Genomic DNA, 108211 nt, shown 5'->3' on the forward strand with positions numbered 1-108211 from the left:
TGCTTGCTCCTTCGTCGCCTACGCCCCGGCGCCTGACCGGCGGCCCGGCCGCGGACCGGCCACTTCGTGGCCGTCCCTCCCTAGGGGTCGGGAGTGCGGTGGCTGGGTTGGGTGGGTTGTTGAAGACGGGGACGGGCTGGGTGTGGCGGATCAGGTTGTGGCGGGGGCGGTTTCGATGCGGGGAGTGGGGGTTTTGGCTGCTACTACCGAGCGGTAGACGATGGCGCCGGTGGTGAGGATTACGGCTACCGACAGGGGGCCTGCCCAGAGTTGCCACCAGCTGCCGCCGGCGGGGGTGTAGACCTCGGGGCGGGGCCAGGCCAGGTTGATGACCATGGCGATGCCCCAGACGACGGCGAGGGCGTTGATGGGGATGCCAAGGCGGCCCAGGTGGAACAGGGTCTTGTCGTCGGGGGCGGGCAGGCCCTGGATGCGGCGCAGCAGCAGTGGCACGGTGACCAGGAGGTAGGCCAGGTACAGGCTGACGATGCAGACGCTGGCGAGGGTGGCGAAGATGGCGGGGTTGCCGAGGTTCAGGACCAGCAGGCCGATGCCGAGGGCGCCGATCGCGACGGCGGGCCACACGGGGGTGCCGAAGCGGGGGTGCACGGTGGACAGGGCCTTCGCGAAGGGCAGTTTGCCGTCGCGGGCCATCGAGAACATCAGGCGCGAGCCCGCGGTCTGGATGGCGAGGGTGCACACGATCACGGCGACCGCGACACAGCCGAGCAGCACCGAACCGGCGGGGCTGTTCAGCTTCGAGGTGATGACGTAAGCCAGCCCACCGGTGGACAATTCGCCGTCGGACAGGCTCGGAGCCGCCATCAGCGCGCCGAGCAGCATGAGGCCACCGCCCAGTGCCGAGACCGCCAGCGCGAGCAGGATGGTGCGGGGAGCGACCTTGCGCGGGTTCTTGGTCTCCTCGGAAAGCTCACCGGCGGAATCGAATCCGACCATCACGTACGCGGCCATCAGGCCCGAGACCAGGAACGCCGCCCAGTACGGGCCGGGGGAGGCCTGGTCGGTCTGGAACACCACATCGGGGCCGCGCTCGGTGTTGGCGAAGAACAGCGCGATGATCGCCAGCACGCCGACGATCTCGACGGTGACACCGATCGAATTGATCTTCGACATCAGGTCGATGCCGATCACGTTGATGGTGGTGGTGACGACGAGCAACACGCTGCCGAGCAGCACCGCGTTCATCGCGCCGTCGCGGGAGGTCAGCGCGGTGTCGGTGCCGATGAGCTGGAATCCGCTCCAGATCGAGGGCAGCACCACCTGGAGTGCGATGGCGGCCGCGGCGGCGGTCACGACCTGCGCGATCACCATCATCCAGCCGGCGAACCAGCCGATCAGCCCGCCGGCCAGCCGACGTGACCACTGATAGATACAGCCGGAGATCGGGTAGCGGGCGGCGAGCTCGGCGAAGTTCAGCGCGACCAGGAACTGGCCCGCGAACACCAGCGGCCACGTCCAGAAGAAGGCGGCGCCGCCGAACGAATAGCCGAAGCCGAAGAACTGGAAGATCGTGGTGAGGATGGAGACGAACGAGAAACCTGCCGCGAAGGACGCGTAACGCCCCAGTTTGCGGTGCAGGACCGGCGTGTAGCCGAAGGCTGCCAGATCGGCGCTGTCGCGGCCGAGTTCGGGTGGGGCGGCGGGGGATTCGAATGTCGTGGCCATGTCGGTGTCCTTCAGCGGTTCGGCCAATATCTATCAGTCGATAGTTTTGCGCGCGCGATCGCTCGAACGGTGTCGTGCGTGTATCGACTGGACGCCCCGCGGTAACTTCTGCGTTGCGTGAGTTTCTGTCAAATGACAGAAATTCGACGGCCGGGCATTCTCGCTGGTGAGCTGCCCGCTGCGGTGCAGGTCGTGGCCCGATGACAGAATCTTCGGTGTGGCGAATCTCGGTCCCGGGCGTCCCCGGCTGGAACAGCGGCGCAGGCAGGGAACTACGCCGCGCGCGGAGATCCTCGACGCGGCGGCGGAGCTCTTCACCACCAAGGGGTACGCCAACACCTCGACGCGGGCAGTCGCCGACGCGGTCGGCATCCGGCAGGCATCGCTGTATCACCACTTCGCCGCCAAGGACGACATCCTCGACGCGCTACTGGCCGAAACAGTGGCGGGACCGGTCGAACTGGCGCAGCGGATGATGACCGAACCGGACGGCGCGGCGACCCAGCTCTACGCTCTTGCCCTGTTCGACGTGCGCCAATTGCGGACGGCGCGGTGGAATCTGGGCGCGCTGTATCTGCTGCCGGAGTTGCGCACGGAACGCTTCGTCGCGTTCCGGCGACGACGTGACGAACTGCGCGGACACTACGAGCGTCTGGCCGCCGCGGCATCGACGGCAGCGGGGGAATCCGGCGACGCGCGGATCCTGCCGTTCCGTCTGGTGGAGACGGTGATCGCGATCAGGTACGACGAGGGGGCGGCGGGCGTGGACACCGAGCGCGTCATCCCGGACGCCGTTCTGCGCATCGTCGGCTACCCGGGCGACACGGGTGCGGTGCGGGCATCGGCCGCGGCGCTCCTCGCACGGCTGGGCGAGATCGCTCCCGCCTGAGAGGCCGTACCCGGTGGGCGAGGAGCGCCGCGATACCTCAACTGCGGATGAACGCCAGGATGTCCTGGATGAGCTCCTGCTGATAGGCGCCGAAGACGCCGTGCGGTGCGCCCGCGTACACCTTCAGCGTTCCCTTCTCGACGAGCTCGATCGACTTCAGCGCGGCATTCGCGATCGGCACGATCTGGTCGTCGTCGCCGTGTGCGATGAAGACCGGCACCCGCAGTGCCTTCAGATCCTCAGTGAAGTCGGTCGCGGAGAACGCGGCGACACACTCGTAGGCGGCCTGGATCCCGGCGAGCATGCCCTGGCGCCAGAAGTCGTCCTGCGCGCCCTTCGAGACGACGGCACCCTCGCGGTTGAAGCCGAAGAACGAGGGGGCGAGCTCCTGATAGAAGCTGGAGCGGTCGCTGAGCACCCCGGCGCGGATATTGTCGAACACCTCCATCGGCAAGCCATCGGGATAGGCCTCGGTGGCGACCATGATCGGCGGTACCGCGCCGATGGTGACGACCTTGGCGACCCGGTCCACACCGTGCTGGGCGGCGTAACGCACGACTTCGCCGCCTCCGGTCGAGTGCCCGACCACGATGACATCGCGCAGGTCGAGTGACTCGATCAGCTCAGCGAGATCGCGCGCGTAGGTGTCCATGTCGTTGCCCTGCCACGGCTGCGAGGACCGGCCGTGACCGCGGCGGTCGTGTGCGATGACGCGGTAGCCCGCGTCGGCGAAGGTCTTGCGCTCCAGTGCCCACGCGTCGGAGCTCAGCGGCCAGCCGTGGCTGAAGACGACAGGTTGTCCGGTGCCCCAATCGGAGAAATAGATCTCGGTGCCGTCGGTGGTGGTGAAGTAGGGCATTGTGCTGTGCTCCTGTCGGAGATGCGGACGAGTAGGTTGCCCATAGTTGTCGAGCGCCGGTGCGCTGTCGCCCACCGGAACGGCCGAAGATCCCGCCATTCCGGCCAAACAGTAGATTTATCGGCATGTCCACACCCCGGAATCGCCTACATCACACTACTTCCAGTGGTACACGGCGTATCGGGTTTCTCCTGTTCGACGGGGTGAAGGCACTCGACTACGTCGGTCCCGCAGAGGTATTCGTCGAGGCGAATCAGTTCGCCGATGCCTACGAGATCGTGCTGATCTCGCCCACTGGCGCACCGGTGCACAGCTCGGTGGGCCAGGGAGTTGCTGTGACGACTTCCGTGGCGGATGCGCCCCTGCTCGACACGCTCGTGGTGCCCGGCAGCGAAGTGCGCCCCGCCGAGTTCGTGCGTCCCGATCTGGTCGAGGCCGCCCGCGTTCTCGCGGCGCGCAGCCGTCGGGTCGTGTCCATCTGCAGTGGCGCCTTCGTGCTGGCCGAACTCGGGATGCTGGACGGCCGAAGCGCGACCACACACTGGAAATTCGCCGCCGAGCTCGCCCGCCGGTATCCCCGGATCGACGTGCAGGCGGACCGGATCTTCGTGCGGGACAACGACATCGCGACCTCGGCGGGCGTCGCGGCGGGCATCGACCTCGCGCTCGCGTTGGTGGCGGACGATCTGGGCACCGACATCGCTCGCCAGGTCGCTCAGGGGCTTCTGGTCTATCTGCAGCGTTCCGGCGGGCAGACCCAGTTCTCGACGCCCATGCGCGCCGTCGCCCTGCCGCCCGGTCCGGTGCGCGTGGTCACCGACCTGATCGCCAGGGACCCCGCCGCGCGGCACAGCGTGGGCGACCTCGCGCGATACGTCAATGTGAGCGTGCGTCACCTCACCCGCCTGTTCACCGAGGAGACCGGGCTCAGCCCGGCCGAGTACGCGGCGAATGTGCGGTTCGATCTCGCCCGGGCCGAGCTCGAAGCCGGCAGTTCGGTGAGCCGGGCCGCCTCCGGCGCGGGTTTCGCCAGCGCCGAGGCACTACGCCGGGCCTTTGTCACGCGGCTCGGGGTGTCGCCCTCGGACTACCGGCGCAGGTTCGAATCCGAGGCGAGTGCGTAGCGGGTCTCAGCGGGCGGTCGGCGGGGCGATCTGCCAGTGCTGGTTGAGTGCGCCCGCGATCTCGGGCAGCACGGTGATCGGGATTCGCTTGGCGCGCAGCATTTCCCGGATCTCGCTCACCTGTTCGCGCTTGCGCATGTCGTAGGCGCCCGTGACGGGGCGGATCACCGGTGGGATGGACAGCAGCACCAGTTCGTCGGCCGACTCGCCGTTCAGGTCGAGTGCCAGTGCCCAGCGGGCGTGCTCGTCGAGGGTGAAGCGGCCCGCGACAACGCGGTCCCACGGCACGGTCGACGAGCGGAACGGGGTCCGCGCGTAGATCGCGTGCTCGTGCAACTCGATGACGTCACGGACGAACAGCGCGACACCCACCGCGAAGCCGCCGACCGCCCCGACCAGCAGCCCGGTGATCACCCGGTTCACCCCGAACATCGCCAGGAACAACCCGACGACGCCCGTGGTGACCAGGACCGCGATCAAGCAATAGAACAGACTCCGCCTGGTGGACACCACACCGGCACGCACGACCGACATGCGGACCTCCCTCTCCAGCTCGCCGGGCCCGATGCTCGCGCCGATCGGCGAATCACGATTCGTGGCTCACCCTAGCGGTGCGCACCGCCGTGGGCTCACGAGCCGAGCGACACCGCTGCCTCGGAGGTCTCGACGAGGAAGGTGAAGGTCTCCTGGAAGTACAGCCGCACCGTCTCGGCGTCGTGGCTGAGGTAGCCGATCGACAGGTCCTGGCCGAGCGCGAGCTCGAAGTCGCCGCCGCGGGTGGTGAGCGCGAAACCGCCGGAGATCGCCGGCGCCCAGATGATCTCGCCGTCGATCAGCCGCTCGATGTGGGTCCGGATCGGGTGACCGTGATCGGAGGTCTCGCTGACCTGGGTGTACAGCTCGGCGCTGAGCACCACCGAATACGGGCCCTGCACGCCGGCCAGGCGCAGGCCGGTGAGGGCGTGCGAGATGGCATCGGGAATGTCGACGACATTGCCCGGAAGGGCGACGGGGGAGTTCGAGGCGGCCTCGCGGATCCCGGTGATGCCCGCGGCGGCGTAGCTCTCGAAGATCGCACGGTCTTCGGCGAAGGCGATCTTCTGCGCGGCGTCCTTGAGGTTGTCGAGGTCGGCGTCGCCCGCTCCGCGCTCGATGTCGTCGAGCTCGGAGCGTTGCAGGGTGAACGGCACCCGCAGCTCGATGACCGGTTGGATCACGCGCTGATGAGCCTGCACGCCGTCGTCGGGCGAGGCGATCGAGGTGACCCGGCCGAGGTTGCGGGCCGAGAAGTCGAAGCCGTGCGGTCCCGACACGTCGACCACCCGGCGACCCGCGATATTGCGCTTGAACGTGCGGGTTGCCTCCTCCTCGATCTGCGACCAGGCTTCGCCGGTGATCGGCGCGAGTTCGCGATGCAGGTTGTTCATTCAATTACTCCTTTTCATCGTGCCGATTGCGAGGGAGCCGTCCGAGCGAGCGGCTGCCGCCGCGTTCGCGCGTTCGACGGGGACGATTTCGGACAGTGTTGCCGGCTCGACCTCGGTGGCTGCCGTGTCGGGTGCGTCGGGCAGGTCATCGAGGAAATCCACGGTGGGAGTGAAGAAGAGCGTGCCGGTAACAGCGAAGGAGAAGTCGAGGATGCGGTCGTAAGCCGCCTCGCTGGTACCGAGGAACATCCGTTCGAGCATGCGTTCGGTGACGCTCGGGGTGGCGGCATAGGCCACGTAGTAGGTGCCGAACTCGCCGGCGCCGATGGTGCCGAACGGCATGTTGGCGCGCACGATCTGGCGCTCGGTGCCGTCGGGGTCGGTGATCGTGTTCACCGCGACGTGCGAGTCGGCGGGTTTCACGTCGTCGGGCAGTTCGTAGTCGGCGAGCTTGGTCCGCCCGATCACCCGCTCCTGTTCCTCGATCGACAGCGCGTTCCACTGGTCGAGCGGGTGGGTGTACTTCTGCACGACGACATAGCTACCGCCGGTGAACTCGGGATCCTCGTCGCCGATCAGCGCCGCCGAGGCCGCGCCCGGGCCTTCGGGGTTCTCGGTGCCGTCGACGAAGCCGAGCAGGTCGCGCTGCTCGAAATAGCGGAACCCGACCGTCTCGTCGACGATGGTCGCCGCGCCTTTGAGGCGGGCGCCGATCACCATGGCGAGTTCGAAGCACGGGCCCTGGGTCTCGCCCCTGATGTGGAAGAACAGGTCGCCAGGGGTGGCCGGGGCGCAGTGGATCGGGCCGTTGTAACCCGGGAACTCGTGCAGCTCAGCGGGTTTCGGGCCGACGAAGAGCCGGTCCCAGGCCGCCGAGCCGATCGAGGTGACGCAGGTCAATCCTTCACCGGGCACCCGGAAACCGATCGAACGGCGCAATCCGGAGATGTCTGCCAAGAGGTCGCGGACCGCGGATTCGCCACCGGAATCGATGGTGGCGACAAGGAAGATCGCGGACGGCGTGAGTGGATCGAGGATCGGCTGTGGCTCACCCATGGCGTCCACAGTACGGCTCCGCACCGACAGGTCCGATCAACGCCTCGAGGTGTCAGATGTTTTCGGGCGATCGACCTGCTATTTCGCGACGGTCAGCAAAAATGTGACGTCGTCCACAGCTTTGACACTGTGGCGGGCGCGCGGCACCACGATGAGATCGCCTGCCGAACCCTTCCACTCGTCGGTGCCCGCGATCAGCACCAGCGTGCCGGAGAGCACCTGGATGGTGGCATCACCCGCATTGTCGTGTTCGGCCAGGCTCTGTCCCTCGGCGAGTGCGACGACCGTCTGGCGCAGCGCATGGGTATGGCCACCGATGAGGGTTTGCGAACTCCGGCCGCTCGTCGAGGTAGCCGCCAGCTTGAGCTGTTGACGGGCCACCGCGGTCAGCGATTTCTTGTCCATGGATCGGGCCTTTCGCAGGCATCTCGCGGGCAGGTCTTGCCAGGAGTATGCCCGACGGCGCCCACGCGTTCGGGCGTTTTGCCGCGACCGTTAGCTGTGTGTTGTCAGCCGCGGGTGTAGTGGCGAATGCGGTAGCGCAGACCGGTTTTCGAGGTCAGCCACGGGGCGTCGTCCGCATGCCATTCCGGGCCGATGACCGGGGCGAAGGCATCACCTGCCACGGTGGTGTCGACCTCGGTGACCAGCAGCGTCGTCGCCGAGGGCAGCGCGGCGCGGTAGATCTCGCCGCCGCCCGCCACCCAGGTGTCGGACTCGCCGGTCATCGTCAGCGCGTCGGGCACGGAGGCGGCGCGTTCGGCGCCGTCGGCCGCCCACTCGGACTGGCGGGTGACCACGATGTTGCGCCGGCCGGACAGCGGACGAAAGCTCGCGGGCAGCGAATCCCACGTCCGTCTGCCCATGATCACCGGGTGCCCCATGGTGGTGTCGCGGAAATTCGCCATATCCTCGGGCACCCGCCACGGAATGGTGTTGTCGACACCGATCACCCGGTCGTTCGCCTGCGCCCAGATCAGGCCGATCTGCTTCACACCGCCACCGGCGCCTTGATGCCGGGGTGATGTTTGTAATCGGACAGCTCGATGTCCTCGTAGGCGTAGTCGAACAGGCTCGTCGCCGGGCGCAGGTGCAGCGTCGGGAACGGGTAGGGCTCGCGGCTGAGCTGCTCGCGGACCTGGTCGACGTGGTTGTCGTAGATGTGCACGTCGCCGCCGGTCCAGATGAACTCGCCCGGCTCGAGCTCGGTCTGCTGGGCGACCATCAGGGTGAGCAGGGCGTAGCTGGCGATATTGAACGGCACACCGAGGAACAGGTCGGCGCTGCGCTGGTACAGCTGGCAGGACAGTTTGCCGTCGGCGACATAGAACTGGAAGAAGGCGTGGCAGGGGGCCAGCGCCATCTTGTCCAGGTCGGCCACGTTCCAGGCCGAGACGATCATCCGGCGCGAGTCGGGGTCGGTGCGCAGGGTGTGCAGCACCTGGGCGATCTGGTCGATGTGGGTGCCGTCGGGGGTGGGCCACGAGCGCCACTGCACGCCGTAGACGGGGCCGAGCTCACCCTTGGCGTCGGCCCATTCGTCCCAGATGGTCACGCCGTGCTCGCGCAGCCAGGAGACATTGGAGTCGCCGCGCAGGAACCACAGCAGTTCGTAGGCGATGGACTTCATGTGGACCCGCTTGGTGGTGATCAGCGGGAAGGATTGAGCCAGGTCGTAGCGCAGCTGGTGACCGAAGATGCTGCGGGTTCCGGTGCCGGTGCGATCGGCCTTGGGCGTGCCTCGCTCCAGAACGTGCCGGAGCAGATCCTCGTACTGCGTATCAGGGGTGGCCACGTCTTGCGATTCTACGGGGGTCGGCTCTGCGGATCGGCACCTGGCAAGCTCTTCGGCTATGCGCAAGCTCTACGTGATCGGCATCGGCGCCGGCGACCCCGACCAGGTGACGATGCAGGCGATCAAGGCCATGCGAAAGGCCGAGGCCTTCTTCGTGATCGGCAAGGGCGCCGAGAAACAGGAACTGGTCGACGTGCGTACCACGATCCTGGCCGAACACGTGGACACGCCGCATCGGATCATCGAGATCACCGATCCGCCGCGTGAGCGCACTCCCGCCGACTACGCCGGTGTCGTCGTGGATTGGCACGAACGGCGTTCCGAACTCCTCGAAGCCGCGTTCGACCAGGTGGACGGCGTCGGCGCGATCCTCGTGTGGGGAGATCCGGCGCTCTACGACAGCACCCTGCGCATGGTCGAGCACGTGCTGGCGCGCGGGCGCGCCGACTTCGACTACGAGGTGATCCCCGGCGTCACCAGCATCGCCGCGCTCGCCGCCCGCCACCGCATGGTGCTGCACCGGATCGGTGAGCCCGTCCACGTCACGACAGGGCGCAGACTGCGCGAAGAAGGGCTCGGACCCGGGTCGACCGTGGTGATGCTGGACGGCGAATGCTCGTTCACCGAGGTCCGTGGCGACGACATCCATATCTGGTGGGGCGCCTACCTCGGCATGCCCGACGAAATCCTGATCGAAGGCGATCTGCGCGAAGTCGAAAGCCGCATCGTGGCCCGCCGCGCGGAACTGCGCGCGGAAAAAGGCTGGATCATGGATGTCTATCTGCTCCGCGACGGATCCCGCGCCGACGCACGATGAATAGCTAAACTGGCAACCGTGCCCGAACTGCCGGAAATAGAGGCGTTGGCGCAGTTCCTTCGGGATCATGCCGTCGGCGCTGTGGTCGGCCGTGTGGATGTGGCGGCCTTGAGCGCGGTGAAGACATTCGATCCGCCGGTCACCGCGTTGTCCGGCCGCGATGTCACCGGTGCGGGGCGGTGGGGGAAATTCCTCGGAATGGATTGTGGCGGACTGTGGTTGATCACCCATTTGTCGCGCGGCGGATGGTTGCGCTGGGTCGATGAGCCGAATCCGTTGCCGCCCAAGCCGGGCGGTAAGAGCCCGCTGGCGCTGCGCGTGCATTTCTTCACGCCCGAGGGCGCCACGCCCGCGATCGACCTGACCGAGGCGGGGACGAAGAAGCGGCTGGCGGTGTATGTCGTCGAGGATCCGATGGCGGTGCCGGGGATCGCACGGCTCGGACCCGACGCGCTCGGACTGACCGAGGACGAATTCGCCGCGCTGCTGAAAAGCACATCGCAGCGAATCAAGACCGCAATCGTGGATCAGACTCTGATCGCCGGAATCGGTAATGCCTATTCCGACGAGATCCTGCACACCGCGAAGATCTCCCCGTTCGCGAACACCAGAACGATGTCCGCGGACAAGGTTTCGCAGTTGTACATCGCGATGCGCACGGTGCTGCTCGACGCGGTCGATCGTTCGGTGGGACAGGACGCGGCCCGATTGAAGGGCGAAAAGCGTTCGGGCATGCGAGTACACGCCAGAACCGGGCAGGCGTGCCCGGTTTGTGGTGACACCGTGCGTGAGGTGTCCTACGCGGAGCGGTCCTTCCAGTACTGCGCCACCTGCCAGACCGGCGGCAAGGTGCTCGCCGACCGGCGGATGTCGCGGCTGCTCAAATAGTCTTCTCGCGCCAGGCTTCCAGCAGCCGGAGCCAGAATTCGCTGACGGTGGGGAAGGCGGGCACCGCGTTCCACAGAGCTTCCATGGGCACCCGTCCCACCACCGCGATGGTGGCCGCGTGCAACTGCTCACCCATATCGGGACCGACGAAGGTGGCGCCGAGAATGCGGTCGGCGGCGGTATCTATCACGAGTTTCGCGCGGCCGTGGAAGTCGTCACGCGAGAGCGCGGACCCCGCGACGGCGATGTCGAGCTCGACGGTGTCCACCGCGTGTCCGGCGGTGCGCGCCTCGTGTTCGGTGAGGCCGACGGAGGCGAGTTCCGGTGCGGTGTAGACGACTTGGGGAACCTGCTGATGGTCGGCGCTCGCGGTGAACCGCGAGCCGTCGAGTGGCCTGCCCTCCGCGCGGGCGGCGATCACGTCACCGCACACCCTCGCCTGGTATTTGCCCATATGTGTCAGCGCCACACGATGATTCACATCGCCGACGGCGTAGAGCCAGTCGCCGGACACCGCACGCGCGGTCAGCTGGTCGTCGACTTCGACATAGCCGGCGGGCAGCCCCACCGCGTCGAGACCGAGATCCGCGGTGGCGGGGCCGCGGCCGGTGGCGACGACGAGTTCGTCGACCTCGAGTTCGCCGTCGCCGAGCACCAGGGTGACCGGACCGCCGTGGAGGCGGCCGACGCCGGTGTCCTCGGGATCGCGGCGCGAGACCAGTAACGGTTCGGTGTGGAACCGCACCTCGACGTTTCCGGTGTCACGCAAGCCCCGCAGCACCAGCTCCGACGCGAACGACTCGCTGCGCGGCAGCAGGCGGTCACCCCGGACCAGCAGGGTCACCTCCTCGGCGCCGAGTTCGGCCAGCCAGGTCGCCGTTTCGCAGGCGACGACACCGCCGCCGATGATGGCGACCCGGCGCGGGACGACGGTCAGGTTGGTGGCGTCGCGGGAGGTCCACGGCAGCGCCTCGCGCACGCCCTGAATGTCCGGGATGGTGGCGGTGGTGCCGGTCGCCAGGACGACGGCGTGCCGGGCGCGCAAGCGCTTCACGCCGTCGGCGGTGCTTACCTCGACGAGTCGTTCGCCGACCAGACGGCCGGCCCCACGGACGGTGTCGATGCCGGTCGATTTCGCCCACTCGACCTGGGAACTGTCGTCGTGGTCGTGCACGAAGGCGTCGCGGCGGGCGAGGATGTCGGCCACCTGCGGGCCACTCGCGCTCACCCCCGGCATCGCCTCGCCGAGGTCGAGTACGGCGCCAGGGCGCAGCAGTGCCTTGCTGGGAATGCACGCCCAGTAGCTGCATTCGCCGCCGAACAGTTCCCGCTCGACCAGGGCGGCGGTGCGGTCGCTGCCCGCGATGGCGTAGGCGGCGGCGTTCTCACCCGCCGGGCCGGCACCGATGACGATGACGTCGTACTCGAGCTCGGTCACTGCAGATAGCCCTCGACCTCACGGGGGGAACGCAGCCCGGTGTCCTCGGGAGATTCGCCGGAGCCGCTGCGGGCGCGTCGCTGCCGCAACAGATCCCAGGCCTGATCGAGCATCACTTCCAGTTCGGCCAGCTGCTTGCGTTCGGCTACCGGGTCGATCTCGCCCGCGGTGGCCTTGGCTCGCAGCGAGTGCTCGTCGTCGACCAGCTGTTTGATCCGCGCCAGAATGTCCTGATCAGTCATGCTCTCACCACTTCGATAGTCGGAGGGGTCGTGCCGGTTCCTGGTCCATGCTACGACCGCGCGGGTCCGGCGGAGCGTGCTGCTTCGGCGAGGCAGTCGGCCGCGACGGGCACGGCGCGGGCGAGGTCGGTGCTGTTCAGCGCGGTATAGCCGATGGCGACGCCGAAGTGGTGTGGTTCGCCGAGGTGGTGGCGGGCCAGACCGTCGAGCAGGACGCCGCGGGCGCGGGCGGCGTCGACGGCGTGGCGCTCGGCGGCGGGGCCGGGGAGTTCGACGACGACGTGCGAGCCCGCGTCGTCGCCGATGACGGGGAGACCGCGGCGGGTGAGCGCGTCGACGACCAGGGCGCGTCGTGGCGGGACCACTCTGCGGAGCCGGCGCAGGTGCCGGGACAGGTCGCCGTGGCGGGCGAATTCGCTGAGGATCCGCTGCCCGGCGGGGCTCGGGGAACTGCCGATCTCCGCGCGGTGGGTGAGCACCGCGTCGGTGATGTCGGGGCGGGCGACGAGCCAGCCCACGCCGAGGGTGGTGGCGATGATCTTGCTGGTGGTGCCGAGATGGACGACGACATCAGGCGCCATCGCCGCGAGCAGTGGTAACGGCGCTGTGTCGTAACGCAATTCGCCGTCGTAGTCGTCTTCGATGATGAAAGCGCCGGTTCCTCTGGCGAATTCGATGAGCTCGACCCGGCGCGCCGCGGGCATCATCGCACCCATCGGGAACTGATGTGCCGGTGTGCAATACACCGCGCGGACGCCGGTCGGAATCCGATCCACACACAAACCCCCGGCGTCGACGGGCACCGGCAGCACCTCGATGCCGACGGCTCGGAGTGCGCCGACGGCGCGGAGGTAGCCGGGATCCTCGATGGCGACGGTGTCGCCCGGACGGAGCAGCGCGGTGGCGAGCTCACCCACCGCCGCGCTGGTACCGGCGGTGGCCAGCACCACCGATCCGGCGCCGGCCGCCAGGCCCCGATGGCGCAGGAGGTGATCGGCGACCGCCGCCAGGAAGTCCGGTTCGCCCGCACGGTTCTTGCGGGCCTCGGGAGCTTGGTCGCCGGCCGCCCGCCACGCGCGGCGCCAAGCGGCGGAGTCGACGGCTTCGGCGCACGGTGCACCCGGACCCAGATCGAGCAGGCCCGCGTCGGGATCGGCACCGTGGCCGGCGCCGGTGGACGGTGGCGCGGTGGCGGGGGCGGTGCTGAGGTAGGTGCCGGAGCCGTGTTTGCCGGTGAGCCAGCCTTCCGCGTGCAATTGGTCGTAGGCGACGGCCACCACCGCCCGGCTCACCCCGAGTCGCTGTGCCAGGGCGCGCGAGGACGGTAGCCGGTCGCCGATGCGCAGCACCCGATCGGTCGCCGCGGCGCGCAGGGCATCGGCCACCTGCACCGACAGCGGTTCGGGGGCGGTGCGGTCGAGCGGGATCGGAAGGTCGTCGAGCATCGTCCACCTCGAATTGGCCTGTTGAAATTCTGTTGAATTGGATCTACGCGTAGTCCACTTCTTCGGCGAAGCTCATCTTATGAGCACGCACGACGTCAACCGCAACCCCCTGTCACCGACCCCGCGCACCACGCTGACGCGCTCCAAGGAACGCGGCGTCACCGACCGCGCGGCACTGGACGCGGTGCTCGACGCGGGCCTGGTCTGCCACCTCGGCGTGCTGCTCGGTGGATCGCCGGTGGCGCTGCCCACCATCTACGGACGCGTCGGCGACACCCTCTACCTGCACGGATCCACCGGCGCGGGCAATATGCGCGCCGCGATCGACACCGACATCTCCCTGACGGTGACCCACGTCGACGGGCTGGTGTACGCGCGCTCGGCCATGCACTTCTCGATGAACTACCGCTCCGCGGTGATCCGGGGCAGGGCGGTGCTGGTCACCGACGAGGCCGAGCGCGACAACGCGCTGCGGGCGATCGTCGAGCACTCCGCGCCCGGAGCCTGGGATCGGGTACGCCCGCCCAACCGCAAGGAGATGGCGGCGACGATGGTGCTCGCGCTCGACCTCACCGAGGCCTCGGTGAAGGTGCGTTCGGGCGGGCCGAACGACGACGAGGGCGACATCGCGACCGGCGGTGTGTGGGCGGGGGTATTGCCGCTGCGACAGGTGTGGGGCGAGCCGATCCCGGCCGGCAACCTCGAACCCGGCATCGACGTGCCCGCTGACGTCAGTGCGCGGGTCACGCCGGTCGCGGTGCCCGTGCGTTGAGATCCGCGCGTCGGCGTCTATTTGCCGGACGCCCCGAGTGTCATCAGATCCTTGGCGGAGACCTCCGGTAGGTATGCCTTCGTCAGGGCGATGCCGATACGGGGCAGGTCGGCCTCGTCGCGGTAGCACAGGTACACCGGCTCGTGGCGGGGCTGGAACTTGGCCTTGAACGAATGCAGTGACCGGAAGCCGTAATACGGCTCCATCGCGGCGCCGAGCCCCTCGAGCAGACGATCGATGGGCTCGGCGCCGTCGGTACCCGCACTGCGTGCCAGCGGTGCGCCCGACAGCGAAACGATCTCGGCACCTTCCTCTTTGAACGCCTGGCAGGACGAGGCGATGAGGAATTCCACCACCGGCCGGAACCCGTCGGGGCGCCTGCGCATCACGTCGAGAGTCCAGCCACGGATCTCGTCGCCGGGGCCGTAGACGGGCAACCACGAGGTGACACCGTGTACGCCGCCCTTGGCATCGACGGCCAGCCCCACCCGTACGGCCGGGTCGAGTGCCTCCTCCACGCCGCCGAGGGTGAATCCCATTTCGGGCAGCCCCTTCTCGCCCACCCACTCCTCGGAGATGGCGCGCACCTGGGCGATCACCACGAACGGTTCGTCGGCCAGCTCGACGAGCCGGAACTCGATGCCCTCCTTGTTCGCCTTGTTGATCGCGGAACGGATGTCCTGCCACGCCTTGCCCTTGAACTCGAGCTGCGGCAGATCGACGATGGTGTCCTCGGCGATCTGCACACTGCGCCACCCGAGTTCGCCCGCGATCTCGGCGACCGCCTCGGTGGTGGAGAACAGGCACGGGACGAGTCCGTCGGCTTCGCAGCGATCGGTGAATCCGGCGATGGTGGCGGGGAGCAGATCGGTGGGGCCGATCGGATCGGTGAGCACGATGACGGTGCCCGCGTGACGCTGATAGGCGACGCAGCGTTCACCGTCGGCGGCGAACCAGTATTTGTTCTCCGGCCAGGTCGCCATCCACGACATGGTGCTGCCGCCGTAGCGGGCGAGCAGGGCACGCACCGCTTGTCCGGGATCGGTGCCGGTGAGCGCGCCGTCGGTGATCTTGCGCCGCACTGGCACCCGGAACGCGCCGCGGCCGCTGTAGAGCAGCGCCACCTCGACCGCCCACAGCAGACCTGTTCCGAAGGTCACCGCGCCTTCGGTCTCGAAGTCGGTGCCGATGGCCACGCCGAGCAGCACCAGCGTGAACACCACGTGCAGCAGGCCGTAGGCGAGAGTGCCCCACCACGCCCAGTGCCTGCCTTTCCGCAGTTGCTCGGCCACCACCGTGATCACCACCACGGTCAGGATCGTGCTCCACAGCGAGCCGCGTTCGTTCTCGGTGGGACCGAGCAGGCTGTTGCCGGGGAAGAAGTACACCGCCACCGAGGCTGTCGCGATCACCAGCAGTCCGATGAAGGCCAGCATGCGGACTTCACGTCGGGTACGTGGCCAGAAGCCGTGTTCGGTGCGGCTGAACAGCTTTTCGCCCGCGGGCAGCCAGACGGCGATCGCGATGAGGTGCATGAGATCGGCGAAGGTCGACTCGAACAGGAACGTGAGCGCCACGTGCGCCATCAGCACGGCGCGCACCCGCAGCCGCCACGGCGACCGCAGCGTCGCCGAGACCGCGGCCAGCGCCGCGAACGCGGCCGTGGTGAATCCGACATCGCGGACCTCGGAAAGCCGGTCGGCCCAATCGAGATGGGTGTGGGCCAGCAGCCCGACCGTCACCGACGCGCCGAGAATGCCGATCAGCTGGCCCGACAGACAGACCAGTGCGGTGCGCACGGTGCCGAGCCGCCACTCCGTCCAGCCGACCGCCGCCGCGAAAATAACTGCCATACAGAAGTATTGGAAGGGGGTGAGTCCGAAGAACCAGCCGGACAGCGGCGTCCACCACTTGCCCTCGGTAAGCGGGGGCCAGCCGTAGGCGATGTCGGGATACCAGGAACGTTCGTCGAGCCTGCGCCACAAGCCACCGCTGGCGACGCCGAGGATCGCGACCACGAGGAGGAAGCCGAGGGTGAACGGCATCCGGCGGATCACGGTGTGCGCCAAGGCGACGCCGCGCGAGGGCGCCGATTCGGGGGCAGCCGCGTTGTCGTTCATAGAACCACCCTTTGCTGCGAGTGCGCCGCACCGGCGCGGTGAGGTCGTCTGTGTACCGTATGTCATCGCGGCCGCACCACGACCGCGATGCGTGCGCTAGGGCGGTCGAGGTGGCATCTGCGGAGGTCAGGGATGACGCGAATCACCGATCTGTCGTTGCTCACCGGATGGCTGCCGGTGGCGTTGACGGTCTTGGGCGCCCTGGGTGCGGTCTGGTTGCTGTTACCTCGCGTACGACGATATGTCACGACGATCATGCCGATCGTGGTGCTGGCCGCGGTGGTGTTCACCGTGGCGCTGTACCTGTTCGTGGAGGAGGTGTGGCGGCCGTTTCCCGATCCGATCGCCGTGTCGGTGTACGTGCTGATCGGGATCGCGGTCGCCGCGGTGCTGCTGGTGGTCCCGCGAATTCTGGTGCGCCGGACCGTGTGGACCGGTGTGGTGACCGTGCTCGCGGCCGCGGCGGTGCTCGTGGCGGTGGGAGTCGGGATCAACCGGGAGTACGCGTCGTATCCGACGGTGGGCGCGGCGTTCGGGGTGGAACAGGTCGACCGGATCGACGCCCGTGAGCTGACGCGGCGCGAGCAGGTGATCAGCGCGCGTCCGCTCGAGCCGGCCTGGCACGCGCCGGGCGGATTGCCCGACGGCGGGCGAGTACTGACCGCGACGGTGCCGCCGACGGCGTCCGGGTTCGCCGCGCGTGATGCCCAGATCTATCTGCCGCCCGCCTATTTCGCGGATCCGCGTCCGCTGCTGCCGGTGCTGGTGTTGCTCGCCGGTGAGCCGGGCGCGCCGCAGGACTGGTTCGTCGGTGGGCAGCTGGCCGAGACCATGGATTCGTTCGCCCGCGCGCACAACGGGCTCGCGCCGGTCGTCGTGGTGGCCGACGGGACCGGCTCCCAGCTGGCGAACCCGCTGTGTCTGGACTCGAAGCTCGGCAATGTCGCCACCTACCTGGCCGTCGATGTGCCGAACTGGACGCGGGCGAATCTGCAGATCGACCCGGATCCGCGTTCCTGGGCGATCGGCGGACTGTCCTACGGCGGCACCTGCGCGCTGCAACTGGCCACCAATTATCCGGCGGTCTATCCCACCTTCCTCGATATGTCCGGTCAGGACGAACCGACCCTGGGCGACCGCCGGCGCACGGTGGACGCCGCGTTCGGCGGGGATACCGAGGCGCTGTTACGGGTCAACCCGCTCGACCTGCTGCGGACGCGGGCGTATCCGGACTCCGCCGGTGCGTTCGTCGTCGGCGCCGACGACGAGATGTACCGGCCGCAGGTGGAGCGGATGTATCAGGCGGCCGAGGAGGCGGGGATGGATGTGCGGCTGCGGATTCTCCCCGGTGGCCACAACTTCGCGCTGTGGGAGTTCGGGCTGCGTGATCAGCTGCCGTGGCTGGCCACCCGGCTCGGCCTGACACCCTGATCGGTGCCGGATACCGCGGGGGTTCGCGGAGTACAGTTCGACGCATGTCCGAGGTGAAAACCCCAGGTACGGACGTCGGTGGCCCGCCCGCCGAGCAACAGATCGCCGCCGCCGCGCTCGGCATCGTCGACGAGGACGGCGCGGTGGCCCTGTCCGTCGGGGCGGTGGCGCGACGGCTCGGGGTCGACGCGGACGTGGTGCACGCCTGCGTCGGTGGGTTGGACGGCCTCGAACGCACGGTGATCGAAAACGTGCTGTCGTCGGTGTCGCTCGGGCCGCTCACCGACGACGGTGTGGAGTGGACCGCGGCGGTGATCCAGTTCGCGCTGAGCATGCGCGGTCGGCTCTTCGACCACCCCGCGGTGGCGGAGTTGATCATGTCGGGGCCGATGGACAGTCCGTCGGCCGACGGGCCGGTGGCGCGCGATATGACCGAGGCGCTGTTCGTCTGCCTCGCACGCGGTGGCCTCCAGGCGCCCATCCGCGCGCACGGGGTCTACGCGGTGTTCGTGTACGTCCTCGGTTCGATCGCCCTCGACGTGGCCGAAACCGACGGAAAGCCACCGCTGCCAGGGGAATCCGAGCGGATCGCGGCCCGCCGCGCGGCTCTGCGCGACCTGGATCCGACCCGGTGGCCGCGCACCGCGGCGCACCGGGAGGAGATCGCCGCCTGGACCTCCGTTGATCAGTTCGTCTGGGGGCTTCGCGTGCTGCTCGTCGGGATGACGGCGACCTGACGCGCGAACGCGCCGCGGCCCAGCAGGGCCGCGAAGCTCAGCAGCCACCCGCTCCACAACACGTAGCCGAGGAAGTTGACGACGGCGGCGGGCTCGATGCCGAGCGGGATGACGACGCCGGTCGCGATGGCGGCGGCGCTGGTGTAACCGAGGGCGGCGAACCACCGCGGGGTGCGCAGGGCCGCGATGACCAGCGCGGTCCAGATCGCGGTGAGGGTGTACCCGGCGGTTTCGCCCAGGAGGGTGCCCAGCAGGGTGTGCTGTCGTTCGAAGGTGTCCGCGTCGGTCAGGGTGGGGACCAGTAGCGGCCAGCGCAGCAGGCCGATCGTTTGCACGAGGGCGGCGGCGACGCCGGCTCGCACCGCCCAGCGCATCGTGGGGGAGTCGTCCAGACGCCCGATCAGGACGGACAGCGGGACGAAAGCGCACGCCGCGGCCGCGAGGAGGGCGAACAGCGTGACGATCGTGGTCTGCTCGGCCCGGAATCGGGCGAGGACCTCGGTGGCGGGCAATTGCAGGACGTCGGGGTAGTCGAACGTCATCCCGAGGCCGACGAAGGCGAGGTTCATCAGAATCGGGGCGCTGATCAGCAGCGTGATGGCGGTCCATGGCTTGGTTCGCATGAGAATCCATTCTGGCTGTACGGAGTACAGGTAGATGTACGGGGTACAGTTCACCGCATGTCGAAGGCGAAGTCAACAGGTGGCGGCGCGGCGCGGCCGGCGCGGCGCTCGTTCACCGAAGAGCAGGTGGTGGACATCGCGCTACAGCTTCTCGATGGGGGCGGGACCGGGGCGCTGTCGATCCGGGCGGTGGCGGGCAAGCTCGGGGTGAACCCCAACGCGGTGTACACCTACGTGGCGAGCCGGGCCGATCTGGAGCGCGCCGTGATCGAACGCGTGCTCTCGGCGGTTGCCCTCGAACCCCTGCGCGACCCCCGCGTGGAGTGGGCCGACGCGGTGATCCGGTTCGCGCTCGGCCTGCGCGCGGAACTGCTCGCGCATCCGGCGGTCGCGCTGTTGATGATGTCGGGGCCGATGGACGGGCCGTCGGCGAGCGATGTCGGCGAGGCGATGTTCGGGTGCCTGGCTCGGGGCGGTTTGTCGGAGGCGAGGCAGGCGAACGGCGTGTACGCGGTGATCGTGCAGGTGCTGGGCGGCATCGCGCTCACGGTGGCCGAAACCGACGGAAAGCCGCCGCTCACCCCGGAATCCGAGCGGGTCGCGCAACGTCGCGAGGGGCTGGCCCTGCTCGACGGCGATCGCTGGCCACGCTCGGCCGCGCAGGTCGACGCGATGGCGGCGTGGAACTCCGAGGATCAGTTCGTGTGGGGGCTGCGTGCCTTGCTCACGGGGATAGCCGCCGGCTGACTACCAGGGCGCGGGATGTAATCCCGTTGCCGCACAGGCCTTGTCGACGGCGTCGGACAGGCAATCGTTGTCGGCGGCGAGGCTGACCAGGGCGAGTGTGTAGGTATCGCCGAGGTGGGAGAGGTAGCCCGCGAGCTGGGTGCGGGGGAAGGTGGTGATGCCGGGGTGGATCGCGCGGGCGGCCACCCGGGTGCAGTCGTGTGGGCCGACTCTTCGCACCGCGTCGGGGAGGGTGCCGATGTTGGAGCACAGGATGTCTCGCTCGCCCGCGCCCTTGCTGAGGGTGTAGGCCCAGCGGTCGGGGATCACCTGGAGGATCTCCTCGGGCAGGCCCGCGGGGCTCGACATTCGGTGCTGATAGGCGGACCTGGCCTTGTCGCGAATGGTCGCGGGAGTGTCGAGGCGGTGGATGGCGATCTCGGTCACCGCGAGATCGTTGTCGACTCGGGGTTCGTCGCGCGTGTCGACGGGCAGGCTCGCGGTGATGATCGGGTTCGGGAAGCCGTTCTGCCACAGGATGTTCGCGATCAAGTGGATGAACAGGCTGTTCGGGGTCCCGCCGAGGGTGTTCGCGGTGGTGTCCCAGTGGGCGGCGTCGAAGGTCAGCAGGAGGGGGCGCAGGTGCCGGTCGCTGGGGGAACCTGGATTCGCCGGCGGAGTGCCGCTGGACGCCGACTCGCGCGGAACGTGGTCCGTGGCCGGTCGTGCCGACCGCCGGGGGAATCTGCGTAACAGCGCACGGGTCGTGCCGCCGAAGATGGTGACCCACTGGGAGACCGCATCCGTCCACTCCGAAGACGTTGTTCGGTACTGCGTTTCACCGGCGGGCAGGAGGCCGATCGAGGCGTGCGCCGGATCGAGCGAGCGCAGGGCGGCGGTGACGGCGTGGATCAGGCCACGGGCGTCGGCCAGGACATGCGAACAGGTCAGGGCGACAACGGTTCCGCCGTCGTCGAGGCGGGCGGCGGACAGACGCCAGCCGGGCGCGAACTCCGGGTCCAGATCGGTGCCGAGGCTGTCGGCCCATGGCAGGACCGCGTGGGCGGGGAGTGGGCCGGCACCGCGACCGGAATCGCGGTGGGCGATCGGCATTGCCGGCCAGTCGGTCTCGGCGATCGCGGTCCGGTTCGGCAGGAGGTCGAGGGGGTGGGCGCTGGTGTTGGGCTGCCAGCCTCTGCGGGCGCCGGGAACCCGGGAGTCGACCACCCTGCGGCCGAGCCTGCCTACACGCAAGCGATCGTGAATCGATTGCAACAGCGCGGGTTCCATCGCATCGGGAGTACGCCACAGACCCTGTAGTGCGATGGGGGTGCCCATCCCGCGGTGGGTCCGCAGGAAGATCTCGTCGACGACCGTGAGGCGGTCCATCAGCGGTGGTCGGCGCTACCGTGCCTGCCCTCACCCGCGGCGAAGCGGGCGGCGCCGTCGAGTGCGCCGCCGGTCAGGGCGGTCATGCCGTGCCGGAATTCGACGCGCAGCGCCTCCTCCTCGGTGTGTCCGTACTGGTCGTACAGGGCGGCGCGGTCGGTGCGCAGACAGGTCTGGGGGAGCGCGGCGAGCTGGGCGGCCAGCTCCTCGGCCACGCGGCGGGCCTCGCCGGTGGGCACGACACGGGTGACCAGGCCCATCTGTAGCGCCTCGGGCGCGCTCACCGGGCGGCCGGTGAGGATCATGTCGAGTGCGCGGCCTTCACCGACGATGCGCGGCAGGCGCACGGTGCCGCCGTCGATCAGCGGGACACCCCAGCGGCGGCAGAAGACGCCGAAGGTGGAGTCCTGCTCGGCGATTCGCAGATCACACCACAGGGCCAGCTCGAGACCGCCCGCCACGGCGTACCCGGACACCGCCGCGATCACCGGCTTGGACAGGCGCAGCCGGGTCGGGCCCATCGGGCCGTCACCGTCCTCGGTGGCCTGATTGCTGTTCTCGGTGCCGAGAGCTTTGAGGTCGGCGCCGGAGCAGAAGGTGCCGTGTTCGCCCCACAGCACGGCGACCGAGGAGGTGGGGTCGGCGTCGAACGCGCGGAACGCCTTCACCAGCGCGTGAGCGGTCGGGCCGTCCACCGCGTTGCGGGCGTGTGGGCGATCCAGGATCACCGTCGTGACCGGGCCCGCGTGTTCGACGCGCACCGAATTCGCCGGACCGGGCGCGCTGGTTTCGGCGGGTGAACCTGTTTCCATTCCTCGACCATACGGCCACGGCACCCCTTGTGTGAAGAGGTGAATCAATGGTTCACTTCTTCATATGGTGTACCGCAGGACCCCGGCCGTACAGGCCCGGCTCGACGCGCAACGGGCGCTGATCGTGCACGGCGCCACCCGCGTGCTCTCGCGTGACGGGTTCGCCGGGCTGTCGATGGCAGCGGTCGCGGCGGAGGCCGGTATCGCGACCGGCACCGTGTACAAGCAGTTCGAGAACAAGGCCGAACTGGTCGCGGCGGTCTTCGAGACGGTCGTCGCCCGCGAGGTCGACGCGGTGCGCGCGGCAGTGGCCGAAGGTGACGTGGTGGGGCGGGTCACCGCCGCGGTAGAGACCTTCGCCGGGCGCGCGATGAAGAATCCGAAACTGGCCTACGTGCTGCTGGCCGAGCCCGTCGACGCCGCCGTCGACGCGCAGCGGCTGGAATTCCGGCGGGCGTTCGCCGCGTCGTTCGAGACCGCGATCGCACACGGCGTCGCCGAAGGCCGCTTGCCTGCCCAGGACTCGAGCCTCACCGCCGCCGCCCTCGTCGGCGCGATCGGTGAGGTGCTGGTCGGTCCGCTGGCCGCCGCGCCGCACGCCGAGACCGTCATCCCCGAATTGGTCGCTTTCGCCGTGCGCGCACTCGGTGCGCGCACGGAAACGTCGTAGTCGAAGGAGTTACCGGACATGCCGACCCACGAAGTGTTCAACCAGGCACCACCACTGATCCCCTTCGATGCCGCGCGCAACCCCGCGCTGCTGGAAGGCCTGCACCGCGAAGGCGCGGGCTGGGCCGAAGCCGAAGTGCGCGAACTCGGCGCGCTGGCAGGCGGTTTCGAGGCGCAGGAGTGGGGCAGGCTCGCCAACGAGTACCCGCCGGTGCTGCACACCCACGACCGGTGGGGCAATCGTGTCGACGAGGTGGAATTCCACCCGCACTGGCACGACCTGATGAATGTCGCGGTCACACATGGGCTCCACGGTTCGCCGTGGCTGGACGAGCGGCCCGGCGCGCACACCGCGCGCGCCGCCAAGTTCTACACCTGGGGCGCCGCCGACGCCGGACACATGTGCCCGATCTCGATGACCTACGCGGTGGTGCCCGCGCTGCGCCACAACCCCGAACTGGCGGCCCGCTTCGAGCCGCTGCTCGGCTCGCGCACCTACGATTTCGGCTTGCGCGAACCATCGGCCAAGGCAGGTCTCATCGCGGGCATGTCGATGACGGAGAAGCAGGGCGGCTCCGACGTCCGGGCCAACACCACCACCGCCACACCACAACTTGACGGCTCGTACCGCATCGTCGGGCACAAGTGGTTCACCTCGGCGCCCATGTCGGACATGTTCCTCACGCTCGCGCAGGCCCCGGGCGGCCTGTCGTGTTTCCTGCTGCCCCGGGTACTGCCCGACGGCACCCGCAACCCCATCCGCATCCAGCGGCTGAAGGACAAGCTGGGCAACAAGTCCAACGCGTCCTCGGAGATCGAATACGAGAACGCCACCGGCTGGCTCGTCGGCGCCGAGGGGGCAGGGGTGAAGACGATCATCGAGATGGTCAACATGACCCGCCTCGACTGCGTGATCGGCTCGGCCACCGGCATGCGGCTCGGTGCTGTCACCGCGATCCACCACGCCCGCCACCGAAAGGCCTTCGGCGCCGAGCTGATCGACCAGCCCGCCATGCGCAATGTGCTGGCCGACCTCGTCATCGAATCGGATGCCGCGACCACGGTGATGATGCGGCTGGCGGGGGCCACCGACCGCGCGGGCAGCGATCCGGCCGAGGCCGCGCTGCGCCGGATCGCGCTCGCCATCACCAAGTACTGGGTCTGCAAGCGTGCTCCGGCGCACGCCGCCGAAGCGCTGGAATGCCTGGGCGGCAACGGCTATGCCGAGGAGTCGGGGATGCCGCGGCTGTATCGCGAGGCGCCGCTCATGTCGATCTGGGAAGGGTCGGGCAATGTGGCGGCGCTGGACGCGTTGCGTGCCATGGGACGTCAGCCCGAGACGGTCGAGGCCTACTTCGCCGAGGTCGGGCTCGCCCGCGGCGCCGATGCGCGCCTCGACGACGCGATCGACCGGGTGGGCAAGGAACTCACCGACCTGTCCGATATCGAATACCGCGCCCGCCGCGTCGTGGAACTGATGGCACTCGTCCTCCAGGGCGCACAGCTGGTGCGGCACGGACATCCCGCCGTCGCGGACGCCTTCTGCGCGACCCGCCTCGGCGCCGACTGGGGCATCGCCTTCGGCACCCTGCCCGTCGGCGTCGACACCGGCGCGATCATCGAGCGAGGTTTCGTCGACGTGCGCTGAGTGCGCCTTGTCCTCGCCCGCTCACACCCGGTGCGTAGGGTGGGCCCGTGACCTGGGCGAACGAGGTGCTGTCGGTGGGCGAACTGGCGCAACGGGTCCCGGTGCGCCAGGAGCGCTTTCTGCTGGGGATCGCCGGGCCGCCGGGAGCCGGGAAATCGACACTGGCGCACCGCCTCAGCGTCGAGCTGAGCGGGTCGGGACGGCCCGCGGTGGTGGCCCCGATGGATGGCTATCACCTGCGCAACGAGGTGTTGCGGGCCCGGAACGCGTGGGGGCGCAAGGGCGAGCCGGATACCTTCGATGCGCCGGGGTTCGTCGCCGATCTGCGGTTGCTGCGCGACACACCGATCGGCGACCCGGTGCCGTGGCCGCTGTTCGACCGGGCGATCGATGAACCCACCGACGCTGGCGTGGTCGTGCGCGACGAGCGCATTGTGATCGTCGAGGGCAACTACCTGCTGTTGACCGCTGCCGAGGCGCCCGGTTGGGCCGGGGTCCGCGGACTGCTCGACGAATGCTGGTACCTGGACGCGCCACGACCGGTGCTCACCGAACGATTGCTCGACCGGCACACCGCGGGAGGCCGGACACCGGAGCAGGCGAGCGACAAGGTGATGGGTAGCGACTTGCGCAACGCCGACCTCGTCGCCGCGAGCAGAGATCGCGCCGACCAGGTGCTGACCGCGTCGGGCCGTGGCTATCGCGTGAGCTGAACCCGGGGGATGCGCGACTTTCGGCGCGGCCGCCCGGCGCGTGTGGCCCGGATATCGACAGCGCCGGGGCAATCATGGAGGGATGACGCGAGGTCGGCGATTCCCCGGGCATGCGATGCGCAACGGTGCGGCGGCGTTGTGCGCGGTGCTGTTCTACTACAGCGTGCCGGTGGGGTGGATGTTCGAGCTCGACGCGTGGCCGGGGCGGATAGTGGGCGTGATCGGCTTCTTCGCCGGCGTTGCCGGACTCGGCTGGTTGGTATGGCGGCGGATCGAGACCTACCTGCAGGCGCCGACCGCCGCGGGCGGGCGGGTGGACGGGCTCCTGCTCCTCGTGTGCATCGTCGGCGTGGTGTTCGCGCTGTTCTATTACCGCTTGCAGCAGCTACGTCCGGATCAATTCGTCGGGCTCGAAACCCGCACCGACGCGCTGTACTACACGCTGGTCACCCTCGGCACCATCGGTTACGGCGATGTCCACGCTGTCGGACAGGGGGCGCGCATCGCGACAATGGTGCAGATCATTTTCGATCTGGTGGTGTTCGGCACGCTGCTCACCATCATCACCACGAGCGTGACCGGCCGGGTTCAGGCCGCCACCCGTGCCGCGCACAAGGTCAGCGGCGATGCGCCCGATACCACTCGATGAGTTCGTCGGTTGAGGAATCACCCACCGACACCGGCTTTTCCGATCCGCTCAGCAGCGGCATCAGCGCGAGGGCCTGCTGCTTGCCCAGCTCGACACCCCACTGGTCGAAACTGTCGACACCCCAGATGATGCCCTCGACGAACACCTGGTGCTCGTAGAGCGCGATCAGCTGACCCAGCGCCGACGGCGTGAGCTCCGCCGCCATGATCGTGGTGCTGGGCCGATTACCCGGCATCACCTTGTGCGGCACCAGTTCCGGGTCGGTGCCCTCGGCGCGGATCTCCTCGGCGGTCTTGCCGAACGCCAGCACCTTCGACTGCGCGAACAGGTTGCTGATCAGGATGTCCTGCATGCTGCCGGTGCCGTCGCGGGTCGGCAGGTCGTCGGTGGATCTGGCGAAGCCGAGGAAATCGGCGGGGATCAGGCGGGTGCCCTGGTGGAGGAGCTGGTAGAAGGCGTGCTGACCGTTGGTACCCGGCTCGCCCCAGAAGATCTCGCCGGTCGACGACGTGACCGGGGTGCCGTCGGCGCGTACCGACTTGCCGTTGGACTCCATCGTCAATTGCTGGAGATAGGCGGGGAATCGGGCCATATCATTCGAATAGGGCAGGACCACACGGGATTCCGCGCCGAAGAAATTCGAGTACCAGACACCGAGCATCGCCAGCAACACCGGCGCGTTCTCCTCCAGCGGCGCGGTGGCGAAATGCTTGTCTATGGCGTGCATTCCGCTGAGGAATTCCGCGAACTGCTCCTTGCCGATGGTCACCATCACCGAAAGGCCGATCGCCGAATCCACCGAGTAGCGGCCGCCGACCCAATCCCAGAAGCCGAACATGTGCGCGGTGTCGATGCCGAAGGCAGCCACGCGTTCGGCGTTGGTCGACACCGCGACGAAATGCTTGGCGACCGCTTCCTCGCCCAGCGCGTCGACCAGCCAGCGGCGCGCGGCGGTGGCGTTGGTGAGGGTTTCCAGCGTCGAGAACGTCTTGGACGCGACGATGAACAAGGTGGTGGCCGGGTCGAGGCCGGTGAGCTTGGCGACCAGGTCGGCGGGGTCGACATTCGAGACGAAACGAGCACCGATACCCGCGTCGACATAGTGGCGCAATGCGCGATACACCATGTCGGGGCCCAGATCCGAGCCACCGATGCCGATATTGACGATGGTCTCGATGCGTTCGCCGGTCGCGCCGCGCCACGCGCCCGAGCGCACGGAATCAGCGAATTCGCCCATCCGGCGCAGGACGTCGTGCACCTCGGCGTCGGCGTCGGTGCCGTCGATGCAGAGCTGGTCGCCGACCGGTAGGCGCAGGGCGATATGGCCGACCGCGCGATCCTCGGAGGTGTTGATGTGCTGGCCCGCGTACATCGCGTCGCGGCGTTGCGGCACACCCGCCGTGCGCGCGAGATCGACGAGCAGGCGCAGGGTTTCGCGGGTCACGCGATGTTTGCTGTAATCGATGTGCAGGTCCGCCACCTGCATCGTCAGCTCGCGACCACGTGCCGGGTCATCGGCGAACAGCTGCCTCAGGTGCATCGGCGCAACGGTGCGGTGATTGCTGTGCAGTGCCTGCCAGGCCGAAGACTCGGTGATGTCGCTGCTCACGAGCCGAGGGTACCGCGTTGGCCATCGAGCGGCGCTGTGTGTCGACGGGTTCAGGGTGGTGGCCGCGGCACCGGGCTTAGGCTGGCGGCATGGTGTCTGAACGCGATGTACTCGAATTCGTACCCAAGGGTTTGTGGATCGGCTCCGGACCCGTCGAGGCCACCGGGGGTGGCACTTTCGACGTGCGCAATCCGGCCGATGGGACGGTGATCGCGCAGGTGGCCGACGCGACTCCCGAGGACGCGATGCGGGCGCTGGACGCGGCCGTCGCGGCGGGGCAGGCGTGGGCGGCGACGCCGTCGCGGGAGCGGGGCGAGATCCTGCGGACGGTGTTCGAGCAGCTCACCGCGCGAGCGGAGGAATTCGCGCTGCTGATGACGCTCGAGATGGGCAAGGCACTGTCCGAGAGCCGCAACGAGGTGCGCTACGGCGCCGAGTTCTTCCGCTGGAACAGCGAGGAGGCCGTGCGGATCCACGGGCGGTATCTGAACGCGCCGTCGGGAACCGGGCGGATCATGGTCGCCAAGCAGCCGGTGGGTCCGTGCCTGGCGATCACACCGTGGAATTTCCCGCTGGCCATGGGCACCCGCAAGATCGGGCCCGCGCTGGCGGCGGGCTGCACGATGATCGTCAAGCCCGCCTCGGCGACGCCGCTGACCATGCTGGCGCTGGCCAAGCTCTGTAGCGAGGCTGGCCTGCCCGACGGGGTGCTGTCGGTGATCACCACCCAGCGTTCCGGGGCCGTCACGGGTCCGCTGATCGACGATCCGCGGCTGCGCAAGCTCACCTTCACCGGCTCCACCGAAGTCGGTAAGAAGCTCGTTGCGGCGTCCGCGAACCGGCTGCTGCGCACGTCCATGGAGTTGGGCGGCAACGCGCCGTTCGTCGTGTTCGACGATGCCGATGTCGACGCCGCCGTGGCCGGTGCGATGCAGGCGAAGCTGCGCAACGGCGGCGAAGCCTGCACCGCCGCCAACCGGTTCTACGTCCAGCGCGGCGTGGTCGCCGAGTTCACCGAGAAGTTCGTCGCCGCGATGGCCGACACCGTCGTGATGGGCCCCGGCACCGACGCCGCGACCACCCTCGGCCCTCTGGTGAGCGAGGACCAGCGCGAGATCGTGAGCGACCTGGTCGACGATGCCGTCGCCGTGGGCGCGCGAGCGTTGATCGGCGGCAAGGTTCCCAGCGGGCCGGGGTGGTACTACCCCGCCACGATCCTGGGCGATGTCCCGCCGTCCGCCCGCATCCTGCGCGAGGAAGTGTTCGGTCCGGTCGCCCCGATCGTCGCGTTCGACACCGACGAGGAGGGCGTCGCCGCCGCGAACGACACCGAATACGGGCTGGTCAGCTACGTGTTCACCCGAGATCTCGACCGTGCGCTGCGCATCTCGGAGGCGATGGAGAGCGGCATGGTCGGCGTGAACCGTGGCGTCATCTCCGACCCCGCCGCCCCGTTCGGCGGCGTCAAGGAATCGGGCTTCGGTCGCGAAGGCGGCACCGAGGGCATCGAGGAATACCTGAACACCAAGTACATCGCCCTGACCTGAGCCGGACAGAAAAATAACCGCCCCGGGGATGGTGTCGCACCCGGGGCGGCTTTTCGGAAGCGGCGAACTGGCTGGTCCGCCGCGTGGTTTGTGGTCTGGGGGCTAGCGGCCGAGGCGGCCGCGGCCGAGGCGGAGCAGGAGCATGGCGAGGGTGTGTCCCTCCTGGCCCAGCTCACTGAAGCGCTCGAGGACTTTCATCTCACGGCTGTGGACCAGGCGCGTACCACCGGAAGCCATCCGGGTGCGGCCGATGATCCGGGAGATCTCGCTGCGGCGTTTGATCGCGGCGAGGATCGTGGCATCGAGCTGATCGATCTCGAGGCGGAGCTTGTCGATCTCAGCTTCGGACTGCGGCAAGGCCGAATCGGAGCCGGTGGTCGTAGCAGGGGTGCTCATCATTCATCTCCTCGTGTCAGAACTTGGATCGGTCAAACCGAACGGCCTGTTACCCGATCTGTTCCGTCACCCTGAAACTTTTCCCGATGGGCAGTACTGGATCCCCCCGGGAGTGCGCGATCAGTACTCCCCGCCACGATATCGGATCGGCTGCCGACCCGGACATGCGGAGAAGCGCTGACCATGTGGCTCAGTCTGCCACGGGGCGCTAGGTAGGCAAAACAGTTCTGTTTGTGAATTCGCTGAGAACGTTCACCAAGAGTCGCCCGCGTCGACCTGGCCGGGTTCACCGGAAGTTTGCCCGGCTGTCGCCGCCCGGTCATCGCGGCAGCGGCGGTTCGCGGCTTGTCGGTGCCCGCCGGTAGCGTGGACACACGATGGATATCACGGTCGCTCCCCACGCCTCAGCCACCGATCCCAGCGAACCCGCGCCCGCGCCGGAGGGTGCCGTGCCGGCGCCTCGGGACGGGGGTGGCACCGGCGCGTCCGCGCTGGCTCAGGCGGCGGCCAGAAACAGCGCCGACCAGTCACAGCGTCGTCAGGAGCGTGAACAACAGCGCGCCGAGGAGATCGAGCGTCTCCTCGACGGGCTCAACCCGCCCCAGCGTGCCGCGGTGATGCACGCGGGTTCCCCCCTGCTGATCGTGGCGGGCGCGGGCTCGGGCAAGACCGCCGTGCTCACCCGCCGGATCGCCTATCTGCTCGCGGCGCGCGGCGTACGCACCGGGGAGATCCTGGCCATCACCTTCACCAACAAGGCTGCCGCCGAGATGCGGGAACGGGTCGCCGGGCTGGTCGGTCCGCGGGCGGCCAACATGTGGGTGTCGACCTTCCATTCCAGCTGCGTGCGCATTCTGCGGATGCAGGCGGCCCTGCTGCCCGGCCTGAATTCGAATTTCTCGATCTACGACGCCGACGATTCTCGTCGGTTGCTCACGATGATCAGTCGCGATTTCGAGATCGATACGAAGAAGTATTCGGCGCGTTTGCTGGCGACCGCAATTTCGAATCTGAAGAACGAACTGATCGGTCCGGAAAAGGCCGCCGCCGACGCCGAAGCCGACGACACCGAACTGCCCGCGCTGGTCGCCCGGGTCTACGCCGAGTACCAACGGCGATTGCGCACGGCCAACGCGATGGACTTCGACGATCTGATCGGCGAGACGGTGGCCCTGCTGCAGAACCATCCCCAGGTCGCCGAGTACTACCGGCGCCGGTTCCGGCACGTGCTGGTCGACGAGTACCAGGACACCAACCACGCCCAGTACGTGCTGGTGCGTGAGCTGGTCGGGCACCACAGTGCGGCCGACGAGCAGGCGGTCGAGCCGAGCGAGCTGTGCGTGGTCGGCGACGCCGATCAGTCCATCTACGCGTTCCGTGGCGCCACCATCCGCAACATCGAGGAATTCGAACGCGACTTCCCGGACGCGGAAACCATTCTGCTGGAACAGAACTACCGCTCCACCCAGCACATTCTGTCCGCCGCCAACGCGGTGATCGCGCGCAACGAGGGCAGGCGCGAGAAGAAGCTGTGGACCGATTCCGGCGAAGGTGAACTGATCACCGGCTACGTCGCCGACAACGAGCACGACGAAGCGTCCTTCGTCGCCAAGGAGATCGATCGGCTCGTCGACACGGGCGAGGCCAACTACGGCGACGTGGCGGTGTTCTATCGCACCAACAACAATTCGCGTGCGCTGGAAGAGATCTTCATCCGCATGGGCCTGCCGTACAAGGTCGTCGGTGGTGTGCGGTTCTACGAGCGCAAAGAAGTGCGTGACGTGGTCGCCTACCTGCGCGTGCTGGAGAATCCCGAGGACGCGGTGAGCGTGCGCCGCATTCTCAACACTCCACGTCGCGGGATCGGCGATCGTGCGGAGGCGTGCGTGGCAGTGCACGCCGAACAGCGCGGTATCGGTTTCGCCGCGGCGCTGCGCGATGCCGCCGAGGGCAGAGTCGCCTTGCTGAACACCCGCGCGCAGCGGGCCATCGCGGGATTCCTCGATCTGCTCGACGAGATCCGGGTGGCCGGAAAGCGGGCCGACAGCGACTATCCCGATGTGGGCAATGTCGTCGAGGCGGTGCTCGACCGCACCGGATATCGCGGTGAATTGGAAGCTTCCGACGATCCGCAGGACGGTGCGCGGCTCGACAACCTCAACGAATTGGTCAGCGTCGCACGCGAATTCAGTTCCGAGGCCTTCAACAACGCCGAGGCCGCCCGTGAGGAAGGGCTGGTGCCGGAGGCGGGCGACGGCGAACCCGAGCCGGGGTCGCTGGCCGCGTTCCTCGAGCGGGTGTCGCTGGTGGCCGATACGGATCAGATTCCCGATGAGGGCACCGGCGTGGTCACCATGATGACGCTGCACACGGCCAAGGGCCTGGAATTCCCGGTGGTCTTCGTGACCGGCTGGGAGGACGGGCAATTCCCGCACATGCGGGCGCTGGGGGATCCGAACGAGCTGGCCGAGGAACGTCGTCTGGCCTACGTGGGGATCACGCGGGCTCGCCAGCGGCTCTATCTTTCGCGCGCCGTGGTGCGGTCCGGCTGGGGGCAGCCGGTGTCGAACCCGGAATCCCGTTTCCTGCAGGAGATTCCGCAGCATCTGCTGGATTGGCGCAGATTGGAACCGGTCATCTCGCCGGTGCAGCGCGGGCGGCGCCGGGGTGAGGACAGTGGCTTCGATCGGGATTGGACCAGCGGGAGTGGGTGGGATCAGCGGCCCGGCGTGCGTGGCGGATCCGGCGAGCGCCGGCCTGCGCCCGGCGGTGCGGTGAAGCGGAACAACACCGACCTCGTTCTTGCCGTGGGGGACCGGGTTACCGATGACAAGTACGGGCTGGGGCGGGTCGTGGCCGCCGATGGGGTGGGGCCGTTGGCCACGGTGACCATCGACTTCGGGTCCGCGGGGAAGATCCGGCTGATTCCGCAGTTCAGCCGGACGATTGTGAAGTTGTGATGGTGGACCCGCGCCCAGGCTCCCGGTATACGGAGCGTGGGCGGGGGCCGGGTCAGTGGGGCAACAGGTCTGTCAGGGCCTCGTCGAGGGTGGGGTAGCGGAAGTCGAAGCCGACCTTGTGGAGGACTTCGGAGGTGGCGTGGCGGCCGGTGAGGCCTAGGGCGGGGTCGGTGCGAAGGGCTACCGCGCCAATTTTCAGGATCGCCGACGGCGTCGGGGGTGATGGGGGGCGGTGCAGGATTCGGCGGAGGGTGGCCATGAGTTCGGTGTTGCGGACCGGGAATTCGGTCGCGGCTACGAGGACGCCGTCGGGGAGCGTGACGGTGGGGTCGAGGCCGAGGGAAGCGCGGACGATGCCCAGCCAGTCCTCGATGTGGATCCAGCTGAACCACTGATCGCCGGGGCCTACGCGGCCGCCGAGACCTGCCTTGGTGAGCTGGCCCAGGCGTTTGAGGGCGGGGGCGTCGGGGTCGAGGACGATGGAGGTGCGCAGGATCGTCCAGTGGTCGGCGCGGGCAGGGTCGAACGCCTCCTCCCATGGCTGGGCGACGCCGGTCATCTGCGGGAGGCCGACAGGCAGGGGAGTTGTTTCGGTGCACCGGGTTTCGCCCGCGTCCGACCAGATGGCCGTGGTACTGGCCTGGACCCAGTAGTCGACGGGGGTGTCGCGCAGGCGGGCCGCGGCGACGAGAGCGGTGGTGGAATCGACTCGGCTGGAGCGCAGTTCGGCGACATTGCGTTCGGTCGGCCTGCAGTCGACCAGTTTCCCGGCGAGGTTGATCACCGCGAGCCGACCGGGTTCGCGCAATTCGGCGGACCAGGAGCCGACTGAGCGGCCGTCCCATTCGGTCTGGCGGAACGGCAGATCCGGGTTGCGGCGGCGGGTCAGCAGGGTGACACGTTGTCCGCGGCAGGTCAGATCGGCGGCGATCTGGAGACCGAGCGCGCCGGTGCCACCGGCGATGACGACATTCAGCGCGTCGTCGACGGGAGCCAGTCCGGCCAGCCGGGCCAGCCGCGAGAAGTTCACGCGCGCATCGGTTTCGATGAACGGACGGACGACGGTGCGCGCCGCGGCGGCGGAAGGACCGGTGAACCGCAGTTCCTGGGTGATCTCGGTGCCGCCGTCGCGCGGAGTCAACCGCCAGGTGAGGTGCATGGTGCCCGCGGGTTCGGGCTGCTCGATGCCGAGCTCACGATTCGGCTCGAACACGGTGACAGTGAACGGTTCCGCGAACCGCCCGTGGATTCGCGCGGAGACCTTGCCGTCGGGGAGGTAGTCGCCGGTGGCGCCGACGGCAACCGGTCCGTGCATCCGCACCGACCGTACCCCGGGGTTCCACTCCGGCCACTGCTCGAGATCCCCGAGCACTCCCCACACCAATTCCGGTGCGAGCCCGATGAACTGCGTGTACTTCGTCGTACCAGCCATAGCCGAAACGCTAACCCCGCCACCTGCTCAGGGGAAGCGTGCCGCTGGTCACGCAACAAGACCGACCACAAGCTGCCTCGATTACGCAACAGCCGGGCAAACAACCGATCGTCGGTCACTCACCGACACAGCGAACGCCCGCGTCACCATCTCGACGGCAGTCGAAGCAAGCTGACCAGTACTCAGATCTGGCCTGAATCCACGGGGCGGTGATTACTAATCGCGCTGGGCGCCGAGGCTGATGCCGCGCGTGGCCAGCCACGGGACCGGATCGATCTTGTCGGTGCCGTTGAGCCAGACCTCGAAGTGGCAGTGCGGGCCGGTGGAGAAGCCGCGGTTGCCCATCGTGGCGATCTGGTCGCCCGCCATCACGCGCTCGCCCTGCGAGACCGTGGCGGTGTCGATGTGGCCGTAGATGGTGACGGTGCCGTCGTCGTGCAGGACACGGACCCACATGCCGAAACCGGACGCCGGGCCCGCTTCGATGATGGTGCCGTCGGCGACCGCGTAGATCGGGGTGCCGATCGGGCCTGCGACGTCGATTCCGAGGTGCTGGACGCCCCAGCGAGCACCGAACCCGGAGGTGTAGTTGCCCGAGGTGAACTTGGCGAACAGGGGCCGCAGCTTGGCGGATTCCTGGGCGGCGAGGTCTTCGGCGAACTTGGCGCCCTTGGCGAGGATGTCGTCGAAGTGGTTCTTGTCGGCGATGGCGGTGGCGTCGAGTACCTGGGGAGCCGCGCCGGTGCCGGGGTCGCCGATATCGGCCGTGCTCATCGACTGGGCGGCGATCTCGTGGACCTGACCCGCTGCCTCGTAATCGATGCCGTGCGCGGGCTGGCCCGGATCGGCCATGGCCGCCTGACCCGCGGCGACAACCGCACCGGCGGCGACGGCGATGACCGCGGCGCGGCCCTTCAGCGCGGCGGGCGGTGCGGGGACGCGGTGTGCGCCACCACGCCGTTCGGCGCGGCGCGGCGCGGCGGATTCTTCCGCGGTGGTCTCTTCGGCCGCGGGCGCCCAGTCGGCGCCGTAGGTGCCGGTGTCATAGGACTCGTCGGCGGTCCATTCGTCCTCGGCGGGCGTCCACGCCGCGTCTTCGGACCACGAGTTCTGGTCGCGCCACGCGTCGTCGGTCTGCGGCCACGCGGCGGCGGGGGCCCGGCGGGCCTGCGGATGCGACGTGTATTCGTCGGCGTACCGGTAACGGTGGCCGGAGTTGGTGCGATTTTCGACTGGAAGGGTGGAGCGGTGGTTCATCGGCCGTGCCGATTCGCCAGCTGTTCCAAGCGAGTACTGAAGTACCTCAAGCTTGTCGTCCTCCTCAGTCCTGACTTGCCAGTCGTGACCTGGTTGTCGTGACCTGGTTGTGACTTCGACCGCATTGACGGTAACGAAGCGATTGCAGAGTGGCAAGCGCTGGTCGAAAACCTACACGCGTGTGTGACATTCGTCACCGTAACGCAAGGGAATATCTCACCGTTTTCCGGCATCCCGGGTGAGGTCTGTCGACGACATAACGTAGTAGATGCCGGGGGGTTCCGGTTTTAGGCGGCCCGACCTGCCAAGGCGTTGTGAAACGTCCAAAAACTACTCGCCAGTAGCCTTGGCCAGCGGTTTTCCGGGGCTCCCGTTATGGGTCGTGACCTGCGCCACTTACTATGAACGTGGTCGTTTACCCCTCCCCGTGACTAGCTACAGTCCGATCCGACCCGCTACCGACGTCGGGCCGCCAACAAAGACGTTGTCATAGCAACGCAGACGAGACGGTGAGTACATGGATCTCTTCGAATATCAGGCGAAGGAGCTCTTCGTTAAGCACGGAGTGCCTTCGTCCGAGGGTCGTGTTTGCGACACGGCCGAAGAAGCACGCGCCATTGCCGAGGAAATCGGCAAGCCCGTGATGGTCAAGGCGCAGGTCAAGGTGGGCGGCCGCGGCAAGGCTGGCGGCGTCAAATACGCGGCCACCCCGGAAGACGCGTTCACGCACGCGCAGAACATCCTCGGCCTCGACATCAAGGGCCACATCGTCAAGAAGCTCCTGGTCGCCGAGGCCAAGGACATCGCGGAGGAGTACTACATCTCCTTCCTGCTCGACCGCTCCAACCGCACCTACCTGGCCATGTGTTCGGTCGAGGGCGGCATGGAGATCGAAGAGGTCGCGGAGAAGACTCCCGAGCGCCTCGCCAAGATCGCCGTCGACGCCGTCAAGGGTGTCGACCTGGCCTTCGCCCGTGAGATCGCGGAGAAGGGCCACCTGCCCGCCGACGTGCTCGACGCCGCGGCCGTGACCATCCAGAAGCTGTGGGAGGTCTTCGTCAACGAGGACACCACCCTGGTCGAGGTCAACCCGCTGGTGCGCACCCCCAACGACGAGATCCTCGCCCTCGACGGCAAGGTCACCCTGGACGAGAACGCCGAGTACCGGCATCCCGACCACCTCGAGTTCGCCGACGTCGACGCGACCGACCCGCTCGAGCTCAAGGCCAAGGAAAACGACCTCAACTACGTCAAGCTCGACGGTGAGGTCGGCATCATCGGCAACGGCGCCGGTCTGGTCATGTCGACCCTGGATGTCGTCGCGTACGCCGGTGAGAACCACGGCGGCGTGAAGCCGGCCAACTTCCTCGACATCGGCGGCGGCGCTTCGGCTTCCGTGATGGCCGCGGGCCTGGACGTCATCCTGGGCGACGCGCAGGTCAAGAGCGTGTTCGTCAACGTCTTCGGTGGCATCACCGCCTGCGACGCGGTCGCCAACGGCATCGTGGGCGCCCTCGAGGTGCTCGGTGACGCGGCCACCAAGCCGCTGGTCGTTCGTCTGGACGGCAACAACGTCGTAGAGGGTCGCCGCATCCTCGCCGAGGCCAACCACCCGCTGGTGACGCTGGCCCAGACCATGGACGAGGGCGCCGACAAGGCCGCCGAACTCGCCTTCAGCGCCAAGTAAGGAACAGCGAACATGTCCATCTTCCTGAACAAGGACAACAAGGTCATCGTCCAGGGCATCACCGGCGGCGAGGGCACCAAGCACACCGCGCTGATGCTGAAGGCGGGCACCAACGTCGTCGGCGGCGTGAACGCGCGCAAGGCCGGCACCACGGTCAAGCACACCGACAAAGACGGCAACGAGATCGAGCTGCCCGTGTTCGCCTCCGTCGCCGAGGCGATCGAGAAGACCGGCGCCGACACCTCCATCGCGTTCGTGCCGCCCGCCTTCTCCAAGGACGCCATCATCGAGGCCATCGACGCGGAGATCCCGCTGCTCGTGGTCATCACCGAGGGCATCCCGGTGCAGGACTCCGCCTTCGCGTGGGCCTACAACGTCGAAAAGGGCGAGAAGACCCGCATCATCGGCCCGAACTGCCCCGGCATCATCACCCCCGGCGAGGCGCTGGTCGGCATCACCCCGAACAACATCACCGGCAAGGGCCCGATCGGCCTGGTGTCGAAGTCGGGCACCCTGACCTACCAGATGATGTACGAGCTGCGCGATTTCGGTTTCTCGACCGCGATCGGCATCGGCGGCGACCCGGTCATCGGCACCACCCACATCGACGCCATCGAGGCGTTCGAGAAGGACCCCGAGACCAAGATCATCGTCATGATCGGCGAGATCGGTGGCGACGCCGAGGAACGTGCGGCCGCCTACATCAAGGCCAACGTGACCAAGCCGGTCGTCGGCTACGTCGCCGGTTTCACCGCGCCCGAGGGCAAGACCATGGGCCACGCCGGCGCCATCGTCTCCAGTGGTGGCGGCACCGCGCAGGCCAAGCAGGAAGCGCTCGAGGCCGCAGGCGTGAAGGTCGGTAAGACGCCGTCCGCCACCGCCGCGCTCGCTCGCGAGATCCTGGAGAAGGCGTCCATCGCTTCTGCGTGATCTGAAATCTCACACTGTCGAAGGCCGCCTTCAGGTTTAACCTGGGCGGCCTTCGTCGATTCATCCACAGGCGGTGGTTTATCCACAGCCTGCATCGGTAGGTGATGACCGGGGCCGTGGCGTGCAGTAGCGTCAGGTATCGGATCAGGCACCAGTCAGTTCGACGCGACCGATGCGCACGACTCGACAAGGAGACGACGAGACATGTCATACCCGACCGGGGGCTCCGGGTACAACACACCCGCGACACCCGCCGCGCCTCAGGGCCCGAGTACCGGAGCCGCCGCGGCTTCGCCATCGACCGCGACCGGTTCGGATGGCAAAGGACTGCCGTTCATCCTGACCGCGGCCGCCGCCGGACTCGGCGTCGTCACCTTCCTCCTCGGCTTCGCGCCGTACGTCGGCTTCACCGCGCTGCGTGAGACCACCACCGGCAGCATGTTCGAATCGAGCAGCGGCGCCCTCGCGACACTGATCCTGGCCGCCGCCTTGCTCGCCGGGCTGTCGTTGCTGCCCAAGCAGAACGTTCTCGGCGTCGCCGCGGCACTGGCCGTGGCCTCGTTCGTCGGTGTCGTGGTCTCGCTGATCAGCGTGGGCGAGGGCATGGAACTGCAGTGGGGCGCGTTCGCGGTGGCCGCGTTCTCGTTCATCGTCGCTGTGCTGATGGTGCTGGCCTTGCTGTTCGGGCTCGGCATCATCAAGGTGCCCGCGCCGAAACCGGCCCAGCCACAACAGCAGCAGAACCAGTACGGCCAGTACGCGCAGCAGGGCTACGGCCAGCAGGGCTACGGCCAGAGCACCGGCCAGCAGCCCTACGGGCAGACCGGTTACGGCCAGGCCCAGACCGGTGGGCAGTACCCGACGCAGTCGCCGTCGCCGTACGGCCAGCAGAGTCAGCCGTCGGTGCCGCAGGCGCAGCAGCCGTCCTACGGCCAGCCGGGCCAGCAGTCCTACGGTCAGCCGGCACAGCAGTCGCCGTACGGCCAGCAGTACGGCGCCCCGCAGGCGCAGCAGCCCTCGCCGTATGGTGCGGCGCCGCAGGCACAGCCGCGTCCCGACGAGAGCGCGACGCAGACGTTCGGTGGGCAGCAGCAGGGCCAGCCGTTCGGTGCGCCGACCTACGGTGGCGCGCAGCCGTCGTCGCCCGGTCAGCCGCAGCCCTTCGGTGGCGAGCAGACCGCCGATCCGGCGGCCGATGCGACCACCGCGTTCCGTCCGAACGACGACAACAAGTAAAACCGACGGCTGCCGCACGGTGGTTCAGGTTCGATCGCGAGCCCACAGGTACGCCTGTGGGCTCGCGGCGCGCCTGACCCCCGGCCGCCGGGGAAGCTGCCACGCTGAATTGTCATGAGCTCCCGTAACGCCCTCGTGCGCCGGACCTCCGGGTCACGCGGCACCGGGGAGACAGTCGCCGCATCACCGCCCGGGCAGGAGCCCGGCTGGTGGTCGCTCTCGCCCGAGCGGGCGCGCACCCTGCTGCTGGTCGCGGCGAGGCCGACGATCACCGCCTTGGCGGCGACGGTGTTGCTGGTCCTCGTGGTCATGCTCACCACCGGCACCGATCTCACCAGTGCGCCCGCCGCGGTCGCCGCGACGTGGCTTGCCGCCCACCAGGTTCCGCTCACGGTCGGCAGGACGACACTCGGCCTGCTGCCGCTGGCGCCGACGGCCGTGCTGGTCTGGCTGGCCGCCCGCGAATGCGCGCGGGCCGTCCCGAACCGCCCGACTCCCGTCGAACTGGGCTGGTTGACCGGTGCCGTGCTGGCCGGACCGCTGCTGATGACGGCCGTCTGCCTCGCCGTCACCGGCGATGCCGCGGGCGTCACCCCGCTCGAATCGTCGGGTCCGATCGCGGCGTTCGGCTGGGTGTTCGTGCTGTATCTGTTCGCGGCCGCCGCCGGGATCGCCGGCCGGGCGTGGAGTTCGCTGTGCGCGCTGGTGCCGATCGAGATCCCGGAATGGGCGGTCCTCGGCGCCCGCGCGGCGCGTCGCACCGTGTTGCGCATGCTCGGCTGCGCCGTGCTGGCCACCGTGATCTCCTTCTTCGTGCATCTGTCCCGGCTCGACGGTGCCTTCCAGCAGGCCCACAACGTCACCGACGTGCTGGGTATGACCTTGCTTTCCCTGCTCTATCTGCCGAATGTGGTGATCGGCGCGGCGGGGATCCTCAGCGGTGCCGCGGTGCTGTTCGGAGCGGGCTCGGTCGGGCTGTTCGGCGTGACCGGCGGGCACATGCCGGTGCTGCCCGCGCTGATCCCCGTGCCGGAAGGGCCCGCGTCCCCGTGGTGGGCGGCGCTGCTGCTGGTCCCGCTCGCCGTCGGCGTGCTCGGCGGGATCGAACTCGGCCGCACCAGCGATGACCGGCCCGGCGCGCCGTGGGCCACGCTCACCTGCGCCGCGCTGTCCACGCTGACGTTCCTGATGCTCGCGATCCTCGGCAGTGGTCAGCTCGGTGCCGTCGGGTGGGTGGGCGTCGATCTGCTGATGCTGGTCGTGCTGATGGTCACCTGGTTCGGTTTCGGCGGCTTCGTCGGCATGGTGTTCGCCCGCCGCTTCCTGGCACCGACCGCGCCTGCCGAGGTGTACGACGACTACGACGACGCCGACGACTACGAGGACGACGACTACTACGACGACGACGAGTACGACGACGAGGACGACGACGATCCCGACGAGTACGCCGACGCTGTCGAATACGACGATCCCGCAGTAGAAGTCGACGGCGAACTGGTCGAGGACTTCGACGACGACCTCGAAGTGAGCATCGCCGCACCCGGCTCGACCGACGAGCCCGCCGACGACATCGTCGACGTCGAAGTGGTCGAGTCGGACCTGCCGGACGAGGACAAGACCCCCGGTCGCTAAGCTCGACCCGGCGCCTATCGCCATCGCCGCCGCCCGATCACACGCAGGAGTAGAGCGCTGACGTCCTCGTTTGCCCCGTGGAAGCCCGCCAGAACACCGGCCACCGTCGTCGTTCTGGCCTCGGGCACCGGCTCGCTGCTCAACGCACTGCTGGCCGCCGCACGCGAGCCCGGCTACCCGGCGCAGATCGTGGCAGTCGGGGTCGACCGGGACTGCCCGGCCACCGCGCACGCCGAGGCCGCCGGTGTGCCGCACTTCAAGGTGGGGCTCAAAGACTATTCCGACCGGGACGCCTGGAACGTCGCCCTCACCGAGGCCGTCGACGCGCACAAGCCCGATCTGGTGGTCCTGGCGGGCTTCATGAAAATCCTCGGCGCCGCGTTCATGGAACGTTTCGGCGGTCGTCTCATCAACACCCATCCCGCGCTGCTGCCGTCGTTCCCGGGCGCGCACGGGGTGCGTGACGCGCTCGCCTACGGCGTCAAGGTCACCGGCTGCACCGTGCACCTGGTCGACGCGGGCGTGGACACCGGCCCGGTCCTCGCGCAGGAAGCGGTCGCCGTGATGCCCGGCGACGACGAGGACACGCTGCAGGAGCGCATCAAGGTTGTCGAGCGACGGTTACTGGCGGAGGTCATCGCCGCCGTCGCGACGCGAGGCATTGTCTCCGACGGACGAAAGGCAGAAATACCAGTGAGCGAGCACGCCGGTGAGTGAACGTAAGGCGATCCAGAGGGCGCTGGTGAGCGTCTACGACAAGACCGGGCTCGTCGAGCTCGCCACCGGGCTGCACGCGGCCGGTGTGGAACTGGTGTCGACGGGGTCGACGGCGGGCAAGATCGCCGAGGCCGGGATTCCGGTCACCAAGGTCGAGGACCTGACCGGGTTCCCGGAGACCCTCGACGGCCGGGTCAAGACGCTGCATCCGCGCGTGCATGCGGGCATCCTGGCCGACACCCGCCGCGCCGAGCACGTCGACCAGCTCGTGGAGCTGGGCGTCGAGGCGTTCCAGCTGGTGGTGGTGAACCTGTACCCGTTCACCCAGACCGTGGCCAGCGGCGCGAGCGTCGACGAGTGTGTGGAGCAGATCGACATCGGCGGGCCGTCGATGGTGCGTGCCGCAGCGAAGAACCACCCGTCGGTGGGTGTGGTCGTCGACGTCACCGACTACGACGACGTGCTCGCCGCGGTGAAGTCCGGCGGGTTCACCCTCGCCGAGCGGACCGCGCTGGCCGCCAAGGCCTTCCAGCACACCGCGAGCTACGACGTGGCCGTCGCGAGCTGGATGGGCTCGGTCGCCGTGCCCGCCGTCGCCGAGGAGACCGAGCAGTTCCCCGGCTGGGTCGCCGGTTCGTGGGAGCGCGCCGCGGTGCTGCGCTACGGCGAGAACCCGCACCAGGCCGCCGCGCTGTACACCAGCAACGACGGCACGGTCGGGATCGCGCAGGCGAAGCAGTTGCACGGCAAGGAGATGTCGTACAACAACTACACCGACGGTGACGCCGCCTGGCGGGCCGCGTTCGACTTCGACGAGCCCGCGGTCGCGGTGATCAAGCACGCCAACCCGTGTGGCATCGCCGTGGCAGGCGATATCGCCGAGGCGCACCGCAAGGCGCACGCCACCGACCCGGTGAGTGCCTACGGTGGCGTGATCGCGGCCAACCGTGAGGTGAGCGTCGAGATGGCCGAGCAGGTCGCCGAGATCTTCACCGAGGTGATCATCGCCCCCGGGTACGCGCCCGGTGCCGTGGAAGTGTTGCAGCGCAAGAAGAACGTGCGCGTGCTGGTGGCCGACGCGCCGCAGCGCAAGGGCGTGGAGCTGCGCCCGATCAGCGGCGGTGCGCTGCTGCAGGACCGCGACGTTCTCGACGCCGAGGGCGACGATCCGGTCAACTGGACGCTCGCCGCGGGCGACCCGGCCGATGTCACCACCCTGGCCGACCTCGAATTCGCCTGGCGCGCATGCCGTTCGGTGAAGTCGAACGCGATCCTGCTCGCCGAGGACGGCGCCGCGGTCGGCGTCGGCATGGGTCAGGTCAACCGTGTCGATTCCTGCAAGCTCGCCGTCGAGCGCGCGGGGGAGCGTGCGAAGGGCTCCGTCGCCGCCTCCGATGCCTTCTTCCCGTTCTCGGACGGGCCGGAGATCCTGGTGGCCGCGGGTGTTCGCGCGATCGTGCAGCCCGGCGGTTCGATCCGCGACAAGGACACCATCGAACTCTGCAAGGAAGCCGGCGTCACCCTGTACCTGACAGGCGCACGCCACTTCGCTCACTGAGTCCAACCCGAAACGGGTGCCGCACCGAATCCTCGGTGCGGCACCCGTTTTCGGCTATCCGGCGTCGAGTACCTCGCGGCTGCCCAGCGGGGAACCCAAGGGGATCTCCAGCGTGCCGAAGACGGCGTTCATGGTGCACATCTTGTTCACGGAGTCCGCTCGGGTCCCGGAACGCAGGGACACGGTGACCGCCTCGGCGGTTTCGGTGACGGAGGCGTCCACGGCGTAGCACTCGGGGTTGCCGGTCTGGAAGTTGACGCTGATCCTGTTCTCGCTCAGCCGGTTCCAGGACGTGAACGGGATCGGGTGCGGGTTCACCAGGGTCGGATCCGCGGTGAAGGGCTGCCCGATGCCGGGGTTCGGGTCTTCGGGGCGGGCGTTCGTTGTCGACGTATTCGGTTGGGGCGCAGGGTCTTCCGAGGATCCGCAGGCGGTGAGGGGTGCGATCAGCACGGCCACGGCTGCCGCGGCGGCGGTGTAGCGCGACATCGTTCTCATGGTGTCAACCCTAGACGGCACGGCCCGACCGTGAACTTTCCGCGAACCCTGCGCATAACCCCTCCATTTCCGTGCCGCGGCGACTACATTCGGCTTCGATGCGGCTCTGCGGCAATCGGCCGGCATCTTCTGTTGGGCTGAAGCAATTGGCGATCTTCGAAAGGAACAACGTGGCCGACACGCTGCGCGTAGGCGAAGAACTGGGACTGGGGCAGTCCCTGACCGGCGGTGCCTACACCCTGGCTCTGCAGCCGGATGGCAACCTGGTGCTGACCGAGCCCGACGGCAACGTCGTCTGGGCCGCCATGACGCACGGGCAGGACGCGCAGCGCGCGGCCCTGCAGCACGACGGCGACTTCGTCGTCTACAGCGGTGGCGGCGCGCGTATCTGGGCGACCGACACCAGCGGCAAGAACGTCGAGAAGCTGGTTGTGCAGCCCGACCGCAACGTGGTGCTCTACGGCACCGACGGCTCGGTCGCGTGGGCCACCGCCACCAATACCGACAACCCGCTGCCCGCCCCGGAGCCGGTCGCGGCCGCCCCGATCGCCGAGGAGGTCCCGCCGCCCCCGGCCGCGCAGACCTACACGGTCGAGTCGGGCGACACGCTGTGGGCGATCTCGGAGCGCTTCTACGGTGACGGCAACCGCTACCAGGAGATCGCCGCGGCCTCCGGTATCGACAACCCGGATCTGATCAACGCCGGTCAGGTACTGACCATCCCGTAAGGCGCAGACGAAAGTGGCCCCGAGGCAACAGCTTCGGGGCCATTCTCGCGTTCACGGCGCTACTTGGTGGTGGTGAACGGCAGCAACGCCATCTCGCGCGCGTTCTTCACCGCGACGGCGACCTGACGCTGCTGCTGCGGGGTCAGGCCGGTGACGCGGCGGCTGCGGATCTTGCCGCGGTCGGAGATGAAGGTCCGCAGCAGGTTGACGTCTTTGTAGTCGACGTACTCGATGCCCGCGGCGATCAGCGGATTCTTCTTCGGCTTACGCCCCTGGTCGGCGCGTGCCTTCTTGGACGGTGCTCGCTTCACTGCCATGGGATATTCCTTCTCACGAATCAGTTTGGGGAGTCTCTACCAGCTCGATTTGTGGACCCCGGGAAGCTCACCCCGATGGGCCATCTCGCGCACACGAACACGGGAGAGGCCGAACTTGCGGAGGTAGCCGCGTGGGCGGCCGTCGGCAGCGTCCCGATTGCGCAATCGTACCGGACTGGCGTTGCGTGGCTGGTTGCGCAGTTCGGCCTGGGCGGCCGAGCGTTCGGCCTCGCCGGTGCTCGGCTTGCGGATGATCTCCTTGAGCTCGGCGCGCCGGGTCGCGAACCGTTCGACGATCTCGCGTCGCTGCTCGTTGCGAGCGATCTTGGATTTCTTCGCCATCAGCGCTCCTCGCGGAAGTCGACGTGGCGGCGCACGACGGGGTCGTACTTGCGCAGGACCAGCCGGTCGGGGTCGTTGCGGCGGTTCTTGCGGGTGACGTAGGTGAAGCCGGTGTCCGCGGTGGACTTCAGCTTGACGATCGGCCGGATATCGGTCGCTTTCGAGGCCATGTTCAGCTCCTAGATCTTGTCCCCACGAGCGCGGATGCGGGCCACCACAGCCTCGATCCCGTCGCGGTCGATGGTCTTGATGCCCTTGGTGGAGACCGTCAGCGTGATGCGGCGGCCCTCGCTGGGCAGGTAGTAGGTCTTGTGCTGGATGTTGGGGTTCCAGCGTCGGTTGGTGCGCCGGTGCGAGTGGGAGACGGCTTTTCCGAAGCCGGGTTTGCGACCGGTGACCTGGCAGTGGGCCGACATGCGACCTCCTTCCATGGTTATGACAACCATTTTCGACAACGATTATTCCGCACTGTACAGTCGCCGTGAGGTAAATGAAAATCATTGTCGAAAGGGGTATCGGGTGCTGGACCAGTCAGACCGGAGAACGCCCGTGGTGCTGCTGGCCGGCTTCTCCGGACCCGCCATGGGCGGCGTCGAGCACATCGCGGCGACGCTGAGCGAGGACGCGGGCACCGTGGTGGTGCATCACGACCTCGCCGAGCTACGTGAGGGCGTGGTGCGGCGCACAGTGCGGACCGCGGGCAACGTGAGCACCACGGTGCTCGAACTGGCGCACGGGTGCGTGTCGTGCACGCTGCGCGCCGATCTGCTGCCGATGCTGTGCACGCTCGCCACCCGCGATCACATCGAGCGGATCGTGCTCGCGCTGGATCCCGGCATCGAGGCGGAGGCGCTGTGCCACGCGATCGAGCATGTCGAGGTCAGCGGGGTGGCCGATCGCGTCGACGGGCCCGCGGGCCGCACTGTGCGGATCGAAGCCGTGCTGACCTGCCTGGACGGGCAGCAGTGGCTCGCCGATGCCACCGGTGACGAGGTGCTGGCCGATCGCGGGCTCGCCTCCGCCGATGACGAGCGCACGGTCGCGCAGGTGGCCGTCGGCCAGGTCGACTTCGCCGACGCGCTGGTGGTACTCACCGCGGGCGCCGACGCGCTCGATCACGAGCGGCTGGCCGCCGTGCTCGCCCGCCTCGCACCCGCCGCGCCGGTCGCCTGGCTGCCCGAGCTGTCCGGCTTCGACGCCATCGAGATCGGTGCGCTGCTGACCCGTGTGCCCGCGGACTCACGCCGGGGCCGGATCTTCGACGCGCACGCACCGCTGCTGCGCGGGCAGCCGCCGCTGAGCACCGACTACGGCGTCTCGATCGTCGAATTCGCCGCGCGCAGGCCGTTCCATCCCGAGCGGCTGCACGAGGCCCTCGACGTACTCCTCGACGGCGTGGTCACCGCCCGCGGCCGGATCTGGCTGGCGACCCAGCCCGACCACGTGGTCTGGCTCGAGTCGGCCGGCGGCGGGCTGCGGGTCGGCGGCGCCGGTCGCTGGCTGGCCGCGATGAACGCCGAGGAACAGGCCGGCGCCGACCCGGATCGGCGGGCGATGGGCGCGCTGGGCTGGGACGAGCGGTTCGGCGATCGCGATGTGTCGCTGGTGATCCTGGCCCACGACGCGGACCCCGCCGAGATCCGGCACGCCCTGCACTGGGCGCTGGTCGAGGACGACGAACTGCTGCTCGTCGACCGGGCGCCGGAACGAGTCGCGCTGTGGGAGGACCCCTTCGGCGACTGGCATCAAGATCCCTGCGCCGATCCCACCGAGGCAACGGCCTCGGCGAGCGAGCGCACAAACCCGAGAGGAGAAACGGCATGAAAGCGGGCATCCACCCCGACTACCACCCCGTCGTGTTCGAGGACGCGAGCACCGGGAAGCAGTTCCTGACCAGGTCGACCGCGAACAGCGACCGCACGATCGAATGGGCCGACGGGAACACCTACCCGCTCATGCTGGTCGACGTGACCTCGGATTCGCACCCGTTCTGGACGGGCACCGCCCGCAACCTCGACACCCAGGGCCGGGTCGAGAAGTTCGAGCGCAAGTACGGAAAGCGCTCGCGCGCGGGCAAGGAAGGCTGAATCATGGCGGTCCCCAAGCGCAGAATGTCGCGCTCGAACACCCGAAGCAGACGCGCACAGTGGAAAGCGGAAGTCCCGCAGCTGGTCCCGGTGACAGTGGGCGGTGTCGAGTACCGGGTACCACGCCGCATCGTCAACGCCGTCCGCAAGGGCATGATCGACCCCGCCCGGCTCTGACGCCGACAACAACGGCCTGCCGGAACCGCCCGGCAGGCCGTTGCCTGTCTCTACCGCACTGGGTGTGCGGCCCGCGTCATCCTTCGCGCTCGGCCAGCGCTACCAGGGTCGCGGCGAGCTGGAAGAACTTGTTGTTGCCCAGGTCGGCGATGGTCTTGATCTTCAGCGCCTCGAGCAGCTGCTTGTCGTGCGCCTCGGTGAGACCGGCCAGCGCCGACGGGGGCGCGGCGAGAATTTCGGCGAGCGTCTTGTTCTCGAATTCCTTGTCGAGGACTTTGTCGAGCACCACGTTGACGGCCATGCGAACTCCTTCGAACGAACCTTGGATGTGCCGGGCGAGACGAATGCGCCCTTCAGCGACCATAACTCGGTTGGCGCACCACGTGGTGGGCTTCCGAGGGCTCGGCGGTTCGTTCTGCCCTGCCATCTGTCCAGGGGACTTACTGCGGTGCTGTTGTGCCTGTTCAGGGCCCTGCGGCGGGTGTGGGGCAACCGCCCCGTTACCCGTGTGATGCACACCACTTGGCACGGACGCGCGCAAGGGCTTGCGGAACATTTGCTGACGGTCGAATTACCAACTCTCGGTTTGTTTTTCGCCACAAGAAAATTCCCGAACCACTGATGCGGAGTCCCTCACAGGTATGTACTCTCGTGCGGGAGGGCGGGTTCCCCGAGTATGGGGAACCCGCTCATCGCCACTTCAGGGGCCGTTTTCGCGGCAGTTCGCCGCAGGTTGCGTGAGTTCGGATCAGCGGGGCGGAAGACCGGAAAGATTCCGACAAACCGGACGTTAGCTGGTTGCGCTCAACGGGCCGGAACGGGCTGACGCGCCGGGACCGCGACATCCCGTCGATCCGGCGCCACCAGCACCGCGGTGATCGGCACGGTCAGGCCGAGCGCACCGATCACGAACATCGGGAACACCAGGTCGAACAGTGGCATCCCGGCCGGTGTCCGGATACCCGGATCGATCGAGAAGCTCAGCGCGGCGATGGCCGTGTAGTACACGGCCGCGACGCCGAGCGCGAACAGCACCGACACCAGCACCCGCATCGGCACCCGCCGGACCACCTGCGATACCCACAGGGTCGCGGTGCACAGCGCCATCGACACCAGCACCGACACCCCGATGAGGCCGAGCGATTCGTCGACGGTGCCTTGCACGGCGAGCGCGTCGAGGGTCAGATAGGTCGACAGTCCGACACTCAACCCCATCGTCAGCCCACCGATGATCAGCCGGGGCACCTGGGGGGTCCGGCCACTGATCAGCAATCCGGCCAGGACGCCGACCACCGCGATGGCCAGGGCCGCCGCACCGAGCGCGACGTTGTAGCGCATCGTGCTGTCGTTCACCCGCATCGCGAGCAGCGCGACGGAATTCGCCAGCCACAGCCCGACCCCGCCGAGTGAGACCGCGGCCATCGTCAGCCAGATCAGCCGGAACCGGATCGAGTACTTCGCATGCCGGATACAGGCGAACGCCACCAGCGCGCCGAGCGCCGACAGGTCCAACGCGAGCCACGCGATCCCGGTGCCGTGCGCGAATGTCTCGGCACCGGTCGCGGCGAGCAGATCAGGCACGCCTGCCCGCTCCTTCGAACTGCTGCGGCTCGAGCTGGGCGATGGCGTATTCGGTCACCGCCGCCAGTGCCTGACGGACCTCGACGGCATTGCGCGCGTCGATGTCGACGATCGGGATGCCCTCGCGCACCGAGAGCGCTTCGCGCAGTTCGGCGATGGGGAAGCGGGGAGCGTTGGGGAAGCGGTTCACTGCGATCAGGAACGGCAGTCCACGCGCCTCGAAGAAGTCGACGGCGGCGAAACTGTCTTCCAGCCTGCGGGTGTCGATCAGCACCACCGCGCCGATGGCGCCCCGGATCAGGTCGTCCCACATGAACCAGAATCGCTTCTGGCCCGGGGTGCCGAACAGGTAGAGCACCAGGTTGCCGGGCAGCACGATGCGCCCGAAGTCCATGGCCACGGTGGTGGTTTCTTTTTCCGGCGTCTCGGCGAGATCGTCGATGCCGTCGGAGAAATGGGTCACCATCGCCTCGGTGCGCAGCGGCACGATCTCCGACACCGCACCGACGAAAGTCGTTTTACCGGCGCCGAATCCGCCCGCTACGACGATCTTGGTCGACGCGACCCGTTGTTCTTGTGCCGGCGGGCGCATGCCATCAGAGGCCACGGAGTCCACGCAAAGTCCTCTCCATCAGTGATCGGCGTTCGTCGTAGCTCGCCTGTTCGGTCAGCGTCGAATGCACTCGAAGAATCCCGCCCACTACGAGATCACCGATCATCACCCGGACCATACCCAGTGGGCGACCAAGGTATGCGGCAATCTCGACGACAGAAAGCCGATGTGTGGCAAGACGCACGATTTCGATCCGCAAATCGCCTGCGGACCAGTCGTTGTGCGCTGTATAAGATACCGTCTCGACGACCGCCTCCAAGGGCAGCGCGATCGCGGGCTCGGTGCGGCCGGAGGTCAGCGCATAGGGCCTGACCCGGGTAGTCGGCCGGTGATCGGATCCGTAAGGGCTCGACATCTCACCTCAGCCGGCGGAGCGGGCGGTGGCGGTAACCGCCGAGCCCACCCGGTCGACGAGCAACGCCATCTCGTAGCCGATGCGGCCGATGTCGTGGCTCTTGTTGGCCAGAACCGCCAGGTGCGAACCGTTTCCGACGCTCATCACCAGCAGATAGCCCCGCTGCATCTCCACGATCGACTGCATCACCTTGCCGCCGTCGAACAGGTGCGCGGCACCCATCGACAGGCTGGCCAGACCGGCGGTGACCGCGGCCAACTGCTCGGCGCGGTCCGCGGGTAGATGCGGACTGGTCGCCTGGAGCAGTCCGTCGGCCGAGACGAGCACCGCGTGCGAGACGCCGGGTACGTCGCGGGTGAAGCGGGCGACCAACCAGTTCAGATTCTCGTCTGTGGGGTGCGCGTTGCTCATTCGAGGCCTCCGTCGTTGTACTGGATCTCGGCACGGCCGCTGCGGACGCCGCTGAGATGTCTGGTCAGGTTGTTGCGGATCTCCTCGGGGTCGCGAGCGCCCGCTTCCTCCGCGGGGGTGAGCCCACCGGGCACGAGCTGAGCGCCCGGCTTGCGGATCGGCAGCCCGCCGCTCGTTCGCGAGGACGTGGGTGGGTGGTCCGCCTCGGCGGCGGCCGACCAGCCCGCGTCGCCGGGAGCGCTCCACGACGCGCCGTTGCCGTTACCGGATTCGGTGGGGGCGGAGGCGGGTTCGACGAGCCACTCCGAGACCATCCGCTGGTAGATCGGGGTCGGCGCCGGGCCGGAGACCGGCTGTAAACGGGTGCTCGTCGTCGGCATCGGGTCGACGTCGATGGGACGCGGCACGGGTTCCGGCTCCTGGGGCGCGGCCGGTGCGGACGACGCGGCGAGCTCGGCCAGCGCGTTCGCGGGGATGCGCTGCGGCAAGCCGAAGGGCGACGAGTCGGGAGCGGGTGCCGCCGGATCGGTCGTCACCGGGAGATCGTCGGTGTCGTGATCGTGCTCGGCCCACATGCCCGCCGGTGCCGCGTCCTCGTCGGGTTCGACGACGGCCGGTTCGGGCGGGGGCGGCGGTACCGCGGCCGGAACACGCTGCGGGAGACCGACACTGGTGAGTGGGTTCTTGGGTGTGCTCGCGCCGTTGGTCGGGACGAGGGGATTCGGATCCGCGAACATCGGCAGCGCGGGAAGCGGTGAGGCGGGGAGGTCGAGACCGGTCACGGTGTCGAGCGAAACCAAGGGGCGCGGTCCGGTCGGCATGATCGGATTCGGGCCGGTGATGTCGGCCGGAGTCAGCGCGTACGGGCCGATGCCGGCGGGCACGATCGGATTCGGCCCGGTGGACGGACCCGACGACATGGGCGGCGACGGTGCGACGAGCGCACTGGGCAGATGCACGCTGGCCGTGATGCCGGGCTGCGGGGCCGCACCGCTGGTACGGCGCAGGCTGACGGTGATGGTGTGCCGCTTGGCCAGCCTGCCGACCACGAAAAGACCCATGCGACGGGCGGTTTCGATGGTGACCTCACCACCGGAGGCGAGCCGGTCGTTGGTCGTCTGCAGGTCCTCGGCCGACATGCCGAGGCCACGGTCGGTGATCTCGATCAGGTAGCCGCTGTCGACCGCACGGCCGACGATGACCGCTACCGACGTACTCGGCGGGGAGTAGCGCAGGGCGTTGTCGATGAGCTCGGCGAGCAGGTGCTCGATATCGACCGCGGACTCACCGGCCACGACGCCGTCGGGCACGTTGCCGATCTCGACCCGCTGGTAGTCCTCCACCTGCGAGACCGCGCTCCACAGCATGTCCGACAGCGGCACCGGCGGCAGATGACCGCGGCGCAGCACGGTGCCCGCGAGCACCAGCAGGTTGTCGCCGTTGCGGCGCATGCGGGTGGCGAGGTGGTCGAGGCGGAACAGCGTCTGCAGGCGCGAGGGGTTGTCCTCGTCGTGCTCGAGTTCCTCGATGAGCGCGAGCTGCTGCTCCACCAGCGACTGGCTGCGCCGCGACAGCGTCTCGAACATGTTGCCGATCTGCAGGCGCAGGCGGGCCTGATCGCCCGCCAGATTCAGCGCCTGCTCGTGGATCTCGTCGACGGCACGGGCCAGCTGGCCGATCTCGTCGGTGGAGTGCACACCCACCGGCATGATCTCCGGCGTCGCGCCGCCGCTGCGGACCACGGCCAGCTCGTCGGGCAGCTTCACGTGCGCGACCTCGAGCGCGTCGCGGCGCAGCCTGCGCACCGGCACCACGAGGGTGCGGGCCACGGCCAGCGCGAGCGCCAGGCCCGCCAGCAGCATGCCGAGCACCAGGGTGGTCTCACGCAGGGCGCCGGTCTGTGCCGTCGCGGTGTTGCTGTCGAGGGTGTGGTCGATGTTGTCGAGCAGCGCGGAGATCGTGGAGGCGTAGGTGTCGGCGCTCACCTGGAGGGTGTTGAGCACCGCCGCGTTGGTGGTCGGATCACCGTTGTTCTGGCTGAACACGCTGATCCGGGTCTGCACCGCGTCGAGCAGCGCGGCCTGGCTGCCCGCGCGCTCGGGCAGGATCATCCCGTAGGTCTTGATCATGTTCGCTTCGGAGCCGAGCTCGACGAGCATCTTCGACCGCGCGCTCTGACTGCGACCCGACTCGGGCGAGACGACCAGGGTGCGCTCACGGGTGAGCACCCGGCGGGCCTGGTGCAGCGCGGTCAGCTGCAGGAAGTAGCGCTGCACGACGAAGTCCTCGACCTGTGGGGTCTTGGACAGCGCGTTGCCGATCCGTTCGCCGATCTCGTCGGTCTGCTCGCCGACCATCGCCGGGGAGCCGCCGCGCACGGTGTTGCGCAGGGTGGCGCCGGTGGTGGTGGCCGCGGTGAGTTCACTGGCGACGCCGGGATCGATGCGGGCCGAGCGCAGCGCGCTCTGCACCTCGGCGAGCGCCTGGTCGTAGGTGGTGAGCGCGGCGTCGGTCTGGGGGTCGGCGATCGCACCCCAGTTTGCCGTCGCGGCGACGGCGAGTTGTTCGGTGGCGGTGGCGAATTTGACGACGGGACGGATGACGGTGGCCTGTTCGGTGGCCGCACCCAGCTGCGTCATCGTCTGCAGTTCGTTGTTGATCCGCAGCACGGCGAAGGTGGTCGCGAGCATCACCGGCAGCACCAGCACCACACCGACCTTGCGCGTAACCGACCAGTTGGACAGGCTGAATTGCCAGGAGCGCGATGCAGGTTCCATCCGCGTGCGTTGCCTCTGCTTCCACGTGTGACCCCGGCCCGCGCGGGGAGGTCGCGGAGCGATGCGAGCGCAGAACCAACTGGAGGTCTTCTTTTACCGCAGGAAAGATACCGTGCCGAGTGGGCATCGGCAATCCGGGCCACACGGTCTGTAATTCGCCGAATATGCGCTGACACAACGACGATTCGTTGAGGTTTGTCAAGACCTACAACACACGTCCGGTGAGAACACGACGTTCGGCGCGCCGAGGCCTCTCAGTACGTTCTCAGTCGTTCACGGCAAACTACAGCACATGCGCATTCTGGTAGTCGACGACGATCGCGCGGTGCGGGAATCACTGCGCCGGTCACTGAGCTTCAACGGCTACACCGTCGACCTGGCTGTCGACGGTCTGGACGCACTCGAGAAAGTGACCGCGGCCAGGCCCGATGCGCTGGTTCTCGACGTCATGATGCCGCGCCTGGACGGACTCGAAGTGTGCCGAAGGCTGCGCAGTACGGGCGACGATCTGCCGATTCTCGTTTTGACCGCGCGCGATTCGGTGTCCGAACGCGTGGCCGGGCTCGACGCGGGCGCCGACGATTATTTGCCGAAACCTTTCGCGTTGGAGGAATTGCTGGCGCGTTTACGGGCGTTGCTGCGTCGTCGAACGCCCGATCCCGGTGAAGCGTCGGAGGCGATGGTGTTCGCTGACTTGTCGCTGGATCCGGTCACGCGCGAGGTTTCGCGCGGCGAACGCGCGATCAGCCTGACGCGGACCGAGTTCTCGTTGCTCGAGATGTTGATGGCCAATCCGCGCCGGGTGCTCACTCGCGGACGAATCCTCGAAGAGGTCTGGGGTTACGACTTTCCGACCTCCGGCAACGCGCTGGAGGTCTATATCGGCTATTTGCGCCGCAAGACCGAGGCCGACGGCGAGGAACGACTGATCCACACCGTGCGTGGCGTCGGCTACGTGCTGCGCGAGACCCCTCCGTAGGCGGGCGAGATGGCACACAAGGAACCCGCGGTCGCCGTTCTCGGCAGGCCGCTGGACGCGAGCGAGATGCGTCCGCCGACCCCGCTCACGCGCTCGGTGTCCCTGCGCTGGCGGGTGACGCTGCTGGCCGCGTCGGTGGTGCTGATCGCGGTCGCGGTCACCTCGATCGCCGCCTACGCGATGGTGGCGCGCGCGCTCTACGCCGACGTCGACGCCCAGCTCGAGGCCCGCGCGGCGACGATGATCAACAACAATTTCGAGACCGCCGGTTTCCAGTCGATCGTGCTGGCCGGGCTGTTCTCCAACGATGTCGGCGTCGCGCTGATCTATGCCGGTCACAAGCCTTATATGCCACCCCAGCAGACGATTCCACCGGTCGGTGCCCAGGAGCTCGCGGTGGCCGACGGCAAGATCAATTCCTCCCTGCGCACCGTCGGTGACCAGCGGGTACTCGCCGCGCGTACGCACAGCGGCGCGACGCTGATCATCTCGCAGAAGCTCTACCGCACCCGCGAGGTACTCGATCAGCTGGCATGGCTGCTGTTCGTGGTCGGCGCGTGCGGTGTCGTGCTCGCCGCCGCGGCCGGAACCGCGGTGGGCCGTACCGGTCTGCGCCCGATCGCCCGGCTCACCGCGGCCACCGAGCGCGTCGCCCGCACCGACGACCTGACGCCGATCCCGGTGACCGGTGACGACGAATTGGCCAGACTCACCGAGAGTTTCAACACGATGTTGCGGGCGCTGACCGAATCACGCGATCGTCAGCGCCGGCTCGTCGCCGACGCGGGCCACGAACTGCGCACGCCGCTCACCTCGCTGCGCACCAACATGGAGCTGCTCATCGCCTCGGGCAGGCCGGGCGCGCCCCGGCTGCCCGACGAGGACATGGCCGAATTGCGCGCCGATGTGGTCGCGCAGATCGGTGAGCTGTCGACCCTGGTCGGCGACCTGGTCGACCTGGCCCGTGAGGATGCCCCCGAAACCGTGTACGAGCGGGTGGATCTCGGTGAGGTGGCCGAGCGTGCGCTCGAGCGTGCGCGCCGCCGACGGGTGGGCATCACCTTCGTGGCCGATCTGGCCCCCTGGTTCGTCTACGGGCACGAGGCGGGGCTGGAAAGGGCCGTCCTCAACGTCCTCGACAACGCGGCCAAGTGGAGTCCGCCCGACGCGGTCGTGCGGATCACCATGCGCCCGGCCGGTCCCGGACTGCTCGAACTGGCCGTCGGCGACGCGGGCCCCGGCATTCCCACCGGCGAACGCGAACTGGTCTTCGAACGCTTCTACCGCACGACCGCCTCGCGCTCGATGCCCGGTTCCGGACTCGGGCTGGCCATCGTCAAGCAGGTGGTGACCAAACACGGCGGCACCATCGCGGTGGACACCTCCGATCGGGGCGGCGCGCTGGTGCGCATCGTGTTGCCGGGGGAGGCGCCGACCGTTCTCGACGAGTCCGACGCCGGGTGATCGCCGTCAGTCACGGCGAACTGATAGTCCGATCTCAGGCGCCTCTCAGTAGCCGTCAGGAAGCTGGTCAGCAAGCGTGAGGAGACAGACACCATGACCGACGATCCCCAGCACCCCGCTGACCGGCCCGCCGCTTCCGGACCGGGCGACGCGGGCCATCCCGCCGAGTCGGGGCTGCCGGCCGGGCACCAGGGGCAGGCGCCGGGCTACGGCGACCAGCCGCCCTACGGCGACCAGTTCCACGGCGGACCGGCACCCTTCGGCGGGCAGGCGCCCCACGGCGGACAGCAGGCCCACAGCGAGCATGCGCCCTTCGGGAGTCCCGCGCCCCATACCGGCCCCATGGCATTCGGTGGCCCGCCGCCGCACGGTGCGCAGCCCCAGGCATTCGGTCCCACGCCGGCTCCACAGCGAAAGCCGCTGCGGCTCGGCCTGATCGCCGGTGCGACGGCGCTGGCTCTGGTCAGCGGTGGTGTCGGTGGTGTTGTCGGAGTGCTCGCCACCGACTCGGGTTCCGCGCCGGTGACCAACGCGCTCGAGGCGCCGAAGCCCGCGGTCAACAACGTCGCCAACGCGCCCGCCGGGTCCACCCAGGCGGTGGCGCAGCGGGTGTTGCCCAGCGTCGTGATGATCAAGGTCGCGGGCAATCGCGCGTCCGGCGAAGGCTCCGGGGTCGTGCTGTCCACGGACGGTCTGATCCTCACCAACAACCACGTCGCCGCGGGCGCCGGTGCCTCGGCGAAGATGGAGGTGGTGTTCAGCGACGGCAGCACCGCGCCCGCCACCATGATCGGCGCGGATCCGGTGTCCGACCTGGCCGTCATCAAGGTCGGCGGCAAGACCGGCCTCACCCCGATCGAACTCGGCACCTCCGACGGCCTGGCCGTGGGCCAGCCGGTGATCGCGATCGGCTCGCCGCTCGGCCTGGCGGGCACGGTCACCACCGGCATCGTCTCGGCCCTCAATCGCCCGGTCTCGACCAGCGGCGAGGGCACGCCGAGCCAGGTGAACCCGGTGATCGACGCGATCCAGACCGACGCGGCGATCAACCCGGGCAACTCCGGCGGCGCGCTGGTCGACGGGCAGGGCAAGCTGATCGGCATCAACACCGCCATTGCCAGCCTCGGCGGCGAGGCGGCGGGCGGCACCCAGAGCGGTTCGATCGGCCTCGGTTTCGCGATCCCGGTGGATCAGGCGCGCCGGGTCGCCGACGAACTGATCAAGACCGGCCATGCCACCTACGCCCAGATCGGCATCAAACTGCGCCCGCAGGACACCGCCGCACGCGTACTCGAGGCCACCCCCGACGGCCCTGCCGCCAAGGCGGGCATCCCCGCGGGAGCCGTCATCACCCGCCTCGACGACCGTCCCATCGACTCCGGCGACGCGCTGATCGCCGCCGTCCGCTCACACCAGCCAGGAGACAAGGTGAAGGTGACTTACACCGACGAACAGGGCGGCAACTCCAAGACCGTCGAGGTCACGCTCACCGCCGCGGCGGCGGAAGGCGGCCGATGATGCGTTCGAACGCAAACCTGTCGTGCGTAGGCGCTACGGTGATGACCATGGACATCGATGCTCCCGTGGCAGGGCGCGCACTGGTTGTTGTCGTCGACGATCGGACGGCTCATGGCGGCGTGGATTCGCTCGGCCCGCTCGTCACCGAATTGCTCAACGAGGCCGGGTTCCTCGTCGACGCCTCGGTGACGGTGCAGGCCGAGGAGGTCGAGATCCGCAACGCGCTCAACACCGCGGTGATCGGCGGCGTCGACCTGGTGATCTCGGTCGGCGGCACCGGCATGTCGCCGCGCGACATCACCCCCGAGGCCACCACCCAGGTGCTCGACCGTGAACTGCCCGGCATCACCGAGGCATTGCGCGCGTCCGGCCGGGTGGCGGGGTCGCTCGACGCCGGTCTGTCCCGCGGCGTGGCAGGCATCTCCGGCAGCACCCTGGTGGTGAACCTGCCCGGCACGCGCGCGTCGGTCCGCGACGGCATGGCCACCCTCGGCCCGCTGGCCAGCAAGGTGATCGGCGAACTGTCCGGTCTGGACGAATGACATCCGACCCTCACGACGCGGTTTCCGGCCCCGATGATCGGGGCCGGGAACAGGCCGCGGCGCAGGAGTTGCGACGGAAAGCGGCCGAGGCGGCGCGACTGGCGAGAATCTTCGGCGATGTTCTCCCGGAGACCACCGGCGACGAACGCGGCGAGGGATCACGTGGCTCCGGCACCGACGATTGGTTACGGTCGCAAGTTCCACCGCACCACGGGTGATCAGCCCGTTATCTACGTAGCCGCTACGTAATAAGCGGCCTTCGAATTGCCGATTACGGCATGAACGCGCACTGCGGACAAATACTCGAGACCACGCGAAAGCGTGGTCTTTTGTCGTTCGACGACCCAGATCGTTACCTGTGGCCATCTCCTGTCAAGGAGGCATGACAGGAGCCTTCGCGACTGCATCAATGCACGTCAAGGCATGTGGCGATGTACGAATGTGTGCTGTGCTTCACAGTGAAATTTACGAACTCTTTCGTTGCCGAATCCGTGGAACGGCGTTTAATGTTCGCCATCGAGCCACCAACTATCGGTCCCCGCAGTACTCCCACCTCTGTGCGTTGAACCACCCGGTGGAACCCTGGCTCGGGTTCGCCACACCGGCCCCGGTCGTATCGTCGAAATAACAGTTAGTTACGTAACGGCAACAAAGGGGCGACACACTGATCTGGGCCCTGTGAGGTCCATTTGTCCGGCTTCGAAAGTCGAAGTCGGCTGTTAGACACCTGATGAGGGGAAGTATGAGCGAGAACCGCACCACCGGTGTGCGCCGTGGCGTCCGTGCCGCGGGCGTCGGCGCTGCCGCGGCCGCCGTGGCCTTGGGCCTGCTGTCGACCGGTGCCGCCAATGCCGATACCTTCGTGCCGTTGCCGGACGGCCAGAAGGTCAGCCCTGCTGGCGTGACCATCACCCGCACCCACGAGTCCGCACTGATCTCGCCGTCGATGGCCGCCAACGGCGCGGGTCGCGTCGTGTGGGTGTCGGGCACCGCGGTCGCCGAGGTCACCGAGACCCCCGAGGGCGAGGTCGGCCCCTGGAACGGCCCGAGCGGTCGTCCCGGCTCGAACAACTCGTCGACGCACGGCACCTCCCAGCTGAACACCGGCTACATCGTCGGTTGCCAGGTGAGCATCGCCGATGACGCCATCGGCGCCGGTGTCTCCGGCGGAATCAGCACCGGCGGCGTGACCGCGGGCGGCTCCATCGGCGTCAACCTCGGCCCCGGTGAAGTGAAGTTCGTGCAGATCAGCTCGAAGGACATCCTGAAGGCCGGTACCTACGCGATCGATTACCAGGACGCGGAAATCGAGATCCAGGGCTGCGCCGGCTACGCGCAGGCCCGGGCGTACACCGTCGTCGAGGTCATCGGCGACAACTACTCGAAGACCACCCTGTACGGCATGCCGTTCAGCATCGGCTGACGTTCTTCGATCCGGCACGAATCTTCTTCTCGCTGCGGCGAACTCAATCCTCGAGGGACAAATCCTATGATCAACCGTAAGTTCATGGCGAAGGTGGCGGGCGTCAGCGCTGCGGCCACCGTGGCCGTCGGCCTGTTCTCCACGGGCGCGGCCAATGCCGATACCTTCGTTCCCCTGCCGGGTGGACACCTCACCAAGACGCTGTCCGACGGCACCGTCGTCGACATCGCCCTTGTCGGCGAGTCGGCCCTGATCAGCCCGTCCATGGGTTCCACTCCGGTGCACCGCAACTCGTGGGTCTCCGGTAGTGCTCAGGTCACCGTTTCCGACGGCGGCTCCGGCAAGATCTACCCGGGCTACACCGTGGGTTGCCAGGTCAACATCTCGGGCGGCGGCGTCTCCGGCGGCGGCGATGTCTCGGTCGACCCCGAGGGCAACGGCTCCGGTGGCATCACCACCGGCGGCGAGCTCTCGCTCGGCCCCGGCCAGTCGTCCTCGTTCTACATTCTCGACCGCGAGCAGGCCGACGACTACGGCAGCGAATCGCACAGCAAGAGCAACAAGTTCAAGAACGGCTCCGGCTCGGTGACCTGGTCCGACACCACCATCGGCCTGAGCGGCTGCGCCGGCTACGCGCAGGCGCGTGCCTTCGTGTCCGTCGAGGTCGAGACCGACAACGTCATCTCCTGGGTGACCCTGTGGGGCGCTCCGTTCAGCCTCGGCTGATCTGTTCGCATCCCGAACTCAAAACGGGCCGGTCGCTCTGCGACCGGCCCGTTTTGTTGTGCGCTCACCCTTGTATCACTGGACATTGCGAGTCAGTCTCACTATGTTGAACCCGAATCGACTGCCCCGGCAGTCGAAATCATCTTGCGTTTTCGTTCGCCGATCGGCTGAGAGTCGCGCCGATCCGGTGACGACCAGCTTCTCGATCCACCTCCCGGCAGGGCGCATCTGTCCTGTTGCCAGCGGTGCCTGTCCTGCGTGACACACCCCAGCTGGGTCCGGGCGCAACACAGATATCGGCCTCGATGGTCGAGGTCGGATTTGCGTATACCTCGAGGGGAAGAATGAGCGAGAACCGCACCAACCGCGGGCGTCGCGGCGCGTGGAGCGCGGGCGCCGCAGTGGCCGTGACGATCGGTCTGTTGTCGGCCGGTGCTGCCAACGCGGACACCTTCGTACCGCTGCCGGACGGCCAGAAGCTGGGCCCCGGTGTCACTGTGAGTCGAACCGGCGAGCATGCCGTGATCTCCCCGTCGCTGGCCGCCAACGGTGCTGGTCGTGTCGTGTGGGTGTCAGGCAATGCCCGCGCCGATGTGCAGGTCACGCCGGAGGGCGAGGTCGGGCCGTACAACGGGCCGACGAACCGTCCCGGCTCCAACAATTCTTCGACGCATGGTGCGTCGCAGCTGAATACGGGTTACATCGTCGGTTGCCAGGTGAGCATCGGTGATGATGCGATCGCTGCCGGGTTGTCCGCTGGAGTATCGACCGATGGCCCCTCGGCCGGTGGCGCGATCGGCCTCCACCTCGGCCCCGGCCAGGTCGCCTTCGTGCAGATCGATGCCAAGGATATTCTCAAGCCCGGCGTCTATTCGGTGGAGTACCAGGACGCGGAGATCGAGGTTCAGGGTTGCGCGGGTTACGCCCAGGCCCGGTCCTACTCGGTGGTCGAGATCATCGGTGACCACTACTCCAAGACCACGCTGTACGGAGCGCCGTTCAGCATCGGCTGATCATCGGCCGAATCGAAACTCTTTCTCGTTCACACGAATTCACCCTCGAGGGGTCACTGTGATGATCAACCGTAAGAGCATGGCGCGCGTAGCCGGATTCACGGCGGCGACGACCGTGGCATTGGGTTTGTTGTCCACCGGTGCGGCGAATGCCGACACCTTCGTTCCGCTGCCGGGCGGCCACATCACCAAGACGCTGTCCGACGGCACTGTCGTGGACATCAGCCTGGTCGGCGAGTCCGCCAATATCAATCCGTCCATGGGGTCCACCCCGGCGCATCGCAACGCCTGGGTTTCCGGTAGTGCGCAGGTCTCGGTGTCCGGTGATGGCGGTGGCAAGATCTTCCCCGGTTACACCGTGGGTTGCCAGGTCAATATCTCCGGTGGTGATGCGCTCGGAGACAGTGGCGGGGAGGTCGTGGAGGGTGTCGGCTTCGGCGAGGTGAACACCGGCGGCGAGCTCACCGTCGGCCCCGGCCAGGCGAAGTCCTTCTACGTCCTCGATCTCGAAATGCCCGACGACTACGGCAACGAATCCCACAAGACCCGCAATGCCTTCAAGGGCGGGTCGGGCTCGGTGACCTGGGCCGACGAGACCATCGGCCTGTCCGGCTGTGGCGGCTACGCCCAGGCTCGTTCTTTTGTGAGCGTCGAGGTGGAAACCGACAACGTCATCAGCTGGGTGACTCTCTGGGGCGCACCGTTCAGCCTCGGCTGACCGAAGACACCATCGAGTTCGGGTCCTGCACACCGCGGAGTGCAGGACCCGAACTCGTTGTGGCAGTAAGGAATCAGTAGGCGTTGTCGCCGTCGGTATGCTGCGCCGGCTCGGCCCGGAGGCCGTGTTTACCGTTCGAGCGACCGCGCTGCTCGGCCAGCAGATCCCTGATCTGGATGAGCAGCTCGTTCTCGGTGAGCTCCTCGTCGGCCTGGGAGAACCGCTTCTTCATCCTGGTCGCGGGCACCACCAGGATGAAGTACAGGATCGCTGCGACCAGCAAGAAGTTGATCGCCGCGGTGATGATCGGCCCGACCTCGATGAAGGTGGCCGGTTTATCCGCGACGAGCTGGAAGCCCAGCCCCATCTCGTTCGATCCGCCGAACAGCGCGAGCAAAGGATTGATGATTCCCTCGCTGAACGCGGTGACGATCGCGACGAACGCGGTGCCGATGACGACGGCGACCGCCAGGTCGACCACGTTGCCGCGGAGTAGGAAGTCTCTGAAACCTTTGAGCATTGCCGATGTCTCCTTCGTACAGGAGCCGGCCCGGGGCGCTGCGCTCCATATCGAATGCTGCGAAACGGTGTGCTTGGTTCCTGTGTGATGCTAACGAGAGTTCGGGCAAATTTCTCGCGAACTACACCGTGGGCGACCGGCAAGGCGTCAGTGGAAGACGACAGTCAGTGCCGTCCGCAGCGACGCACCGGCCACGGCGGCGGCGTATGCGGTATCCAGCGCGAGCAGGACCACCCGTTCCGCGCCGCGCCGATCACCCGTCGCGGTGACGAGTACCACCGCGGCGTCGGTGGCCAGCGTCCGCGCGGGCTTGGTGGCACCTGGCGCGCCGGCATCCTCCACGCCGACGACATCGACCCGGTCGCCGGCCCGCAACACATCAGCCACCGCGGCATCGGCCAGCCGGATCGGCACGATCCGCGCATCGGCGCTGCCCGCGGCCGCGGCGGCCAACCGGGGGCCGACGACGCGCAGATCGGTGAAGGTCTCCCCGGCGTGCATGGCGCCGGTCAGCGTCGCGCCGAGCAGGGGAGCGGTTTCGCTGACGGAACCTATTGGTAGCGAACGTGATTCGTGATGGTCCACGCGCAGATCGTCGGCGGTGAGTAACCGGCCGGGCGCGAGATCGCGGGCGGCGACCACCACCGCCACCCTGGCTCCACCGGGGTCGCCACGTACGAACAGGACGGCGGCGGCTACGGCAAGAACGGCGGCGGCGATACGGCGGACGAGCAACGTGTCGGCCCAGGCCGGACGATTACCGAGGGCGAAACGCCAGGAGCTGCCACGTCCCAGATCGGCGAGACTGCGAGTCATGGGCGAAAGCGTAGAGCCGCGGCCCTGCGGAAAAGCCGCTGAAAGCCCCGCCTGTGGATAACCGCGGGGCTGTGGACAACTGCCGAAAGGTCAGCTGGCGGCGGCCGGAGTGGAGCTGGTCGACGCGCTCGACGACGAATCGCCGTTGCCGCCGGATCCGTTGCCGCTCGACCCGTTGCTGCTGGTGCTCTCGGACGAGGTCTTCGCCGGTTCGCTCGCGGTGGATGCGCCGCCACGGCTGTCGGTGCGGTAGAAACCGCTGCCCTTGAACACGATGCCGACCGAGTTGAACAGTTTGCGCAGCTTCCCGGAGCACTGCGGGCATACCGTCAGTGTGTCGTCGGAGAAGGACTGAACGATGTCGAAGCGGTTGTCACACTCGGTGCACGCGTACGAATAAGTTGGCACAGGATCCTCCGCAAGTCTCTCGTCGATCTAGCACTCTACCGCCGACACTGCCAACGTCGCGAATCGCGGTTTCATTCCGGCGAAACGGCGAGGTCGCGGCCCAGCTGTTCCAGTCCGCCACCCGGGGTGAGCGCCCAACCCATTCGCCGATCGTGCGGTTCTTCGGGAAGCCGGTCGACCAGTTCATTATCCCGGACAACAGCGATGAGGCGCACGTCCGCCCGCGCGGCGCCCAGCGTGCGGTCGTAATACCCGGCGCCGCGCCCGAGCCGTACCCCGCGCCGATCGACGGCGAGGGCCGGAACCAGGATCGTCGCGGCGTCGGCCACCGCTGCGGGCGGCAAGGTCTCGGTGGCCGGTTCGAGCAGGCCGTAGCGGGCTTTGCGCAGCGAATCCGCGCCCTCGTAGCGCGCCCAGCTCAGCGGACCCGGCTCGCCGGTCACCGGCAGCAACACCGTGGCGCCGCGCTCGCGCAGCGCGTCGAGCATGCGCAGATCGCCGGGTTCGCCGCGGACCGGAACGTAGGCGCACACGATGTCATCGCCGGTGGCCAGCCCGGCCGCCGAGGCTGCGAGCGCGGCCGCGTCGACGGCGTGTTCGGCGGAGCCCACCTGTGCGCGAGTGGCCAGGATCTCGCCGCGCCACGCATATTTGGTGCGCTCACCGGGCATATCCACAGCGACCACCATAGTCTGCACAGGCGCGCGTCGATCCGATGTCTTGCGCGCACGGCCGAGCCGACGGCGGACGCCTAAGCTCTTGCCGACGCCGGATCGTCGCGGAGAGGCGATCGGACGGCACTGAATGGATAGGGTATGCGCATGACAGACAAGACTTCCGGTTTCCGCACTGCGGTGGTACCCGCGGCCGGACTCGGGACGCGGTTTCTGCCTGCCACCAAGACGGTGCCCAAGGAATTGCTGCCGGTTGTCGACACCCCCGGCATCGAGCTGGTCGCCGCGGAAGCCGCCGATTCCGGCGCCGACCGCCTGGTGATCGTGACCTCGCCGGGCAAGGACGGCGTGGTCGCCCACTTCGTCGAGGACCTGGTGCTGGAGAGCACCCTGGCCGAGCGCGGGAAGTTCGCGCTGCTCGAGAAGGTGCGCAAGGCGCCGGGCCTGCTCGATGTGACCTCGGTCGTCCAGGAGGAACCGCTCGGCCTCGGCCACGCGGTCGCCCAGGCCGAAGCCGTGCTCGACGACGACGAACTGGCGATCGCCGTCCTGCTGCCCGACGATCTGGTGCTGCCGTGTGGCGTGCTCGAGACGATGAGCCGCGTGCGCCGCGAACGCGGCGGTTCGGTGCTGTGTGCCATCGATGTGCCGAAGTCCCAGGTGAGCGCCTATGGCGTCTTCGATGTCGAGGAATGCGCCGACAACGCCGAGACCGACGTGCTGCGCGTGAAGGGCATGGTCGAGAAGCCTGATCTCGCCGACGCGCCGTCGACCCTGGCCGCCGCCGGTCGCTATCTGCTCGACCGGGTGATCTTCGACGCACTGCGCCGGATCACGCCGGGCGCTGGCGGGGAACTGCAGCTCACCGATGCCATCGCGCTGTTGATCGCCGAGGGTCATCCGGTGCACGTGGTGGTCCACCGTGGGTCGCGCCACGACTTGGGCAACCCGGGCGGTTATCTTCGAGCTGCTGTGGATTTCGCCCTCGAGCGGGACGAATACGGCCCGCAGTTGCGCGAGTGGCTGAAGTTCCGGCTCAGCCCGGAGTGGGATCCACAGTCGCCCGTCGCCTAAACGCGGTAGATACGCCGCCGCCATAGATTCAGGAGCTCGATGCGCTCGGTTGAGGATCAGCTGATCAAGGTCACCGCGGCTGCGGTCGCACCCCGGCCGGTCCGGGTGGCGATATCCGAAGCCCAGGGTTTGCTGTGCGCGGAGGACGTCGTCACCGAACGGCCGCTGCCCGGCTTCGATCAGGCCGCCATCGACGGATACGCGGTGCGCAGCGTCGATGTCACCGCCGCGGGCGTGGATGTGCGCGACGAGGAGGGCGAGCTGATCGACCTCACCCTGCCGGTGGTCGGTGAAGTGGTGGCCGGTTCGCGTCAGCCCATCCGGTTGCAGCCGCGCCAGACCGTGCGGGTCGATACCGGCGCACCGATGCCGACCCTGGCCGACGCGGTGCTGCCGGTCGACTTCACCGATGGTGGGCGGGCCAGGATCAAGGTTTTCGAGCCGGTTCGCTCGGGCGACTACGTGCGCCGCGTCGGCGACGACGTGCAGCCCGGTGACGTGGCCGTGCGCGCGGGCACGATCATCGGCGCGGCCCAGGTGGGACTGCTCGCCGCGGTCGGCCAGGACAAGGTGCTCGTGCACCCGCGCCCGCGGCTGTCGGTGATCTCGATCGGCGGCGAGCTGATCGACATCGACCGCACCCCGGGCCCCGGCCAGGTCTACGACGTGAACTCCTACGCGCTGGCAGCGGCCGCGCGCGACGCGGGCGCCGATGTGAACCGGGTCGGCATCGTGAGCGCCGATCCGCGCCGGCTCCGCGATGTGGTCGAAGGCCAGCTGGTGCGCTCGGAGGTCGTGGTGATCGCGGGTGCGGTCGGCGGCTGGGCCTCGGATCAGGTACGCGAGGCCCTCGACGGGCTCGGCGAGCTGGAGGTCGACCGGGTGGCGATGCACCCGGGCTCGGTGCAGGGTTTCGGACGGCTCGGGCGCGACGAGGTGCCCACCTTCCTGCTGCCCGCGAATCCGGTGAGCGCGCTGGTGGTGTTCGAGGTGATGGTCCGTCCGCTGATCAGGATCGCGCTCGGCCGTCGTCAGCCGATGCGGCGGATCGTGAGCGCGCGCACCATCACTCCCATCACCTCGATGCCGGGCCGCAAAGGGTATCTGCGCGCGCAACTGCTGCGCGACGAGGCGACCGGCGACTATCTGGTGCAGCCGCTCGGCAACGGCAACGCGGGCTCCTCGCACCTGCTGGCGACCCTCGCCGAGGCCAACAGCCTGATCGTGGTGGAACCCGACGACACCGATTTCCGTACCGGTGACGAAGTGCAGGTCGCGTTCTTGGCGCAGCGCGGCTGACCAGTGGACTCCATGAACGTATTCCGGGCCGGACAGCATCCCGGCTGGCCCGCCCGGCTCGGTCCGGTGATGGTGGCGGGCGGCAGGGTGACGCTGCGGCCGGTGCGCTTTCGCGATGCCGCCGCGTGGAGCCGGATCCGGCTGCGCGACCGTGACCACCTGGAGCGCTGGGAGCCGACCGGGCGCGGCAGCTGGGAGGCGCGCAATCACGCGTCGAACTGGCCGTCGCTGTGGACGAGCTTGAAGGCCGAGGCCCGGCGCGGGGCGATGATCCCGCTGGTCATCGAGGTCGACGGGCAGTTCAGCGGTCAGCTGACCATCGGCAATATCGTGCGCGGGGCGCTGCGGTCGGGCTGGATCGGGTACTGGGTGGCCAAGGATCTCGGCGGCCAGGGTGTGGCGACGGCCGCGCTCGCGCTGGGGCTCGACCACTGCTTCGGGCCGGTCGGTCTGCATCGCGTCGAGGCGACAGTGCGGCCGGAAAACCATGCCAGCCAGGCGGTTCTGCGCAATGTCGGCTTCCGGGAAGAGGGCCTGCTGCGCCGCTACCTCGATGTCGACGGTGCGTGGCGCGATCATCTTCTGGTCGGGCTGACCGTCGAAGAGGTTATGGGCACTGTGGTGGATCGCCTGGTCAGGGAGGGTCGGGCGGCGCTGCCGTGAAATTTCTGTTACTCATGTGGCAGGTGTGCACGGCGCGCCTGCCACACGGGCGCGTCTGCCCGAATTAACCTACGGACGTCAGTGGTGCGTCCACAGAGGGACAACACGTAGGTGGGGACGGGAGGTGATGACCGCGATGCCGAATTCGATCCTGTGGATCGGGCTGGTTGTGCTGTGGGTCTTCGTCCTGTTCCCGATCCTGGCGGACCGGCATCCCCGGATCCGCCGTACCACCGATGCCGCGCTCGCCACACGCGTGCTGCACCGTGGCGGGGCCGAACGACGGATCCGCATCGGCGCGGCAGGCGGTCACGAGAGTGACCCCGATTACCGACCCCGTGTGCTGCGTAAGCGCTCCCACCGAACTGATTCGGAGGATCGGATGACGACCGAAGAGCCCGTCACCGAAGACGACGACGAAAAACTGACCCCCGCAGCCGAACTCGAGGCGGCGGTTGCCGAAGTGGACACCGACGACATCGGTGAGGCCACCGCGACAGCCGATCTCGACGACAACGAGACGGCAGACGTTGCGGCGGAACCACTCTCGGCGGAAGCCGCCGAGGAACCACCCGTCGCCGCGCGCATCCCACCCGCGCCGCCGGCCCGGCTGGACGACCTCGTGGCCGAGGATGACGCCGAATTCGACGATGACGACGACTTCACCCCGTCACGCCGTGGTCGCGGTGGCTACGACCCCGAGGCCGATGCCATCGCCCGCGCCGCCCGCTACAGCTTCCGTCAGCGCGCGGTCATGGGTCTGGTCATCGGCCTGATCCTGTTCGCCGCGTTCGGGCTGCTGCTCAACTCGATGTTCTGGTGGGCGTTCGGGCTGTCGGCTGCCGTCCTCACGGGCTACCTCGCGTACCTGCGCAAGCAGGTCCACGTGGAGGAGGAGATCCGCCGCAGGCGCGCTGCCCGCCTCACCCGTGGCAAGCGCCACGAGGCCGCTGAAGTCACCCCGGAGGCGGCCACCACCCGTCGCACGATGGATCGTGACACCGCACGTGCCCTGCGCCGCCGCTCCACCCTGCTCGACACCGACGACGAGGATCCGAGGTTCGAGTTCCTCGAGATCTTCGATCCGGCCACGTCTCGCGCGCTCCGCAACCGGGTCGAAGACCTCGGTCAAGCCGTCGGCGAGTAGCTGGCAGTAACCACGCAAAACAGCAGGTCAGAGTACCGATTCGGTATCGGGGCGCAACCCCTGATACAGTGTCACAGCGCGGTTCACCAGAGCCGCACGGGGCTATAGCGCAGTTGGTAGCGCGTCTCGTTCGCATCGAGAAGGTCAGGGGTTCGATTCCCCTTAGCTCCACCCCCAGAAGGGCCCGGTCACCGACCGGGCCCTTTTTCTGTGTCGGCCCGGCGTCGGCCGTCGCGCCCTGGCGGCACGCACCTTAGACTCGACAACGATCGAATGCATGCCCCCAATTGTTTTGGCATGATCCGTCGATCGATTAAATACTGGTGAGTAATAGTCTTTTCAATTTCCTTCATTATGAAAGCTTCACTTTGCTGTGCAGCAGAATTAACTCATTCGCAAACTTCTTAAACCGTTAGCTCGGTCACATCGGTAACGCTGCCCAAGTGGTAGCCGATACACCGAAAATGGCTATTACTGTGCAGGTCAATGCATTTGCGGACCCTGCCGAATAGCAGTAACGTTTCGGTAAAGCACATGATCCGCGCAGGACCGCGAGCGCCCGCGCTCACCAAGTTCGCTGCCGGGGAGGAATCGTTTCACCAGCGAACAGATGTGACGCCACCACGGGAGGGGGCGTCGAATGCGTCTGTTGGAAAGCATCAGAGGCAGTTCATGACAGCGGTCATCGAGGCTCGGACCGAGCCCGAAGATATTCCGAATACCCATCCGTCGTTCGCTTTTCGCGGCGTCGCGCTGATCGCTTCGATCGCCGCGATCGCGCTGACGGTGACGGCGGGTCGCTACGATTTCTTCGGCGACGAACTCTATTTCCTTTCCGCCGGACGGCGACTCGACTACACCTACGCCGATCAGGGCGTGGTGGTGCCGCTGTTCACCTGGATCTCTGATCAGCTCGCACCGGGATCGGTGACGGCGCTGCGGTTCCCGGCGGTCGTGATGGGCGTGGGCGCGGTCGTGGTGTCGGCGCTGATCGCGTACGAACTGCGGGGCAGCCACCGCGTCCAGTTGCTCGCCGCGGCCACTTACGCGACCTCGTACCTGCTGGCCACCCAGGTCGTGCTGAGCACCTTCTCCTTCGATGCCACCCTCACGGCCGTGATCACCTGGCTGTTCATCCGCTGGGTGCGTACCCGTCAGGACTGGCTGCTCATCGTGGCGGGACTTGTTGCCGCCGTTGACATGCAGGTGAAGTGGATGATCCCGATCGTCTGGGCGTGCCTGGGCCTCGGCGTCATCCTGTGCGGTCCGCGCGACATTCTGCGCCGTCCGGCGCTGTGGGGGGCGACCGGCATCCTCGCGTTGTCGCTGATCCCTATTCTCTATTGGCAGTCGCAGAACAACTGGCCGCAGCTGGCGATGGGTCCGATCATCGGCGCGGAGCAGGATGCCACCGGTTACGGTCCGCCGGGATTTCTGCCGCAATGGATCGGCTTGGCCGGCTTCCTCGGCGGATTACTGATCGCGATCGGATTCTGGGCTGTTTTCAAACAGGAATCGCTGCGTCCGTATCGTTTCATCGCGGTCGCCTTGGTGATCATGACCACATTCGTCATCATTACGCATGGCCGGCCTTACTACCCGACCGGTTTCTTTCCCGCCATGTTCGCCCTCGGCGCTGTCGGCCTGTGGCAGTACGACCGTAAACGGTGGATGAATCTGGCGATGATCCCGATCGCCGCGCTTTCGGTGCTGTCGTTCATCGCGATGCTCACGGTGACGCCGCTGCCGCCGAGCTGGCGCAGCGAGGCCGAGGACGCCATCGACCTCGGAATCCGGTCGGCATTCTGGGGAACCACCAACTGGTCGTCCATGGTGTCCGCCGTCGACACCGGGTACGACACGTTGACGCTCGCGGAACAGTCCAACGCGGTCGTGATCGCCCAGGGCTATTGGCAGGCGGGCGCCGTCGAGCAATTCGGTGGGGAATACAACCTGCCCGCCACTTACAGCCCGAGCCGGGGCTTCGGCTTCTTCGGGCCGCCGCCGGACTCGGCGACCTCGGTGATCTACCTCGGACTCGACACCGCCGAGCCCGAACTGCGCGCCCGTTTCACCGACGTAGAGCGAGTAGTGCACCTCGACGACCCCATGGGCATCCCCGGTATCGACCGCATGACGGCCGTCTGGGTATGCAAGGGCCCGAAGCAGCAGTGGTCGACCCTGTGGGACTCGATGACCACGCTGTACTTCGACCTCGGCCTCTGGCGAGACCACCGGGCAACCACCCGGCCCACTCGCTGACAGGCGAACGACGAACCCCCCGGCCGCGAGCGCGACCGGGGGGTTCGTCGTCGGAGTCAGTTCTTGACCAGCTCCGGCGCATCCACGTCGTCCTGCACGGGTGCGGCGTGCGGGTCGGTTGCCGCCCGGTTCGGCAGCAGGACCGCCATCGCGATCACGACCAGGGCCAGGACGGCCGAGATCAGGAAGGCCAGGCGCATGCCGTCGAGGGTGGCGACGGCAGCCGGGGTGCCCTCCTCGATGAGCGAGGTGCTGCGGGCCGACATGACCGTGACCACCAGCGCGGTGCCGAAGGCCGCCGCCACCTGCTGGATGGTGCCCAGCATCGAGCTGCCGTGCGAGTACAGGTGCATCGGCAGTGCGCCGAGGCCGAGGGTGAACACCGGAGTGAACGCCGCGGCCAGCGACACCATCAGCAGGATGTGCAGGCCCAGCAGCTGCCAGTACGGCATGTCCATCGAGATCTGGGTGAAACCGGCCAGCGAGGCGGCGATACCGATCGAGCCGGGGATCACCAGGGCGCGCCCACCGAACTTGTCGAACAGCTTGCCCACGGTCGGACCGAGCAGACCCATCGCCAGACCACCCGGCATCACCAGCAGGCCGGTCTCCAGCGGGCTCAGACCGCGCAGGTTCTGCAGGTACAGCGGCAGCAGGATCATCGAGCCCATCATCGCCAGGAACGCGACCGACATCAGGACCAGCGCCTTGGTGTAGGTGCCCTGCAGCAGGACCCGCAGATCCAGCAGCGGGGTTCCGTTGCGCTGCAAGCTGATCTGGCGCAGCGCGAACGCCGCGATCAGCGCGACGCCGCCGGCGGTGATCAGTGCCGCGGTGGAGTAGCTGTCACCGTGGAACTTGCTCAGCCCGAACACCAGCCCACCGAAGCCGAGGGCCGCCAGTGCCACGCTGGGGAGATCGAGCGTGCCCGGCTGCGGCTCGCCGACGTTCTCCAGCTGGCGCAGACCCAGCCAGGTGACCAGACCGGCGATCGGCAGCATCACCACGAACAGCAGTCGCCAGGAGTCGATTCCCGGGATGGCGATCTGCAGGATCAGGCCCGAGATCACCGGCCCCATGGCAGGCGCGACCGAGATGGCCAGGGTGACGTTGCCCATCACGCGGCCACGGTCCTGCTCCGCCACGACGGTCATCAGGGTGGTCATCAGCAGCGGCATCATCACCGCGGTGCCACCGGCCTGGATGACGCGGCCGATCAGCAGCACCGCGAACGTCGGCGCGAGCGCCGAGATCACCGTGCCCGCGATGAACACGCCCATCGCGGCCGCGTAGGCCTGACGGGTGGTGACCCGCTGCAGGAACCAGCCCGTGGTGGGGATGATGGCGGCCATCGTGAGCATGAACGCGGTGGAGACCCACTGCGCGGCGACCTCGGTGACATGCAGATCGCTCATCAACCGCGGGATCGCGTTGATCATGATGGTTTCGTTGAGGATGACGACGAAGGTCGCGAGCACCAGCACGCGGATGACGGTCGGTGTCTTGCCCTTCGTCGTCGGCGTGGATAGATCGGCTGGCATCGGGGTAACCTCCGGAAAACATGGGAAACGGCGGGGCGTGAGCTGTGGCCCGATGCCGAGTCGACGACGTCCCGGCACCACAAGAGAAGAGACGGATTCCGTCGGTCCAACTCATCGGGCGCCGGTCAGTATTCCGGGCGGGTACGACACAAATCACCTGGTTTTTCGGATTAGCGCCGACAGGGACGTATCTAAAGGCGCAGGTCCCGGGGATATCGAAGCCGGTCTCGCACTGGATCGTGAGCCTGGTCACTGCCCGATCTCGGCCGACGGCGCGCCGGTGTGTTTCCCGGAGTGGACCCCGAGCTGCGGGGTATACCGGTTAGGTGACTGCATCGAGAACCTGGCTTGCTGTGGTGTGTGCGATTGTCGCCGCTCTCGGGGGTGCGAAGGCATCGGCCGATCCGGGGGCGTATGTGGCGGGGGAGGCGCCGCTGGGTGGCAGGTCCGCTCAGATCGATGTGTACTCGCCCGCGATGGGGCGGGTGATCCAGAACAAAGTGATCAAGGCGGCGGGGGCCGGGGCTCCCACGTTGTATCTGCTCACCGGGGCCGGCGGTGGGGCGGACGGCATCTCGTGGTGGGACAACACCGACGTGCGCAGCTTCTTCGCCGACAAGTTCGTGAACGTGGTGATGCCGGTCGGTGGGGCCTTCACGTTGTATACCGACTGGATTTCCGATGATCCGGGGGTCGGTCGGGTGCGGTGGGAGACGTATCTGACGCAGGAGCTGCCCGAAGTTATCGATGGTGCGCTGGATACGAGTGGGCGCAATGCCATCGCCGGGGTGTCGATGAGTGCATCGTCGGCGCTGGATCTGGCGATCCAGAGTGGATCACGGTTTTCCGCGGTGGCAGCGCTGAGTGGTTGCCCGTGGGCTTCGGATCCGATGGGGATCGCGATGGCCAGTGCGCAGGCGGTGCGTGGTGGGGGGAATCCGGGAAATATGTGGGGGATTCCTGGTGGGCCGGGGTGGCGGGAGCACGACGTCTTCGCCAACGCGGGGCGGCTCGCGGGGAAGACTGTTTTCCTGTCTGCGGCTACGGGGTTTCCCGGTGCGCAGGACCGGGGGTTGCCTATGCCGCCGATCGAAGCGCTCGCGGGGGCGTGTACGGCTGCGTTCGCTGGGCGGTTGGGGCAGTTGGGGATTCCTGCTGTGCATGTGCACCGGCCGACCGGGTCTCATACGTGGGGGCAGTTTCAGGCTGACTTGCACGAGGCTTGGCCGCACTTGGCCGGGGCTATCGGATGAGTGGTCCCAGCACGTGAGACCGGCCATTTTGTGGCCGTCCCTCCCCAGGGGCCGGGAGGTTGGTCGAGGGTTCGGGTTCGAGGGTTTCGGACGGGGTGTTCTGGCGGGTTCTGCGGAACCACCACTGCAGCAACGTGATGCCGATCAGGGCCAGTAGGGCTGTGGTGAGGCTGATGGGGAGACCGGGTGGGCGCCAGGTGACGGTGAGGGTCGCGTTGTGGGTGCCGGGTGGGATGTCTACCGCTACGAAGGTGCCTGCTACTGCTCGGATGGGGATTTCGCTGTTGCCGAGGGTGGCTGTGTAGCCGGGCCAGGCCAGGCGGGACAGCACGATTCGGCCACCGGTGCCGGAGGAGACGGTGGCGCGGTTGGTGAGGCCCGCTTCGGGCATGACGGTGGCGTGGACGCCGGATTCGTGGGCGATCAGGTCGCCGGGGGAGGGTAGGGGGTTGACTCGTTCGAGGACCCAGATCTGGTGTTCGTGGCCGGGGTAGTGGACGAACTTCCAGCCTGCGGGGGCGGGGTCGTTTCCCGCGTGGGGATACTGACTGCGTTGCAGGACAATGCGATCCAGCCGCATCAGATCGACGATCGGTGTGTCGGTAGACGGCTCGACAGCGAAGACCCTCCTGTACGCGTCAGGGCAGGTGCCGCCGTCCCACGCCATGCACAGCAAGCCCGCGAAGGCGGCGTGCCCGACGGGTGTGTACCCGTTCACGTATTGCAGTCCGAGGTTCTTGGCATAGCTGCCCAGCGCGATGGAGCCGTAAGTGCCTGCGAGCGTGCGCTCTTCGTCGCGCACCATGATCCGGTCCGCCAATTGCAGTGTGCGACCGCCGAAATCGGGGAACGCGGCGGTCATGTCCGAGCGCTGTTCGGCGAATCCGTACGACATCGGGGTCCGGGGCGCCGACGCCACTTGGACGAACGCGATCGGGAAGGTCGTGGCGATGGTCAGCGCGGCCGCGGCGGCGATCCCGCGCGTGCGCGCCAGCCACACCACCCCGGCCCCGAGCCCGACCACCACGAACACGGCGAGGGCGTGGCGTTCGACGAGTTTCGGTGCGGCGGAGAACGATCGGATGAACAGCAACGCGATCAGCGCACCCGCCGCCGCGTACCGTCGCCGCGACGCGGTGAAATCGCCGTAGCGACTGATCAGCACGCACACCAGCACCAGCAGCGCGATCGCGAGCATCGGCAACACGCGCGCCGGCCACCGTAGCGGACCGATCGCTCCCGGCCCCGCCGTCCACATCAGGGTCGCCACCGCGAACAGGGCGATGCCACTCCACGAGGCGGCATGGCGTGCCGCGGCCTTCCAATCGATGAAGGCGAGCGCGGGAATCACGAACCACGCGATGTAGACCATCGGTAGCGGCTGCACATGCCCCCACCACGCGGTGAACGCGGGCACGGTGCTCGGCAGGCTCGCGTTGAGCGATTCCGACCACGGGACGGTCAGGAACGGGTCGTTGTGGATGGTGGAGACGTCACCGCGCCAGGTGGCCTGCGAGGACAGCAGGATCGGCAGGTTGGCGATCATGGACGCGAGCACCGCGAGCCCGGACGCGGTGAGCAGCCGCGCGACCGGCGCCCACCTGCGCTGGTACAGGTATTCGCCCGCGGCGACGGTGGCGATCATCAAGCCGGATTCGACTGCGGGAAACGCGTATTGGATGGTCAGCGCCAGGTACAGGAACACGAACAGCGGAATCGGCCCGGTCCGGCCTCGCGCGTAGAGGACAGCGGAGGCCCAGGCGTGCACCAGCCAGGCGGTGCCGGTCTGCGAGGTGAACCAGCTGGCCTCGTCGAAGAACAGGAACCATCCGCTGAACGGAAACGCCACGCCCGCGACCGCGGCCCATGGCGCGCGGGCGCCGTAGGCCAGGCAGATGCGGAAGACACCGAGGGCGGCGATCGCGGAGAACACGAACTTCACGGCGGTCGCGTACAGCGCGAGGTTGTCGAACGACGGCGCCAGCAGGTACACCAGCAACTGCGCGGGGTTGTAGAGCCCGGCTTCCTCGAGGCTGTAGTTGCCCGCCATCCATTCCCACGGCACCATCGCCGGGAACCGCCCCGCCCGCAATTCGGTCCCGAGCAACTGCCACATCGGCACGTATTGCGCCTCGGTGTCGTCGGTATAGAAGTGTCGCGAATCCCCCAGCAGCACAGCGAGATACCCGATCAGGACCGCGGCGATGACGACCCCGGCCCACCGCACGATTTGTTTTCGCGGTTCGAGCTCCGCGCGTACCCACACGAGCGCGGGAGCTTAGAGCATGGAGATGAATCGAACAATAGCGCCGGGTGTCCGTACGGAAGTGGTGGACGTTTGTCCAGCTCAGATATGGTTAGGGTGGGGTTTGATAGCATGGCGCAACCCGAGCAGGACCCTTCGAGAGAGTCGTCAATTGCAGTTCGAAATCGTCGAGCGGGACGAGACCTGGGTGGCCGGTCTTCCGGTTCGCAGTCCCAAACGCGCACTCGGTGAGCTCCGCGACCGTGACCTCGAAGCGGCATGGTCGGCGGTTCTGCATCAGGATCTCGGCGGGCCACTGGCCAGCGCCTATACCGACTACACCGGTGAGCTGAGTACGTACAACACCCAGATCGTGGGCTATCAGTGCGAGTCGCTCGATCAGGTCACTCGTGGACATCTGGCGGCCCGGTTGCCGCGCGGCACCTACGCTCGTTTCTCCTCTGTCGGTAATTTCCCGCAGGTGATGACGGATCTGTGGACCCAGATCGCCTACGCCGAGGAGCACAACCAGATCAAGCGCACCTTCACCGGCGATTTCGAGTGCTACCCGCACGCGTACAAGATCGACCTGTACCTGGCGGTCGACCCGCGATGACCTATTCGATCGTGGTCCGTGGCGCGGCGCTGTACGGCGGCCTGGCGGTGCCGAAGGTGCACCCGAGTTTCAAGGTGAGCAACAGCGACCTGATCGAGTTCCTCAAGGACCGGCTGCGCGACCGCCCCGGCGGCGGCGAACCGCTGCACACGGTCTACGTGCCCGACCCGGCGGGCAACTGGAACGCGCTGGTGGCACGCGAATACGCGACTCCGGACGACGTGCCGGTCGGCGATCTCATGCTGCGCGTCCCCAAGGGCATCTACGCCCGTTTCGCGCCGAACGGCGACTATCACGACCCGGTGGAAGACGTCTGGGCCCAGGTCGACGACGCGACGGCGTCGGCCGAGATCTCCCGCGCCTACCGCGAGGAGATCGAAGTGTGGCACGGTCCCGACACGGTGGAACTGTTCGTGTCGATCACGGTTGATAGCTGAAAGTTAGCCGAATTCGAACCGATCGGTCTGGACTCGACCGCCTTCCATGTATTCACCCGTTCTGACCTGGGGTTATTTCAACTGGCTCAGAAGGTTACCGGAAAATTAGCCACTCGTATGGTGCATTCCTGCGGAATGACGGATACTGCGTAGGAAATCTTTGGCTGGTCGGACAAAGCCGACGTGGGTGTAGGTACGGAGTTGTATGAGGGTGTCGGCTCACACCGGCTCGGATCACCGGGTGGTCGGTGCGAATGCGGGCGGGTTGCGGTACCTCGACAGCAGCTCCGGATGCCATGTCCGCATCTGTTCACCAGAGGAAGATCCGGCTCTGTGGGATCGGTATCTCGAGGGTGCGCTGAATGGTTACCGGCACTACGGAGTTCAGGACGCGCTCGATGTCGAGACCCTCGCCGACGGCCGTTCGACGTCGCTGTTCCTCGTCGCGATCGATCCCGACGGGTCGGTGGTGGCCGGACTGCGCGCGCACGGGCCGCACGCGACCGCCGACGATATCCCCGGATTCCACCCATGGCTCGGCACTCCGGGCGAGGCCGCCCTGCGTGCCTCCGTCGACGCCAAGGTGCCGCACGGAGTCGTCGAATCCAAGGGCGGGTGGTCGATACGGTCGGTCCCGCGCAGGCCGGAACTCGGTGCGCTGGTGGCCCGCGGCGTCGTCCATGTCACCTGGTTGCTCGACGTGCGGTACGGGTTCGGCGTCAGCCCCCTGCATCAGCTCGAGTCCTACCGATCGAGTGGGGCGCGCCAGGATCCCGGCATTCCCGCCGTGTCCTACCCGGACGAGCGGTACACCACCGTGCCGGTGTGGTGGGACCTGACCGATCTGTCGGCGGCGACACCGGCCCAGCGCGATCTGATCGACGTCGAGCGCGCGCAACTGCTCGAAGCGCGACGCCCATGATCCGAGACCTCGCACCCACCGACGTCTTCCGGGCGTCGGTGCTCGATGACGCGGTCCCCGCCGACGCGGCCGAGCTGGCACGCCTGCGGCAGCTCCCCGGTATCTCGGTGAGCGATCTGCGTCCCGCGATGCGATCGGAACTGGCCCGGCTCAAAGCCGCGCCCGACGCGGACCCGGCCGATGATCGCTGGGTGTACTACCCGTGGCGCTGCGCGCTGGTCGCCATCGTCGGCGCCACCGCGTTTCGCGCTGTTCGGCAGGACCGCAACCGGAACAAGCTGACCATCGCCGAGCAACGGCAGCTGCGCGGACAGTCGGTCGGCGTCATCGGGCAGAGCGCGGGGCACGAGATCGCCTACGTCGCCGCGCTGGAAGGTGCCTGCGGGCTGCTGCGGATCGCCGACTTCGACACCGTCGAGCTGTCGAATCTGAATCGGATTCCCGGTGGGCTGTTCGACATCGGGCTCAACAAGTGTGTCGTCACCGCCCGGCGGATCGCCGAACTCGATCCGTACCTGCCTGTCGAGATCTTCCCGGCGGGCGTCGACGAGTCCTCGATGGACGAATTCCTGACCGGGCTGTCGGTGGTGGTCGAGGTCTGCGATTCCCTCGACGTGAAACTCGCCGCCCGCGAGGCGGCCAGGCGGCACCGCGTCCCGGTGCTGATGGAGACCAATGATCGAGGTCTGTTCGATGTCGAGCGATTCGATCTCGAACCCGATCGGCCGCCGTTCCACGGCCTGCTCGGCGAGACGACGAGAGCTGATCTGCGCGGATTGTCGAACCGTGACAAGGCCCCGCACGTGATGCGGATCCTCGACCCGGACCAGCTCTCGGCCCGGCTCGCCGCCAGCCTCACCGAAATCGACGAGACGGTCACCACGTGGCCCCAGCTCGGCAGCGATGTGGGGCTCGGCGCGGCCATCATCGCCACGGCGGTGCGCCGGATCGGCCTCGATCAGGCGCTGCCGTCCGGGCGAATTCGCGTCGACCTCGAGCGCGAGCTCGACAGCCTCGGCGAGCCCGATCCAGGTGACCGCAGATTCACGGCCGATGCCGTGCCGCTCGATGAGCTCGACGAGCCGCGCACATCGATCGCCCGCATCCTGCACGGCATCGAACGCGCGCCGTCGGGCGGCAACGCGCAGCCGTGGGTGGTGCGGGTCGACGGTTCCGCCGTGCATCTCGCGGTCGACCCGGCGCGTACCTCCGGGATGGATATCGGATTCCGTGGCAGCGCGGTGGCTCTCGGCGCGGCCCTCTACAACGCCCGCGTCGCCGCCGCCGCTCAGGGTTTGCTGGGGACCCACGAGATCGTGCTCGGCGGTACGGCTCCCGTGTCGGCTGTGCTGCACCTCGGTGCGCGCGCCGACCCCGAACTCGCCGCCGATTACCCTGGAATGCTCACCCGTGCCACCAACCGGCACCTCGGCGACGGACGCGCCTTGGCGCCGGAAGTGCTTGACGCACTGGCTGTTTCGGCTGCGGCGGAAGGCGCTTTCGTGCGCGGGGTCACCGATCGTGCCGGGCTCGGCGAGGTCGCGGAACTCCTCGCCGAGTCCGACCGCATCCGCTACCTGACGCCCCGGCTGCACGCGGAGATGTTCGGTGAATTGCGCTGGCCCGCTGACGATTTACGAACCGGACTCGACCTGCGAACCATGGAGCTGGCCTCCGACGAGTACGCCAAACTGGCCATCGGCGGGCGTGCCGATGTGATGGCCTACCTGCGGGACTGGTCCGGCGGCGCGGCGCTGGGCGACTACGCGCACCAGCGGATTTCGTCCGGCTCGGCGCTGATCGCGGTCACCTGTCCAGCCGGCGCCGACGCCGATCTGACCGATTATGTGCGTGGCGGTTCCGCCGTCGAGCGCGTGTGGATTGCCGCGCAGAAGCTGGGCCTCGCGGTGCAGCCGATGTCCCCGGTTTTCCTCTACGTCCGTGACGACAACGATTTGCGCAACGTATCCGCAGGATTCACAGATACACTGGCCTCGATCCACAAACGGTTCTCCGCACTGATGGGAATTCCCGGGCACGAGACGGTCACGGCAGTATTACGACTGAGCTACGCGCCCGCGCCGACAGTACGGAGCGCCAGGCTCCCGGTACTCGGTTCAGGGAACTGACAGATAGCACGATCGGAGAAACGGTGCCTCGGCGAAACCTCGACTCGTTGGTGACGCAGGTCGCCTCGGAGTTGATGGGCGTCGACGCCACGACCATGGTCGTGGCCAGCGAGCGCGTGCTCGCGAGCCTGGTGGACTACTTCGACGTGGAGTTCGCCTATCTGCGCCACACCGTGCGTGAGCAGCGCCAAACCGTGCTGATCGCCGAGTGGCCGCGTCGGCCCTACGTGCCCGACCCCGACCCCCTACGCGTCATCGACTTCGCCGAGGCCGACTCGCTGTTCCTGGCCAGCGAGAACGCCGTCGAGCCGATCATCGTCAGCCGAGGCGACGAATACCCCGACTACCAGGAGATGATCAGGCAGACCACCGGCATGCCCTCGATGGTGACCGCCTGTGTTCCCCTGGTCTCGCGCGGGGTGTCCACCGGCGCGCTCGGCTTCGTCCGGCGCGGTGACCGGGCGTGGACCACCCGCGAGGTCAATGTGCTCAAGGCGATCGCGGCCTTGTTCGCCCAGCTCCAGGCCAGGGTGGAGGCCGAGGACCGGCTGCGCTACATCGCCTCGCACGACGATCTCACCGGCCTGGCGAATCGGCGCGCGCTGCTCGAGCACATGGAGGAACGGCTCGCGCCGGGGAACGAGGGTCCGGTCGCGACCTTCTTCCTCGACCTCGATCGGCTCAAAGCGCTCAACGACTTCCTCGGTCACAACGCGGGCGACAATTTCATCCGCACGCTCGCGGCCAGGTTACGCAAGAACTTCGCCCCCGAGGACATGATCGCGCGCCTGGGTGGCGACGAGTTCGTCATCGTGCCCGCCAAGACGATGGACGCGGTGGCCGCCGAACTGGAGGCGAACCGGATCCAGGAGCTGGTCGGGCGCCGGGTCTCGGTCGGGCAGGAATCGGTGAGCCGCGGGGTCAGCGTCGGCGTGGCGCTCGGTGTGCCCGGCGAGACGACGGTGTCGGACGTGCTGCGCCGTGCCGACCACGCGTTGCTCTCGGCGAAATCCGGTGGTGGCAACGGGATCGCGGTGTTCACCGACGCCATGCGGGTCCAGTTCGAGTTACAGGACGACGTCGAGGTCAACTTGCGCAGCGCGGTGTCCGACGGGTCGATGGTGCTGCACTATCAGCCCGAAGTCGACCTGCGCACCGGACGCATCGTGGCGCTGGAAGCGCTGGTGCGCTGGCAGCACCCCACGCGCGGGCTCCTGCCGCCCGGCGCGTTCGTCGCCGTCGCCGAGGCCACCAACCTGGCGGGCGAACTCGGCCGGTGGGTGATCCGGTCGGCCTGTTCGCAATTCGCCGACTGGCGCCGCCGCGGGCTGGCCGCCAATGTGGTGATCCGGATCAATGTGTCCCCGGTCCAGCTGGTGAGCGCCGATTTCGTCGAGCGCATCGAGGATATTCTGCGCCTGTACGGGATCGACGGCAGTTCCGTCTGCCTGGAGATCACCGAACACGTGGTCGTGCAGGACCTCGTGCGAACCAGGCTCACCCTGCGCGGCCTGAAACGGATGGGCGTGCAGATCGCCATCGACGATTTCGGTACCGGCTACAGCTCGCTCTCCCATCTCAAGGCGCTGCCCGTCGACGCCGTGAAGATCGACCGCGGTTTCGTGCAGCGGCTCGGCGACAGCGACGACGACCTGGCGATCGTGAAGTCGATCATCGGGCTGGCCGGGTCGTTCGGCCTCGGCGTGGTGGGCGAGGGAGTGGAGACGCCGATGGCGGCCAGAACGCTGGTCGGTCTCGGCTGCTACCGCGCGCAGGGGTTCCTCATCGCCAGGCCGATGCCGGGTGAGGAAGTCGAGGCGCACCTGCGCGAAGGACGTATTCCGCTGGACCTCGACCTGCCGCGCGCGGGCCGTGGCGTGGCGTCGAGCTGAATCGCGGCGATGCCGTCCGACGATTGGCTCCTGGTGGAGACCCTTCTCCCCGGTGGTGAGCCGACGGTGGTCGCCGCGGGCGCGCACCCCAGGCACTGGTCCGGGCTCGGCTCGCTGCGTCGCGTTCTCGGCCCGTCCCGCGCCCGGATCGCGACGGAGGCGGTGCGGCGTTGCCACGCGGACGGGCGAGCGCAGCGCGTGGTCGAGGCGGACACGCTGGTGGTGACCGAGCCGGTGCCGTGCGCGTACGGCGGCGTCCATGGGGTGCGGCTGTGGGCCGGAGCCGTCGATACCCCGATCCCGCCACCGCGCCGGGTCGCGGCCTGGGACTGGGATGCCGACACCGAGCTCGCCCATCACGGACCCGGTCTGGAGGAACTCGTCTTCGCCAGGGACCCCGAGCAGGTCCGGGTGATCCGCACGCCGCCCGAGGCGTTCGGCCGGATGGCGCGCTTCGACGGGCGCATCGACTACTTCGCGATGGTCGCGCGCATCGACGACGGTGGCCTGTGGCAGGGCGAGGTCGACATGGCCGGCGACGACGACGAGGTCCGCCATTTCCAGATGATCACCAGGGCGGTACCCGCGCAACGCCGGATCAGCGCGCTGATGCACGCCATCCCCGAGCTCGACACCGCCCAGCCCGCCGCCGATCCCGATACGGCCATGTTGCGCGCCGTTTCGCAGAGCAGCGGTGTGGGTGTCGGCATCATCGAGCTGACCAGCGCCCTGATCTACGAATGGGCCGGGCCACCGCTGCCCCCGCTGGATCGCTGGCTGGTGGAGCGACCCGTCATCGATCCTGCTGATCTCGCCGCGTTGCGGGGTGCCTGTCACGACCTGGCCCGCACTCCGGGTACCGGCAGGCGACTGGAGCTGCGGGTGCGGTTCGCGGTCGGGGAGTGGATCACCGCGCAGGCCGAACTGGTGGCCATGAGTACGGGGCACGGGCTGCTGCGGGTGTGGTCGGCCGGTGACGGTGCGCCCGTCGCGCACTGAGCCGCATCTTTCGACGCTGTTCACCTCCCGTTCCTCGGGCAGGACCCGGAGGTAACCCGCGCGGCGCGACGATCGGCGTGTGCGCATCGTGCAGCTTGCCAATTTCTATGGCCCGCGATCGGGCGGGTTGCGCACTGCCCTGCACCACCTCGGTGAGGGCTATGTGGCGGCGGGGCACGAAGTGGTGCTGATCGTGCCGGGGTCGCGGCGTTCGGAAGAGGTTCTGCCCACCGGTGCGTTGCGAATTACTCTGCCCGCGTTGGGAATTCCGTGGACCGGTGGGTATCGCGCGGCGGATCCGCGGCGGGTGGCCGATGTGCTGTCCGGGTTGTCGCCGGACGTGCTCGAGGTGTCGGACCGGCTCACGCTGCGTGGTTTCGGCCGGTGGGCAGGGCGGCGCGGGGTGGCGAGCGTGATGATCTCGCACGAGCGCCTCGACCGGCTGCTCGGCCAGTTCCTGCCCGGACCCGCCGCGCGCCGCTGCGCCGACGTGGCCAACCGGCGCACGGCCGCCGACTACGACATGGTCGTGTGCACCACCGACTTCGCGCGGGAGGAGTTCCTGCGGATCGGTGCGCCGAACGTGGAACTGGTCCCGCTCGGGGTGGACCTCGATCTGTTCAGTCCCCGACGCCGTGACCTCGGCTTGCGCGCCGATCTCGGCGTCGCCGGGCATCCGATGCTGGTGCATTGCGGTCGGCTGTCGGTGGAGAAGCGTGTCGACCGCAGTATCGAGGCGGTCGGCGCCCTGCATCGCGCCGGCGTACCCGCCCGGCTGGTCGTCGCGGGCGACGGGCCGCGGCGCGAGTCGCTCGAACGCCGCGCCCGCACCCTGCCCGCCCTGCCCGGTGGCGAACCCGCGGTCCACTTCACCGGCTTCATCAACGAACGCGCGATGGTGGCGAAACTGCTCGCCACCGCCGATGTTTCACTGGCGCCGGGCCCGCACGAGACCTTCGGCCTCGCCGCTCTGGAGGCCTTGGCCGCCGGCACTCCGGTCGTGGCCAGCCGCTCGTCCGCCCTCGCCGATATCGTCACCGCCGAATGCGGGGCCATCGCCGCCGATCGTCCCCGCGCCTTCGCGCGCGCCGTCACCGACGTCTTGGCCATGCCCACCTCCGGCCGCCGTCGAGCTGCCCGCTCGCGCGCCGAGCAATTCGGCTGGCCCCGCGCGGTCGCGGGAATGCTCGCGGTGCTGGGCCGCTGATCCGCCCGGCTCGGCGTTCCGGTTCAGCTCTGCGAGCGGGCCGCCAGGACGGCGTCGTAGAGCTCGCGGCGGGAGGCGCCCCGGCCTGCGGAGACCTCGGCGCAGGCGTCCTTGAGCCGCATACCGCCTGCCACCAGTGTCTCGACCTCGTCGACCAGTTCGGCGGGCTCGGCCGAAACCGGTTGGGAGCCTTCGAGAACCACGGTGATCTCGCCGCGGGCGCCATCGGCGGACCAGGCGGCCAGTTCGCCGAGCGTGCCGCGCACGACCTCCTCGTAGGTTTTGGTGAGTTCGCGGCAGATGGCGGCGCGACGGTCGGCGCCGAGGACCGCGACCGCGTCGGCCATACAGTCGGCCAGGCGGTGGGGTGCTTCGAAGAAGACGATGGCGCGCTGTTCGGAGGCCAGCGTGCGCAACCACTCTCGGCGCTGGCCGCCCTTGCGCGGGGCGAAGCCGTCGAAACAGAAGCGTTCCACCGGGAGACCGGACAGGGCCAGCGCGGTGGTGACCGCCGAGGGGCCGGGCAGGCAGGTGACCGGGAGATCACGGTCGACGGCGGCGGCGACCAGGCGATAGCCGGGGTCGCTCACCGACGGCATGCCGGCATCGGTGACCAGCAGGACCGTCAGACCGCTCGCGATGTCGTCGAGCAGGGCGGGGATGCGGGCGGCTTCCACATGATCGTAGAAGCTGACGACGCGGCCGGTGATCTCGACGCCGAGCGCCTTCGCGAGCGATTTCGTGCGGCGGGTGTCCTCGGCCGCGACCACGTCGGCCGAACCGAGCGCGTCGCGCAGTCGCTGCGACGCGTCGCCGATGTCGCCCATGGGGGTTGCCGCTAAGACCAACACAGTGTTGTCCGACCTCTCCGGTAAGTTCTCCCCGCAGGCGATCGAGTGCGGCGAGCAGTGCGGCCAGGCGGTATTCGGTCGCCAGGAAGCCGCGTGCGTAGATGGCGCGTGTTCATTCTGTCAGGCGGGGGAGCCGCGCCCGAGGGCGCGTAGGTGGGGAAACGAGGGGGCACAAGTGTCGGGTCGGACTTCGTGGGTGGCACCGCCTACGATCGGGGCGTGATCCCGGTGACCGATGAGCGCGCGATGCCTCCGTCGCGTCCCGTGTCGGCGTTGGTCAGCCCCGCGCCGCTGCGCCCGGCCCCCGATTTCGGTCCGCTCGACACCGCGCGCGGCTGGCTGGTCACCGCGGTGCTCACCGTCATCGCCGCGCTGACCAGGTTCATCAACCTGAACTATCCGACCGACGCGCGCACTCCCGTCTTCGACGAAAAGCATTACGCCCCACAGGCCTGGCAGATGGTCACCGGTGGCGGGGTGGAGGACAACCCCGCCTACGGCCTGGTCGTGCACCCACCCGTCGGCAAACAGTTCATCGCCCTCAGTGAGGCGATCTTCGGCTACAACGCGTGGGGCTGGCGTGGCACGGCGGCGCTGGCAGGCACGATCCTGGTGCTGCTCGTGGTGCGGATCGTGCGCCGGATGGCCCGTTCGACGCTGATCGGCGCGTTCGCGGGCGTGCTGCTCATCGCCGAGAGCCTGACCTTCGTCTCCTCGCGCATCGGCATGCTCGACATCTTCATGTCGCTGCTGGTCACCGCGGCGTTCGGCTGTCTGATAGTCGACCGCGACGACATGCGCGAGCGCATGGCTCGCGCGGATCTGGCCGGGCGGGTCGGCGTCTCGGACTGGGGTCCGCGGCTGGGCGTGCGCTGGTGGCGGTTCGGCGCGGGCGTGCTGCTCGGGCTCGCGTGCGGCACCAAGTGGTCGGGCATCTACTACATCATGTTCTTCGGCCTGCTCAGCGTGGCCTTCGACGTGAGCGCGCGCCGCGCGTACGGCGTGCGTAGACCGTGGCTGGGCGCGATGGTGCGCGACGTGGGGCCCGCGCTGTACGCGCTGGTGGTGATTCCGCTGGTGGTGTACCTGTCCTCGTATTGGGCGTGGTTCGCCAGCGAGAACGGGGTGTTCCGGTACGCGGTGGGTAATCAGGTCGGTAGCGGTGGCGCGTTCGCGTTCCTGCCCGACGCGCTGCGCTCGCTCTGGTACTACCAGGGCGAGACCCTCGACTTCCATTCCAGTCTCACCAATTCGGCGGGCAACCACCATCCGTGGGAATCCAAGCCGTGGACCTGGCCGATGGGCCTGCGCCCGATGCTCTACTACTACGCCGACGGCACCGTCACCGGTTGCGGCGAAGCGCAGTGCGTGAAGGCCGTGATGGCCGTCGGCACGCCCGCGCTGTGGTGGCTGGCGCTGCCGCTGATCGGCTGGATGGTGTGGCGTTCGGTGGTGCGCCGCGACTGGCGTTACGCGGCGGTGCTGGTGGGGTACGGCGCCGGGCTGCTGCCGTGGTTCCTGACGCTGGACCGCCAGATGTACTTCTTCTACGCGGTGGTGCTCGCGCCGTTCCTGGTGATGGGGATGGCGCTGGCACTCGGCGACATTCTCGGGTCGGCGAGACCCGCCGGGATACCGCGCAGCCCGACGGGTACCTATCTCCCCGCCCCGGTGAACGAGCGGTACGCGCTCGGCTTGCTGATCGTCAGCATCTATCTGGGCTTGGTGATCGCGAACTTCGTCTGGCTGTGGCCGATCCTCACGGGTCAGGCGATCACGCCGCAGAACTGGCAGGACCACCTCTGGCTGCCGAGCTGGCGGTAGCGCCGGGCAGTCAGTCCAGGACGCGGTGGACGAAGGCGATCGCGTCGGCGTCGTCGAGTCCGAGCCGCCGGATGGTGGTCACGTAGTCGACGGCCGCGCGGCTGGCTATATCGCGGGTGGGATCGCCGGAGGAAGCGATGAAAGAGCCTTGGCGGCCACGGGTTTCGAGCACGCCGTCGGATTCCAGTTCGCGGTAGGCGCGGGCGACGGTGTTGGGGGCGATGCCGAGGTCGGCGGCCAGCGCGCGGACCGTGGGGATCTTGGTGCCCGCCGGGAGGGTGCCCGCGCGGACCTGTTCGATCACGGCCATGCGCAGTTGCTCGTAGGGAGGCTGGGCGGAATCGGTGGACAGCTCGACGTGGAACACGATGCTCACACCTCGTCTCGGGACAGCGGGCAGGACATACAGCGCGGACCGCCGCGGCCGGAGCCCAGCTCCGAACCGCTGATGGTGACCACCTCGATACCCGCCTCGGTCAGGCGCGAGTTGGTCATCTCGTTGCGTTCGTAGGCCACGACCACGCCGGGCGCGAGGGCGAGGGTGTTGTTGCCGTCGTCCCACTGTTCGCGTTCGGCGTCGGGCCCCTCGCGGCCGGTGTCGATCACGCGCAGCTTCGGGATGCCCATCGCCGCGGCGGCGGCGGGCAGGAACGGTTCGGGTCCGGTGATGCTGATGCGCTCGAGGTCACCGCGTCCGGAGAAGCCGTCTTCGCGGCGGATGGTGAACGCCTCCAACGATTTCCGCACGCCCGGATACATCACCACCGCGTCGGTGTCGACCATGGTGCAGACGGTGTCGAGATGCATGGTGGCCCGGTTCTGCGCGATCGGCACCACCAGCACGGTGTGCGCGAGCTCGTCGTCGAACAGGCTGCGCGCCAGCGCTTCCGCGCCGGCGGGGGTCGTCCGCTCGCCGACACCCACGGCGACAACACCTTTGGCGAGCAGCAGCACATCGCCACCTTCGATCGGCGCGGTGTGTGACTCGTAGGCCCGGCGCACGCCGAGGAAACGTGGATGGAACGCGTAGACGAGGTCGGTGATGGAGGTCTCGCGGCTGCGGGCGGGCAGGGCCAGCGAGGTGATCGCGACCTTCGGGCCGACCCAGAACGAGGAATCGCGGGTGAACAGCAGATTCGGGAGCGGATCGACGACGAAATCGCCGCCGTGGTGCATGCGGCGCACCAGCGAGGTGGCATCGGGGCCGAACGGCAGCTCGTCGAAGGTCATCCCGGCCATCAGGATGTCGGCGAGCGCGGGGGCGTCGAATTTGCGCAGTTCGGCGGCGAGCTGGTCGGCCAGGCCGTGGCCGAGCCTGCGCGCGTCGACTGCCGCCGAGATGCCCTGGATCCTGGCTGCCCCACTGGCGCTGAGGGTTTCGGTCAGCAGGTCTGCCAGTAACAGCACCTCTACGCCGCGCTCGCGCAGTACGGTGGCGAAGGCGTCGTGTTCGGCTTGTGCGCGCTCGACCCAGGGGATGCCGTCGAAAAGCAGCTGGTCGTTGTTGCTCGGGGTGAGTCGGCGTAGTTCTGCGCCGGGGCGGTGCAGCAGCACCGTCCGTAGCTGGCCGACCTCGGAGGTGACGGTCAGGCGCGAGTCGGGGGCGGTTCCCATCTGCAAACCGTAATGCGAGGACCGCGTGTCTGCGAGCTGCAACGCGCTGGGTTCGGCCGCGGCTGCTCGTCGGTGTCCGCCGCTCGGGCGCGTGTTCCGCCCATTTTTCGTACAGGACACGAATACCTAAAGTATTGTTTAGGTGGTAGTGGGAGGAGCTATAGATGACGATGGCCGATTGGCAAACGAAGGAGCTGACCCCCGGGCAGCTATCCGATCGTAGTGGAGTTGCAGTGTCCGCGTTGCACTTCTACGAACGCGAAGGTCTCATATCGAGCCGTCGAACCAGTGGCAATCAACGTCGATATTCTCGCGAGACCTTGCGCCGGGTCGCCTTCATTCGTATCTCGCAGCGGGTCGGTATCCCACTCAGTGAGATTCGTTCGGCCTTGGACCGGCTCCCCGAGGGGCGCACCCCGACCCGTCGCGACTGGGAGAACCTGTCGACCACCTGGCGCGAGGATCTCGACGACCGCATCACCCAGCTCGTGCGCCTGCGCGACAACCTGACCGGCTGCATCGGCTGCGGCTGTCTGTCGCTCGGCTCGTGCAAACTCGTCAACGAGCACGACCGTCTCGGTGCGGAGGGTCCCGGTGCGCGCGTGCTCGATGTCCAGGTGAACTGCCCGCCGAAATCCGGCTGCGTATAGCTCTTGTCGGACGCCTCGGGCATCATCGCGGGTATGACTTCTCTGGATGCCAAGGCGAAGACTCTGCTCGAACTGCACCGTCCGGGAAATCCGGTGGTGCTGCCGACCGTCTGGGACGCCTGGTCGGCGAATGTCGCTGTAGCGGCCGGTTTTTCGGGCCTGACCATGGGTAGCCACCCGGTCGCCGACTCGATCGGCCGCGCGGACGGCGAGGGGATGAGTTTCGACGAACTCCTCGCCCGCGTCACCCAGGTCACCGCCTCGGTCGAGGTCCCGGTCTCGGTCGACATCGAATCCGGCTACGGCCTCGAACCGCTGCAACTGATCGACGGCCTGCTCGCCGCGGGCGCCGTCGGCCTCAATATCGAGGACACGGTGCACAGCGAGGGCAAGCGCCTGCGTTCGCCCGCCGAACACGCCGACCTGGTCCGCGGCCTGCGCGAGGCCGCCGACGCGGCGGGCGTGCACGTCGTGGTCAACGCCCGCACCGACCTGTTCCTGCGTCAAGACGGCGACGAGGCCGACCGTCTCGACCGCGCGATCGCCCGCCTGACCCTGGCCGCCGAAGCGGGTGCCGACGTTCTCTACCCGGTGGGCAAGCACGCCGACGCCGACCTGCGCCGGCTCACCACCGACCTGCCGTTGCCGATCAACGCGATCGGCCAGCCGGGTAGCCCGGCCAAGGACTACTTCGCCGACCTCGGCGTCGCCCGCATCAGCTTCGGCCCGTTCCTTCAGGCCGCCCTCGGCGCTGAGGCCGCCACCCTGCTGGCTGCCTGGAAATAGCGGCTAGGCCTTGCTCTCGATCTCCGCGGCGACGCCGTTGAGGATCAGTTCGAGGCCGAAGACGAAGTCGCCGTCCGCCGGATCGTCGGGCGGCGACTGGAACAACGGCGAGGCGAACAGCTCGGCTGCCTGCGGGAGCGTGTGGGGATCGACCAGCCGGGCCAGCGCCGCGCCGTAGTTCTGGTTGACCGCGGCCTCGTCCAGGCCGGTGCCCTGCCTGGCGTCCGCCAATTGCTGGGTGAGCAGACTCGATTGCCGCACATGCATGTTCACCAGCATCACGATGCCCACTTTGGTCGCCCAGTCGAGCTCGGTGGCCGCGAGGGCGCGCAGCGCGGCGTCCAGCCAGCCGATCGAGTGGGGTCCCCGCGGTGGTCCGCTGATCGGCAGCTGGGGGAGCCACGGGTGCGCGAGAAATTCCGCGCGCAGTGCGTGTGCCCAGCGGCGCAGGCCGGTGCGCCACTGTCCGGGTTCGGTATCGATGCCGGGTGCGGGGCCGAGTGCGAGATCCGACATCAGCTCGAACAGTTCGTTCTTCGAGCCGACGTGGCGATAGAGCGCCATCTTCGTGAAGCCGAGGGTCGAGGCGACTTCGGCCAGGGTCACCGCGCCGATGCCGCCCCGGTCGGCCAGCTCCACCGCGGCGCGCACGACGCGTTCGACGTCGAGCTCCGCCGGTCGGCCGAGCCGCGCCCGATCCGGTAGCCGCCAGAGTCTGCCCAGGTCTGCGGGCACCGGCTCGTCGGTCATCGCGGCGAATACCTCCTGGGTTCGGGCAGCGTCGATCGGGCTGCGGCACATACTATCCACGTGATTACTATCCATGGGATAATATCTCTGGGATACTTAGTACTGCCGCTATGCGAGAGGTTGGCAACCCGCATGACCGATCAACTGGTCGCCCCCCGACCTCGAGTGCACGACGTCGACGCGCTGCGCGGCTTCGCGCTCTTCGGCATCTTCGTCGTCAACATCACCTTCATGGCCTCGGGATATCCGGGCAACCTGGTCATCGACCCCGCCTTCACCTCGCCCCTCGACGACGCTGTGCGTGGCCTGTCGTCGGTGTTCGTCGACATGAAGTTCTATGTGCTGTTCTCGTTCCTGTTCGGCTACAGCTTCACGTTGCAGATGGAATCGGCGGCCGCCGCCGGAGCGGCCTTCGAGCCGCGCATGCTGCGCCGGATCGCGGGGCTGTTCGTGCTCGGTGTGCTGCACATCGTCTTCCTGTACGGCGGCGACGTACTGACGACCTACGCGCCTGCCTGCCTGGTGCTGTTCTGGATGCGGCGGTGCCGGGATCGCACAGCGCTGCGGGTGGCCGCCGCGTTGTACGGCCTCGTGCTGGCGAGCCTGCTGCTGAGCGGGCTCTTCCTCGACACCGCGAGCTTCTTGCCCGCGCCCGAGGTGGCGCAGGCGAACGCCGAACAGGCCACCTCGGCGATGCTGGGCGGCTGGGGCGAGATCATCGGCCAGCACCTCGGCGGATTGCCGTTGCTGATCCTGCAGGCCCTCACTCTGCAGGGGCCGACGGCGCTCGCGATGTTCCTGCTCGGCATGGTCGCGGGTCGCCGGCAGTTGTTCGCGCGGGTCCGCGGCGACGAACCGATCCTGCGGCGAGTCCAGTGGATCGGCTTTCCGGTGGGACTGGCGGGCAGCGCGGTGTTCACGCTCGGCGGCGGTACCGGGCACACGCTCGCCGTCGCGGTCAGCGTCGCCACCGCGCCGCTGCTCGCCGCCGCCTACGTCGCGACGGTGCTGCGCATGATGCACAGTCCGCGTACCGCGTGGATCCGCTCAGCGCTCGCGCCGGCGGGACGGATCGCGTTGACCAACTACCTGGGGCAATCCGCGATAGGCCTGGTGATCTTCACCGGCGTCGGATTCGGCGCGGCCGGTAGCTTGTCACCGTTGGCGACGATGGCGCTGGCCCTGCTCGTTTTCGTGGCGCAACTCTGGGTGAGCGCGCTGTGGTTGCGCCGGCATCGATACGGCCCCGCCGAATGGATCCTGCGATGGGTGACCATCGGTCGCAGACCGGCCTGGCGAACGCTACCGACCGCGGTGGGCTGAGCTGCCCCTCGGTTCCGAACCGGTGGCGCACGGCGAAAGGCCGTGCGCCACCGCTCGTTCGACTATTCCTTGGGCTCGATGTAGCGCGGGAAGATCGGCTCCGGCGCGGGCAGGTCGAGCCCGGGGGCCAGGGGAGTGGCGATGTCGGCGAAGGTGCGGCCTTCCTGGGCGAGCAGGTCGAGGATCTTGCCCGCGGAGCCCGGCATCACCGGTTGGACCAGGATGGCGACGATGCGGACCACCTCGAGGGTGACGTAGAGGACCGTCGCCATGCGGGCGAGGTCTTCCTCGGTGCCCGACTTGCGCAGTGCCCAGGGGGCATTGGCGGAGAAGTAGCGGTTGGTCTCGCCGAGGGTGAGCCAGATGGCTTCCAGGGCGAGGTGCATCTGCTGAGCGTCGAACTCCGTGCGGCACTTGGCAAGGAGCGCGTTCGCGCGGTCCAGCAGGGCGCGGTCCTCGTCGGTGAATTCACCCGGCGTGGGGGACTTGGCGTCGCAGTTCTTGTTGACCATGGTCAGGCTGCGCTGGACCAGGTTGCCGAACTCGTTGGCCAGGTCGGCGTTGATGCGGCCCGCGATGGCGTCGTTGCTGTAGCTGCCGTCCTGGCCGTAGGAGATCTCGCGCAGCAGGAAGAACCGCACCTGGTCGAGGCCGTAGGTGGACACCAGCGAGAGCGGGTCGACGACATTGCCCGTCGACTTCGACATCTTCTCGCCCTTGTTGTACAAGAACCCGTGCACGAACACCCGGTCGGGGAGTTCGATCCCGGCCGACATCAGGAATGCGGGCCAGTACACCGTGTGGAACCGGGTGATGTCCTTGCCGATGATGTGCAGGTTCGCCGGCCAGAACTTCTCGAACGAGGCGGAGTCGGTGTTCGGAAAGCCCACGCCCGTGAGGTAATTGGTGAGCGCGTCGACCCACACGTACATCACGTGGTCGGGCTCGCCGGGGACCGGAACGCCCCAGTCGAAGGTGGTGCGCGAGATCGACAGATCCTTCAGACCGGCTTTGACGTAGCTGACGATCTCGTTGCGCCGGGTCGAGGGCGCGATGAACTCGGGGCGCTCCTCGTAGAGGGCGAGCAGCTTGTCCTGGTACTCCGAGAGCTTGAAGAAGTAGTTCGACTCCTCGGTCCAGGTGACCGGGGTCTTGGTCTCGGTGGACTCGCGGGTGCCGTCGGCGAGGAGGGTGGTCTCCTCCTCGTTGTAGAAGGCCTCGTCGCGCACCGAGTACCAGCCGGAGTAGTTGCCCAGGTAGATGTCGCCGTTGGCGAGCATCCGCTCCCAGATGGCGACGCAGGCGGCCTGGTGGTCCTCGTCGGTAGTGCGGATGAAGCGGTCGAACGAGATGTCGAGCGCCTTGTCCATCGCCTCGAAGACATCGGAGTTGCGGGCCGCGAGTTCCTGCACCGGGATGCCTTCGGTGGCCGCGGTCTGCTGCATCTTCTGACCGTGCTCGTCGGTGCCGGTCATGAAGAACACGTCGTAACCGTCGAGTCGCTTGAAGCGGGCGATCGCGTCGGTGGAGATGTACTCGTACGCGTGGCCGATATGCGGCGCACCGTTCGGGTACGCGATGGCCGTCGTGACGTAGAAGGCGGGCGCCTCGGCGCCTTCGGCTGCACTCATGATGCCCATTACTGTAATCCGGGTGGCAAATACGAATCGTCCGGCTCCGCCTGTTCCGCCGCCGCTCGCGCCCCTGATCGACGCGCATACCCACCTCGATGCCTGTGGCGCAACCGATGCCGCGTCGACCGCGGCCATCGTCGACCGGGCCGCCTCGGCCGGTGTCGGGCACGTGGTGACCGTCGCCGACGATCTCGCCGCCGCGCAGTGGGCCGTGCGGGCCGCGAACTGGGATCCGCGGGTGTACGCCGCGGTCGCGTTGCATCCCACCCGGGCCAACGCCCTCGACGACAAGGCGAAGGCCGAGCTCGAGCACCTCGCCACCGACCCGCGCGTGGTCGCGGTCGGGGAGACCGGCCTCGACTACTACTGGCCGGGCAAGCTCGACGGCTGCGCCGACATCGAAACCCAGATCGAGGGTTTCCGCTGGCACATCGACCTGGCCAAGCGCGTGCGCAAACCGCTGATGATCCACAACCGCGAAGCCGACCACGACCTGCTCACGGTGCTGCTCGACGAGGGTGCGCCGGACACGGTGATCTTCCACTGCTTCTCCTCGGACGCCACGATGGCCGAGGCATGTGTGGCGGAGGGGTATGTGCTGAGCTTCTCGGGCACGGTGAGTTTCAAGAACGCGCACGAATTGCGCGAGGCGGCCGAGCTGGTGCCCGACGACCAGATCCTGGTGGAAACCGATGCGCCGTATCTGACACCGCACCCGTATCGCGGTGCGCCGAACGAGCCGTACTGCCTGCCGTACACCGTTCGCGCGCTGGCCGAAGTGCGCGAGCAGGACCCGCAGACGCTGGCCGAGATCACCACCGCCAACGCGCGCAGGCTGTACCGGATTCGGTAGTCCGTTTCGTCTGTTCGACAGGGGGCTGGACATTAAACGTGAGTCGGCTCACATTTGTGCGCTCACGTTGTTATCTACCAGCGCTGTCTATATCGAATTGTGATCTACGATCCCGCTGTTCGGGCGGCCTGGTGTTGTCTAGCGCGCACCACGTCGTTATCGTCCTGTAATCATGTCAGCTTTTGCGCGGATCAACTCGTCACGTTCACCGCTGCTGTTCGCAGCGGTGGCGGCCATGCTGCTGATTCTCCTCGTCGGCGCCTCGCTGGCCATCGTGAACCACAAGACGGTCGCGATCGTCATCGACGGCGAACGGACCGAGCTCTCGACGATGTCGCGCGACGTGCGCGCCATCCTGGCCGACGCGGGCTACGAGATCGCCGAACACGACGAGGTGATCCCCGCCGCGAGCGCCAAGGTCGGCGACGGCGCCACCATCACCTTCAATCGGGGCCGCGAGATCACGGTCACCGTCGACGGTGTCGAGCGCAAGGTGTGGACCACCGGCACCACCGCGGGCGACGCGCTCGCGTCGATGCAGATCCCGTCCGACACCCACGTGTTGCCCTCGCGCACCGAGAAGCTGCCCCTCGCGGGTGCGGCGCTGAGTGTGTACACCCCGCGCAACATCTCGCTGGTGGACGGTGGCGCAGCCCCGGTCGATGTGCGCCTCGCCGCCGCGACCATCGGTGAATTCCTCACGGCCGCGGGCGTTCCGCTGAAGGACGAGGACTTCACCGAGCCCGCCGCCACGACCCCCCTCGCGGAGGGCATGCAGGTCGTCGTCACCCGGCAGCGCACCGAACAGCGCACCGAGACCCTGCCGCTCGATCCCACCGAAACGGTGATCGAGGACGTGACCATGAACATGAGCCGCACCGTGGTGGAGAACCCGGGGATGCCCGGTCTGCACGAGGCGACGTTCGCGGTGAAGATGGTGAACGGCGTCGAAGCCTCACGCGTGCAGGTGCATTCGAATGTGATCACGCCCGCGCAGAACAAGACGATCCGCAAGGGCGCCAAGCCGGGGACCGAGGTTCCGCCGGTGCGTGACGGTGCGGTGTGGGACGCGCTGGCCAAGTGCGAGTCGACGGGGAACTGGGCGATCAACACCGGAAACGGGTACTACGGCGGCATCCAGTTCGATCAGAGCACCTGGGAACGCCAGGGTGGCTTGAAGTACGCACCGCGCGCCGACCTGGCCAGCCGCGAAGAGCAGATCGCGATCGCCGAGGTGACGCGGGCCCGTCAGGGCTGGGGTGCCTGGCCCGCGTGCACCGGACGCCTGGGAATCAGCTGATTTCGCGAGAACAGTAGGTAACTCCCAGCCACCTCCGCTCCGGCGTGAGGCCGAGAACTGGCACTCGGGCTCCGGGGCGACACGCTGGACATGCGCGGAGGCGGAACAGCCCAGCCTGTTAGCGTGCTCTCGTTTCGCCGGGTCTGCTGTGCTCGTGCGGCGGGGTCGGGTCGGTGACGAGTCGACGGGTGGTTGTGATGCGTAGGGTTTCGGCCTGGTGGCGTTCGGTGGCCGCGGCGGTTCTGTCGGCGGGGGTCGGGATGTGTGTGCCGCTGCCGGTGGCGCAGGCGCAGGCTCCGGGGACTGTTATCGCGGTTGTTCCGCAGGGGGATGGATTCCACGGGATGTCGGGGGCTCAGGTCATCGACTACTGGACGCGCGGGGTGGGCGGTGTGTCGCAGCCCGCCAGCGGTGCGCTGTATCTGCCGACTGGTGTCGCGCCTGCGGGTGGTTGGCCTGTTGTCACTTATGACCACGGGACTACCGGGCTGGGGGCGGGGTGCGGGGGACAGTCGGATCCGGCGGGGGCGCCGTGGCCGGAATCGCAAGTGGGGCAGGATGTTTTCCTGCGGTATCTGGTGTCGAAGGGGTTCGCTGTCGTCGCGCCGGATTATCTGGGGCTCGGCAGGTTCGATACCGGTCCGCATCCGTATCTCGGGATCGACACCGAGGCCACTGCCACCATCGACATGCTCCGGGCCGCGCATTCCGCGCGCGATGATCTGTCGCCGGTGTGGGTGGCGGCGGGGATGTCGCAGGGTGGGCAGGCGGCGCTCGGCACCGCGCACCGGCAGGCGAGTTACGCCCCCGAGCTGGACTTCCGCGGGACCATCGCGATCGACCCGGAATCGGACGTGGAGAAGGTGGCAACGCTGCTCGGTCCGGGCAATCCCGATCGCCTCAGCGGCGGGATCCTGGGGTTCTCGGCCAGCATCCTGGCCGGACTGCGCGCTGCCCGGCCGGACGCGCAGGTCGACAGCTATCTCAGCCCGCTCGGCCGCCAGGTCCTCGACGAGATCGGTGCCCTGTGCTCGGACGCCATCGACGACCGGGTCGCTGATCTGACGCTGGGCGCGATGCTCAGCCGCTCGCTCGGCGACGAGCCGTTGCGGTCGGTGATGGCCGACTACATGACCGTGCCGACCAGCGGTTACGACGCACCGATCCTGCTGCTGGTCAACGCCACCGACCGCACGGTGCCCTCGCCGCTGCACGCGGCACTGGCCGCGCAGTTCACCGCGGGCGGCGTGCACTACACACCGGTGGTCGGGACGGGCAGTCACTGCGAGCTGAATCCGGCGATGTGGTCCGCGATCGATGAGTTCCTCGCCCGGGTTCGCTGATCGCCTGCCGCTCTCCCGCCCTGCCCATCGGTCTGCACGGATTTCGGTCGATCCAGAGCCCGGCCCGCCCTGATCTGTACACTCGTCCAAGATCATGATCGCCTGGTAGGGAGACTGAGTTGTGCTGAACAACCCGATTCGCGCGACGGCCGTCGCCACGCTGGTCGCGAGTGCGCTGACCGCTGCCGCGTTCGCTCCGGCCGTCGCGGAGGCTCCCGGTTCGCTCATCTCGGTGCAGGCCGAACCCGCGGGCTGGCACGGGCTCAGCCGTGGCTCGTCGGTCGAGTACTGGATGACCGACTCGGCCGGCGTTCAGCGCCCGGCCAGCGGTGCGATGTTCCTCCCCGAAGGTGACGCACCGGTCGGCGGCTGGCCGATCCTGGCATACGACCACGGCACCTCGGGCTCCGGCCCGAATTGCGGTGGTCAGGCCGATCCGGAGAGCGCGCCCTTCCAACAGCAGCGCGGGGGCGAGGACCGGCTGCTGAAGCGGTTCGTCGACCAGGGCTTCGCCGTCGTCGCGCCCGATTACCTCGGCCTCGGCCGATTCGACACCGGCCCGCACCCGTACCTCGAGGTGCGCAGCGAGGCAACTGCGACGATCGATCTGGTCCGTGCTGCCCGCGCCGCCAACCACGACCTCTCGCGCACCTGGAGCGTGCTCGGCGTTTCACAGGGTGGTCACGCGGCGCTGAGCGCGGCGCACGTGCAGGCTGAGTACGCCCCTGAGCTCGACTTCCGTGGTGTCGCCGCGATCGACCCAGCCTCGGACGTGGAGAAGATCCTGCCGTTCGTCAGCCCGACGACGCCGATGGTGCCGGGGCTTTCCAGCGCCACCACCTCGTTCATCGTCAGCATCCTGGCCGGTCTGCGCGCCACTGACCCCGCGCTCGACATCGACTCCTACCTGACTCCGCGCGGCAAGGAAATTGTCGACGCCGCGGGCAGTCAGTGCCTGGACGAGATCTTGGCGTCGACCAAGGGCGTCACCTCCGCCGACCTGCTGGCCCGCCCGCTCGCTCCGCTGCGCGATCCGCTCGCGGCCTACATGATGCTGCCGACCAGTGGTTACGATGCCCCGATCCTGTTGTCCATGAACGTCGCCGACATGGTCGTGCCGTCGCCGCTGCACGCGGCGCTGGTCGCCCAGTTCGCGGCCAACGGCGTCGACCAGCAGGTGGTCCTCGGCAACGGACAGCACGGCTCGGTCTCGCCCGAGCAGCTCGCCACCATCGACGGATTCCTCGCACGTGTCAACGCCGCCCCGACACAGCGCTGAGCTGCCCGATCAACGAGGTTGGTAGGTTCTAGCAGTGTCCGAACCAGAGAATTCCGCTCGAGGTAACCGTGCCGCCTTGCTCGGTCCCGTCGAGGTACGGACCCTGGCCGAGCGCTTCGGCGTCCGACCCACCAAGCAGCTCGGACAGAATTTCGTGCACGACGGCAATACGGTGCGGCGCATCGTGTCCGCGGCGGGTGTCGGCGCGGGTGACACCGTGCTCGAGGTCGGCCCGGGTCTCGGCTCGCTGACGTTGGCACTGCTCGACGTGGTCGATCAGGTGGTCGCCGTCGAAATCGACCCCGTGCTCGCGAACTATCTGCCCGAAACCGTCGCCGATCGCGCGCCGGGCCTGGTCGAGCGCCTGCGCGTGGTCGAGGCCGACGCGCTGCGGGTGCGTCCGGAGCAGCTGCCCGCCGTGCCGACCGCGCTGGTGGCGAACCTGCCGTACAACGTGGCCGTGCCGGTGCTGTTGCACCTGCTCGCGACGTTGCCCAGCATCATGGTGTCGCTGGTGATGGTCCAGGCGGAAGTGGCCGACCGGCTCGCCGCCGAGCCGGGGAACCGGGTGTACGGCGTGCCGAGTGTCAAGGCGGGTTTCTTCGGAAAGGTCCGGCGGGCCGGTCACGTGGGGACGCAGGTCTTCTGGCCGGTGCCGCGCGTCGAATCGGGTCTGGTGCGGATCGACCGTTACGCCGAAGCGCCGTGGCCGATGGACGACGCGCATCGCAGGCGGGTGTTCGAGGTGATCGACGCGGCGTTCGCGCAGCGGCGAAAGACGTTGCGGGCGGCGCTGTCCGGGTGGGCGGGCTCGCCCGCCGAGGCCGAGCGCCGGCTCATCGCCGCCGGGATCGATCCGACGGCACGGGGCGAGACCCTGGAGACGTCGGCGTTCGTCCGGTTGGCTGCGACGACCTGAGCGGCGCGAGCGGTACGTCCCGCTCGGCGAATCGTGGGCTCCCGCAGGAGAACCCGCAGTACACCGGCCGTTCACCGGTGCGGGTTGTGGTGTCCCTGTGAAAGCAATTGTGGACAACCGGTTTTCGCGGCGTTCGGAGTTGATCATGATCGGCGGGTGACGCTCCCGGTGGAACCGGGAAATCGGTGTCGCACCACGTTCGGGGAGGGATGTGGATGACATTGTGGATGATTCGTGACGTGTCCTGACGTGGGTGAACCCACGGTGAACGGGGACGTTGTCGCGGACCGGGTCGATGCTGGGCGAGCTGGACGCGCGCGGCGCCTGCTCGCCCAGCACGGGTGGAGTCAGGCGCTCAGTGCGTAGCCCGCTTCGTCGACCGCGGCGGCCACATCGGCGTCGGCCAGTTCGCCCGCGCTGTCGACGCGAACGAGGCCGCTGGCGAGGTCGACGTCCACACCGGTGACGCCGTCGATCTTGCCGATCTCCTGCTTGACCGAGCTCACGCAGTGTCCGCAGGTCATCCCCGTGACGGTGTAGGTGGTGGTGGCCATGGCAGGCTCCTTCGCTCTTCGAACATACGGTCCAGGGGTATGTCCCCGACACGAACGAACATACCCCCCAAGGGTACCCGACGCAACCCCTTGGCCGAGTGCTGGGCATTCGGCGTGCGTACTAGTCGGTGGAACCTATTACGCTGGGTAATCGTGCTGTCAGTTGTGCCCAGCCCGGTCGTCGTGCGAGCTCCGTCGAAGGTGAACCTGCATCTCGGAGTCGCTGATCTGCGCCCGGACGGATACCACGACCTGACCACCGTGTTCCAGGCATTGTCCCTCGCCGACGACCTCCGTTTGGCTCCCTCGGCCTCGCTCTCCGTGCGGGTCAGCGGCGAAGGCGCCGCCGAGGTACCCACCGATCGCACCAACCTGGTCTGGAAGGCCGCGGTCCGCCTGGCGCATCTGGCCGGCCGTGCCCCGCTGGTCGAGATCGCGATCACCAAGGGCATCCCGGTGGCCGGTGGCATGGCGGGCGGCAGCGCCGACGCGGCCGCGACCCTGGTCGGGCTGAACGAGCTGTGGGACCTCGGCCTGACCCGTGAGGAACTGACAACGATCGCCGCCGAACTCGGCAGCGACGTGCCGTTCTCCCTGCACGGCGGCACCGCACTGGGCACCGGCCGCGGCGAACGCCTGCTTCCGGTGCTGTCGCGCAACACCTTTCACTGGGTCCTCGCGCTGGCCAAGGACGGTCTGTCCACCCCGTCGGTCTTCCGCGAACTCGACCGGCTACGCGCCGAAGGAGAACCGCCACGCCTCGGCGACCCCCAGAAACTCATGCAGGCGCTGGCCGCGGGCGATCCGCACACCCTCGCGCCGCTGCTGGGCAACGACCTGCAGGCCCCCGCCCTCTCGCTGAAGCCGGAACTGCGCCGCACCCTGCGCGCGGGCGTCGGCGCGGGCGCCCTGGCCGGGCTGGTCTCGGGTTCCGGCCCCACCTGCGCCTTCCTCTGCGAGTCCGAGGAGGCCGCGATCGGTGTCGCCGCGGAGCTGGCAGGCGCGGGCGTGTGTCGCAGTGTGCGCACCGCGAGCGGGCCGGTTCCCGGCGCGCGAGTGCTCGACGCCGAGGCATCGTCCAAACGCTGATGGGCCCGGCCGCGGTGGCGGGCCAGAGCGGCCGACGGCCGGTCCTCTATGATCGCAAGCAACAGATCTCGTATGGACATGGGTAACTCGCCGGGGACGGGCCCACTGATCCAGCAAGCCAACGTAGGCCGCCGACGCACCGCCTCCCCGCGCCTGAGTCTGGCCAGTAGTCGCGGGGAGGCGGAACAGGCTACACCTATGTCCAACCTGATCAACCTGGAACAGGTCTCCAAGAGCTTCGGCGTCAAGCCGCTGCTGGATGACGTCTCCCTCGGAATTCACGCGGGGGAACGGATCGGGGTGGTGGGCCTCAACGGTGGCGGTAAGACCACGCTGCTCGAGGTCCTGACCGGACTGGAGCCGCCCGACAAGGGCCGGGTGAGCCGGGTGGGCGGGCTGCGGATGGCCGTGGTCACCCAGCGCGGCGTGCTGCCCGAGGGTGCCAGCATCGGTTCGATCGTGTTCGCCGGGCTGTCCGACGACCTGTCGACCGCCGACATCGCCGACCACCAGTGGGCCGCCGACTCGCGCGTGCGCTCGATCCTCGAAGGCATCGGCATCGCCGATCTGGGCCTGGACACCCTCGTCACGAACCTGTCCGGTGGCGAACGCCGCCGCGTCGCCCTGGCGGCGGCGCTGGTGCGCGACCTGGACCTGCTGGTCCTCGACGAGCCGACCAACCACCTCGACATCGAGGGTGTGCAGTGGCTGGCCGAACACCTGGTCGCCCGGCGCACCGCGCTCGTCGTCGTCACCCACGATCGCTGGTTCCTCGACACCGTCGCCAACCGCACCTGGGAGGTCGTCGGCGGCAAGGTGGAGGTCTACGAGGGCGGCTACGGCGACTGGATCTTCGCCCGCGCCGAACGCGCACGTCAGGCCGACGCCTCGGAGTCGCGCAGGCAGAACCTGGCCCGCAAGGAGCTGGCCTGGCTGCGGCGCGGCGCCAAGGCGCGCACCTCCAAGCCGCGCTATCGCGTCGAGGCCGCCGAGGCCCTGATCGCCGATGTGCCCGCGCCGCGTGACTCGGTCTCGCTGGCCGCCTTCGCCCGCAAGCGCCTCGGCCGCGTGGTGATCGAACTCGAGGATGCCGCCCTCACCACCCCCGACGGCCGGGTGCTGGTCGACGACCTCACCTGGCGGCTCGCGCCGGGCGAGCGGGTCGGCCTGGTCGGCGTCAACGGGTCGGGCAAGACGACGCTGCTGCGCGCGCTGGCCGGGGAGACCGAACCCGCCAAGGGCAAGCGGATCCAGGGCCAGACCGTGCAGATCGGCTGGCTGCGGCAGGAACTCGACGACCTGCCCACCGATATGCGGGTGCTGGAGGCCGTGCAGCAGGTCGCACAGCGAATCATGCTCGGCGACAAGGAGATCTCGGCCGGTCAGCTCGCCGAACGGCTCGGTTTCACCCCGGCCCGCCAGCGCACCCCGGTCGGTGACCTCTCCGGTGGTGAACGCCGTCGCCTGCAGCTCACCCGCATCCTGATGGCCGAACCGAACGTGCTGCTGCTCGACGAGCCGACCAACGACCTCGATATCGACACCCTGCAGCAGCTCGAGGATCTGCTCGACAACTGGGCGGGCACGCTGGTGGTCATCAGCCACGACCGCTACCTGGTCGAGCGCATCTGCGACTCCACCTGGGCCCTGTTCGGTGACGGCAAACTCACCAACCTCCCCGGCGGCATCGATTCCTACCTCGCCAAGCGCGCCACCATGGCGGGCAACGCCAAGCCGCTCACCGCGAAGACCGGTGGCACCTCGACGGATTCGTCCGACCGACGCGCCGCCCGCAAGGAACTGTCGAAGGTCGAACGCAGCATCGCCAAACTCGACGAGCGCGAACAGAAACTCCATACCGCCCTCGCCGACGCCGCGACAGACCCGGACAAGCTGGTCAAGCTGGGAGCCGAGCTGAAGGAAGTTGTCGCCGAAAAAGAAGCGGCAGAAGAGCGCTGGATGGAATTGGCAGAAGCCGCCGACCAGTGATCTCGCACGCACATGGGTAACTCCCGGGGTACGGGCTGACTCGGCGGGAGTCCTGCTGTCAGCCGCCGACGCTCCGTGACCGCGCACTCGAGTCCGGCCCGAAGTCGCGGGGAGGCGGACCAGTGGTTTCTCGGCCGTCGTTGATGACGACCGGTAAACACGTCTGGACGAAGTCGGCGCCGAATTCGGTGAGCAGGATGCTGCGGTAGCTCACCTTCGTACCGAAACCGGGGCGCTTCAACGCCTCCCGCACCTGTTCCTGCGCCTCGATGACCTGGTAACGGTGCGGGTTGCCGACGGGTTCGCGGGTGGACTCGATGAGTCCGAGCCTGCGCAGGTTGGGCAGGTACTGCGGCACCCGGTTCGGAAACCGCAGGCCGGCGTGGTCGCCCAGCATGGTGAGTCCGCTGATCAACCGCTCACCACCGAACGCCCGCTGCCGCCCGGTGCGCACATCGATGGCGGGCTGCGGCCCGTCGACGTGCAGGAAGCGCAGGATCCGTGCTTCGTCCGGCGTGATCTCGGCGAGGATGCCGGGATAGGCCGGATGGGTGTCGGGCTGCGCGGCGGTGGTGCTGGCGGACAGGCGCAGCAGTTCGGCGCCCTGCTCGCGCAGGGTCGGCGTGCCGTCCTCGTGGTGGTGTTCCGCGCCCGTAGGCAGGCCGAGGGCGTGCCGGAGCCGGTCGCGCACTTCGGTCTCCGCTTCCGCGAGCACCTCGTTGGGCGGGTTGCCCGCCATGCTGCCGCGCAACACCGTGACGGTCACCCCGAGCGCGGTGTCCAGGGTCCACAGCGTCATTCCCGAGGCTGCGGTCAGCGCGACGCGCGCCACCCCGGTCGCCGCCCGAACCGTGCGCACCGGGGAGACGGGCAGCAGGCCACGCCTGTCGGTGGATACCTCGAGCGGCGGTACCGAACGTCGCACCATGTCGGTGGACGGGGTCCCGTCGTCTACATCCATGTCGTCGCTACTCCTGTTCCGAAGACCAGGATGTGAGCGTATCCGGCGAGCAGTCCCAGCGCGCCGCCATGGACGAAAAGCAACCATTCGTCCTGTTTGATCGCCGAGCGCAGCATGTCCACGAAGTCATGGGGGGAAAGTGCGGACATTTGCCGGGCGATGTAATCGTTGACCTGCCTGCTCTGCTGAGCATTGAACGCGGGGTCGGCGAAGGCCATGGGCGCGATCGTCATGGCCTGCGTGGTGAGAGTTGTTTGCAGCGAGTCGTATTCGCGGCTGCCGAGCATGAATTTCACCGCTGGCCGCGCGGGCCCGAGCGCACGGTCGGCGGCCGGGCGCAGGGTGTCCTCGAGCATCTGCAGGGTCCGGTCCGAGCGCGGTCCGTTGAGCAGTTCGTCGCCGATGTTGGCCACCGTGACGACCTCGGTGGACACCAATGCCGCATAACCCGCGGTGATTTCGGGCTGGCGCTTGATCAGCAGACCCTGCCGCCACGGGCACCACCACTTCGGTGTGGCGGGCGCGAAGATCATATTGATCCCGATCCAGTTCACCACCCAGCCGATGATGATTCCGCCGACCGGCAGCACGACCAGCGCCGAGAGTCCGGTGGTGTGCAGCGCGAGTACCAGCAGCAGGCCGCAGGGTGCGCCGAAGTAGAAGCCGAAGTTCTGCATGAACCGAAGCTCTTTGGCGCCGAGTACCTGGAACAGCTGGTTGAGCAATTGGGGTCGGGCCTGGAAGTACCGGATCACCATCTGCTTCACATCGAGCAGCTGATCGATATTGGCGCCGAGTTCCATGGTGAGGTCGCGCAGGATCTCCGGCAGTTGCGAACGCACCCGCTGATGGATCATCTCCCTGACTTGAACAGGCAAGTTGTACCAGAGCTGTGGATGCTCGCGGCGCAAGATCACCTCGACGATGTCGCGGATCTGCGCGTCGGCCACCTCCGCCAGATGTTCGGCCAACTTCTCCGGGTCGAGCTCGCGATAGAAGTCGGCGACGCTGCCCAGCTTGGACAGGCCCTTGTCGACCGCGATGCTGGCCATCTTGTCGGCACGCGAGGGCACGATGCCCTGCCAGCCGATCCGGCCGTCATAGCTGAGCAGCGGCAACACCTGGATCCGCTTGGGCAGATAAGGGAAGACCGCGCGCAGACCGGGCAGTCGGAATCCGTGGAATTTGATCGGCTGGAACAGCATGAGAATGCCGGACCAGTTGGTTATGTAACCGATAATTCCTGTGAAAAGAGGAATGGTCAGAATTTCTAGCAGGAGTGTCGGGTGTAACCCGAACACACTCTCCAACACGACACGCCCTCCTGCCGATACCCGGTGACCACCGCCTCACCGAGAACCAAAAATTTATCACCCCCGCGGCGAGGTGACCCTACTGTGAGATGAGGAACTGGGTCCATTCGTCGTGTGTCAGGCCACAGGGTAGTGTCTGAGACATCAGTCACAGAACCTGTCCCGAATGGCGTACTCGCCTTGGCGAGTCGGACACAATGACCACCACCACCTTTCGTGACAGGCCACAAATACCGTGCAGAGGGGACGCGCGGTGGGTGGTGGCACTGTTCACATGGCGAGACTTCGGAGTAGGACGTGACAGACGACAGGACCGGACAGGACCTGGCCCGTGCCGGTACCCGCGCCGTCGAGCGCAGCTCGGATGTCGAGCAGCGACAGATCAGTAATGAAGCACGGTTGATCCGTGGCGTGTTCCGCGCCGCCGGATTGGCCGCCGGTACCGCGGTGCGCGGCAGTCAATGGGCTGTCGGCACCACCTATGAGGTCACCAAGGAACTGGCGCAGGCGGCGCTGGACGGCGAATCCTCCGCCGATATCGCCGAGCGCACCGGCAATGCCCTGCGCTCCATCGCGCGCAGCGCACTCGGCGTCACCGAGGGGTCGGTGCGCGAGATCGTCAGCTATGTGCCGACGCCGAACGGCGCGTCGCAGCAGGCCATCACCGTCGGCCCGTACCTGCGCTCGGCCACTACCGATGACCTGCGGCGACGCGGCGACGCGCTGTTGGCCCGCTCGGCCGACGTGTACTTCACCGAAGACGTGCACCCGGCCTACGACCGCATCCTCGACGAGGTCGCTCCCGACGAGGCCCGCATCCTGCGATTCATGGCCCTCAACGGTCCGCAACCCTCGGTCGACGTGCGCACCAACCGCCCGCTCGGCATCGGCTCGGAGCTGGTGCAGGGCGACCTGACCTCGGTCCCCGAACAGGCGGGCGTGCGCTACCCGGACCGCGCTCGCTCCTACCTGATCAATCTCAACCGCCTCGGACTCACGCTCACCTCCGACGATCCGGTGGTGCTGAGCCGGTACATGGTGCTGGAAGTGCAGCCGGTCGTGGAACACGCGCTCAAGAAGGCGGGCCGCGCGCCCAAGATCGTGCGCAAGAGCCTGCGTCTGTCGGAATTCGGCGAGGATTTCTGCCGCACCTGCTTCACCATCGGGTAGCTCAGACAGCCGGGACAGCCGGCGCCGGAGGTCACACTCCGGTGTCGGCAGTGATAGCGATCTGATACAGAACGGGCGGCGAGCCGTTTCTGGTGGGATCGTGGAGAGATGGAGCAGGGCCCGGAATTGCCGAACGTGCACGTCGACGAACCTGTCGCGTCCGCGTGGACAGGCCCTGTGCCGTTGCTGCCCGGCGAGGACGAGCCATTGGTCGCCGGATCGGACTCGGGGGAGGCGTGGATGGCGACAGCGCCGTCGGACGACGACGAACAGCCCGCACCGATCGAGCGTCCGCCCGATCACCCCGACGACCTCATCGCGATCAGCAGGTTGAAATACCGCTACCTGCGCAGCCTGGACACCAAGTCGTGGGACGAGTTCGCCGACACCCTGGTCCCCGAGGCGACCGCCACCTATAGCGAGTATCTGCAATTCGAGTCGCGCGAGGCCTTCCTGGCCTTCCTGCGCAACACCCTCGGACCGCATGTGATCACCGAGCATCGCTGCGACCACCCCGAGATCGATGTCGACGGCGACACCGCCAGCGGTACCTGGTACCTGGCCGACACGGTGATCATTCCCGAACACAACATGTGTCTGCGCGGCGCCGCCTTCTATACCGACAGCTACGTGCGCTGCGAGGACGGGCACTGGCGCATCTCCCACACCGGGTACGAGCGCACCTACGAAGTAGTGCTCTCGCTCAGCGATCTACCCAGCCTGCGGCTCACCGCGAGCCGCTGGGGAATGATCGCCCAGGAGAACCACATCTCCTCGGTGGAACGCAATCCCGGACCGGCCGCCTGATAGCTCCGGCCCAGACAGCGTCAGTCCGCGGTGGCGACCAGCGGTTCCAGCGTGAGTTTCGGGTGTTCCTTCTCGATGTACTGCAGCCGCCACTTGTCGCTGAACAGCGCCAGGATCACGCCGTCGGTGCGGGTGAACACCTCGACCCCGCGCTGGCGATCCAGCTCGGGCGCCGACTCCGCGTCGGTGCGCCGCGCGAGCGTGAAGGGGAGGAAATCCAGCTGGGTCTCGACGTTGAACTCGCCCTGCATCCGCGCGGTGACCACCTCGAACTGCATCGGACCGACCGCGGCCAGCACCGGGGTGGCGTCACCGCGGGCGTCGTTGCGCAGCACCTGCACCACGCCCTCGGAATCGAGCTGGTCGATGGCCTTGCGGAACTGCTTGTACTTGCCCGCGCTCTGCGCGCGCAGCGTCGCGAAATGCTCGGGGGCGAAGCTCGGGATCGGCGGGTACTCCACCTTCTTCTCGACGAACAGCGTGTGGCCCGGCGCGAGCGCGGTGGCGTTGACCAGGCCGACCACATCGCCGGGGTAGGCCGTGTCGACCGTGGTGCGCTCGCGGCCGAAGACCGTCAGCGCGTATTTGGTGGCGAACGGGCGACCGGTCTGCGCGTGGGTCACCACCATGCCGCGCTCGAATTCGCCGGAGACGATCCGCATGAACGCCAACCGGTCGCGGTGGGCGGTGTCCATGCCCGCCTGCACCTTGAACACCACCGCGCTGAACGGGTCACCGGTCGTGCGTTCCTTGCCCGTCACGTCCTCGCGTGAGCCGGGCGCGGGCGCGAGCTGCACCAGCGTCTCGAGCAGTTGGCGCACACCGAAGTTCAGCATGGCCGAGGCGTAGATCACCGGCGAGGTCTGGCCCGCCAGGAACATCTCCTGATCGTGGTCCTGCCCGGTCGCCGAGAGCAGTTCGCTCTCCTCGGCCGCGGTCGTCCACGCCTCACCCTCGCGGGCTTCGGCTTCGTCGGCGGTCAGGTACTCCTCGGGGGCGATGGTCGCGCCACCGGCGGTGCGGGTGAAGTGGATGTACTCAGCGGCCTCGCCTTCCGGTCCGCGACGCAGCAGGCCGCGGAAATCGCCCGCGATGCCGACCGGCAGGAACAGCGGCGTGGGCGTGAGGCCGATCCGCTCGCTGATCTCGTCGAGCAGTTCGAGCGGGGCCTGACCCGGCCGGTCCCACTTGTTGATCACGGTGATCACCGGGATGCCGCGGTGGCGACACACCTGGAACAGCTTGAGCGTCTGTGGCTCGAGGCCCTTGGCCGCGTCGATCAGCATCACCGCCGCGTCGACGGCGGTGAGCACCCGGTAGGTGTCCTCGGAGAAATCGGAGTGGCCGGGGGTGTCGACGAGGTTGATCACATTGTCGATACCGGACCCGGCGGCGCGGTAGTTGAACTGCAGCGCGGTCGAACTCACCGAGATGCCGCGCGCCTTCTCCATTTCCATCCAGTCCGACACCGTCGACTTGCGACCGGCCTTACCGTGGATGGCGCCCGCCTCGGAGATCATCCTGGCGTGCAGGGCCAGCGCTTCGGTGAGCGTCGACTTACCCGCGTCGGGGTGCGAGATCACGGCGAACGTGCGCCGACGGGCCACCTCGGCGGGCAACCCGCGGGGGGTGGGGGCGACGTTCTCTCCGGACTCGGACAAAGGGGAGCCTTTCGGTGGGGGCAGCCTTTCCAGGGTACGAGGGGCTGAAGGGGTGGTCACAGGGGGGATCAATTGTTCGGTAGTCCCAGGAGGTTTGACGCTGTGTTTTTGGAGCGCTGGCGCGCTCGAGTCGCGGCCCCTGGGGGCCGCCGGTTAGCCACCGGGGCTTGCTCCGTCGTCGCCGAAGCCCCGGCGGCGAACCCGCGACCCCGCCGCGCGCGGCCCCGCTGTGGCCGCGTCTCCCCAGGGGTC

Annotated in this window: 104 protein-coding genes and 1 tRNA gene; 60 read left to right on the top strand and 45 right to left on the bottom strand. The window is 68.0% G+C overall.

All coding sequences use genetic code 11. The features are described 5' to 3' along the window. Positions 1–150: 150 nt before the first annotated feature. Positions 151–1686: an amino acid permease gene (locus ACWF99_RS31765; protein WP_452538194.1), complete on the bottom strand. Its 1536-nt coding sequence runs from the start codon at positions 1684–1686 to the stop codon at positions 151–153. 217 nt (positions 1687–1903) lie between these two features. On the opposite strand from ACWF99_RS31765, the gene ACWF99_RS31770 reads away from it, so the two are divergent. Next, the gene (locus tag ACWF99_RS31770; protein ID WP_378635830.1) at positions 1904–2575 is read left to right on the top strand and encodes a TetR/AcrR family transcriptional regulator; all 672 of its coding nucleotides are present in this window, start codon (positions 1904–1906) and stop codon (positions 2573–2575) included. A gap of 37 nt (positions 2576–2612) precedes the next feature. On the opposite strand, the gene ACWF99_RS31775 is transcribed toward ACWF99_RS31770, so the two are convergent. Continuing rightward, positions 2613–3434: an alpha/beta fold hydrolase gene (locus ACWF99_RS31775; protein ID WP_378635832.1), complete on the bottom strand. Its 822-nt coding sequence runs from the start codon at positions 3432–3434 to the stop codon at positions 2613–2615. 203 nt (positions 3435–3637) lie between these two features. Here ACWF99_RS31775 and ACWF99_RS31780 point away from each other — a divergent pair, with 203 nt between their 5' ends. After that, positions 3638–4558, top strand: a complete 921-nt coding sequence (locus tag ACWF99_RS31780) for a GlxA family transcriptional regulator (protein WP_378635835.1) — start codon at positions 3638–3640, stop codon at positions 4556–4558. 6 nt (positions 4559–4564) lie between these two features. Here the strand turns inward: ACWF99_RS31780 and ACWF99_RS31785 are convergent, their stop codons facing one another. The 6 genes from ACWF99_RS31785 to ACWF99_RS31810 form a co-directional block, all read right to left on the bottom strand. Continuing rightward, the gene (locus ACWF99_RS31785; RefSeq protein ID WP_101465660.1) at positions 4565–5092 is read right to left on the bottom strand and encodes a hypothetical protein; all 528 of its coding nucleotides are present in this window, start codon (positions 5090–5092) and stop codon (positions 4565–4567) included. A gap of 95 nt (positions 5093–5187) precedes the next feature. Beyond that, complete coding sequence (locus tag ACWF99_RS31790; protein WP_452538195.1) at positions 5188–5985, bottom strand: family 1 encapsulin nanocompartment shell protein; 798 nt, start codon at positions 5983–5985, stop codon at positions 5188–5190. Continuing rightward, on the bottom strand, positions 5986–7041 hold the full coding sequence (locus tag ACWF99_RS31795; RefSeq protein WP_452538196.1) for a Dyp-type peroxidase: 1056 nt from the start codon (positions 7039–7041) through the stop codon (positions 5986–5988). 78 nt (positions 7042–7119) lie between these two features. Further along, entirely contained in the window at positions 7120–7446 is a 327-nt protein-coding gene (locus tag ACWF99_RS31800; protein ID WP_101465662.1) for a cupin domain-containing protein, read from the bottom strand. A 104-nt stretch (positions 7447–7550) separates the two neighbouring features. Beyond that, positions 7551–8036: a dihydrofolate reductase gene (locus ACWF99_RS31805; protein ID WP_378635844.1), complete on the bottom strand. Its 486-nt coding sequence runs from the start codon at positions 8034–8036 to the stop codon at positions 7551–7553. Then, positions 8033–8836, bottom strand: a complete 804-nt coding sequence (locus tag ACWF99_RS31810) for a thymidylate synthase (RefSeq protein WP_452538197.1) — start codon at positions 8834–8836, stop codon at positions 8033–8035. Before ACWF99_RS31810 ends, ACWF99_RS31805 begins: the two co-directional genes overlap by 4 nt. A 58-nt stretch (positions 8837–8894) precedes the next feature. On the opposite strand from ACWF99_RS31810, the gene cobF reads away from it, so the two are divergent. Next, positions 8895–9653, top strand: a complete 759-nt coding sequence (gene cobF, locus ACWF99_RS31815; RefSeq protein WP_378662931.1) for a precorrin-6A synthase (deacetylating) — start codon at positions 8895–8897, stop codon at positions 9651–9653. An 18-nt stretch (positions 9654–9671) separates the two neighbouring features. Continuing rightward, positions 9672–10541 (top strand): Fpg/Nei family DNA glycosylase, encoded by an 870-nt coding sequence (locus ACWF99_RS31820; RefSeq protein ID WP_452538198.1) that lies wholly within the window; start codon positions 9672–9674, stop codon positions 10539–10541. Here ACWF99_RS31820 and ACWF99_RS31825 read toward each other — a convergent pair. The 3 genes from ACWF99_RS31825 to pdxR are packed head-to-tail and all read right to left on the bottom strand — an operon-like array spanning position 10534 to position 13666. After that, on the bottom strand, positions 10534–11979 hold the full coding sequence (locus ACWF99_RS31825; protein WP_452538199.1) for a dihydrolipoyl dehydrogenase family protein: 1446 nt from the start codon (positions 11977–11979) through the stop codon (positions 10534–10536). The genes ACWF99_RS31820 and ACWF99_RS31825 overlap by 8 nt on opposite strands. Next, complete coding sequence (locus ACWF99_RS31830; RefSeq protein ID WP_101465668.1) at positions 11976–12221, bottom strand: DUF2630 family protein; 246 nt, start codon at positions 12219–12221, stop codon at positions 11976–11978. Before ACWF99_RS31830 ends, ACWF99_RS31825 begins: the two co-directional genes overlap by 4 nt. Before the next feature lie 50 nt (positions 12222–12271). Next, positions 12272–13666, bottom strand: coding sequence for a MocR-like pyridoxine biosynthesis transcription factor PdxR (gene pdxR / locus ACWF99_RS31835; RefSeq protein ID WP_452538200.1), 1395 nt, complete (start codon positions 13664–13666; stop codon positions 12272–12274). 79 nt (positions 13667–13745) lie between these two features. Here pdxR and ACWF99_RS31840 point away from each other — a divergent pair, with 79 nt between their 5' ends. After that, a complete protein-coding gene (locus tag ACWF99_RS31840; RefSeq protein ID WP_452538201.1) occupies positions 13746–14438 on the top strand; it encodes a pyridoxamine 5'-phosphate oxidase family protein in 693 nt (230 codons plus the stop codon). Positions 14439–14455: 17 nt separating this feature from the next. Here ACWF99_RS31840 and ACWF99_RS31845 read toward each other — a convergent pair whose 3' ends face one another. Further along, positions 14456–16558 carry a bifunctional lysylphosphatidylglycerol flippase/synthetase MprF gene (locus ACWF99_RS31845; RefSeq protein ID WP_378635862.1) on the bottom strand — a complete coding sequence of 701 codons (2103 nt, stop codon included), beginning with the start codon at positions 16556–16558 and terminating at the stop codon, positions 14456–14458. Between the two features lie 132 nt (positions 16559–16690). Between ACWF99_RS31845 and ACWF99_RS31850 the strand changes: the two genes are divergently transcribed. Then, the gene (locus ACWF99_RS31850; protein ID WP_378662944.1) at positions 16691–17989 is read left to right on the top strand and encodes an alpha/beta hydrolase-fold protein; all 1299 of its coding nucleotides are present in this window, start codon (positions 16691–16693) and stop codon (positions 17987–17989) included. Between the two features lie 44 nt (positions 17990–18033). Continuing rightward, entirely contained in the window at positions 18034–18726 is a 693-nt protein-coding gene (locus tag ACWF99_RS31855) for a TetR/AcrR family transcriptional regulator (RefSeq protein WP_452538202.1), read from the top strand. On the opposite strand, the gene ACWF99_RS31860 is transcribed toward ACWF99_RS31855, so the two are convergent. Next, positions 18675–19349 (bottom strand): DUF4386 family protein, encoded by a 675-nt coding sequence (locus ACWF99_RS31860; RefSeq protein WP_378635869.1) that lies wholly within the window; start codon positions 19347–19349, stop codon positions 18675–18677. The two genes, ACWF99_RS31855 and ACWF99_RS31860, sit on opposite strands and share 52 nt — an antisense overlap. 57 nt (positions 19350–19406) lie before the next feature. On the opposite strand from ACWF99_RS31860, the gene ACWF99_RS31865 reads away from it, so the two are divergent. Further along, a complete protein-coding gene (locus ACWF99_RS31865) occupies positions 19407–20096 on the top strand; it encodes a TetR/AcrR family transcriptional regulator (protein WP_378635871.1) in 690 nt (229 codons plus the stop codon). On the opposite strand, the gene ACWF99_RS31870 is transcribed toward ACWF99_RS31865, so the two are convergent. Together ACWF99_RS31870 and ACWF99_RS31875 are read right to left on the bottom strand one after the other, a co-directional pair. Then, positions 20097–21464 carry a hypothetical protein gene (locus ACWF99_RS31870; RefSeq protein ID WP_452538203.1) on the bottom strand — a complete coding sequence of 456 codons (1368 nt, stop codon included), beginning with the start codon at positions 21462–21464 and terminating at the stop codon, positions 20097–20099. Beyond that, complete coding sequence (locus ACWF99_RS31875; protein ID WP_378635876.1) at positions 21464–22276, bottom strand: crotonase/enoyl-CoA hydratase family protein; 813 nt, start codon at positions 22274–22276, stop codon at positions 21464–21466. The genes ACWF99_RS31870 and ACWF99_RS31875 overlap by 1 nt, the downstream gene beginning before the upstream one ends. Positions 22277–22340: 64 nt before the next feature. Here ACWF99_RS31875 and ACWF99_RS31880 point away from each other — a divergent pair, with 64 nt between their 5' ends. The 4 genes from ACWF99_RS31880 (at position 22341) to ACWF99_RS31895 (ending at position 25955) form a co-directional block, all read left to right on the top strand. Next, complete coding sequence (locus ACWF99_RS31880; RefSeq protein WP_378635879.1) at positions 22341–22946, top strand: TetR/AcrR family transcriptional regulator; 606 nt, start codon at positions 22341–22343, stop codon at positions 22944–22946. Between the two features lie 18 nt (positions 22947–22964). Next, on the top strand, positions 22965–24593 hold the full coding sequence (locus ACWF99_RS31885; protein WP_452538204.1) for an acyl-CoA dehydrogenase family protein: 1629 nt from the start codon (positions 22965–22967) through the stop codon (positions 24591–24593). 47 nt (positions 24594–24640) lie between these two features. Next, positions 24641–25306: a nucleoside triphosphate hydrolase gene (locus tag ACWF99_RS31890; protein ID WP_452538205.1), complete on the top strand. Its 666-nt coding sequence runs from the start codon at positions 24641–24643 to the stop codon at positions 25304–25306. 82 nt (positions 25307–25388) lie between these two features. Continuing rightward, on the top strand, positions 25389–25955 hold the full coding sequence (locus ACWF99_RS31895; protein WP_378635886.1) for a potassium channel family protein: 567 nt from the start codon (positions 25389–25391) through the stop codon (positions 25953–25955). Here the strand turns inward: ACWF99_RS31895 and pgi are convergent. Beyond that, positions 25924–27564 (bottom strand): glucose-6-phosphate isomerase, encoded by a 1641-nt coding sequence (pgi, locus tag ACWF99_RS31900; RefSeq protein ID WP_452538206.1) that lies wholly within the window; start codon positions 27562–27564, stop codon positions 25924–25926. The genes ACWF99_RS31895 and pgi overlap by 32 nt on opposite strands. Positions 27565–27653: 89 nt before the next feature. On the opposite strand from pgi, the gene ACWF99_RS31905 reads away from it, so the two are divergent. Then, positions 27654–29111, top strand: a complete 1458-nt coding sequence (locus ACWF99_RS31905) for an NAD-dependent succinate-semialdehyde dehydrogenase (protein WP_452538207.1) — start codon at positions 27654–27656, stop codon at positions 29109–29111. Positions 29112–29213: 102 nt separating this feature from the next. Here the strand turns inward: ACWF99_RS31905 and ACWF99_RS31910 are convergent, their stop codons facing one another. Next, positions 29214–29507: a chorismate mutase gene (locus ACWF99_RS31910; protein ID WP_056816138.1), complete on the bottom strand. Its 294-nt coding sequence runs from the start codon at positions 29505–29507 to the stop codon at positions 29214–29216. A 377-nt stretch (positions 29508–29884) separates the two neighbouring features. Here ACWF99_RS31910 and ACWF99_RS31915 point away from each other — a divergent pair, with 377 nt between their 5' ends. Then, positions 29885–32467, top strand: coding sequence for a UvrD-helicase domain-containing protein (locus ACWF99_RS31915; RefSeq protein WP_452538208.1), 2583 nt, complete (start codon positions 29885–29887; stop codon positions 32465–32467). 52 nt (positions 32468–32519) lie between these two features. On the opposite strand, the gene ACWF99_RS31920 is transcribed toward ACWF99_RS31915, so the two are convergent. Beyond that, on the bottom strand, positions 32520–33899 hold the full coding sequence (locus ACWF99_RS31920; RefSeq protein ID WP_378635896.1) for a DUF1731 domain-containing protein: 1380 nt from the start codon (positions 33897–33899) through the stop codon (positions 32520–32522). Between the two features lie 216 nt (positions 33900–34115). After that, the gene (locus ACWF99_RS31925; protein ID WP_452538209.1) at positions 34116–35156 is read right to left on the bottom strand and encodes a M23 family metallopeptidase; all 1041 of its coding nucleotides are present in this window, start codon (positions 35154–35156) and stop codon (positions 34116–34118) included. Between the two features lie 517 nt (positions 35157–35673). On the opposite strand from ACWF99_RS31925, the gene sucC reads away from it, so the two are divergent. The 6 genes from sucC (at position 35674) to purH (ending at position 42916) form a co-directional block, all read left to right on the top strand. After that, positions 35674–36843 carry an ADP-forming succinate--CoA ligase subunit beta gene (gene sucC / locus ACWF99_RS31930; protein ID WP_358109230.1) on the top strand — a complete coding sequence of 390 codons (1170 nt, stop codon included), beginning with the start codon at positions 35674–35676 and terminating at the stop codon, positions 36841–36843. Positions 36844–36855: 12 nt separating this feature from the next. Continuing rightward, the gene (gene sucD, locus ACWF99_RS31935; protein WP_378635903.1) at positions 36856–37773 is read left to right on the top strand and encodes a succinate--CoA ligase subunit alpha; all 918 of its coding nucleotides are present in this window, start codon (positions 36856–36858) and stop codon (positions 37771–37773) included. A 204-nt stretch (positions 37774–37977) separates the two neighbouring features. Further along, positions 37978–39009 carry a DUF5336 domain-containing protein gene (locus ACWF99_RS31940; RefSeq protein ID WP_452538210.1) on the top strand — a complete coding sequence of 344 codons (1032 nt, stop codon included), beginning with the start codon at positions 37978–37980 and terminating at the stop codon, positions 39007–39009. A 114-nt stretch (positions 39010–39123) separates the two neighbouring features. Continuing rightward, positions 39124–40641, top strand: coding sequence for a cell division protein PerM (locus tag ACWF99_RS31945; RefSeq protein ID WP_452538211.1), 1518 nt, complete (start codon positions 39124–39126; stop codon positions 40639–40641). Positions 40642–40677: 36 nt separating this feature from the next. Beyond that, positions 40678–41358 carry a phosphoribosylglycinamide formyltransferase gene (purN, locus tag ACWF99_RS31950; RefSeq protein ID WP_452538230.1) on the top strand — a complete coding sequence of 227 codons (681 nt, stop codon included), beginning with the start codon at positions 40678–40680 and terminating at the stop codon, positions 41356–41358. Continuing rightward, entirely contained in the window at positions 41351–42916 is a 1566-nt protein-coding gene (purH, locus tag ACWF99_RS31955) for a bifunctional phosphoribosylaminoimidazolecarboxamide formyltransferase/IMP cyclohydrolase (protein WP_452538212.1), read from the top strand. The genes purN and purH overlap by 8 nt, the downstream gene beginning before the upstream one ends. Positions 42917–42970: 54 nt before the next feature. Here the strand turns inward: purH and ACWF99_RS31960 are convergent, their stop codons facing one another. Next, positions 42971–43414 carry a hypothetical protein gene (locus tag ACWF99_RS31960; RefSeq protein WP_452538213.1) on the bottom strand — a complete coding sequence of 148 codons (444 nt, stop codon included), beginning with the start codon at positions 43412–43414 and terminating at the stop codon, positions 42971–42973. A 170-nt stretch (positions 43415–43584) separates the two neighbouring features. On the opposite strand from ACWF99_RS31960, the gene ACWF99_RS31965 reads away from it, so the two are divergent. Next, positions 43585–44142: a LysM peptidoglycan-binding domain-containing protein gene (locus tag ACWF99_RS31965; protein WP_378635915.1), complete on the top strand. Its 558-nt coding sequence runs from the start codon at positions 43585–43587 to the stop codon at positions 44140–44142. A gap of 59 nt (positions 44143–44201) precedes the next feature. Here the strand turns inward: ACWF99_RS31965 and rpsR are convergent, their stop codons facing one another. Genes rpsR through rpmB form a run of 4 tightly spaced genes read right to left on the bottom strand, consistent with a single transcriptional unit; the run spans position 44202 to position 45217 of the window. Then, on the bottom strand, positions 44202–44459 hold the full coding sequence (rpsR, locus tag ACWF99_RS31970) for a 30S ribosomal protein S18 (RefSeq protein ID WP_067449582.1): 258 nt from the start codon (positions 44457–44459) through the stop codon (positions 44202–44204). Between the two features lie 36 nt (positions 44460–44495). After that, positions 44496–44801: a 30S ribosomal protein S14 gene (gene rpsN / locus ACWF99_RS31975; RefSeq protein ID WP_378635918.1), complete on the bottom strand. Its 306-nt coding sequence runs from the start codon at positions 44799–44801 to the stop codon at positions 44496–44498. Further along, positions 44801–44971 (bottom strand): 50S ribosomal protein L33, encoded by a 171-nt coding sequence (gene rpmG / locus ACWF99_RS31980; protein ID WP_378635921.1) that lies wholly within the window; start codon positions 44969–44971, stop codon positions 44801–44803. Before rpmG ends, rpsN begins: the two co-directional genes overlap by 1 nt. Before the next feature lie 9 nt (positions 44972–44980). Next, the gene (gene rpmB, locus ACWF99_RS31985) at positions 44981–45217 is read right to left on the bottom strand and encodes a 50S ribosomal protein L28 (RefSeq protein WP_194826729.1); all 237 of its coding nucleotides are present in this window, start codon (positions 45215–45217) and stop codon (positions 44981–44983) included. Positions 45218–45320: 103 nt separating this feature from the next. On the opposite strand from rpmB, the gene mrf reads away from it, so the two are divergent. Genes mrf through rpmF form a run of 3 tightly spaced genes read left to right on the top strand, consistent with a single transcriptional unit; the run spans position 45321 to position 47065 of the window. Continuing rightward, entirely contained in the window at positions 45321–46625 is a 1305-nt protein-coding gene (gene mrf, locus ACWF99_RS31990) for a ribosome hibernation factor-recruiting GTPase MRF (protein ID WP_452538214.1), read from the top strand. Next, positions 46622–46888, top strand: a complete 267-nt coding sequence (locus ACWF99_RS31995) for a type B 50S ribosomal protein L31 (protein ID WP_378635925.1) — start codon at positions 46622–46624, stop codon at positions 46886–46888. The genes mrf and ACWF99_RS31995 overlap by 4 nt, the downstream gene beginning before the upstream one ends. Positions 46889–46891: 3 nt before the next feature. Beyond that, a complete protein-coding gene (gene rpmF, locus ACWF99_RS32000) occupies positions 46892–47065 on the top strand; it encodes a 50S ribosomal protein L32 (RefSeq protein ID WP_378635926.1) in 174 nt (57 codons plus the stop codon). 76 nt (positions 47066–47141) lie between these two features. On the opposite strand, the gene ACWF99_RS32005 is transcribed toward rpmF, so the two are convergent. The 6 genes from ACWF99_RS32005 to ACWF99_RS32030 all read right to left on the bottom strand — a co-directional run bounded on the left by ACWF99_RS32005 (position 47142) and on the right by ACWF99_RS32030 (position 52802). Beyond that, positions 47142–47366 carry a hypothetical protein gene (locus ACWF99_RS32005; RefSeq protein ID WP_336084385.1) on the bottom strand — a complete coding sequence of 75 codons (225 nt, stop codon included), beginning with the start codon at positions 47364–47366 and terminating at the stop codon, positions 47142–47144. 503 nt (positions 47367–47869) lie between these two features. Next, complete coding sequence (locus ACWF99_RS32010; RefSeq protein WP_452538215.1) at positions 47870–48646, bottom strand: MHYT domain-containing protein; 777 nt, start codon at positions 48644–48646, stop codon at positions 47870–47872. After that, the gene (locus ACWF99_RS32015) at positions 48639–49238 is read right to left on the bottom strand and encodes a GTP-binding protein (protein WP_266295760.1); all 600 of its coding nucleotides are present in this window, start codon (positions 49236–49238) and stop codon (positions 48639–48641) included. The genes ACWF99_RS32010 and ACWF99_RS32015 overlap by 8 nt, the downstream gene beginning before the upstream one ends. Positions 49239–49242: 4 nt before the next feature. After that, positions 49243–49614, bottom strand: a complete 372-nt coding sequence (locus ACWF99_RS32020; RefSeq protein ID WP_056813973.1) for a DUF742 domain-containing protein — start codon at positions 49612–49614, stop codon at positions 49243–49245. Between the two features lie 6 nt (positions 49615–49620). Further along, positions 49621–50025, bottom strand: coding sequence for a roadblock/LC7 domain-containing protein (locus tag ACWF99_RS32025; protein ID WP_056813970.1), 405 nt, complete (start codon positions 50023–50025; stop codon positions 49621–49623). Beyond that, positions 50022–52802, bottom strand: a complete 2781-nt coding sequence (locus ACWF99_RS32030; protein ID WP_378635932.1) for an ATP-binding protein — start codon at positions 52800–52802, stop codon at positions 50022–50024. Before ACWF99_RS32030 ends, ACWF99_RS32025 begins: the two co-directional genes overlap by 4 nt. Positions 52803–53094: 292 nt before the next feature. On the opposite strand from ACWF99_RS32030, the gene ACWF99_RS32035 reads away from it, so the two are divergent. The 9 genes from ACWF99_RS32035 to ACWF99_RS32075 all read left to right on the top strand — a co-directional run bounded on the left by ACWF99_RS32035 (position 53095) and on the right by ACWF99_RS32075 (position 61185). Then, on the top strand, positions 53095–53781 hold the full coding sequence (locus tag ACWF99_RS32035) for a response regulator transcription factor (protein WP_358071318.1): 687 nt from the start codon (positions 53095–53097) through the stop codon (positions 53779–53781). A 9-nt stretch (positions 53782–53790) separates the two neighbouring features. Next, positions 53791–55245: a sensor histidine kinase gene (locus ACWF99_RS32040; RefSeq protein ID WP_378635934.1), complete on the top strand. Its 1455-nt coding sequence runs from the start codon at positions 53791–53793 to the stop codon at positions 55243–55245. A gap of 93 nt (positions 55246–55338) precedes the next feature. After that, positions 55339–56763 (top strand): trypsin-like peptidase domain-containing protein, encoded by a 1425-nt coding sequence (locus tag ACWF99_RS32045; protein ID WP_452538216.1) that lies wholly within the window; start codon positions 55339–55341, stop codon positions 56761–56763. Continuing rightward, the gene (locus ACWF99_RS32050; RefSeq protein ID WP_194826720.1) at positions 56763–57305 is read left to right on the top strand and encodes a MogA/MoaB family molybdenum cofactor biosynthesis protein; all 543 of its coding nucleotides are present in this window, start codon (positions 56763–56765) and stop codon (positions 57303–57305) included. The genes ACWF99_RS32045 and ACWF99_RS32050 overlap by 1 nt, the downstream gene beginning before the upstream one ends. Further along, a complete protein-coding gene (locus ACWF99_RS32055; protein ID WP_378635938.1) occupies positions 57302–57523 on the top strand; it encodes a hypothetical protein in 222 nt (73 codons plus the stop codon). The genes ACWF99_RS32050 and ACWF99_RS32055 overlap by 4 nt, the downstream gene beginning before the upstream one ends. Before the next feature lie 524 nt (positions 57524–58047). Continuing rightward, positions 58048–58728 (top strand): MspA family porin, encoded by a 681-nt coding sequence (locus tag ACWF99_RS32060; protein WP_378635940.1) that lies wholly within the window; start codon positions 58048–58050, stop codon positions 58726–58728. A gap of 66 nt (positions 58729–58794) precedes the next feature. After that, positions 58795–59454 carry an MspA family porin gene (locus ACWF99_RS32065; protein ID WP_378635943.1) on the top strand — a complete coding sequence of 220 codons (660 nt, stop codon included), beginning with the start codon at positions 58795–58797 and terminating at the stop codon, positions 59452–59454. Between the two features lie 344 nt (positions 59455–59798). After that, a complete protein-coding gene (locus tag ACWF99_RS32070) occupies positions 59799–60467 on the top strand; it encodes an MspA family porin (RefSeq protein WP_378663010.1) in 669 nt (222 codons plus the stop codon). A gap of 61 nt (positions 60468–60528) precedes the next feature. Continuing rightward, positions 60529–61185, top strand: coding sequence for an MspA family porin (locus ACWF99_RS32075; RefSeq protein WP_378635948.1), 657 nt, complete (start codon positions 60529–60531; stop codon positions 61183–61185). Positions 61186–61258: 73 nt separating this feature from the next. Here the strand turns inward: ACWF99_RS32075 and mscL are convergent, their stop codons facing one another. From mscL to ACWF99_RS32095, 4 genes are all read right to left on the bottom strand, one after another. After that, on the bottom strand, positions 61259–61705 hold the full coding sequence (gene mscL, locus ACWF99_RS32080) for a large conductance mechanosensitive channel protein MscL (protein WP_378635949.1): 447 nt from the start codon (positions 61703–61705) through the stop codon (positions 61259–61261). Positions 61706–61852: 147 nt separating this feature from the next. Beyond that, positions 61853–62521 (bottom strand): SAF domain-containing protein, encoded by a 669-nt coding sequence (locus ACWF99_RS32085; RefSeq protein ID WP_452538217.1) that lies wholly within the window; start codon positions 62519–62521, stop codon positions 61853–61855. Between the two features lie 90 nt (positions 62522–62611). Continuing rightward, positions 62612–62929: an FmdB family zinc ribbon protein gene (locus ACWF99_RS32090; protein WP_452538218.1), complete on the bottom strand. Its 318-nt coding sequence runs from the start codon at positions 62927–62929 to the stop codon at positions 62612–62614. A 71-nt stretch (positions 62930–63000) separates the two neighbouring features. After that, positions 63001–63600, bottom strand: coding sequence for a 5-formyltetrahydrofolate cyclo-ligase (locus tag ACWF99_RS32095; RefSeq protein WP_378636343.1), 600 nt, complete (start codon positions 63598–63600; stop codon positions 63001–63003). A 150-nt stretch (positions 63601–63750) separates the two neighbouring features. On the opposite strand from ACWF99_RS32095, the gene ACWF99_RS32100 reads away from it, so the two are divergent. From ACWF99_RS32100 to ACWF99_RS32125, 6 genes are all read left to right on the top strand, one after another. Further along, positions 63751–64677 (top strand): UTP--glucose-1-phosphate uridylyltransferase, encoded by a 927-nt coding sequence (locus ACWF99_RS32100; RefSeq protein ID WP_378635957.1) that lies wholly within the window; start codon positions 63751–63753, stop codon positions 64675–64677. A gap of 39 nt (positions 64678–64716) precedes the next feature. Beyond that, on the top strand, positions 64717–65976 hold the full coding sequence (glp, locus tag ACWF99_RS32105) for a molybdotransferase-like divisome protein Glp (RefSeq protein WP_378635959.1): 1260 nt from the start codon (positions 64717–64719) through the stop codon (positions 65974–65976). A 12-nt stretch (positions 65977–65988) separates the two neighbouring features. Next, a complete protein-coding gene (locus tag ACWF99_RS32110; protein WP_358109313.1) occupies positions 65989–66639 on the top strand; it encodes a GNAT family N-acetyltransferase in 651 nt (216 codons plus the stop codon). A 136-nt stretch (positions 66640–66775) separates the two neighbouring features. After that, positions 66776–67786 (top strand): divisome protein SepX/GlpR, encoded by a 1011-nt coding sequence (gene sepX, locus ACWF99_RS32115; protein WP_378635962.1) that lies wholly within the window; start codon positions 66776–66778, stop codon positions 67784–67786. 98 nt (positions 67787–67884) lie between these two features. Then, a tRNA-Ala gene (locus ACWF99_RS32120) sits at positions 67885–67957 on the top strand. A gap of 501 nt (positions 67958–68458) precedes the next feature. Continuing rightward, positions 68459–70048, top strand: coding sequence for an ArnT family glycosyltransferase (locus tag ACWF99_RS32125; protein WP_378635965.1), 1590 nt, complete (start codon positions 68459–68461; stop codon positions 70046–70048). A gap of 56 nt (positions 70049–70104) precedes the next feature. Here ACWF99_RS32125 and ACWF99_RS32130 read toward each other — a convergent pair whose 3' ends face one another. Then, positions 70105–71589 carry an MDR family MFS transporter gene (locus tag ACWF99_RS32130; protein WP_452538219.1) on the bottom strand — a complete coding sequence of 495 codons (1485 nt, stop codon included), beginning with the start codon at positions 71587–71589 and terminating at the stop codon, positions 70105–70107. A 476-nt stretch (positions 71590–72065) separates the two neighbouring features. Between ACWF99_RS32130 and ACWF99_RS32135 the strand changes: the two genes are divergently transcribed. Continuing rightward, entirely contained in the window at positions 72066–72842 is a 777-nt protein-coding gene (locus ACWF99_RS32135; RefSeq protein ID WP_452538220.1) for an alpha/beta hydrolase, read from the top strand. Here ACWF99_RS32135 and ACWF99_RS32140 read toward each other — a convergent pair. Next, entirely contained in the window at positions 72832–75069 is a 2238-nt protein-coding gene (locus ACWF99_RS32140; RefSeq protein WP_452538221.1) for a hypothetical protein, read from the bottom strand. The two genes, ACWF99_RS32135 and ACWF99_RS32140, sit on opposite strands and share 11 nt — an antisense overlap. Positions 75070–75259: 190 nt before the next feature. Between ACWF99_RS32140 and ACWF99_RS32145 the strand changes: the two genes are divergently transcribed. The 7 genes from ACWF99_RS32145 to ACWF99_RS32175 all read left to right on the top strand — a co-directional run bounded on the left by ACWF99_RS32145 (position 75260) and on the right by ACWF99_RS32175 (position 83289). Further along, entirely contained in the window at positions 75260–75703 is a 444-nt protein-coding gene (locus ACWF99_RS32145; RefSeq protein WP_101465771.1) for a GyrI-like domain-containing protein, read from the top strand. Further along, positions 75700–76140 (top strand): AraC family transcriptional regulator, encoded by a 441-nt coding sequence (locus ACWF99_RS32150; protein WP_378635974.1) that lies wholly within the window; start codon positions 75700–75702, stop codon positions 76138–76140. The genes ACWF99_RS32145 and ACWF99_RS32150 overlap by 4 nt, the downstream gene beginning before the upstream one ends. Positions 76141–76345: 205 nt before the next feature. Further along, positions 76346–77062, top strand: coding sequence for a hypothetical protein (locus ACWF99_RS32155; protein WP_378635976.1), 717 nt, complete (start codon positions 76346–76348; stop codon positions 77060–77062). Beyond that, the gene (locus ACWF99_RS32160) at positions 77059–79191 is read left to right on the top strand and encodes an Rv1355c family protein (protein WP_452538222.1); all 2133 of its coding nucleotides are present in this window, start codon (positions 77059–77061) and stop codon (positions 79189–79191) included. The genes ACWF99_RS32155 and ACWF99_RS32160 overlap by 4 nt, the downstream gene beginning before the upstream one ends. Before the next feature lie 23 nt (positions 79192–79214). Beyond that, entirely contained in the window at positions 79215–81083 is a 1869-nt protein-coding gene (locus ACWF99_RS32165) for a putative bifunctional diguanylate cyclase/phosphodiesterase (RefSeq protein ID WP_378635981.1), read from the top strand. A gap of 9 nt (positions 81084–81092) precedes the next feature. Beyond that, positions 81093–82082: a GAF domain-containing protein gene (locus tag ACWF99_RS32170; RefSeq protein ID WP_452538223.1), complete on the top strand. Its 990-nt coding sequence runs from the start codon at positions 81093–81095 to the stop codon at positions 82080–82082. Positions 82083–82161: 79 nt separating this feature from the next. Further along, positions 82162–83289, top strand: a complete 1128-nt coding sequence (locus tag ACWF99_RS32175) for a glycosyltransferase (protein ID WP_378663674.1) — start codon at positions 82162–82164, stop codon at positions 83287–83289. A 23-nt stretch (positions 83290–83312) separates the two neighbouring features. Here the strand turns inward: ACWF99_RS32175 and rsmI are convergent, their stop codons facing one another. Beyond that, the gene (gene rsmI / locus ACWF99_RS32180; protein ID WP_452538231.1) at positions 83313–84182 is read right to left on the bottom strand and encodes a 16S rRNA (cytidine(1402)-2'-O)-methyltransferase; all 870 of its coding nucleotides are present in this window, start codon (positions 84180–84182) and stop codon (positions 83313–83315) included. A 177-nt stretch (positions 84183–84359) separates the two neighbouring features. On the opposite strand from rsmI, the gene ACWF99_RS32185 reads away from it, so the two are divergent. Further along, the gene (locus tag ACWF99_RS32185; RefSeq protein ID WP_452538224.1) at positions 84360–85964 is read left to right on the top strand and encodes a dolichyl-phosphate-mannose--protein mannosyltransferase; all 1605 of its coding nucleotides are present in this window, start codon (positions 84360–84362) and stop codon (positions 85962–85964) included. 10 nt (positions 85965–85974) lie between these two features. On the opposite strand, the gene ACWF99_RS32190 is transcribed toward ACWF99_RS32185, so the two are convergent. Both ACWF99_RS32190 and arcA read right to left on the bottom strand, forming a co-directional pair. Next, a complete protein-coding gene (locus tag ACWF99_RS32190) occupies positions 85975–86340 on the bottom strand; it encodes a GntR family transcriptional regulator (protein ID WP_452538225.1) in 366 nt (121 codons plus the stop codon). Then, positions 86337–87578 (bottom strand): arginine deiminase, encoded by a 1242-nt coding sequence (gene arcA, locus ACWF99_RS32195; protein ID WP_378663679.1) that lies wholly within the window; start codon positions 87576–87578, stop codon positions 86337–86339. Before arcA ends, ACWF99_RS32190 begins: the two co-directional genes overlap by 4 nt. A 164-nt stretch (positions 87579–87742) precedes the next feature. On the opposite strand from arcA, the gene soxR reads away from it, so the two are divergent. Together soxR and ACWF99_RS32205 are read left to right on the top strand one after the other, a co-directional pair. After that, positions 87743–88228: a redox-sensitive transcriptional activator SoxR gene (soxR, locus tag ACWF99_RS32200; protein ID WP_101465780.1), complete on the top strand. Its 486-nt coding sequence runs from the start codon at positions 87743–87745 to the stop codon at positions 88226–88228. A gap of 33 nt (positions 88229–88261) precedes the next feature. Beyond that, entirely contained in the window at positions 88262–89014 is a 753-nt protein-coding gene (locus ACWF99_RS32205; RefSeq protein WP_452538226.1) for an isocitrate lyase/PEP mutase family protein, read from the top strand. A 3-nt stretch (positions 89015–89017) separates the two neighbouring features. Here the strand turns inward: ACWF99_RS32205 and ACWF99_RS32210 are convergent, their stop codons facing one another. Further along, entirely contained in the window at positions 89018–89815 is a 798-nt protein-coding gene (locus ACWF99_RS32210) for a TetR/AcrR family transcriptional regulator (RefSeq protein ID WP_452538232.1), read from the bottom strand. A gap of 81 nt (positions 89816–89896) precedes the next feature. Between ACWF99_RS32210 and ACWF99_RS32215 the strand changes: the two genes are divergently transcribed. Further along, positions 89897–91087, top strand: coding sequence for a DUF418 domain-containing protein (locus ACWF99_RS32215; protein ID WP_452538227.1), 1191 nt, complete (start codon positions 89897–89899; stop codon positions 91085–91087). A 62-nt stretch (positions 91088–91149) separates the two neighbouring features. Here ACWF99_RS32215 and metG read toward each other — a convergent pair whose 3' ends face one another. Beyond that, positions 91150–92718 (bottom strand): methionine--tRNA ligase, encoded by a 1569-nt coding sequence (gene metG / locus ACWF99_RS32220; protein WP_378663684.1) that lies wholly within the window; start codon positions 92716–92718, stop codon positions 91150–91152. Between the two features lies 1 nt (position 92719). On the opposite strand from metG, the gene ACWF99_RS32225 reads away from it, so the two are divergent. From ACWF99_RS32225 to rsmA, 5 genes are all read left to right on the top strand, one after another. Next, the gene (locus ACWF99_RS32225) at positions 92720–93574 is read left to right on the top strand and encodes a TatD family hydrolase (RefSeq protein ID WP_378636005.1); all 855 of its coding nucleotides are present in this window, start codon (positions 92720–92722) and stop codon (positions 93572–93574) included. Between the two features lie 172 nt (positions 93575–93746). After that, complete coding sequence (locus tag ACWF99_RS32230) at positions 93747–94874, top strand: transglycosylase family protein (RefSeq protein ID WP_378636007.1); 1128 nt, start codon at positions 93747–93749, stop codon at positions 94872–94874. Positions 94875–95071: 197 nt separating this feature from the next. Beyond that, positions 95072–96217 (top strand): alpha/beta fold hydrolase, encoded by a 1146-nt coding sequence (locus tag ACWF99_RS32235; RefSeq protein ID WP_452538228.1) that lies wholly within the window; start codon positions 95072–95074, stop codon positions 96215–96217. 124 nt (positions 96218–96341) lie between these two features. Then, the gene (locus tag ACWF99_RS32240; RefSeq protein WP_452538233.1) at positions 96342–97496 is read left to right on the top strand and encodes an alpha/beta fold hydrolase; all 1155 of its coding nucleotides are present in this window, start codon (positions 96342–96344) and stop codon (positions 97494–97496) included. Between the two features lie 34 nt (positions 97497–97530). Continuing rightward, positions 97531–98415: a 16S rRNA (adenine(1518)-N(6)/adenine(1519)-N(6))-dimethyltransferase RsmA gene (gene rsmA, locus ACWF99_RS32245; protein WP_378636015.1), complete on the top strand. Its 885-nt coding sequence runs from the start codon at positions 97531–97533 to the stop codon at positions 98413–98415. 347 nt (positions 98416–98762) lie between these two features. Here rsmA and ACWF99_RS32250 read toward each other — a convergent pair whose 3' ends face one another. Next, positions 98763–98969 carry a cation transporter gene (locus ACWF99_RS32250; RefSeq protein WP_378636018.1) on the bottom strand — a complete coding sequence of 69 codons (207 nt, stop codon included), beginning with the start codon at positions 98967–98969 and terminating at the stop codon, positions 98763–98765. A 153-nt stretch (positions 98970–99122) separates the two neighbouring features. On the opposite strand from ACWF99_RS32250, the gene ACWF99_RS32255 reads away from it, so the two are divergent. Further along, positions 99123–100058, top strand: a complete 936-nt coding sequence (locus ACWF99_RS32255; protein WP_378636021.1) for a 4-(cytidine 5'-diphospho)-2-C-methyl-D-erythritol kinase — start codon at positions 99123–99125, stop codon at positions 100056–100058. 198 nt (positions 100059–100256) lie between these two features. After that, positions 100257–102047, top strand: coding sequence for an ABC-F family ATP-binding cassette domain-containing protein (locus ACWF99_RS32260; protein WP_378636023.1), 1791 nt, complete (start codon positions 100257–100259; stop codon positions 102045–102047). 58 nt (positions 102048–102105) lie between these two features. Here ACWF99_RS32260 and ACWF99_RS32265 read toward each other — a convergent pair whose 3' ends face one another. Together ACWF99_RS32265 and ACWF99_RS32270 are read right to left on the bottom strand one after the other, a co-directional pair. Beyond that, positions 102106–103008, bottom strand: a complete 903-nt coding sequence (locus ACWF99_RS32265; RefSeq protein WP_378636026.1) for an Abi-alpha family protein — start codon at positions 103006–103008, stop codon at positions 102106–102108. Then, positions 102999–104213 (bottom strand): hypothetical protein, encoded by a 1215-nt coding sequence (locus ACWF99_RS32270; protein WP_378636028.1) that lies wholly within the window; start codon positions 104211–104213, stop codon positions 102999–103001. Before ACWF99_RS32270 ends, ACWF99_RS32265 begins: the two co-directional genes overlap by 10 nt. Positions 104214–104618: 405 nt before the next feature. Between ACWF99_RS32270 and ACWF99_RS32275 the strand changes: the two genes are divergently transcribed. Continuing rightward, complete coding sequence (locus ACWF99_RS32275) at positions 104619–105491, top strand: Abi-alpha family protein (RefSeq protein WP_378636031.1); 873 nt, start codon at positions 104619–104621, stop codon at positions 105489–105491. A 282-nt stretch (positions 105492–105773) separates the two neighbouring features. After that, the gene (locus tag ACWF99_RS32280; protein ID WP_378636353.1) at positions 105774–106298 is read left to right on the top strand and encodes a nuclear transport factor 2 family protein; all 525 of its coding nucleotides are present in this window, start codon (positions 105774–105776) and stop codon (positions 106296–106298) included. A 20-nt stretch (positions 106299–106318) separates the two neighbouring features. Here the strand turns inward: ACWF99_RS32280 and ACWF99_RS32285 are convergent, their stop codons facing one another. Further along, a complete protein-coding gene (locus tag ACWF99_RS32285; protein WP_452538229.1) occupies positions 106319–107959 on the bottom strand; it encodes a peptide chain release factor 3 in 1641 nt (546 codons plus the stop codon). Between the last annotated feature and the right edge of the window lie 252 nt (positions 107960–108211).

Source organism: Nocardia sp. NPDC055002 (assembly GCF_053608825.1).

Bases quoted from the DNA above. Each gene is read 5' to 3' on its own strand.
- ACWF99_RS31765 (WP_452538194.1), bottom strand. From the start codon at position 1,686: ATGGCCACGACATTCGAATCCCCCGCCGCCCCACCCGAACTCGGCCGC.
- ACWF99_RS31775 (WP_378635832.1), bottom strand. From the start codon at position 3,434: ATGCCCTACTTCACCACCACCGACGGCACCGAGATCTATTTCTCCGAT.
- ACWF99_RS31785 (WP_101465660.1), bottom strand. From the start codon at position 5,092: ATGTCGGTCGTGCGTGCCGGTGTGGTGTCCACCAGGCGGAGTCTGTTC.
- ACWF99_RS31790 (WP_452538195.1), bottom strand. From the start codon at position 5,985: ATGAACAACCTGCATCGCGAACTCGCGCCGATCACCGGCGAAGCCTGG.
- ACWF99_RS31795 (WP_452538196.1), bottom strand. From the start codon at position 7,041: ATGGGTGAGCCACAGCCGATCCTCGATCCACTCACGCCGTCCGCGATC.
- ACWF99_RS31800 (WP_101465662.1), bottom strand. From the start codon at position 7,446: ATGGACAAGAAATCGCTGACCGCGGTGGCCCGTCAACAGCTCAAGCTG.
- cobF (WP_378662931.1), top strand. From the start codon at position 8,895: ATGCGCAAGCTCTACGTGATCGGCATCGGCGCCGGCGACCCCGACCAG.
- ACWF99_RS31830 (WP_101465668.1), bottom strand. From the start codon at position 12,221: ATGACTGATCAGGACATTCTGGCGCGGATCAAACAGCTGGTCGACGAC.
- pdxR (WP_452538200.1), bottom strand. From the start codon at position 13,666: ATGCTCGACGACCTTCCGATCCCGCTCGACCGCACCGCCCCCGAACCG.
- ACWF99_RS31840 (WP_452538201.1), top strand. From the start codon at position 13,746: ATGAGCACGCACGACGTCAACCGCAACCCCCTGTCACCGACCCCGCGC.
- ACWF99_RS31845 (WP_378635862.1), bottom strand. From the start codon at position 16,558: ATGAACGACAACGCGGCTGCCCCCGAATCGGCGCCCTCGCGCGGCGTC.
- ACWF99_RS31850 (WP_378662944.1), top strand. From the start codon at position 16,691: ATGACGCGAATCACCGATCTGTCGTTGCTCACCGGATGGCTGCCGGTG.
- ACWF99_RS31855 (WP_452538202.1), top strand. From the start codon at position 18,034: ATGTCCGAGGTGAAAACCCCAGGTACGGACGTCGGTGGCCCGCCCGCC.
- ACWF99_RS31860 (WP_378635869.1), bottom strand. From the start codon at position 19,349: ATGCGAACCAAGCCATGGACCGCCATCACGCTGCTGATCAGCGCCCCG.
- ACWF99_RS31865 (WP_378635871.1), top strand. From the start codon at position 19,407: ATGTCGAAGGCGAAGTCAACAGGTGGCGGCGCGGCGCGGCCGGCGCGG.
- ACWF99_RS31870 (WP_452538203.1), bottom strand. From the start codon at position 21,464: ATGGACCGCCTCACGGTCGTCGACGAGATCTTCCTGCGGACCCACCGC.
- ACWF99_RS31875 (WP_378635876.1), bottom strand. From the start codon at position 22,276: ATGGAAACAGGTTCACCCGCCGAAACCAGCGCGCCCGGTCCGGCGAAT.
- ACWF99_RS31880 (WP_378635879.1), top strand. From the start codon at position 22,341: ATGGTGTACCGCAGGACCCCGGCCGTACAGGCCCGGCTCGACGCGCAA.
- ACWF99_RS31885 (WP_452538204.1), top strand. From the start codon at position 22,965: ATGCCGACCCACGAAGTGTTCAACCAGGCACCACCACTGATCCCCTTC.
- ACWF99_RS31895 (WP_378635886.1), top strand. From the start codon at position 25,389: ATGACGCGAGGTCGGCGATTCCCCGGGCATGCGATGCGCAACGGTGCG.
- ACWF99_RS31905 (WP_452538207.1), top strand. From the start codon at position 27,654: ATGGTGTCTGAACGCGATGTACTCGAATTCGTACCCAAGGGTTTGTGG.
- ACWF99_RS31910 (WP_056816138.1), bottom strand. From the start codon at position 29,507: ATGAGCACCCCTGCTACGACCACCGGCTCCGATTCGGCCTTGCCGCAG.
- ACWF99_RS31915 (WP_452538208.1), top strand. From the start codon at position 29,885: ATGGATATCACGGTCGCTCCCCACGCCTCAGCCACCGATCCCAGCGAA.
- ACWF99_RS31920 (WP_378635896.1), bottom strand. From the start codon at position 33,899: ATGGCTGGTACGACGAAGTACACGCAGTTCATCGGGCTCGCACCGGAA.
- ACWF99_RS31925 (WP_452538209.1), bottom strand. From the start codon at position 35,156: ATGAACCACCGCTCCACCCTTCCAGTCGAAAATCGCACCAACTCCGGC.
- sucC (WP_358109230.1), top strand. From the start codon at position 35,674: ATGGATCTCTTCGAATATCAGGCGAAGGAGCTCTTCGTTAAGCACGGA.
- sucD (WP_378635903.1), top strand. From the start codon at position 36,856: ATGTCCATCTTCCTGAACAAGGACAACAAGGTCATCGTCCAGGGCATC.
- ACWF99_RS31940 (WP_452538210.1), top strand. From the start codon at position 37,978: ATGTCATACCCGACCGGGGGCTCCGGGTACAACACACCCGCGACACCC.
- ACWF99_RS31945 (WP_452538211.1), top strand. From the start codon at position 39,124: ATGAGCTCCCGTAACGCCCTCGTGCGCCGGACCTCCGGGTCACGCGGC.
- ACWF99_RS31960 (WP_452538213.1), bottom strand. From the start codon at position 43,414: ATGAGAACGATGTCGCGCTACACCGCCGCCGCGGCAGCCGTGGCCGTG.
- rpsR (WP_067449582.1), bottom strand. From the start codon at position 44,459: ATGGCAGTGAAGCGAGCACCGTCCAAGAAGGCACGCGCCGACCAGGGG.
- rpsN (WP_378635918.1), bottom strand. From the start codon at position 44,801: ATGGCGAAGAAATCCAAGATCGCTCGCAACGAGCAGCGACGCGAGATC.
- rpmG (WP_378635921.1), bottom strand. From the start codon at position 44,971: ATGGCCTCGAAAGCGACCGATATCCGGCCGATCGTCAAGCTGAAGTCC.
- rpmB (WP_194826729.1), bottom strand. From the start codon at position 45,217: ATGTCGGCCCACTGCCAGGTCACCGGTCGCAAACCCGGCTTCGGAAAA.
- ACWF99_RS31995 (WP_378635925.1), top strand. From the start codon at position 46,622: ATGAAAGCGGGCATCCACCCCGACTACCACCCCGTCGTGTTCGAGGAC.
- rpmF (WP_378635926.1), top strand. From the start codon at position 46,892: ATGGCGGTCCCCAAGCGCAGAATGTCGCGCTCGAACACCCGAAGCAGA.
- ACWF99_RS32005 (WP_336084385.1), bottom strand. From the start codon at position 47,366: ATGGCCGTCAACGTGGTGCTCGACAAAGTCCTCGACAAGGAATTCGAG.
- ACWF99_RS32015 (WP_266295760.1), bottom strand. From the start codon at position 49,238: ATGCGCCCGCCGGCACAAGAACAACGGGTCGCGTCGACCAAGATCGTC.
- ACWF99_RS32020 (WP_056813973.1), bottom strand. From the start codon at position 49,614: ATGTCGAGCCCTTACGGATCCGATCACCGGCCGACTACCCGGGTCAGG.
- ACWF99_RS32025 (WP_056813970.1), bottom strand. From the start codon at position 50,025: ATGAGCAACGCGCACCCCACAGACGAGAATCTGAACTGGTTGGTCGCC.
- ACWF99_RS32030 (WP_378635932.1), bottom strand. From the start codon at position 52,802: ATGGAACCTGCATCGCGCTCCTGGCAATTCAGCCTGTCCAACTGGTCG.
- ACWF99_RS32035 (WP_358071318.1), top strand. From the start codon at position 53,095: ATGCGCATTCTGGTAGTCGACGACGATCGCGCGGTGCGGGAATCACTG.
- ACWF99_RS32040 (WP_378635934.1), top strand. From the start codon at position 53,791: ATGGCACACAAGGAACCCGCGGTCGCCGTTCTCGGCAGGCCGCTGGAC.
- ACWF99_RS32045 (WP_452538216.1), top strand. From the start codon at position 55,339: ATGACCGACGATCCCCAGCACCCCGCTGACCGGCCCGCCGCTTCCGGA.
- ACWF99_RS32050 (WP_194826720.1), top strand. From the start codon at position 56,763: ATGCGTTCGAACGCAAACCTGTCGTGCGTAGGCGCTACGGTGATGACC.
- ACWF99_RS32055 (WP_378635938.1), top strand. From the start codon at position 57,302: ATGACATCCGACCCTCACGACGCGGTTTCCGGCCCCGATGATCGGGGC.
- ACWF99_RS32060 (WP_378635940.1), top strand. From the start codon at position 58,048: ATGAGCGAGAACCGCACCACCGGTGTGCGCCGTGGCGTCCGTGCCGCG.
- ACWF99_RS32065 (WP_378635943.1), top strand. From the start codon at position 58,795: ATGATCAACCGTAAGTTCATGGCGAAGGTGGCGGGCGTCAGCGCTGCG.
- ACWF99_RS32070 (WP_378663010.1), top strand. From the start codon at position 59,799: ATGAGCGAGAACCGCACCAACCGCGGGCGTCGCGGCGCGTGGAGCGCG.
- ACWF99_RS32075 (WP_378635948.1), top strand. From the start codon at position 60,529: ATGATCAACCGTAAGAGCATGGCGCGCGTAGCCGGATTCACGGCGGCG.
- mscL (WP_378635949.1), bottom strand. From the start codon at position 61,705: ATGCTCAAAGGTTTCAGAGACTTCCTACTCCGCGGCAACGTGGTCGAC.
- ACWF99_RS32085 (WP_452538217.1), bottom strand. From the start codon at position 62,521: ATGACTCGCAGTCTCGCCGATCTGGGACGTGGCAGCTCCTGGCGTTTC.
- ACWF99_RS32095 (WP_378636343.1), bottom strand. From the start codon at position 63,600: ATGCCCGGTGAGCGCACCAAATATGCGTGGCGCGGCGAGATCCTGGCC.
- ACWF99_RS32100 (WP_378635957.1), top strand. From the start codon at position 63,751: ATGACAGACAAGACTTCCGGTTTCCGCACTGCGGTGGTACCCGCGGCC.
- glp (WP_378635959.1), top strand. From the start codon at position 64,717: ATGCGCTCGGTTGAGGATCAGCTGATCAAGGTCACCGCGGCTGCGGTC.
- ACWF99_RS32110 (WP_358109313.1), top strand. From the start codon at position 65,989: ATGAACGTATTCCGGGCCGGACAGCATCCCGGCTGGCCCGCCCGGCTC.
- sepX (WP_378635962.1), top strand. From the start codon at position 66,776: ATGCCGAATTCGATCCTGTGGATCGGGCTGGTTGTGCTGTGGGTCTTC.
- ACWF99_RS32125 (WP_378635965.1), top strand. From the start codon at position 68,459: ATGACAGCGGTCATCGAGGCTCGGACCGAGCCCGAAGATATTCCGAAT.
- ACWF99_RS32130 (WP_452538219.1), bottom strand. From the start codon at position 71,589: ATGCCAGCCGATCTATCCACGCCGACGACGAAGGGCAAGACACCGACC.
- ACWF99_RS32135 (WP_452538220.1), top strand. From the start codon at position 72,066: ATGGGGCGGGTGATCCAGAACAAAGTGATCAAGGCGGCGGGGGCCGGG.
- ACWF99_RS32150 (WP_378635974.1), top strand. From the start codon at position 75,700: ATGACCTATTCGATCGTGGTCCGTGGCGCGGCGCTGTACGGCGGCCTG.
- ACWF99_RS32155 (WP_378635976.1), top strand. From the start codon at position 76,346: ATGAGGGTGTCGGCTCACACCGGCTCGGATCACCGGGTGGTCGGTGCG.
- ACWF99_RS32160 (WP_452538222.1), top strand. From the start codon at position 77,059: ATGATCCGAGACCTCGCACCCACCGACGTCTTCCGGGCGTCGGTGCTC.
- ACWF99_RS32170 (WP_452538223.1), top strand. From the start codon at position 81,093: ATGCCGTCCGACGATTGGCTCCTGGTGGAGACCCTTCTCCCCGGTGGT.
- arcA (WP_378663679.1), bottom strand. From the start codon at position 87,578: ATGGGAACCGCCCCCGACTCGCGCCTGACCGTCACCTCCGAGGTCGGC.
- soxR (WP_101465780.1), top strand. From the start codon at position 87,743: ATGACGATGGCCGATTGGCAAACGAAGGAGCTGACCCCCGGGCAGCTA.
- ACWF99_RS32205 (WP_452538226.1), top strand. From the start codon at position 88,262: ATGACTTCTCTGGATGCCAAGGCGAAGACTCTGCTCGAACTGCACCGT.
- ACWF99_RS32210 (WP_452538232.1), bottom strand. From the start codon at position 89,815: ATGTGCCGCAGCCCGATCGACGCTGCCCGAACCCAGGAGGTATTCGCC.
- ACWF99_RS32215 (WP_452538227.1), top strand. From the start codon at position 89,897: ATGACCGATCAACTGGTCGCCCCCCGACCTCGAGTGCACGACGTCGAC.
- metG (WP_378663684.1), bottom strand. From the start codon at position 92,718: ATGAGTGCAGCCGAAGGCGCCGAGGCGCCCGCCTTCTACGTCACGACG.
- ACWF99_RS32225 (WP_378636005.1), top strand. From the start codon at position 92,720: ATGCCCATTACTGTAATCCGGGTGGCAAATACGAATCGTCCGGCTCCG.
- ACWF99_RS32230 (WP_378636007.1), top strand. From the start codon at position 93,747: ATGTCAGCTTTTGCGCGGATCAACTCGTCACGTTCACCGCTGCTGTTC.
- ACWF99_RS32235 (WP_452538228.1), top strand. From the start codon at position 95,072: ATGCGTAGGGTTTCGGCCTGGTGGCGTTCGGTGGCCGCGGCGGTTCTG.
- ACWF99_RS32250 (WP_378636018.1), bottom strand. From the start codon at position 98,969: ATGGCCACCACCACCTACACCGTCACGGGGATGACCTGCGGACACTGC.
- ACWF99_RS32260 (WP_378636023.1), top strand. From the start codon at position 100,257: ATGTCCAACCTGATCAACCTGGAACAGGTCTCCAAGAGCTTCGGCGTC.
- ACWF99_RS32265 (WP_378636026.1), bottom strand. From the start codon at position 103,008: ATGGATGTAGACGACGGGACCCCGTCCACCGACATGGTGCGACGTTCG.
- ACWF99_RS32270 (WP_378636028.1), bottom strand. From the start codon at position 104,213: ATGCTGTTCCAGCCGATCAAATTCCACGGATTCCGACTGCCCGGTCTG.